This window comes from Wenjunlia vitaminophila DSM 41686 (assembly GCF_000380165.1).
Lineage (GTDB): Bacteria > Actinomycetota > Actinomycetes > Streptomycetales > Streptomycetaceae > Wenjunlia > Wenjunlia vitaminophila.
In genome coordinates this window covers 57,471-172,813 of record NZ_KB904680.1, presented here as the reverse complement: position 1 = coordinate 172,813, position 115,343 = coordinate 57,471, and the positions used below count along the sequence as shown (strand labels likewise).

80 protein-coding genes and 3 pseudogenes (2 of these 83 cut by a window edge) are annotated in these 115,343 nt (G+C 70.9%); 53 read left to right on the top strand and 30 right to left on the bottom strand.

All coding sequences use genetic code 11. The annotated features are described in order from the left end of the window. The 15 genes from A3IG_RS0117575 to hypE form a co-directional block, all read left to right on the top strand. A protein-coding gene (locus A3IG_RS0117575) for a hypothetical protein (protein WP_158676915.1) crosses the window boundary here: on the top strand, positions 1-629 show its 3' portion. It extends 1,891 nt beyond the left edge of the window; only the last 629 of its 2,520 coding nucleotides appear in the window; the start codon falls outside the window, past its left edge; it ends in the stop codon at positions 627-629. Positions 630-645: 16 nt separating this feature from the next. Then, complete coding sequence (locus A3IG_RS0117570; RefSeq protein ID WP_018384897.1) at positions 646-1,890, top strand: S8/S53 family peptidase; 1,245 nt, start codon at positions 646-648, stop codon at positions 1,888-1,890. A 9-nt stretch (positions 1,891-1,899) separates the two neighbouring features. Continuing rightward, entirely contained in the window at positions 1,900-3,141 is a 1,242-nt protein-coding gene (locus A3IG_RS0117565) for a hypothetical protein (RefSeq protein WP_018384896.1), read from the top strand. A 2-nt stretch (positions 3,142-3,143) separates the two neighbouring features. Next, the gene (locus A3IG_RS30165; protein ID WP_051087539.1) at positions 3,144-5,711 is read left to right on the top strand and encodes a S8 family serine peptidase; all 2,568 of its coding nucleotides are present in this window, start codon (positions 3,144-3,146) and stop codon (positions 5,709-5,711) included. Between the two features lie 277 nt (positions 5,712-5,988). Next, positions 5,989-8,688 (top strand): bifunctional acetate--CoA ligase family protein/GNAT family N-acetyltransferase, encoded by a 2,700-nt coding sequence (locus A3IG_RS0117555; RefSeq protein ID WP_018384894.1) that lies wholly within the window; start codon positions 5,989-5,991, stop codon positions 8,686-8,688. A gap of 190 nt (positions 8,689-8,878) precedes the next feature. Continuing rightward, entirely contained in the window at positions 8,879-9,472 is a 594-nt protein-coding gene (locus tag A3IG_RS0117550; RefSeq protein ID WP_018384893.1) for a hydrogenase maturation protease, read from the top strand. A gap of 23 nt (positions 9,473-9,495) precedes the next feature. Next, on the top strand, positions 9,496-11,835 hold the full coding sequence (hypF, locus tag A3IG_RS0117545) for a carbamoyltransferase HypF (RefSeq protein WP_018384892.1): 2,340 nt from the start codon (positions 9,496-9,498) through the stop codon (positions 11,833-11,835). Continuing rightward, entirely contained in the window at positions 11,836-12,153 is a 318-nt protein-coding gene (locus A3IG_RS0117540; RefSeq protein WP_018384891.1) for a HypC/HybG/HupF family hydrogenase formation chaperone, read from the top strand. It begins immediately after the preceding gene. After that, positions 12,150-13,304 carry a 4Fe-4S dicluster domain-containing protein gene (locus tag A3IG_RS0117535; RefSeq protein WP_018384890.1) on the top strand — a complete coding sequence of 385 codons (1,155 nt, stop codon included), beginning with the start codon at positions 12,150-12,152 and terminating at the stop codon, positions 13,302-13,304. The genes A3IG_RS0117540 and A3IG_RS0117535 overlap by 4 nt, the downstream gene beginning before the upstream one ends. Beyond that, positions 13,301-13,756 (top strand): cyclic nucleotide-binding domain-containing protein, encoded by a 456-nt coding sequence (locus tag A3IG_RS0117530; RefSeq protein WP_018384889.1) that lies wholly within the window; start codon positions 13,301-13,303, stop codon positions 13,754-13,756. The genes A3IG_RS0117535 and A3IG_RS0117530 overlap by 4 nt, the downstream gene beginning before the upstream one ends. After that, on the top strand, positions 13,753-14,562 hold the full coding sequence (locus A3IG_RS0117525; protein ID WP_018384888.1) for an FAD/NAD(P)-binding protein: 810 nt from the start codon (positions 13,753-13,755) through the stop codon (positions 14,560-14,562). Before A3IG_RS0117530 ends, A3IG_RS0117525 begins: the two co-directional genes overlap by 4 nt. A 23-nt stretch (positions 14,563-14,585) precedes the next feature. Then, positions 14,586-15,437 carry an NADH-quinone oxidoreductase subunit B family protein gene (locus A3IG_RS0117520; RefSeq protein WP_018384887.1) on the top strand — a complete coding sequence of 284 codons (852 nt, stop codon included), beginning with the start codon at positions 14,586-14,588 and terminating at the stop codon, positions 15,435-15,437. Continuing rightward, positions 15,434-16,804, top strand: coding sequence for a Ni/Fe hydrogenase subunit alpha (locus tag A3IG_RS0117515; RefSeq protein ID WP_018384886.1), 1,371 nt, complete (start codon positions 15,434-15,436; stop codon positions 16,802-16,804). The genes A3IG_RS0117520 and A3IG_RS0117515 overlap by 4 nt, the downstream gene beginning before the upstream one ends. A gap of 18 nt (positions 16,805-16,822) precedes the next feature. Further along, the gene (gene hypD / locus A3IG_RS0117510; protein WP_018384885.1) at positions 16,823-17,932 is read left to right on the top strand and encodes a hydrogenase formation protein HypD; all 1,110 of its coding nucleotides are present in this window, start codon (positions 16,823-16,825) and stop codon (positions 17,930-17,932) included. Continuing rightward, the gene (gene hypE / locus A3IG_RS0117505; protein ID WP_018384884.1) at positions 17,929-18,969 is read left to right on the top strand and encodes a hydrogenase expression/formation protein HypE; all 1,041 of its coding nucleotides are present in this window, start codon (positions 17,929-17,931) and stop codon (positions 18,967-18,969) included. Before hypD ends, hypE begins: the two co-directional genes overlap by 4 nt. A 52-nt stretch (positions 18,970-19,021) precedes the next feature. Here hypE and A3IG_RS34590 read toward each other — a convergent pair whose 3' ends face one another. Continuing rightward, entirely contained in the window at positions 19,022-19,567 is a 546-nt protein-coding gene (locus A3IG_RS34590; RefSeq protein WP_018384883.1) for an NUDIX domain-containing protein, read from the bottom strand. A gap of 280 nt (positions 19,568-19,847) precedes the next feature. On the opposite strand from A3IG_RS34590, the gene A3IG_RS0117495 reads away from it, so the two are divergent. Next, the gene (locus A3IG_RS0117495; RefSeq protein WP_026220368.1) at positions 19,848-20,750 is read left to right on the top strand and encodes a LolA-like protein; all 903 of its coding nucleotides are present in this window, start codon (positions 19,848-19,850) and stop codon (positions 20,748-20,750) included. 147 nt (positions 20,751-20,897) lie between these two features. On the opposite strand, the gene A3IG_RS0117490 is transcribed toward A3IG_RS0117495, so the two are convergent. After that, positions 20,898-21,860 (bottom strand): DUF6454 family protein, encoded by a 963-nt coding sequence (locus A3IG_RS0117490; RefSeq protein WP_018384881.1) that lies wholly within the window; start codon positions 21,858-21,860, stop codon positions 20,898-20,900. Positions 21,861-22,182: 322 nt separating this feature from the next. Here A3IG_RS0117490 and A3IG_RS0117485 point away from each other — a divergent pair, with 322 nt between their 5' ends. Further along, complete coding sequence (locus A3IG_RS0117485; protein WP_018384880.1) at positions 22,183-23,295, top strand: enolase C-terminal domain-like protein; 1,113 nt, start codon at positions 22,183-22,185, stop codon at positions 23,293-23,295. A 78-nt stretch (positions 23,296-23,373) separates the two neighbouring features. On the opposite strand, the gene A3IG_RS0117480 is transcribed toward A3IG_RS0117485, so the two are convergent. Continuing rightward, on the bottom strand, positions 23,374-24,744 hold the full coding sequence (locus A3IG_RS0117480; RefSeq protein WP_018384879.1) for a cryptochrome/photolyase family protein: 1,371 nt from the start codon (positions 24,742-24,744) through the stop codon (positions 23,374-23,376). Positions 24,745-25,072: 328 nt separating this feature from the next. Here A3IG_RS0117480 and A3IG_RS0117475 point away from each other — a divergent pair, with 328 nt between their 5' ends. Both A3IG_RS0117475 and A3IG_RS0117470 read left to right on the top strand, forming a co-directional pair. Further along, positions 25,073-27,292, top strand: a complete 2,220-nt coding sequence (locus A3IG_RS0117475; protein WP_018384878.1) for an NADP-dependent isocitrate dehydrogenase — start codon at positions 25,073-25,075, stop codon at positions 27,290-27,292. A gap of 79 nt (positions 27,293-27,371) precedes the next feature. After that, entirely contained in the window at positions 27,372-27,617 is a 246-nt protein-coding gene (locus A3IG_RS0117470) for a LacI family DNA-binding transcriptional regulator (protein WP_018384877.1), read from the top strand. A gap of 42 nt (positions 27,618-27,659) precedes the next feature. On the opposite strand, the gene A3IG_RS34300 is transcribed toward A3IG_RS0117470, so the two are convergent. After that, a complete protein-coding gene (locus tag A3IG_RS34300; RefSeq protein ID WP_157862281.1) occupies positions 27,660-27,974 on the bottom strand; it encodes a hypothetical protein in 315 nt (104 codons plus the stop codon). Positions 27,975-28,373: 399 nt separating this feature from the next. Between A3IG_RS34300 and A3IG_RS0117455 the strand changes: the two genes are divergently transcribed. Further along, the gene (locus tag A3IG_RS0117455) at positions 28,374-29,186 is read left to right on the top strand and encodes a methyltransferase domain-containing protein (RefSeq protein WP_018384875.1); all 813 of its coding nucleotides are present in this window, start codon (positions 28,374-28,376) and stop codon (positions 29,184-29,186) included. A gap of 127 nt (positions 29,187-29,313) precedes the next feature. On the opposite strand, the gene A3IG_RS0117450 is transcribed toward A3IG_RS0117455, so the two are convergent. The 3 genes and pseudogenes from A3IG_RS0117450 to A3IG_RS30155 all read right to left on the bottom strand — a co-directional run. Beyond that, positions 29,314-32,301, bottom strand: a complete 2,988-nt coding sequence (locus tag A3IG_RS0117450) for a hypothetical protein (RefSeq protein ID WP_018384874.1) — start codon at positions 32,299-32,301, stop codon at positions 29,314-29,316. A gap of 361 nt (positions 32,302-32,662) precedes the next feature. Then, on the bottom strand, positions 32,663-34,183 hold the full coding sequence (locus A3IG_RS0117445) for a glycoside hydrolase family 76 protein (RefSeq protein ID WP_018384873.1): 1,521 nt from the start codon (positions 34,181-34,183) through the stop codon (positions 32,663-32,665). 150 nt (positions 34,184-34,333) lie between these two features. After that, positions 34,334-34,839, bottom strand: a pseudogene (locus A3IG_RS30155) (LysE/ArgO family amino acid transporter); the annotation flags it as partial. 354 nt (positions 34,840-35,193) lie between these two features. On the opposite strand from A3IG_RS30155, the gene A3IG_RS30150 reads away from it, so the two are divergent. Next, a complete protein-coding gene (locus A3IG_RS30150; protein WP_018384871.1) occupies positions 35,194-36,033 on the top strand; it encodes a hypothetical protein in 840 nt (279 codons plus the stop codon). Positions 36,034-36,225: 192 nt separating this feature from the next. Beyond that, positions 36,226-36,576, top strand: a complete 351-nt coding sequence (locus A3IG_RS0117430; RefSeq protein ID WP_018384870.1) for a hypothetical protein — start codon at positions 36,226-36,228, stop codon at positions 36,574-36,576. A 64-nt stretch (positions 36,577-36,640) separates the two neighbouring features. Here A3IG_RS0117430 and A3IG_RS0117425 read toward each other — a convergent pair whose 3' ends face one another. Further along, positions 36,641-37,525: a helix-turn-helix domain-containing protein gene (locus A3IG_RS0117425; protein WP_018384869.1), complete on the bottom strand. Its 885-nt coding sequence runs from the start codon at positions 37,523-37,525 to the stop codon at positions 36,641-36,643. Next, the gene (locus A3IG_RS0117420) at positions 37,522-38,268 is read right to left on the bottom strand and encodes a peptidoglycan-binding protein (RefSeq protein WP_026220367.1); all 747 of its coding nucleotides are present in this window, start codon (positions 38,266-38,268) and stop codon (positions 37,522-37,524) included. Before A3IG_RS0117420 ends, A3IG_RS0117425 begins: the two co-directional genes overlap by 4 nt. Positions 38,269-38,603: 335 nt before the next feature. Here A3IG_RS0117420 and A3IG_RS0117415 point away from each other — a divergent pair, with 335 nt between their 5' ends. Next, positions 38,604-39,050 carry a hypothetical protein gene (locus tag A3IG_RS0117415; protein ID WP_018384867.1) on the top strand — a complete coding sequence of 149 codons (447 nt, stop codon included), beginning with the start codon at positions 38,604-38,606 and terminating at the stop codon, positions 39,048-39,050. Positions 39,051-39,198: 148 nt separating this feature from the next. On the opposite strand, the gene A3IG_RS0117410 is transcribed toward A3IG_RS0117415, so the two are convergent. After that, complete coding sequence (locus A3IG_RS0117410) at positions 39,199-39,855, bottom strand: TetR/AcrR family transcriptional regulator (protein ID WP_018384866.1); 657 nt, start codon at positions 39,853-39,855, stop codon at positions 39,199-39,201. Between the two features lie 278 nt (positions 39,856-40,133). Here A3IG_RS0117410 and A3IG_RS30145 point away from each other — a divergent pair, with 278 nt between their 5' ends. Beyond that, positions 40,134-40,841 carry a hypothetical protein gene (locus tag A3IG_RS30145; RefSeq protein ID WP_018384865.1) on the top strand — a complete coding sequence of 236 codons (708 nt, stop codon included), beginning with the start codon at positions 40,134-40,136 and terminating at the stop codon, positions 40,839-40,841. Between the two features lie 60 nt (positions 40,842-40,901). Here A3IG_RS30145 and A3IG_RS30140 read toward each other — a convergent pair. Continuing rightward, a pseudogene (locus tag A3IG_RS30140) lies at positions 40,902-41,325 on the bottom strand (ArsI/CadI family heavy metal resistance metalloenzyme). Positions 41,326-41,444: 119 nt separating this feature from the next. On the opposite strand from A3IG_RS30140, the gene A3IG_RS0117395 reads away from it, so the two are divergent. Continuing rightward, positions 41,445-41,777 carry an ArsR/SmtB family transcription factor gene (locus tag A3IG_RS0117395; RefSeq protein WP_018384862.1) on the top strand — a complete coding sequence of 111 codons (333 nt, stop codon included), beginning with the start codon at positions 41,445-41,447 and terminating at the stop codon, positions 41,775-41,777. Positions 41,778-42,018: 241 nt separating this feature from the next. Here the strand turns inward: A3IG_RS0117395 and A3IG_RS30135 are convergent, their stop codons facing one another. The 4 genes from A3IG_RS30135 to A3IG_RS30130 are packed head-to-tail and all read right to left on the bottom strand — an operon-like array spanning position 42,019 to position 51,468. After that, positions 42,019-45,096, bottom strand: a complete 3,078-nt coding sequence (locus A3IG_RS30135) for a pPIWI_RE module domain-containing protein (RefSeq protein WP_018384861.1) — start codon at positions 45,094-45,096, stop codon at positions 42,019-42,021. 49 nt (positions 45,097-45,145) lie between these two features. After that, on the bottom strand, positions 45,146-48,874 hold the full coding sequence (locus A3IG_RS0117385; RefSeq protein ID WP_018384860.1) for a pPIWI_RE_Z domain-containing protein: 3,729 nt from the start codon (positions 48,872-48,874) through the stop codon (positions 45,146-45,148). Beyond that, positions 48,867-50,051: a pPIWI_RE_Y domain-containing protein gene (locus tag A3IG_RS0117380; RefSeq protein ID WP_018384859.1), complete on the bottom strand. Its 1,185-nt coding sequence runs from the start codon at positions 50,049-50,051 to the stop codon at positions 48,867-48,869. Before A3IG_RS0117380 ends, A3IG_RS0117385 begins: the two co-directional genes overlap by 8 nt. Further along, on the bottom strand, positions 50,044-51,468 hold the full coding sequence (locus tag A3IG_RS30130; protein ID WP_236719146.1) for a PD-(D/E)XK nuclease family protein: 1,425 nt from the start codon (positions 51,466-51,468) through the stop codon (positions 50,044-50,046). Before A3IG_RS30130 ends, A3IG_RS0117380 begins: the two co-directional genes overlap by 8 nt. Before the next feature lie 495 nt (positions 51,469-51,963). On the opposite strand from A3IG_RS30130, the gene A3IG_RS0117370 reads away from it, so the two are divergent. After that, positions 51,964-53,454, top strand: coding sequence for a serine/threonine-protein kinase (locus A3IG_RS0117370; RefSeq protein ID WP_018384857.1), 1,491 nt, complete (start codon positions 51,964-51,966; stop codon positions 53,452-53,454). Between the two features lie 92 nt (positions 53,455-53,546). Here the strand turns inward: A3IG_RS0117370 and A3IG_RS0117365 are convergent, their stop codons facing one another. Then, entirely contained in the window at positions 53,547-55,553 is a 2,007-nt protein-coding gene (locus A3IG_RS0117365; RefSeq protein WP_026220366.1) for an N-6 DNA methylase, read from the bottom strand. 192 nt (positions 55,554-55,745) lie between these two features. Between A3IG_RS0117365 and A3IG_RS0117360 the strand changes: the two genes are divergently transcribed. The 4 genes from A3IG_RS0117360 (at position 55,746) to A3IG_RS0117345 (ending at position 65,821) form a co-directional block, all read left to right on the top strand. Next, positions 55,746-56,690, top strand: a complete 945-nt coding sequence (locus tag A3IG_RS0117360) for a serine/threonine-protein kinase (protein ID WP_018384855.1) — start codon at positions 55,746-55,748, stop codon at positions 56,688-56,690. 54 nt (positions 56,691-56,744) lie between these two features. Continuing rightward, positions 56,745-58,139, top strand: coding sequence for a serine/threonine-protein kinase (locus A3IG_RS0117355; RefSeq protein ID WP_236719147.1), 1,395 nt, complete (start codon positions 56,745-56,747; stop codon positions 58,137-58,139). Positions 58,140-58,280: 141 nt separating this feature from the next. Then, on the top strand, positions 58,281-61,514 hold the full coding sequence (gene drmD / locus A3IG_RS0117350; protein ID WP_018384853.1) for a DISARM system SNF2-like helicase DrmD: 3,234 nt from the start codon (positions 58,281-58,283) through the stop codon (positions 61,512-61,514). Beyond that, positions 61,511-65,821: an Eco57I restriction-modification methylase domain-containing protein gene (locus A3IG_RS0117345; protein ID WP_018384852.1), complete on the top strand. Its 4,311-nt coding sequence runs from the start codon at positions 61,511-61,513 to the stop codon at positions 65,819-65,821. The genes drmD and A3IG_RS0117345 overlap by 4 nt, the downstream gene beginning before the upstream one ends. 81 nt (positions 65,822-65,902) lie before the next feature. Here A3IG_RS0117345 and A3IG_RS32685 read toward each other — a convergent pair whose 3' ends face one another. Both A3IG_RS32685 and A3IG_RS0117340 read right to left on the bottom strand, forming a co-directional pair. Continuing rightward, positions 65,903-66,118 carry a DUF397 domain-containing protein gene (locus A3IG_RS32685; RefSeq protein WP_078500606.1) on the bottom strand — a complete coding sequence of 72 codons (216 nt, stop codon included), beginning with the start codon at positions 66,116-66,118 and terminating at the stop codon, positions 65,903-65,905. Positions 66,119-66,120: 2 nt separating this feature from the next. Beyond that, positions 66,121-66,960: a helix-turn-helix domain-containing protein gene (locus A3IG_RS0117340; RefSeq protein WP_018384851.1), complete on the bottom strand. Its 840-nt coding sequence runs from the start codon at positions 66,958-66,960 to the stop codon at positions 66,121-66,123. A 185-nt stretch (positions 66,961-67,145) separates the two neighbouring features. Between A3IG_RS0117340 and A3IG_RS0117335 the strand changes: the two genes are divergently transcribed. Then, positions 67,146-67,589 carry an ATP-binding protein gene (locus A3IG_RS0117335; RefSeq protein ID WP_018384850.1) on the top strand — a complete coding sequence of 148 codons (444 nt, stop codon included), beginning with the start codon at positions 67,146-67,148 and terminating at the stop codon, positions 67,587-67,589. A gap of 83 nt (positions 67,590-67,672) precedes the next feature. Here A3IG_RS0117335 and A3IG_RS0117330 read toward each other — a convergent pair whose 3' ends face one another. Beyond that, positions 67,673-68,146, bottom strand: a complete 474-nt coding sequence (locus A3IG_RS0117330; protein ID WP_026220364.1) for a hypothetical protein — start codon at positions 68,144-68,146, stop codon at positions 67,673-67,675. 3 nt (positions 68,147-68,149) lie between these two features. Further along, positions 68,150-69,469, bottom strand: coding sequence for an AAA family ATPase (locus A3IG_RS0117325; RefSeq protein WP_018384848.1), 1,320 nt, complete (start codon positions 69,467-69,469; stop codon positions 68,150-68,152). A 256-nt stretch (positions 69,470-69,725) separates the two neighbouring features. On the opposite strand from A3IG_RS0117325, the gene drmA reads away from it, so the two are divergent. The 6 genes from drmA (at position 69,726) to A3IG_RS0117295 (ending at position 90,991) form a co-directional block, all read left to right on the top strand. Then, entirely contained in the window at positions 69,726-73,589 is a 3,864-nt protein-coding gene (gene drmA / locus A3IG_RS0117320; protein WP_018384847.1) for a DISARM system helicase DrmA, read from the top strand. Next, positions 73,586-75,484: a DUF1998 domain-containing protein gene (gene drmB, locus A3IG_RS0117315; protein ID WP_018384846.1), complete on the top strand. Its 1,899-nt coding sequence runs from the start codon at positions 73,586-73,588 to the stop codon at positions 75,482-75,484. The genes drmA and drmB overlap by 4 nt, the downstream gene beginning before the upstream one ends. Next, complete coding sequence (gene drmC / locus A3IG_RS0117310) at positions 75,481-76,239, top strand: DISARM system phospholipase D-like protein DrmC (protein ID WP_018384845.1); 759 nt, start codon at positions 75,481-75,483, stop codon at positions 76,237-76,239. Before drmB ends, drmC begins: the two co-directional genes overlap by 4 nt. A 194-nt stretch (positions 76,240-76,433) precedes the next feature. Next, positions 76,434-82,412 carry a DEAD/DEAH box helicase gene (locus A3IG_RS30125; protein WP_018384844.1) on the top strand — a complete coding sequence of 1,993 codons (5,979 nt, stop codon included), beginning with the start codon at positions 76,434-76,436 and terminating at the stop codon, positions 82,410-82,412. A gap of 35 nt (positions 82,413-82,447) precedes the next feature. After that, a complete protein-coding gene (locus A3IG_RS0117300; protein ID WP_018384843.1) occupies positions 82,448-84,730 on the top strand; it encodes a hypothetical protein in 2,283 nt (760 codons plus the stop codon). Between the two features lie 48 nt (positions 84,731-84,778). Further along, positions 84,779-90,991, top strand: a complete 6,213-nt coding sequence (locus A3IG_RS0117295) for a hypothetical protein (RefSeq protein WP_018384842.1) — start codon at positions 84,779-84,781, stop codon at positions 90,989-90,991. 109 nt (positions 90,992-91,100) lie between these two features. Here A3IG_RS0117295 and A3IG_RS34295 read toward each other — a convergent pair whose 3' ends face one another. After that, positions 91,101-91,265, bottom strand: a complete 165-nt coding sequence (locus tag A3IG_RS34295; protein ID WP_018384841.1) for a hypothetical protein — start codon at positions 91,263-91,265, stop codon at positions 91,101-91,103. Further along, positions 91,262-92,365: a hypothetical protein gene (locus A3IG_RS0117285; RefSeq protein WP_058032829.1), complete on the bottom strand. Its 1,104-nt coding sequence runs from the start codon at positions 92,363-92,365 to the stop codon at positions 91,262-91,264. Before A3IG_RS0117285 ends, A3IG_RS34295 begins: the two co-directional genes overlap by 4 nt. Positions 92,366-92,789: 424 nt before the next feature. Here A3IG_RS0117285 and A3IG_RS0117280 point away from each other — a divergent pair, with 424 nt between their 5' ends. Beyond that, a complete protein-coding gene (locus A3IG_RS0117280; protein ID WP_018384839.1) occupies positions 92,790-94,976 on the top strand; it encodes an MMPL family transporter in 2,187 nt (728 codons plus the stop codon). 521 nt (positions 94,977-95,497) lie between these two features. Here A3IG_RS0117280 and A3IG_RS0117275 read toward each other — a convergent pair. Together A3IG_RS0117275 and A3IG_RS0117270 are read right to left on the bottom strand one after the other, a co-directional pair. After that, positions 95,498-96,160 carry a response regulator gene (locus tag A3IG_RS0117275; protein ID WP_018384838.1) on the bottom strand — a complete coding sequence of 221 codons (663 nt, stop codon included), beginning with the start codon at positions 96,158-96,160 and terminating at the stop codon, positions 95,498-95,500. Continuing rightward, entirely contained in the window at positions 96,157-97,287 is a 1,131-nt protein-coding gene (locus tag A3IG_RS0117270) for a sensor histidine kinase (protein ID WP_018384837.1), read from the bottom strand. The genes A3IG_RS0117275 and A3IG_RS0117270 overlap by 4 nt, the downstream gene beginning before the upstream one ends. 241 nt (positions 97,288-97,528) lie before the next feature. On the opposite strand from A3IG_RS0117270, the gene A3IG_RS0117265 reads away from it, so the two are divergent. Next, a complete protein-coding gene (locus tag A3IG_RS0117265; protein ID WP_018384836.1) occupies positions 97,529-98,071 on the top strand; it encodes a hypothetical protein in 543 nt (180 codons plus the stop codon). Between the two features lie 150 nt (positions 98,072-98,221). On the opposite strand, the gene A3IG_RS0117260 is transcribed toward A3IG_RS0117265, so the two are convergent. After that, the gene (locus tag A3IG_RS0117260; protein ID WP_018384835.1) at positions 98,222-99,160 is read right to left on the bottom strand and encodes a GlxA family transcriptional regulator; all 939 of its coding nucleotides are present in this window, start codon (positions 99,158-99,160) and stop codon (positions 98,222-98,224) included. 194 nt (positions 99,161-99,354) lie between these two features. Here A3IG_RS0117260 and A3IG_RS0117255 point away from each other — a divergent pair, with 194 nt between their 5' ends. From A3IG_RS0117255 to A3IG_RS0117215, 9 genes are all read left to right on the top strand, one after another. Beyond that, positions 99,355-100,044: a DJ-1/PfpI family protein gene (locus tag A3IG_RS0117255; protein WP_018384834.1), complete on the top strand. Its 690-nt coding sequence runs from the start codon at positions 99,355-99,357 to the stop codon at positions 100,042-100,044. A gap of 65 nt (positions 100,045-100,109) precedes the next feature. Continuing rightward, positions 100,110-100,427, top strand: coding sequence for a hypothetical protein (locus tag A3IG_RS0117250; RefSeq protein ID WP_018384833.1), 318 nt, complete (start codon positions 100,110-100,112; stop codon positions 100,425-100,427). Next, the gene (locus A3IG_RS0117245) at positions 100,424-100,900 is read left to right on the top strand and encodes a membrane protein (protein WP_018384832.1); all 477 of its coding nucleotides are present in this window, start codon (positions 100,424-100,426) and stop codon (positions 100,898-100,900) included. Before A3IG_RS0117250 ends, A3IG_RS0117245 begins: the two co-directional genes overlap by 4 nt. Next, the gene (locus A3IG_RS0117240; protein WP_018384831.1) at positions 100,897-101,199 is read left to right on the top strand and encodes a hypothetical protein; all 303 of its coding nucleotides are present in this window, start codon (positions 100,897-100,899) and stop codon (positions 101,197-101,199) included. The genes A3IG_RS0117245 and A3IG_RS0117240 overlap by 4 nt, the downstream gene beginning before the upstream one ends. Continuing rightward, positions 101,196-101,636 (top strand): DUF6010 family protein, encoded by a 441-nt coding sequence (locus tag A3IG_RS0117235; RefSeq protein WP_018384830.1) that lies wholly within the window; start codon positions 101,196-101,198, stop codon positions 101,634-101,636. Before A3IG_RS0117240 ends, A3IG_RS0117235 begins: the two co-directional genes overlap by 4 nt. An 86-nt stretch (positions 101,637-101,722) precedes the next feature. After that, complete coding sequence (locus A3IG_RS0117230; RefSeq protein ID WP_026220361.1) at positions 101,723-102,808, top strand: barstar family protein; 1,086 nt, start codon at positions 101,723-101,725, stop codon at positions 102,806-102,808. 285 nt (positions 102,809-103,093) lie between these two features. Further along, entirely contained in the window at positions 103,094-104,929 is a 1,836-nt protein-coding gene (locus A3IG_RS0117225) for a DUF2075 domain-containing protein (protein ID WP_051087543.1), read from the top strand. 173 nt (positions 104,930-105,102) lie between these two features. Then, a complete protein-coding gene (locus A3IG_RS0117220; RefSeq protein ID WP_040911788.1) occupies positions 105,103-106,728 on the top strand; it encodes a serine/threonine-protein kinase in 1,626 nt (541 codons plus the stop codon). Between the two features lie 259 nt (positions 106,729-106,987). Beyond that, positions 106,988-107,203: a hypothetical protein gene (locus tag A3IG_RS0117215; RefSeq protein ID WP_018384826.1), complete on the top strand. Its 216-nt coding sequence runs from the start codon at positions 106,988-106,990 to the stop codon at positions 107,201-107,203. 156 nt (positions 107,204-107,359) lie between these two features. Here the strand turns inward: A3IG_RS0117215 and A3IG_RS0117210 are convergent, their stop codons facing one another. The 3 genes from A3IG_RS0117210 to A3IG_RS0117200 form a co-directional block, all read right to left on the bottom strand. Continuing rightward, positions 107,360-107,539 carry a hypothetical protein gene (locus A3IG_RS0117210; protein ID WP_018384825.1) on the bottom strand — a complete coding sequence of 60 codons (180 nt, stop codon included), beginning with the start codon at positions 107,537-107,539 and terminating at the stop codon, positions 107,360-107,362. Positions 107,540-107,654: 115 nt separating this feature from the next. Then, positions 107,655-108,464, bottom strand: a complete 810-nt coding sequence (locus A3IG_RS0117205; protein ID WP_018384824.1) for a hypothetical protein — start codon at positions 108,462-108,464, stop codon at positions 107,655-107,657. A gap of 231 nt (positions 108,465-108,695) precedes the next feature. Then, the gene (locus A3IG_RS0117200) at positions 108,696-109,004 is read right to left on the bottom strand and encodes a hypothetical protein (protein ID WP_157862282.1); all 309 of its coding nucleotides are present in this window, start codon (positions 109,002-109,004) and stop codon (positions 108,696-108,698) included. 146 nt (positions 109,005-109,150) lie between these two features. Between A3IG_RS0117200 and A3IG_RS0117195 the strand changes: the two genes are divergently transcribed. Beyond that, positions 109,151-109,564 (top strand): DUF6153 family protein, encoded by a 414-nt coding sequence (locus A3IG_RS0117195; protein WP_018384822.1) that lies wholly within the window; start codon positions 109,151-109,153, stop codon positions 109,562-109,564. A 151-nt stretch (positions 109,565-109,715) separates the two neighbouring features. Continuing rightward, positions 109,716-110,363, top strand: a complete 648-nt coding sequence (locus A3IG_RS0117190) for a DUF305 domain-containing protein (RefSeq protein WP_018384821.1) — start codon at positions 109,716-109,718, stop codon at positions 110,361-110,363. Here the strand turns inward: A3IG_RS0117190 and A3IG_RS35980 are convergent. Then, a pseudogene (locus A3IG_RS35980) lies at positions 110,276-110,969 on the bottom strand (ArsR/SmtB family transcription factor). The gene A3IG_RS0117190 and the pseudogene A3IG_RS35980 sit on opposite strands and share 88 nt — an antisense overlap. A 47-nt stretch (positions 110,970-111,016) precedes the next feature. Here A3IG_RS35980 and A3IG_RS0117185 point away from each other — a divergent pair. Together A3IG_RS0117185 and A3IG_RS35975 are read left to right on the top strand one after the other, a co-directional pair. Then, positions 111,017-112,591 carry an isocitrate lyase/PEP mutase family protein gene (locus A3IG_RS0117185; protein ID WP_018384820.1) on the top strand — a complete coding sequence of 525 codons (1,575 nt, stop codon included), beginning with the start codon at positions 111,017-111,019 and terminating at the stop codon, positions 112,589-112,591. Between the two features lie 47 nt (positions 112,592-112,638). Continuing rightward, on the top strand, positions 112,639-112,938 hold the full coding sequence (locus A3IG_RS35975) for a DUF305 domain-containing protein (RefSeq protein WP_018384819.1): 300 nt from the start codon (positions 112,639-112,641) through the stop codon (positions 112,936-112,938). Here A3IG_RS35975 and A3IG_RS31985 read toward each other — a convergent pair. Continuing rightward, positions 112,931-113,743 (bottom strand): hypothetical protein, encoded by an 813-nt coding sequence (locus A3IG_RS31985; RefSeq protein WP_018384818.1) that lies wholly within the window; start codon positions 113,741-113,743, stop codon positions 112,931-112,933. The two genes, A3IG_RS35975 and A3IG_RS31985, sit on opposite strands and share 8 nt — an antisense overlap. A gap of 407 nt (positions 113,744-114,150) precedes the next feature. Here A3IG_RS31985 and A3IG_RS0117170 point away from each other — a divergent pair, with 407 nt between their 5' ends. After that, a protein-coding gene (locus A3IG_RS0117170) for an ABC transporter substrate-binding protein (RefSeq protein WP_086019955.1) crosses the window boundary here: on the top strand, positions 114,151-115,343 show its 5' portion. The gene runs 151 nt beyond the window's last position; only the first 1,193 of its 1,344 coding nucleotides appear in the window; the start codon lies at positions 114,151-114,153; its stop codon lies beyond the right edge, outside the window.

The following is a 115,343-nucleotide window of genomic DNA, read 5'->3' as shown; positions in this document are numbered from 1 at the left end:
ACCCGCTGCACGCCGCGGCCTACGCCCCGGACACGGCGGTGCGGTTCTACCGCGACGGCGCGTTGGCCTACGACAGCGGGACCGCCATCAGCGACCTGCGGCCCTCGCCGCTGGCGCTGCCCCTGGTGCCCGGCCCGGCGGACTACCGCCTGACCGTGAGCGCAGCGGACCCCGGCACCCCGGAGTCGAAGAACACCACCGACTGGACGTTCCGTTCCTCGCCGACCGACCCGGCGGCGTCGCTCCCCGATCGGGCCGTCTGCTGGGACCCCGCGGTGTCCTGCTCGTTCCTGCCGCTGCTGTTCGTCCACTACGACCTGGCCCTGGACGTCAACGGACGCGCCGCCGCCGGCACGGACCTCGACGTCGCGTTCCGGGTGTCGCACCAGCAGCACCAGGCCGCCCCGGAGGGCGTGACCGGCACCGTCGAGGTGTCCTACGACGACGGCCGGACCTGGTCGGCGCCGAAGGCGGCGCAACGCCGGGCCGACGGTGCGCTCACCGCGTCGGTCACGCACCCGGAGTACTCCGACGCGAACCGGTGGGTGTCGCTGCGGGTGACCGCCGAGGACACCGACGGCAACGCCGTCACCCAGACGAACATCCGCGCGTACCGGCTCGCCGGCTGACCGCCAGGAGACCCAGATGCGTTCACGGCAGGAAGAACAGACCCGGCCGGGCAGACGCCTGCGCCGCACCGTGGCGGTGGCGGCGGTGTCGCTGGTCACCGTCCTCACCGCCCTCGCCACCCCCGGCTCGGCGAACAGCCCCCGGGGGGCGGCCACGGCGCCCCAGGGCTCCGACGGCGCCACCACCCGCCCGGCCTGTCCGCGGGACACCGGCGAGGCGCTGTGCCTGCTCTCCGTCGTCACCGACGACGACGGCACGTCGGTCGGCCCGAACACCGTCGGTGGCGGGCTGACGGCGGCGGAGTTGCAGGACGCGTACAACCTGCGCTCGGACTGGCTCGGCGGCGGGCAGACCATCGCCGTCGTCGTCCCCTACGACAACACCAGCGCCGCCTTCGACCTGGCCGCCTACCGGGAGGGCAGCGGTCTTTCGGAGTGCGGCGCGGAGCGCGGCTGCTTCCGCAAGGTCAACCAACGCGGCGGGGAGACCCTCCCGCCGGCCAACCCCAACTGGCAGGCGCACGGCGCCGTCGGCCTGCAGATGGCGTCCGCCGCCTGCCCGAACTGCGACCTGCTGCTGGTCGAGGCCGACGACGAGACCCCGCAGAGCATGGCCGCCGCGGTCGACCAGGCCGTGGACCAGGGCGCCGACGCGGTCACCGTGATGTGGGCCTACTACGAGTTCGAGGGCCAGTCGGCGTACGCGAAGTCCTTCGACCACCCCGGTGTGGCGATCACCGCCCAGGCCGGGCAGGGCTTCAACACCGACGGCCGGCAGCTCATGCCCTCGGCCTACAACTCCGTGGTCGCGGTCGGCGCCACCGAGCTGTTCGCGGACCCGGGCAGCGCCCGGGGCTGGGCGGAGCGCGCCTGGTCGTCGACCGGCTCGGGCTGCTCGCTCTACGAGAAGAAGGCGTCCTGGCAGCGGAAGGACGCCTGCGGGGACCGCCGCACCGTCGCCGACGTCGCCGCCGTCGGCGCCTACAGCACACCGGTGCGGATCTACAGCAGCAACCTGGGCGGCTGGAGCAACGTCGTCGGCACCCCGGTGTCGTCCTCGTTCGTCGCCGGCGTGTACGGCCTGGCCGGCACCGACACCACCACCCCCGCCGCGCAGCGCCCGTACAAGAACGCCCAGTACCTGTTCGACATCACCGCCGGCGCGAACGGCGCCTGCGGCGGAGACAAGCTCTGCACCGCGACCCGCGGCTACGACGGGCCCAGCGGCATGGGCACCCCCAACGGCACCGGCGCCTTCTAGGAGACCGGCATGAACACACCCACTCGTCCACGCGGACGGCTCCGCCGGGGCGCGGTCGCCCTGGGCACCGCGGCCCTGCTGACCACCGTCCTCACCACGGGCACCCCCGCGGCCGGGGCCGCCCCACGGGCCTGCACCCCCACCTGGACCGTCGAACAGGCGCCGGTCCAGACCGACGCCAAGATCAGCGCCGTCACCGTGCACGGCAAGAACGACGTCGTCTTCGCCGAGAACCGGCAGGGCGGCGGGAGCCGCACCCTCACCTGGGACGGCACCGCCCTGCGGGAGGACGACGCCCAGATACCCGGACCCGTCGGCATCGACCAGGGCTTCTTCCGCACCACCGGCATGTCCTACGACTCCCCGAGCAGCGGCTGGGCCATGGTCTCCGGTGACATCCCCACCATGGGACTGAACATGGCAAACCCACTGGCCCGCTGGGACGGCACCCGGTGGACGCTGGTGCCCGGCGCGGTGTCGCCCAGGCCGGCGGAGGGCGGCGCCGAACTGGCCGGTGTCGCCTCGGTGGCACCCGACGACGCCTGGGCGGTCGGCAACGTGGGCTCGTCCGGGGCCCTGATCGAGCACTGGGACGGCACCCGGTGGACGGTCGTGGACCAGCCCGCGGCCGGCACGCGGTACGCGTACCTGCAGAAGGTGGCGGCGGTCTCCGCCACCGACGTCTGGGCCGCGGGCTCCGGTCGGGACGCCGAAGGCAACGCGCAGGCCCTGGTCCTGCGCTACGACGGCACGGCGTGGCAGCGGGTGACGCTGCCCGAGGAACTGGCCACGGCGCAGGTCTTCACGATCGACGTGGACGGCGCCGGCGACGTCTGGCTGGGCGGGATGACCGGCAGCCCCCTGGACCCGACCACGTGGAAGCCCGTGCTGACCCGCTGGGACGGCGAGCGGTGGGACGCCGTCCCGGACGTTCCCCGGGGCCAGTTCGACGCCTCGTACGTGCGTGACGTGTACGTCGCGGGCACCGACGACGTCTGGGCGGTGGTCGCCCCCTCGTACACCCAGGTGATGGTGGCGCACTGGGACGGCACGGCATGGACCGAGGTCAAGCCGCAGGGTGCCCAGCCGAGCGAGTACATCTACGACTACGTGGCCATCGAAGGAGCCGGCCCGAACGAGGTGTGGGCCGTGGGTGAGGCCGCGACGATCGAGCCCCCGAACGGACCGGTCCCGATGCCCCAGGTCCGCAGTGGCCAACTGCTGGCCCACCTGACCTGTGGAGGGAAGTGACCATGCGGACTCCTCGTTCCACCGCCGGGCTGGCCTCGGTGGCGGCGTGCACGTTGGCGCTGGTCGCCGGGGCCCTGGCGCCGGCGATGGCCCAGACCGGCGGGGACGCCCCGAAGGACGGGGCGCCCTCGGCCGCCGGACCGGCCACGTCGGCCCGGGCGGAACCGAAGGTGGCCCCGGAGTTGGCCGCCGCCTACGCCACCGCCGAGACCGCTGACGTGTGGGTGCGCCTCGTCGAGGACACCGACCTCACGTCCGCGCGGCGGCTCACCGACGACACCGCCCGGGGCCGGGAGGTCGTCGCCGACCTGAAGGCCACCGCCGCCGACTCCCAGGCCCCGGTGCGCTCGCTGCTCAGGGCCGAGGGCCTGCGCACCAGGTCGTTCTGGGTGACCAATGCGGTGTTCGTGCAGGACGCGCCGGAGTCCGTGGTGCGGACGCTGGCCGCCCGCGCCGACGTCGCCGAGGTGCGGGTGTCCAGGACGTACGCCCCGCCCGAGCCGGTGGAGTCCGAGCCCGCTTCGGCCGCCGCGGGCGGCCTGGAGTGGGGCGTGGCCAACATCAACGCCGACGACGTCTGGGCGCAGACCGGGCGCAGCGGTGAGGGCGTGGTCATCGCCAACATCGACACCGGGGTGCAGTTCGACCACCCGGCGCTGGTGCGGCAGTACCGGGGCAACAACGGCGACGGCACCTTCACCCACGACTACAACTGGTTCGACACCTCCGGCGCGTGCGAGAAGGGCGCGGGGCCGTGTGACAAGAACGGCCACGGCACCCACACCATGGGCACCATGGCCGGGGACGACGGCGCCGGCAACCAGATCGGGGTGGCCCCCGGGGTGCGGTGGATCACCGCGAACGGCTGCGCCACCTGCTCCGACGTCGATCTGCTGGCCGCGTCGCAGTGGATGCTCGCGCCCACCGACGCCAACGGGCAGAACCCGGACCCGGCCAGGCGCCCCGACATCGTCAACAACTCGTGGGGCAGCGTGAACCCGTCCGACGAGCCACTGTTCGAGGACGTCCAGGAGGCCTGGGCGGCCTCGGGGATCATGGGGATCTGGTCGAACGGGAACGAGGGCCCCGCCTGCAGGACCTCCGGCACACCGGGCAGCCGCACCCTCAACTACTCGGTCGGCGCCTACGACAGCGACAACACCATCGCCTCGTTCTCCAGCCGGGGTCCCGGCCAGGACGGGACGGTCAAGCCGGACATCTCCGCGCCCGGGGTGAACATCCGCTCGGCGGCGCCCGGCAACGGCTACCAGCTCATGTCCGGGACGTCGATGGCGGCCCCGCACACCGCCGGCGCGGTCGCGCTGCTGTGGTCGGCCCGGCCGGAGTACGCCCACGACATCCAGGCCACCCGTGACCTGCTGGACCTGTCCGCGATCGACACCGACGACACCACCTGCGGCGGAACCGCGGCCAACAACAACGTCTACGGCGAGGGCCGGTTGGACGCCCTCGCGCTGGTGAACGTCGGTGTCGCCGGCACCGCCACGCTGTCGGGCACCGTCACGGACGCCGACACCGGTCAGCCCCTGCCCGGCGCCGAGGTCTCCGTCACCGGGCCGGTCAACCGCAGGTTCACCGTGCCGGCCAACGGCACGTACACGCTGCGGCTGGTCGCCGGCGACTACCAGGTGTCCGCGTCCGCGTTCGGCTACGTCACCGACACCACCGCGCTCACCCTCACCAAGGACCAGGCCCTCACCCACAGCCCGGCCCTGAACCCGACCCAGCGGGTGGACGTCACCGGGAAGGTCACCGACGGCTCGGGGCAGGGCTGGGGCCTGGCCGCGAAGGTCGTCGCCGACGACGGCAGGGGCCACCGGTGGTCGGCCACCACCGACCCCTCCACCGGCGCCTACACCCTGCCGCTGCTCCCCGACACCGCCTACACCCTCACCTACACCGCCACCGAACCCGGCTACGACCCGACCACCCGCACCCTGACCCTCGGCACCACCGGCCGGAGCCTCGACGTGGGCCTGACCGTGGCGCTGGAGTGCACCGCCCGCGGGTACCAGGTCACCCGCGACGGCACCACCGAGACGTTCTCCCAGGCCAAGGCTCCGCGCGGCTGGACCGTCACCAACGTGGACCCGGAGATCCCCAACTACCGCTACCAGCCCGGCTGGCAGTTCACCGACCCCGGGGAGCGGGGCAACCACACCGGCGGCGACGGCTCCTTCGCCATCGTTGACTCCCGCAACTCCGGCAAGGGGTACCTCCAGGACACCTACCTCACCAGCCCCACCTACGACATGACCGGCCGCACCGAGGCCACCATCGACTTCGGCCAGCACCTCGAACCCGCCGTCAACTCCACCACCTCCGTCGACCTCAGCCTCGACGGCGGCAGGACCTGGGAGACCGTCTGGTCCGCCCACGGCTACGCCGCCGAGGCCGGCACCGCCAACCAGGTCGTCGCCGTCCCCCAGGCCGCCGACCGGACGACCGTGAGGTACCGCCTGCACTACCGCGGTCAGAACTCCGGCTGGTGGGCCGTCGACAACGCCTTCATCGGCGACCGCACCTGCACCCCCACCCCCACCACCTGACCCACCACCTGACCCACCGAAGTCGAGACAGCCGCCGGGCGGCGGGGGAGCACGTCCCCGCCGCCCGGCGGCCCCGTGCCACCCGGCCCCGTCACCGGGTGGCACGGTCCGTGGCGACCGCATGGGGGTTCCCGTACGCCGACTCGTCCCCGGGTGGCCGGGACGTCAGCCGTTCAGTGCTGTTTTTCGTCCGGGTGGACCACGGGGGCGGACGTGCCGGCCGGGGCGCTGGACGCTGGAGGTCCGACGCGTCTCCAGGGAAACTCGGTGATCAGGCATGACCCAGGCCGAACGCCTCCCGCGGGAGGACCACGCGCTGCTGGCCGACGGCACCACGGTGTGGCTGCGCCCGCCGTGCCCGCAGGACGCCGGGGCAGTGCGCCGGATGTACGAGGAGATGTCACGGGAGAGCCTGCGGGGGCGTTTCTTCGGGGTGAGCCGGGAATCCGCGGAGCAGGCGGTCGAGAGGGTGTTCGGGCCTGCCAGGCGTGGCTACCAGGCGCTGCTCGCGGGCGCGGAGGACCAGGTCGTCGGGGTCGCCGAGTACGTGGGCGGCGACGACGAGGCGGACGTGGCGGAGCTGGGCGTGGCCGTGGCCGAGCGGTGGCACCACCGGGGCGTCGGGACGCTGCTCGTGGAGCACCTGGTGCACGCCGCCCGCGAGGCGGGGCTGACGGCGCTGACCGCGGACACCCTCGCCGACAACCAGGCCATGCTGAAGGTCTTCGCCGACCTCGGCCTGCCCGTGTCCCGCCGCTACGAGGGCGGCGAGGTGCGGTGCACCGTGTGGCTGCGCGACGAGCAGGGGCGGTACCTCGACGCGGTGGACGACCGGGCCCGCCGGGCGGACGTCGCCAGCATGGAGCACCTGCTGCGCCCGAGGTGCGTCGCCGTGGTCGGCGCCGGACGCAAACCGACCTCCGTGGGGCGCGCGGTGCTGAAGAACCTGCGGCGCGCCGGCTACCCGGGACTGCTGTACGTCGTGAACCCGCACGCCCACCTGCTGGAGCACCTGCCGACGTACCCGAAGGTCGGTGACCTGCCGCACGTCCCTGACCTGGCCGTGGTGACCGTGCCCGCCGACCGGGCCGCGGGCGTGGCCCGGGAGTGCGGGCGTGCCGGGGTGCGCACGCTGGCCGTGCTCACCGCCGGGTTCACCCCTGAGCAGGGCGCCGAGCTGCTGGCCGCCTGCCGGGACCACGGGATGCGGCTGGTGGGCCCCAACTGCCTGGGTCTGGCCAACACCGAGCAGCGGGCGCGGCTCAACGCCAGCTTCGCGCCGCAGCAGCCCCTGCCGGGCAGGGCGGGCGTCGCGGTGCAGTCCGGAGGGGTGGGGATCGCGCTGCTCGAGGGGCTGTCCCGGCTGGGCATCGGGGTGTCCAGTTTCGCCTCGCTGGGCGACAAGTACGACGTCAGCGGCAACGACATGCTCCAGTGGTGGGAGAGCGACGGGTGCACCGACCTGGCCGTGCTGCACCTGGAGTCGTTCGGGAACCCCCGGGCCTTCTCCCGCACCGCCCGCCGCGTCGGACGGCGGATGCCGGTGCTCACCGTGGACGCCGGCCGTTCCCAGCCCGGCCGGCGGGCCGCCGCCTCGCACACCGCGGCGGCCGCCACCCGCACGGTGACCCGCAGGGCCCTGTTCACCCAGGCCGGCGTCGTCGCGACCCGCAGCATCGCCGAACTGCTGGACGCGGCGGCGACGCTGCACACCCAGCCGTTGCCTGCGGGGACCTCGGTGGCCATCGTCTCCAACGCCGGCGGGTCCGGCGTGCTGGCGGCGGACGCCTGCGTCGAGGCGGGCCTGTCCGTGCCCGAGCTCCCCGCGGAGCTGGTCACCGCGTTGCGCGAGGACCTGCCGGGGAGCGCGGTGGTGACCAACCCCATCGACACCTCGCCCGCCGTGCGGGAGTCCTCGCTGACGGCCTGCGTGGAGCGGCTGTGCCGGCACCACGCCGTGGACGCGGTGGTGGTCAGCCTGGTCCCCACGGCGCTGGGCGAGGCGACGGGGGAGGACCTGGTCCGGGGACTGACCACCTGCTGCGGCGAGCTGCCCTGCACCCTGGTGGCGGTCCTTCCCCACCAGCCCGAGGGCGTGCGCCTGCTGACGCCGGGGGAGGGCCGTCCCATCCCGGCGTTCGCCGACCCCCAGTCGGCCGCCCGGGCGCTGGCCCACGCCGCCGCGTACGCCCGCTGGCGTGCCCGCCCGGCCGGCATCGTCCCCGAGCTGGCCGGCGTCGACACCGAGGGGGCGGCCGAGCTCGTCGACGCGTTCCTCGCCGCGCACCCCGACGGCGGGTGGCTCGACCCGCCGCAGTGCGCGGACCTGCTCGACCGCTACGGCGTTCCGCAGGTGCCGTGGGCCTGGGTGGGGGACGCGGACGCCGCCGCGGACGCGGCCGAACGGCTCACGGCACGCGACGGCCGGGCCGTGCTCAAGGCGTACGGGCCGGGGCTGCTGCACAAGAGCGAGCGGGGCGCGGTCCTGCTCGACCTGGTGGGCGGGGCCCAGGTGCGCGCCGGCTACCAGGAACTGGCCTCCCGGTTCGGGGACGGGATGACCGGGGTCCTGGTCCAGCCCATGGCCAGGCGCGGCACGGAACTGTTCGCCGGCGTGGTCCAGGACGAGGTGTTCGGCCCCCTGGTGCTCTTCGGGCTCGGCGGCACGGCCACGGAGGTGATCGGCGACCACGTGGCGCGCCTGGCACCGCTCACCGACAGCGACGTCTACGGGCTGCTGACCGAGCCGCGCTGCGCGCCGCTGCTGTTCGGCCACCGCGGTGGGGAGCCCGTCGACGTGGCGGGGCTCGAGCAACTGCTGCTGCGGCTGTCCCGGATGGCGGCGGACCTGCCGCAGCTCGCCGAGGCGGACCTCAACCCGGTGGTGGCCCGGCCGGACGGCGTCGTCACGCTCGACGTGCGGATCAGGCTCCAGCCGGCCCGCCGCTTCGACCCGTTCCTGCGCCGGCTGAGGTGACGGGAGCCGTCGTCCGCCGGCCCCGCCGCCCGCGGCGCACCCGCGGGTCCCGCTCCCGCGGGTCCCGCTCCCGCGGGTCCCGCGCCTCCGGCCGAACGGATGACTGCGGGGCGCGTCGGTCGGGCGCCGCCGGGCGGCCGGACGAGACTGGCCGGTGCACGGGGAAGGGCGGCGTCGGCGGACGGAGAGCATGAGCGGGAACGGCCGGACGGTGGTCGTCGGCGTGGGCAACGAGTTCAGGCGGGACGACGGCGTGGGCTGGGCGGTGGTCGGGCGCCTGGCCGAACTCGCCGAGCGGACCTCCTCGCTGGACGGGGTGGTCCTGACGGTGTCCGACGGCGACCCGGGCCGGCTGATCGGGACGTGGCGGGGCGCGGCCCTGTGCGTCGTCGTCGATGCCGCGCACGCGCACCCCGGGTGTCCCGGACGGGTGCACCGGCTGGAGGTCACCGGGGGTGAGCTGCGGGCGTCCGCGTCGGCGAGTTCGCACGGGTTGGGGCTCGGTGAGGCCGTGGAGCTCGCCCGGGTCCTCGGCCACCTGCCGCCGCGCCTGGTGGTGTTCGCGGTGGAGGGCGCGGACTCGTCCCTCGGCACCGGTCTGTCCGCGCCGGTGCGTGCGGCGGTGGCGCCGCTGGCGGAACGCGTCAGGCAGGAGATCCTGCGCCACCGCGCGGCGGAGCGCGCCTCCGCACGGGGCCGTGCGGAGGCGGACGACCTCGCGGACGACATCGCGGATGGCGTCGCCGGCGGCGTCGCCGGCAGCGGGGCGGGGCGGCGGGGGTGACCGGGGCGGCCGCGGCGACGGGCGTGGCGGGCGACAGGGCGGCGGTCGGGGGCAGGGAGGCGTGGCGGGTCGAGGTCTCCGGCACCGTGCAGGGGGTGGGCTTCCGACCCTTCGTGTACCGCACCGCCACCGCGCTGGGCCTGGACGGCTGGGTGCGCAACGTGGACGGGCACGTCCTCGCCGCCGCGGCCGGAACCCCCGGTGGCCTCCGGGAGTTCGTCGCCCGCTGTCGGGACCAGGCCCCGCCGCTCGCGGTGGTCGCCGAGGTCACGGTGGGTCAGCTCGACCCCGGGGCGGTGGTTCCCGGCTCGGGGTTCGCGGTGCTGGACAGCGTCGGGGCCGGGGAGCCGTCGGTCCGCGAGGTCCCGGTGGACGCGGCCGTGTGCGCCGAGTGCCTGCGCGAGCTCTTCGACCCCGCGGACCGCAGGCACCGTTACCCGTTCACCAACTGCACCGCGTGCGGTCCGCGCGCCACCGTCATCACCGACCTGCCGTACGACCGGGAACGCACCACGATGCGGGACTTCCCGCTGTGCGCGGCGTGCGCGGCCCAGTACGCGGACCCGCAGGACCGGCGTTTCCACGCGGAGCCGCTGGCGTGCCCTGACTGCGGGCCCCGGTTGTCCTGGTGGTCGCCGGCCTCGACCCGCGGGGGCGAGGAGGCCCTGCGCGCCGCGGTGCGGGCCCTGATCGACGGGGCGGTGGTCGCGGTCAAGGGGGTCGGGGGCTACCAGTTGGTGTGCGACGCCACCAGCGACCGCGCGGTGGCCGGGCTGCGGCGCCGCAAGCGGCGTCCGGACAAGCCGTTCGCGGTGCTGGTGCCGGACCTGGACGCGGCGCTGAGGCTGGCCCGTCTCGGGGACGCGGAGCGGGCCCTGCTCGCCTCCGCCGCCCGCCCGGTCACGCTGGTGCCGGCGCGCGGGCGGTCCTCGGGGGTCGCCGCGGGCGTCCACCCGGGCACCGGACGCGTCGGCGTCCTGCTGCCGGCGAGCCCGCTGCACCACCTGCTCTCGCGGGACGTGGGCCGCCCCCTGGTGTGCACCAGCGGCAACCTCGCGGGGGAGCCGATCGTCATCGACGACGCGGAGGCCAGGGAACGCCTCGGGCCCGTGGCGGACGGCTTCCTCGGACACGACCGGGCGATCCACAGCCGGTGTGACGACTCGGTGGTGTGCGCCACCGACCGGGGCGTCCTCACCGTCCGCCGCGCCCGGGGGTACGCTCCGGCCCCCTTGCGGCTGCCGCTGCCCAGCCCGGTACCGCTGGTCGCGGTGGGGGCGCAGCTCAAGCACACGTTCACCCTGGTGTCGGGGGACAGGGCGGTGATCGGGCCGCACCTCGGGGACCTCCAGGACGCGGGCACCGCGGACGCCTTCGAACGGGCGTACGGGCAGCTCTCCCGGCTCTGCCGGATCGACCCACAGGTCGTGGTGCACGACCTGCACCCCGGCTACCTGTCCACGCAGTGGGCGGCGCGCTGGCCCGCAGGGCGCCGCGTCGCGGTGCAGCACCACCACGCCCACGTCGCGGCCTGCGCCGCGGAACACGGCCTCCCCGGGCCGTTCGTGGGGGTCGCCCTGGACGGTCTCGGGTTCGGCGACGACGGCACCCTGTGGGGTGGGGAGGTCCTGGTGTGCGACCTCGCCGGGTACCGCAGGGCGGGCCGGTTCGCCACGGCTCCGCTGCCCGGAGGGGCCGCGGCCGTCCGGGCACCGGGCCGGATGGCGCTCGGGTACCTCCTCGGCGCCGAGGACCTGGGCTCGCCCGCCGCTGACCCGGCGTTGGTGGACGCCTACGCGTCGGGCCTCGGTGACGGGGAGGCCCGCGCGGTGCGGGAGGTGGTCGAGCGCGGGGTGAACTGCCCCCGGGCGTCCAGCGCCGGGCGGCTGTTCGACGCCGCCGCCAGCATCCTCGGGCTGCGGCACCGCGTCAGCTACGAGGGACAGGCGGCGGTCGCGTTGGAGGCCGCCGCCGGCGACCTGCGTCCCGAGCCGCTGCCCTGGCGGCTGGTGCGGGCGGCTGACGGCGTGTGGGTGTACGACCCGCTGCCCACCCTCACCGCCCTGCTGCGCGGGTCCGCGGACGGCGTCCCCGTGCCGTGCCTGGCCGCGGCGTTCCACTCGGCCGTCGCCCTGGCCACGGCCGGTCTCGTTGAGCGCGCCGTGGCCGAGGGCGCCCCGGGCCCGGTGTGCCTGTCCGGGGGCTGCTTCCAGAACCTCCGCCTGCTCGACGAGGTCAGCGGGCGGCTGCGGGGAGCCGGACTGCGGGTGCTGGTCGGGCGCGCGGTGCCGCCCAACGACGGGGGCGTCAGCTTCGGGCAGGCCGCGGTGGCCGCCGCCCGCCTGGGAAGGGAGACACCGTAAGTGTGCCTGGGCATCCCGGGGCGCGTGATCGACGTCCACCAGGACGAGGGCCTGCGCATGGGAACGATCGACTTCGGCGGGCTGCGCCGTGAGGCGTGCCTCACGTACACGCCCACGGCGGCCAGCGGTGACTACGTGATCGTCCACGTCGGCTTCGCCATCACCACGGTGCACGAGGCCGAGGCCCGGCGCACCCTCGAGGTGCTGCGCGCGATGGGAGACGTGGTGGAGGGCGAGCTCGGCGAGCCGCTGCCGCCGTCGGACCAGCGGGCACACGAGGGACCCGCACAACCCCGACGGGGGGCGGGCCGGCCATGACGGAGCCGACGCGGCAGGCCGTGATGGGACCGGACGGCCTGGAGGCGCTGCGCCAGGCGCTGGTCCGGCGCGGGCGCACCGTGGTGGGACCGACGGTGCGTGACGACGCGATCGTGCTGGCGGAACTGACGTCGGCCAGTGAGCTGCCGTTCGGCTGGGGCGTGGAGGTGGAGGCCGGACGCTACCGGTTGCGTCGCAGGTCGGACCGGATGGCGTTCGCGCACAGCGCCGGTCCGCAGTCCTGGAAGAAGTACCTGCACCCGGAGCGGGTGCGGCAGTGGACCGCCGACCGCGGCCCCGACGGCACCCTGACGGTGCGCGAGGAGGTGGACCGGCCACCGGCGTACGCCTTCCTGGGTGTCCGCCCCTGTGACCTGAGCGCCATCGCGGTGCAGGACCGGGTGCTGGTCGGCGGCCCGCACCGGGACGAGGCGTACCGGCGCAGGCGCACCGGGGCGTTCCTGGTGGTGGTGGAGTGCGTCGAGCCCGGAGCCACCTGCTTCTGCGTCTCCATGGGCACGGGACCGGCTGTGCACGGGGGCCACGACCTGGCGTTGACCGAGGTGGACGACGAACGGGGCCACCGGTTCTGGGTGCGCGCCGGCAGCGAGGCGGGGGCCGAGGTCCTGGCGGAACTCCCCGTGCGGCCCGCCGACCCCACCACCGTCGCCCGGGCCGAGGAGGCCGTCACCCGGGCCGCCGGGCGCATGGGGCGGACCATGCCCCCGGTGGACCTGCGGGACCTGATGCGCGACACCCTCGAGGCCGAGCGCTGGAACGACGTCGCCGCACGCTGCCTCACCTGCGGCAACTGCACCATGGTCTGCCCGACCTGCTACTGCACCACCACCGAGGACGTCACCGACCTCACCGGGGAGCACGCCGAGCGGTGGCGGCGCTGGGACGTCTGCTACGACCTGGACTTCACCCACATGCACGGCGGGACGGTGCGGCGCAGCGGCCTGAGCAGGTACCGCCAGTGGCTCACCCACAAGATCGGCACCTGGCACGACCAGTTCGGCAGCTCGGGCTGCGTGGGCTGCGGCCGGTGCATCGTGTGGTGTCCCGTCGCCATCGACATCACCGAGGAGGCGCACGCCCTGCACGCGGAGGCCTCGGGCCGGGACGCGGAAGGGGCCGGGGCGTCGTGACGACCAGCGCCGGCTTCCTGACCGGCCTCACCGAGCCGCAGCGCGGCCAGCTCCTGGCACTCGCCGAAACGGTGCGCTTCCCCAGCGGCGCCCGGATCTTCGACGAGGGGGAGCTGGCGGAGCGGTTCTGGATCGCGGAGGAGGGCTCCGTCGCGTTGGACGTGCACGTCCCCGGGCAGTCACCGCCGATCGTCGAGACCCTGGGCCCCGGCGACCTGGTGGGCTGGTCGTGGCTGTTCCCGCCGTACCGCTGGCACCTCGGCGCCCGCACCCTCAGCCCCGTCACCGCCCGCCAGTTCGACGCCGCGGCCGTGCGGGACCGCTGCGCCCGCGACCCCGACTTCGGACACGCGCTCACCTGCGCCGTCGGCTCCGTCATCGGGCGCCGGCTCAGGGGCGCCCGGGCCCGGCTGCTCGACCTCTACGGGCCGCCCCGCGGAGGCGGCCGGTGAACGTCCCCCAGCCCTACCAGGTCGTCGGGCGGGACCGCGAGACCGCCGACACCGTCACCCTCACCCTCGAGCCGGTCGGCGACCCACTGCCGGCGTTCCGGCCCGGCCAGTTCGCGATGGTCTACGCCTTCCCCCGCGGCGAGGTCCCGCTGTCCCTCAGCGGCACCACCCCGTCCGGGACCGGCCTGACGCACACCGTGCGCGCCGTCGGCCCGGTCACCTCGGCGCTGGCCGGGCTGCGCCCCGGACACCACGTGGGGGTCCGCGGCCCCTTCGGCACCCCCTGGGACCTGGCCGCGGCCAGGGGAGGCGACCTGCTGCTCGTGGCGGGCGGCGTGGGCCTCGCCCCGTTGCGGCCGTTGCTGCTGCGCGCGCTCGACGAACCGCGGGACCACCGCGGCGTCGCCCTGGTCGTCGGCGCCCGCACCCCCGCCGACCTGCTCTACCGGGACCAGTGCGACACCTGGGCCCAACGGGCGCCGGTGGCGGTCACCGTGGACCGGCCGGAACCGGGGTGGACCGGGAACGTCGGCGTGGTGACCACCCTCCTCGACCGCGTGCCGTACCAGCCGCGGAACACGACGGCGTACCTGTGCGGCCCCGAGGTGATGATGCGGGCCACCGCCCGGGACCTGGTCCACCGCGGCGTCCCCGCCTCCCGGGTCTTCCTCTCCCTGGAACGCACCATGCGCTGCGGCACCGGGCACTGCGGCCAGTGCCAGCTCGGCCCCCTGCTGCTGTGCCGGGACGGCCCGGTGGTCGCCTGGGACCGCGCCGAGGCGCTCCTGGCCGTGAGGGAGCTGTGAGCGGCGTGGACCGACGACCGACGATGGCCGTGTGGAAGTTCGCCTCCTGCGACGGCTGCCAGTTGACGCTCCTGGACTGCGAGGACGAGCTGCTCCCGCTCGCCGACCAGGTGCGGATCTCGTACTTCCTGGAGGCGACGAGCGCCGCGGGACCCGGCCCCTACGACCTGTCCCTGGTGGACGGTTCCATCACCACCCCCGCGGACGCCGAACGGATCAGGCACATCAGGGACGTCTCCCGGTACCTCGTCACCATCGGCGCGTGCGCCACCGCCGGGGGCATCCAGGCGCTGCGGAACTTCGCCGACGTCGCGGAGTTCCGCGCCGCCGTCTACGCCAGCCCCGAGTACGTCGAGACCCTCGCCGACTCCACGGCGATCTCCCTGAACGTGCCGGTGGACTTCGAGCTGCGCGGCTGCCCCGTCGACCGCGGACAGCTCCTCGAGGTGATCACCGCCCACCTCGCCGGCCGGCGCCCCGACATCTCCGACCACAGCGTCTGCTTCCCCTGCAAGCGGCGCGGCACGGTCTGCCTGCCGGTAGCCAAGGGCGTCCCGTGCCTGGGGCCGGTCACCCACGACGGGTGCGGCGCGCTCTGCCCCGCCTACGGGCGGGGGTGCTACGGCTGCTTCGGCCCCTCGGGCTCCACCAACCTCCCGGCGTTCGTCCCCCTCCTGCGCCGGGACGGCATGTCAGGACTCGACGTGGTCCGGGTGCTGCGCACCTTCAACACGGCCGCCCCCGAGTTCGCCGCGGCCTCCTCGGCACTCGCGGAGGCCGAACGGCCGCCGGAGGCCGGGCAACGGGACGCGACCGGGGAGCCCGGACCAGGACAGGACGGTGCCGCACCGCGACACCGGTGGGAGGACGAGTGACCCACCGAGGTACCCGGACGGTCCACGTCGGCGCCCTGTCCCGCGTCGAGGGGGAGGGCGAACTGCGGCTGCGGGTCGAACAGGGGCGGGTCACCGAGGCACGGCTGCGCATCTACGAGCCGCCGCGGTTCTTCGAGGCGTTCCTGCGCGGCCGCACCCACCGCGAACCCCCGGACATCACCTCACGGGTGTGCGGGATCTGCCCGGTGGCGTACCAGCTCAGCGCCTGCCGGGCGGTGGAGGACGCCTGCGAGGTCGCGGTCACCGGCCAGCTCGCCGCGCTGCGCCGGCTGCTGTACTGCGGGGAGTGGATCGAGAGCCAGACCCTCCACATCCACCTGCTGCACGCCCCCGACTTCCTCGGCTACCCGGACGCGATCACCATGGCCCGGGACCACCGCGCCGACGTCGAACGCGGACTGCGGGTCAAACAGGCCGGGAACGCCATCGTGGCGCTGCTCGGCGGGCGCTCGATCCACCCGGTCAACGTCCAGCTCGGCGGCTTCCACCGCACCCCCACCCGCGCCGAGCTCGCCCCCCTCGCCGAGCGGCTGCGCCGGGCCCTGGACGACGCCCTGCACACCGTCACCTGGGCGGCGGGTTTCGACTTCCCCGACGCCGGCTGCGACGACCACCTCCTGGCCCTGGCCGAACCCGGTCGCTACGCCATCGAGGCCGGCACGCCCACCGTGATGCCCGCACCCCGTTCGGCCCGGCTCCCCGCCTCCAGCACCCGGGCACTGCCCACCAGCACCTTCCCCGTCCGCGATTTCGAACGCCACGTCGTCGAACGCCAGCTCCCCCACTCCACAGCGCTGTACTCCTCGCTCGACGGCCACCGCCACCTGACCGGCCCCCTCGCCCGCTACGCCGTCAGCGGGCGCTGGCTCTCCCCGCTCGCCGTCGAGGCGGCCCTCGCCGGCGGACTCGGCGACCCCCGCGCCGGCACCGTCTGCCGCAACCCGTTCCGCAGCATCCTGGTGCGCGCCGTGGAGGTGGTCTACGCGATCGACGAGGCCCTGCGGGTCATCGACGCCTACGAACCCCCGCCGGCCCCCGCCGTGCCGGTGCCGGCGCGCCCCGGCAGGGGGCACGGGGCGACCGAGGCACCCCGGGGCCTGCTCTACCACCGGTACGACCTGGACGCCGATGGCACCGTCACCGAGGCCAGCCTCATCCCGCCGACGGCCCAGAACCAGGCGGCCATCGAGGAACACCTGCGGCGGGTGGCGCAGTCCCGCATGGACACCGGCCCGGAGCCCGACGACGAACAGCTCCGTCACCTCTGCGAGCGCGCCATCCGCAACCACGACCCGTGCATCTCCTGCTCGGCCCACTTCCTCGACCTCACCGTGGAACGTCACTAAGACCGGAAGGAACCATCGGTGCGCATCCCCGACGAGTACCGGGACCCCGTCCTCGCCCGGCGACTGCTGGCCAGGACGGCGGCCATCGCCACCCGGCCCTGGCAGATCATGGAGGTGTGCGGCGGCCAGACCCACACCCTGGTCCGCCAGGGCATCGACGAGCTGCTGCCGGCCGGCATCCGCATGGTGCACGGCCCCGGCTGCCCGGTGTGCGTGACCCCGCTGGAGACCCTCGACCGGGCCATGGACATCGCCGCCCGACCGGGGGTGGTGTTCACCAGCTTCGGCGACATGCTGCGCGTCCCCGGTTCCTCCACCGACCTGCTCTCGGCCCGGGCCCGCGGTGCCGACGTGCGGGTGGTCTACTCGCCGATGGACGCGGTGGAGATCGCCAGGGCGGAGCCCGACCGCGAGGTGGTGTTCCTCGCCGTCGGCTTCGAGACCACCGCACCGGCCAACGCCATGGCCGTGCTGCACGCCTCCCGCCTGGGGCTGCGCAACTTCAGCCTGCTGGTCAGCCACGTCCTGGTGCCACCGGCGATGACGACGCTGCTGGAGTCCCCCGACTGCGGGGTCCAGGCGTTCCTCGCGGCCGGGCACGTCTGCGCGGTGATGGGCTGGACCGCCTACGAACCGATCGCCCGCCGGTACCGCGTGCCGATCGTCGTCACCGGCTTCGAACCCCTGGACCTCCTGGAGGGCATCCACATGGCGGTGCGCCAACTCGAACAGGGCCGCGCAGAGGTCGAGAACCAGTACGCCCGCGCCGTCCGCCGGGAGGGGAACACCGAGGCGCAGACCGCCGTGAGCCGGGTCTTCCGCGTCGCCGACCAGGTGTGGCGGGGGCTCGGCCCGTTGCCGTCGAGCGGGCTGCGGCTGGCCGAGGAGTTCGCCGGGTTCGACGCCGCGCTGCGGTACGACGTCGGCGCCCTGCGCCCCCGGGAGCACCCGGACTGCATCGCCGGCGCCATCCTCACCGGCACCCGACTGCCCACCGACTGCTCGGCGTACGGGACGCGCTGCACCCCGCGCACCCCGCTCGGCGCGCCCATGGTGTCGTCGGAGGGCACCTGCGCCGCCTTCCACGCCGCTGGCCGCACGGCCGCCGCCACCGGGAGCCCGGTGTGATCGGGTGCCCGCTGCCGCACGTGGAGGACGACCGGGTGCTGCTCGGCCACGGGGCCGGGGGGAGGCTGTCCGCCGAGCTCCTGGACACCCTGGTGCTGCCCGCGCTCACCCCCGGAAGCACCACGGCGACGGGCCCGCTGGAGGACGCCGCGGTCCTGCCGGGGGACGACGGCCTGGTGCTGACGACGGACGGGTTCGTGGTCAGTCCGCTGTTCTTCCCGGGCGGTGACATCGGCGCCCTGGCCGTCCACGGCACCGTCAACGACCTCGCGATGCGCGGGGCCCAGCCGTTGGCCCTGACCGTCGCGCTGGTCGTGGAGGAGGGGCTGCGGCTCTCCGAGCTCGGGGCGGTGCTGGCCTCGCTCGGCGCGGCGGCCCGGGACGCCGGGGTCCCGGTGGTGGCCGGCGACACCAAGGTCGTCAACCGTGGGCAGGCCGACAAGCTGTTCATCACCACCACCGGCGTCGGCCGCCGGGTCGCCGGCCTGAGCCCGTCCGCGGCCCACGCCCGCCCCGGTGACGCCGTCCTGCTCAGCGGTCCCATCGGCGCACACGGCACGGCGGTGCTCAGCGTGCGGGAGAACCTCGGGTTCGTCTCCGACGTCGTCTCCGACACCCGACCGCTGCACCGCCTGGTCCGGGAGCTCGCCCCGCTGGGGGCGGACGTCCACGCCCTGCGCGATCCCACCCGGGGCGGTCTGGCCGCCTCCCTCAACGAGATCGCCCGCGACTCACGGGTCCAGGTGGAGATCGACGAACGGGTCCTCCCCGTCCCGGCGCCGGTGGCCGCCGCCTGCGACCTCCTGGGCCTCGACCCCCTGCACGTGGCCAACGAGGGCTGCCTGGTCGCCTTCGTCGGCCGGGACTCCGCGGCGCGGGCCCTGCGGCTGATGCGTTCGCTGCCCGAGGGCGCGCACGCGGTCCGCATCGGGGAGGTGACCGAGGGGCCCCCGGGGCGGGTCGTCCTGCGCACCCTGGTGGGGGCCCGCCGGATCGTGGACCTGCCGCTGGGGGAGCAACTGCCGCGCATCTGCTGAGGGGGCGCCGGTGGGGGCCGCGTGGCCGGCGGCCCCGGTGGGCCCGGCGTGGTCAGCCGGCGTTCAGCGGGCGCCCGTCGCAGAGGTAGGCGGTGTGGGCGCCGCGTTCGGCGTCCACCGCCGCGGCGACACGGCGGCGCAGCCCGCCCGGCAGGCGGGCCAGCGCCTCGGCCTCGGGGAGGTAGGCGGCGGCACGGATCTCGTCCGCCTGCAGGACCAGGTGCTCCGCCGCCACGGGCTCCGCGAGGCGCACCGCGAAGACACAGGCGATCAGCGAGCGGCCGTAGACGCTCCGGGGGATGCTGTCCACGGCGAGCAGCCGGCCGACGCGGACGTTGCTGACCTGGAGTTCCTCCTCCAGCTCCCGGCAGAGACCGACGTGCAGCTCCTCGTCGTCGAGCATGCCGCCCGGCACGTCCCAGCCCGCCTTGTACGAGGGATCGACGATCAGCAGGCGGCCCTGCTCGTCGCGGATCAGGGCGTCGACGGCCGCCGCGGGCGCCGGGTGCCGGGCCAGGTACCGCGCGAGGTCCGGGTCCGGGCCCGGGTGGACGGTGTCGCCGTCGGCGGGCGACGGCACCGTGTGGATCGAGGTCACCGGGCGCCTCCCCGGACGCCCTCGTGGGTGGCGCCGCGGAACCGTCGTCGGTGTGCCCGGCTCCTCGGCGCCGGTCGCTGTTGAGTGTGCGTCATACCTTCTCGCTTCGAACGGATGAGTGGACCTACCCCCAGCAACGAGTCCTGGGCCGAGCCGTAACGGCCGGAGTCGGACGATCCTTCGAGGACGGGCGCACGGCACCCGGGGACCGGCCCCCGGTCCAGGAGGGGGCCGCCGTGGAGTACTGTCGCATCCCGCCCAATATCGCTCGTACGTTCCATTGGAGAGAGCCGTGAAACCGCACGCCCGAGCCAGTGTCACTGGTGTCCTGCTGGCTGCCGCGCTGTTCGGCGCTGCCTCCTGCTCGGACTCCTCCTCCGAGTCCGAGTCCAAGCCCAGGGACTCCGCGACCCGGAGTTCGGCTCCCCGGCCGGCGGCGGTGGCGCCCGCGGCGGCCATCAAGAAGGCCGCGCAGCACAACGAGCAGATCACCTCGTTGACCTTCCGGATGAGCGGCGAGGTCCCGGGCACCGGGACCCTCGAGGGCCAGTCCTCGATGGCCATGGACCCCCCGGCCATGCAGATGAAGATGAAGGTGGACGACGGGACGACGGAGGGCAGCGGCGAGGTCGAGATACGGCTCGTCGACGGCGCGATGTACATGAGCGGCGGCGAGGAGGCCGCCAGCGAGACGGGCGCGCAGTGGCTGAAGTTCGACATGGCCGCCATGGAGGAGGCGGGCGGCCAGAACCCGCTGGACGAGCTGGGCGGCCAGACGAACGAGAACCCGGCCGAGGAGTCCAACTTCATGACCGAGGCCGACGACGTGAAGGAGGTCGGCGCGGAGAGGGTTGACGGGGTGAAGACCACCCACTACACCGGCACGATCACCATGGACGCCCTCCGGAAGAGCCTGGACGGCCAGGACGCCGAGGTCCGTGAGCGCCGGGAGAGCAAGCTCGAGGAGTACGAGAAGCTCGGCGTGGACGTCCTCACCATGGACATGTGGATCGACGAGAGCGGACACACCAAGCAGTTCCGCACCCGGGCCGACGCCAAGGAGGGCCCGATGGACGTCACCATCACCTTCCTCGAGATGAACAAGCCGGTCGTGGTCGAGGCCCCGCCGGCCGCGGAGACCCTGGACATGAGCGAGATGATGGGCGGCGCCGGCCAGTCCTAGGCGTTCTGCCCGCACAGGCGGGCGGGTGCCAGCGGCGACGGGGCGCCCGTCCCCGCCCCTCCTGCTGCTCCTGCCCCTCCTGCTGCTCCGCCCGGCGGCCCGGCCGCCGGGTCGGGGCCGCCGGGCCGGTCGCCCCCCACCCCGGCCTCAGCCGACCACGGCCTGGTAGACCAGCAGTTCGGTGCCGGACACCTCCTCACCGTCGTCCGGGGCCGCCCACATCCGCAGGGTGCCGCCGTCGGTCTCGAGGTGCACCGGGTTGCGGGTGGCGACGTGCCCGGCGGAGGACCAGAGCTGGATCGGGACCTCGTGCCGCACGGACCTGGTCGCCAGGTCGAGCAGGGCGATGCCGCCGAGTTCGAACGCGGCGCCGCTCGCGCTGCGGAAGTTGGTGACGCCCGTGCACAGCATCAGCCCACGCTCGGTGTAGGCGCAGTCCTGGTAGTCCACGAAGTGGCTGGGGTTGCGGGTGTGCTCCAGTTGCCTGCCGCTGCGGGACCAGGTGTAGAACTCGCGCGACCCCCAGGTCACCCCGTGCAGCTTTCCCGTCCTGGGGTCGGGGACGATGCCGCCGACGTGGTCGGGGACCTCGAACTCCCGGTGCGCCGTCAGGGTGCGCAGGTCGATGCGGTAGATGATCGACGCGCTGTACTGCCGGTACTCCGCGACCGGCACCCACAGCGACGTGCCGTCGGAGTCGATGCCACCGGGGTGGTAGGCGTGGCCCTCGCCGAGGACGATGTCCTGGAGCAGGCGGCCCTCCAGGTCGAGGACGAAGACGTGGCCGCGGCCCCTGCCCGGTGACCGGTCGTGGCCGTCCACCGGCTCGGGGTACTTCACCGGCGGCTCGATCACCTCCACGCTGGACAGGAACAGCCGGTCCCCGACCCGGGTGAGGCCCTGCGGGTGGTGGGTCGGGAAGTCCAGCCTGATCCGTTCTGCCAGGGTCCACCGCGTCGCCCGGTCGAGCTGGGTCACCGCCCTGGCCAGGGGTTCGTCCCCGGAGGTGGGTGCCCCGCCCGCGGCGGGGACGGCCGTCGCGGCCACGGCGGCCACCGCCAGGAGCACGCCGGCGAGTACGGCGGTGCGGGATCCGATGGTGCGTCTCATCGCTGGTCCTTCCGGATCGGCTGGATCGTTTCGGTCACGGCTAGTCCACGGCCGTTCGGCAGCAGGCTGGTGACCCCTTCCCGCCCGGTGGTTGACCTGAAACCGAACACCTGACGACGCCCGGCGACCCGTCAGCAGCGGGTGAAAGCGCCCCGCTCCCCGTTTGCCGGCGCCCACCGGCGGAAACCCCGGCCCCAGGTCCCGCCAGGCACCGTGCGACGCCGTGCGGACGCGCCCTCGGACCGGGCGGAACGCGCCGTGGGCCGGGCGGACGCAGCGGTGCGGCCGGGACGACGGAGGGTCACCACCGGGAAGGAACGGCATGGACGTGACGGACACGACGGTCCCGCTGGACGCGGTGCGCACCGGCGCCTGGCGCATCCCCACCGACCTGCCGGAGTCCGACGGCACCCTGGCCTGGGACTCCACCACGGTCGTCGTGGTCCAGGCGCACGCCGGCGGGTGCGTGGGCCTCGGCTGGACGTACGCCAGCACGGCCGCCGCCGACCTGGTGGACGGGGAACTGGCCGGCGTGGTGACAGGGAAGGACGCCCTGCGACCGGGCCGGGCCTGGACGGCGATGCTCCGTGCCTGCCGCAACCAGGGCCTGCCGGGACAGGCGGCCATGGCGGTGTCCGCGGTGGACATCGCCCTGTGGGACCTCAAGGCGCGGCTGCTGGGCGTCCCGCTGGTCACCGCGCTGGACGCGGTCCACGACGCGACCCCGATCTACGGTAGCGGCGGGTTCACCTCCTACGACCACCGGGAGCTCGCCGACCAGCTCACCGGGTGGGTGGAGCAGGGCGTCCCCCGCGTGAAGATCAAGGTCGGCCGGGACCCCGGGGCCGACCACGGTCGCCTGCGGGCGGCCCGCGCGGCGATCGGCGACGACGTCGAGCTGTACGTGGACGCCAACGGTGCCTACCACCGCAAGCAGGCCCTGGACTGGGCCGGGCGGCTCCGCGACGAGCACGGCGTGACCTGGCTGGAGGAGCCGGTCAGCTCGGACGACCTGGCGGGGCTGCGGCTGCTGCGGGACCGGGGGCCCGCCGGCCTGGACATCGCCGCCGGTGAGTACGGCTTCCAGCTTCCCTACTTCCGGCGGATGCTGGACGCCGGGGCGGTGGACTGCCTCCAGGCCGACGTCACCCGCTGCGGCGGCGTCTCCGGCTTCCTGCGGACCGCCGCCCTGTGCGACGCCCACGGCGTGGACCTGTCCGCGCACTGCGCCCCGCAGATCAGCGCCCACGTCTGCACCGCGGTGTGGCACCTGCGGCACCTGGAGTACTTCCACGACCACGTGCGCGTCGAACGGATGCTGTTCGACGGCGTCCTCACCCCGGAACCCGGCGGGTTGCTCCGCCCCGACCGGACGCGCCCCGGCCACGGCCTGACCCTGGCGGCGGACCGGGTGGAACGTCACCGGCTGCGCTGAGCCGCGCCCCCGTGCGCCCCTCGCGCCCGCCGGGGCGCTGGGCCGCGCCCCGGCGGGCGCGGGGCCGTTCGGCGGCGTTCACTCCTTGCCGCGGGACCGGCGGAAACGGGCCACGCCCTCGGTGAGGTCCACGATCGGTCCGGGGTAGTCGTACCCCGCCCGTTCCGCGGGGGGCAGCCGCCACGGCTCGTGCACCAGCGAGCCGTGCAACCCCTGGAGTTCGGGCACCCAGCGCCGCACGTACTCCCCGTGCGGGTCGTAGCGCCGGCCCTGGACGACCGGGTTGAGCACGCGGTTGGGACGGGTGTCCGTGCCGGTACCGGCCACCCACTGCCAGTTGAGCTGGTTGTTGGGGATGTCCCCGTCCACCAGCAGGTCCAGGAAGTGCCGGGCGCCGACCCGCCAGTCCACGTACAGGGTCTTGGCCAGGAAGCTCGCGGTGAGCAGCCGGCCGCGGTTGTGCATCCAGCCCTCGTGCTGGAGCTGCCGCATCGCCGCGTCCACCACCGGGTAGCCCGTGCGGCCCGCTCGCCACGCCTCGACCTCCCGCGCCGCCGACCTCGGGGTGCGCCAGCGGTCGTGGTGCGTGCGGTAGTCGGACCACGACGACTGGGGGCGCGCCGCCAGCACCTGGTGGTGGAAGTCGCGCCAGGCGAGCTGCCGGACGAACGCGTCGGCGCCGGGGCCGCCGTCGCGGGAGCGGTGCACGAGTTCGACCGGGGACAGGGTCCCGAAGTGCAGGTGCGGGGAGAGGCGGGAGGTGGCGTCGCCCGCGAGGTCGTCGTGGTGCTCGTGGTACGCCGCCATCCGGTCGCGGCGCCACCTGGCGAACCGCCTGCGCCCCTCGCTCTCGCCACCCGCCGCGAGCCCGGGGGAGAGGCCGGACACCTCCGCCCGGGAGGGCAGCGGCTCGGAGCGGACGCCGTCCGGCACCCGCAGCCGGCGGGGCGCGCCCAGCGGCCCGCGCATCGGCACCCCCAGCCAGTGGCGCAGGTAGGGGGTGAAGACCGCGAAGTGGTCGCCGCCCCCGGGAGTGATCTCCCCCGGGGCCACCGCGGTGACGACCGCGTCGTGGACGCACAGCCGTCGGCGCTCCGCTTCCAGGGCCGCCCGCAGCCGCTCCTCCCGTCGCCGTGCGTAGCCGCTGACCCCGGCCGCCACGTGGACCTGGTCCGCGTCCACCCCGGCCGCCACCGCGCACACCTGCTCGGTGACGTCCCCGGAGCGGACGACGAGGCGCGCTCCGCGTTCGCGCAGGCCGGCATCGAGGTCGGCGAGGCAGTCGGCGAGGAACGCCCGCCGGTTGGGCGCGTCGAACCCGGCCGAGCCGATCGCGGGGTCCCGGACGAACAACGGCACCACCGCGTCGGCCGTCCGGGCTGCGGAGTGCAGCGGCGGGTTGTCGTGCAGCCGGAGGTTGGAGGTGAACAGGACGACCGAGACACCCATGACGCCACTCCCGGCACGGTTGAGAACACGGTTGTGCGGACAGGCGGGCCGGTGCGGCGCGGCACCGTCACCCGTCCGGCGCCCCGCCCTTCCCGCGCTCACGGCCTCCTGACGTCCCAGTCTTCCCGCAGTGGACGGTGGACCCGGGAACCCGACCCCCGACGGGTCACCGTGTCGGCCGCAGGGAGCCGGCCCCGGGACCGCGTCGCCCGGGACCGCGTCGCCGGGGAGCGGAAGGCCATACCGGCACCGGACCGCCTCGAACGGGAAGCCGATCTCGAGATATCTTGATGTCGAGCAATGTTGCAGAAGTGAAGCGGAGTATCCGGTGACTGATTCGACCATCATCTACACCCACACCGATGAGGCCCCGGCCCTGGCGACCTACTCGCTCCTGCCGGTGATCGAGGCCTACGCGGCGACGGCCGGGGTTCGGGTGGAGACGCGTGACATCTCCCTGGCCGGGCGGATCATCGCCAGCTTCCCCGAGCGTCTCGAGGAGAGCCAGCGGATCGACGACGCGCTCGCCGAGCTGGGTGAGCTGGTCAAGACCCCAGGGGCCAACGTGATCAAGCTGCCGAACATCTCGGCCTCGATCCCGCAGCTCAAGGCGGCCATCGCCGAGTTGCAGCAGCAGGGCTACGCGCTCCCGGACTACCCTGACGACCCCAAGACGGACGAGGAGAAGGACATCCGCGCCCGGTACGACCGGGTCAAGGGCAGCGCCGTCAACCCGGTGCTGCGCGAGGGCAACTCCGACCGTCGCGCGCCCGCCTCGGTGAAGAACTACGCCAGGACGCACCCGCACCGGATGGGCGCCTGGTCCTCCGACTCCAGGACCAACGTGACGCACATGGACGCCGACGACTTCTGCTCCACCGAGAAGTCCGCGACCATTGCTGAGGCCGGGTCGCTGCGGATCGAGCTGGCGGGGGACGACGGCTCCACCACGGTGCTGCGCGAGTCGGTGCCGGTGCTCGCCGGGGAGGTCGTGGACGCCTCCGTGATGCGGGTGGCGGCGCTCCGGGAGTTCCTCACCGCGCAGGTGGCCAGGGCCAAGGCCGAGGGAGTGCTGTTCTCGGTGCACCTGAAGGCCACCATGATGAAGGTCTCCGACCCCATCATCTTCGGGCACGTGGTGCGCGCCTTCTTCCCCAGGACCTTCGCCGAGCACGGCGAGGCGCTGGCCGCGGCGGGGCTGAGCCCGAACGACGGCCTCGGCGCCATCCTCAACGGCCTCGACGCGCTGCCCGAGGGCGCCGCGATCAAGGCGTCCTTCGAGGCCGAGCTGGCCGAGGGGCCGGCCCTGGCCATGGTGGACTCCGACCGGGGCATCACCAACCTGCACGTGCCGAGTGACGTCATCATCGACGCCTCCATGCCCGCCATGATCCGCACCTCCGGTCACATGTGGGGACCGGACGGACAGGAGGCCGACACCCTCGCGGTCATCCCGGACAGCAGCTACGCCGGCATCTACCAGGCGGTCATCGAGGACTGCCGGGCCAACGGCGCCTTCGACCCGACCACCATGGGGTCGGTGCCCAACGTCGGGCTGATGGCGCAGAAGGCCGAGGAGTACGGCAGCCACGACAAGACCTTCGAGATCCCGACCACGGGAACCGTGCGCGTGGTGGACGACCGCGGTGCCGTGGTGCTGGAGCACGCGGTGAGCGCCGGCGACGTGTGGCGCATGTGCCAGACCAAGGACATCCCGGTGCAGGACTGGGTCAAGCTCGCCGTCACCCGCGCCCGCGCCACCGGAGACCCGACGGTGTTCTGGCTCGACCAGGACCGGGCCCACGACGCCAGCCTCATCGAGAAGGTCCGGACCTACCTGCCCCAGCACGACACCGAGGGGCTCCAGATCGAGATCATGTCGCCGGTCGACGCCATCAGGTTCTCCCTGGAGCGCATCCGCCGCGGCGAGAACACCATCTCGGTCACCGGCAACGTGCTGCGCGACTACCTGACCGACCTCTTCCCCATCCTGGAGCTGGGCACCAGCGCCAAGATGCTCTCCGTGGTCCCGCTGATCAACGGCGGCGGGCTGTTCGAGACGGGTGCCGGTGGCTCGGCCCCCAAGCACGTCCAGCAGTTGGTCAAGGAGAACTACCTGCGGTGGGACAGCCTGGGTGAGTTCCTCGCCCTGGCGGCCAGCTTCGAGCACCTCGCCCGCACCACGGGCAACGCGCGGGCGCAGGTCCTCGCCGACACCCTGGACCGGGCCACGGGCACCCTGCTCAACGAGAACAAGTCGCCGAGCCGTCGTCTCGGTGGCATCGACAACCGCGGCAGCCACTTCTACCTGGCGCTGTACTGGGCCCAGGAGCTGGCCGGGCAGACCGATGACCCGCAGCTCGCCGAATCCTTCGCGGCCCTGGCCAAGACCCTGGCCGAGCGTGAGCAGACCATCGTGGAGGAGCTGGTCGCGGTCCAGGGCTCGCCGGCGGACATCGGCGGCTACTACCAGCCCGAGCGGTCCAGGACCGCCGCGGTGATGCGTCCGTCTGCCACCTTCAACGAGGCCCTGTCCACCCTGGGCTGACGTCACGACCACGGCGCCCCCCGCCGGCCCGACCGGGCGGCGGGGGGCGCCGTGGTCGCGCGGGCGGGCGGGGGTCCGGTTGGCCGGCGCCTCCCGGAGTTCTGTCTCCTTCGCGCTCAACGACCGGCCCGGTCTCGCCGAGGCCACCGAGGCGCGCGTCCTGGCGGCGGCCGAGGAACCGGGCTGGATGCCAAGCCGCCCGGCAAGGGCGCTGTCGCTGGGCAAGGCGGGGGCGATCGGCCTGGTGCTCAGCCGCGAGCTCGGGCTCATCGGCACCGACCCGTTCTTCCCGGCGTTCATTGCCGGGGTCCCTGCACCTCGGTGAACTCGTCCACCACGGTGCTGTGGCTCCACCCTGACCAGAAGGTCACCGCGCACAACATCCCCGCGGGCAAAGCCCCGAGGAGGTGATCAGTGCCCCCATCGTCGCCGGCGGTACCGCCAGCCTGACGTTGAACATCGCGCCGGCGTCGGTCCCACAGTTCGAGAAGTAGAAGGGCTGGTCCCGCTCGATGACGACTTCCCGGAGGGGAAGCGGCGCATTGAGGGACGCAGCGGCTCGCTCGCCAAGCAGTACCGTTCCGCGGACGGCAGGTACTACCTGGTGCCGAGGAAGAGCAATCCGGTGGTGCTCCTCCACAACAAGGAGGTCCTCCGGAAGACCGGCCTCGATCCCGAGCACCCCGCCTCGCCACCTACGACGAGGTGTTGGGTGCGGTGCGGAAGATCGTCCGCTCCGAATGCCAGCAAAGCCGCGATCCGGCACACGCCGAGCAACGAGTTCCACCAGTCCTGGTTCGACTCCTGTCCCGCCTTCATCGCCCAGAGAGGTCGAGGGGAGGACTTGCCTCTTGCACGGCACGGCCGACGCACGCATCGGAGTGGCCCTGCTGGCACGCACCGACATCCCACGACGTGACCGCCACGTGGGCGACCCCGCCGTCCCGGCCCCCGGCCCGGCGCCGCGCGACTCCCGTGCGGAATCGGGCCGGCCGGCGTTCCCAGAGCACCCCGGACCCCACGCCCGGCCGAATATTGATACAAGTTTGCCCAATATATAAGACGCTCTTATGCTCCCCCCATGGGGAACGAGACAGCCCGGTACCTCCACGGCCACCACGAGTCCGTCCTGCGCTCCCACCGCTGGCGCACCGCGACGAACTCCGCCGCGTACCTGCTCGGTGAGCTCCGGCCGCACATGCGCGTCCTGGACGTGGGCTGCGGCCCCGGCACGATCACCGTGGACCTGGCCGAACGCGTACCGCAGGGCGAGGTCACCGGGATCGACAACGAACCCGCCATCGTGGAACAGGCCAGGGACCTGGCGGGCCGACGCGGCCTGACGAACGTCCGGTTCGCGACCGCGGACGTCTACACGCTGGACCACCCCGACGACACGTTCTGCGTGGTGCACGCCCACCAGGTCCTGCAACACCTCGGCGACCCGGTACGGGCACTGCGCGAGATGCGGCGCGTGTGCAGGCCGGGCGGGGTCGTGGCAGTCAGGGACGCGGACTTCGGCGGGATGCTCTGGTACCCGAACGTCCCGGCGATGGATGACTGGCGGGAGCTGTACAGCCGTGTCGCCCGTGGCAGCGGCGGCGAGCCGGACGCCGGACGCCGGCTGCACGACTGGGCGCGGCAGGCGGGCTTCACTGACATCACCTCGTCGTCGTCCACCTGGTGCTACGCCTCACCCGAGGACCGCTCCTGGTGGGCGGGCCTGTGGGCGGACCGGACGGTGGCGTCCTCCTACGCGCGCACAGCGGTTGAGGGCGGGTACGCCACCGTGGAGGAGCTCCGGCAGATCGCGGCTGGTTGGCGCGAGTGGGGTGCGCACCAGGACGGCTGGTTCAGCGTCCTGTGCGGGGAGGTGCTCTGCCGCGTGCCCTGACACCGGTTCCCCGTGCCGCGCCCGGCCCCTCGGGCACGGACCGCCACCGGCAACGCCCGGCCCCCGCGACGTCACCGGGTGCTTGACGTCACGGGGGTCGGGCCTCACACCGCGGGCGTGCCGACGGCTACCGTCCCCCGCAGGCGCTGCTCCAGTCGAGCGTCACCCCCACCGGGGCGTCGAGGACCCGGCAGGTGCCGGGCAGCCCGGCGGCCTCGCCCCCGAGCCGGATCACCGAGCCCTTGATGTCCACGTCGAGGGACTTCCCCCGGTACGTCAGGCCGCTGACCCCTCCGGTTGCGCCCGGCATCCGGATGAACGCCGGTGTGCCGCGGTCCAGGCGGTACCCGTTGGTGATCCAGACGTTGTCGATGAGGTTGGCGATGCCGAACAGGGACGGCCGCACCCCATCGGCCGTCGGGGTCTGGGTGAGCGACCCCGACTGCCGGTACACCTCGGCGAACCAGCCGCTGCGCACCATGTCCCGGGTGAGCGCGTTGATCAGGGCGTCGGCCTCCTGGACCATCCCGCGGTCCAGCAGCCCGTACGTCATGTACTGGGCGTCCGGTGCCTTGATGGCCTCACCGGCGAGTCCCGCGAACTGCTCGTCGGGGCGGTAGTCGTTAAGGAAACGCTTCTTCAGTTCCTCGAGCGGAGCGCTCGGCAACCCCTCGATGTGCAGCCCGGTGGCGACGTACATGGTCAGCCCCACCTCGTCCGGATGGCTGTGCTCCAGGAACGTCTTCTGCAGGGTGACGCCAGGACCGGGGAAGAACCATCCCCGGTAGTCGCTGAGCGTGCGCTGCCGCAGGTCCGTCCAGCCCGGCACCTCGTCCCGCAGGCCGAGTTCCTGGGCGATCAGCACGGCGTAGTCGAAGTCGATGATCAGGGAGATCACGAACTCCGCGTCGCGCTCGTCCGGGAAGTCGTGCGACCCGTAGATCCACCGCATGTTCTGCTGCTCCCACCGCAGGTGACGGGCGAGCGGGCCGTACACCTCCTCCAGCCGCGCCCTGTCCCCGGTGGCCTGGTAGAGGATCCAGGCCGTCTGCGCCTTGCGGGACGGCAGGGACTCACCCCCGAGCTTCCCGTCCGCCTCCACCAGGGCCATCATGCCGACGAACGACCCCCAGGCGGCCTCCGGGTTCACGTGCACCTGGACCTGCATCCCCAGCAGGGCGTCCCAGCTCGCCACCGCCCTGGTGCCCGGGGACCCGCTCACCCACATCGACGCCTTGCCCGTGGCGACCTGCACGTACATGTTGCCGGTCTCCGGAGTGGCGGGCAGCAGGTTCTGCTCGAGTTGGAGGAAGGCCCGGTAGTACTGGAGCCGCACCTGTTCCGCGGTGACCCCCACCGGATCGACCGTGTGGACCGAGAAGTCCTGCACTGCCGGGACCCGCGTCAGGTAGTCGTCCCAGTAGGTGGTCCACGACGCGCGGTCGGCCGTCGCTCCCGCGACGTCGCAGGCGGCCCCGGCGCGTTCGGTGGCCGCGGCGGCAGCGGCCGCGTCACCGTCCACCGCGAACCCGACGCCGACGGCGTGGTCCCCCGTCCCCGGGAGCGCCGCGGCCCAGCAGCCGGTGCGTTCCGTCGGGGCCTCGGTTCCCGCGGCACCGAAGACCAGGCCGGCCAGTGAGGCGTGGAACGAGACCGCGGCCCCCCGCGGGAGGGCGACGGCGTAGGTGTAGTGCTGGGACGAGACCGTCACCACCCGGGTGCCGGCGTCGTACCGCACCGTCCCGCGGCACGCCCCGGCGAGCAGCAACTTCCCCGCGCCGTCACCCTCCAGTCCCTTCGCCCGCACCACCCGGGTGACCGCGTCCTCGTCGTGGAAGACGTCGAAGCCGCTGGCCGTGCCCGCCGGGTAGCTGGCCTGGAAGTCCAGGGCCCCCGGGTGCCACACGTGCTCGAACTGCGTCGCCGGCTGCGCCCAGGGAGCCCCGGAGTGGATGGAGAGCCGGTCGAACGTCGTGCTGGTGCCCGAGGCCGAACCGCCGATCTGGTACAGCTTCAGCGTGAACGTCCTGGTCCCGCTCCAGCCGGTGGCCCCCGCCAGGTCGTAGGAGAACGTCCCGGTGGCGGAGGTGTCCGGCTGGAGCGTGGCGACGTCCGCTCCGCCGCCCGTGTTGATCTTCAGCGCCCAGGCGCCCGTCGTGGCCAGGACCCGCACCGAGAGCACCGGCGCGGCGGTGACGTCCACGGTCACCTGCCGGCCGACGTACCCGAATCCGGAGCCCGGCAGGGTCACCGTGGCCTGCGCCCCGTTGGACGTGATGGTGGTGCCGTTGCTGCTCGACGACCACGGGGCGGTCGAGTCGAACTCGTCGGCGACGGCCACGGTCTCGTCGGCGTCCGGGAAGGCCGGCACGGCGTGGACGGTCAGCGAGTCCAGGGTCACCGATTTCCCGAGGCCCACCGCGAACACCCGCAACTCCACCTCCTTCGTCCCCGACCAGCCGCTGATGGCCCTCAGGTCGTAGGTGAAGCTGCCGGTGGAGCCGGTGTCGGCCTGGAGCTTCAGGTCGTCGGTGAGGGTGCCGTCGTTGACCTTCAGCGACCACGTGCCGGTGGTGGCCGGGACGGTGACGCTGACCATCGGGGTCCGCTCGAGGTCCACGGTGATCCGGCGCGCGATGTGCCCATAGCCCTGGTCGGCCGTCACGGTCAGCGTGGTGAGCCCCGGGGTGGTGCTGGAGTCCGCGGCCACGCCGGCGGGGCTCCAGTCGTCCACCGAGGAGAAGTCCTCGGTGAGCGTGGTCTCCGGGGGCGTCCAACTGGGGCGGTCGCCGTTGGCCCGGAACACCGTGAGCAGGTCGGTGATCCGCGCCGCCCGGTCGTGGGCGTAGTAGCCGACCGACAGCGGGAGTTCCGGCCCCGAGTTCTGCTCGAGCTCGGTGCCGTTGCCGCCGAAGTCGAACGGGTTGACCACGATGCGGGACTCGGGCACCGAGAGCCAGCGCTGCTGGTCCGCGCCGCTCTGGGCCAGCTCGGCCGCGGTGGGCGGGGCCGCCGACCGGCGGGCCGCCCGGGCGACGGGCGTCAGGGCGCCGGTGGCCGCGAGACCCACCGTGGTGGACACCGCGGCCAGCAGGGTCCGTCTACTGATCGTCATAAGGGATCTCCTGTTGGTGTTTCGACCTGCGGTGATGCCGGGACGGAGGTGAACCGACGCACCGGGGGTTCCGGCGCACGGGAAGCGCTAAACCGGTTAGAAGGCTGGCTTATCTAAATCGGTTTGAACACCACCGTCAAGGGTTCTCGCGCAAAGTTGGTGGCCGCTGGGGAGCGCTGCGGGAGAGGCGTGCCCGCGCCCGCTCTGGCGCCGTGGAACCCCTTGGCTCAGGTGGTCGTGGGCCCGGGGTGTGCCCTCGGACGGCGGGGTCCCGGCCCGGCGCCCCGGGGGACGCCCGGCCGGGGCCGGTGCGTATTGCGCCCGCGCTGTCGTGATCTATGACAACGTTGCCACCAGTCGGTCAGTTCATCTCGGCCGCGTTGAACAGGCTCAGCGCGCTGTGCTGGCAGTCGTGGGCGGTGCCGTTCATCGGCCCGTACCAGTGCCGTCCGTACTGGTGGAGCGCGTTGCGGTCCCTGGTGTACGCGGCGTCGGCCTGCCGGTCGATGTAGGCGCTGTACGGGTGGTCACCGAGCTGGGCGTTGAGGATGCCGAGGCCACGGATGTAGGGCCCCTTGAACGAGGCGCCGTCGTCCCCGCAGGTGCTGGGCTCGCTGGGGTCCCGCAGGATGCCGTCCTGGTGGATGCCGGAGGCGGTGGTGGAGGCGTTGGCCAGGGTGCGGGCGGTGGTCAGCAGGCTGGTGTCGCCGGTGGCCCGGTAGAGCTCGGTGAGCCCTCCCAGGATCACGCCCTGGTTGTAGGTCCAGGTCGGCTGGCCGTTGTTGGCGCAGGTGTCACCGTTGAGGCCGTCGTTGATCAGGTTCGAGGAGTTGATCATCCCGCTGTTCTTGAACCAGGTCCACTCCGTGGTGGCCCGCCGCAAGTACTCGGTGTCCCCCGGGATGCGGTTGTGCAGGGCGGCGTTGAGGTGGAGGAACAGCTCGTTGGTGATGGCGTTCTTGTAGGCGTTGGTCTGGTGCCACTGGACGCCGCCGCCGCACTTGGTCGTCCAGTAGCGGTACATGTGGTCGGCGTCGGCGCGTGCCGTGTTGAGGTACCTGCTGTCGCCGGTGGCGTCGTACGCCGCGACCCAGGCAAGGCCCCACCACCCGGTGTCGTCCAGGTAGTCGTTGCGGAACTGGCCCTGCTGGGCGTTGATGTTGAGGTCGTAGGTGCGGGAGATGGCGTACTTGTAGCTCGGCATCCCGCTGGTCTTGATGTTGTCGATGACGGCGGTCAGGGCGTTCGCCCCGCTCCACCAGCCGTTGCCGTCGAACTTTCCGTTGTCGCGGTTCCAGGACATCATCAGCGCGGTGGCCGCGGCGGTGCTGCGGCTCCAGGCGTTCCAGTTGGACCGGGCCCACGGGGTGCAGGCGATCTCCGGGCGGTCGCCGGCCTTGCCGCAGGCGCGCAGGGCGCCGACGCCGGCGGTGTTCCAGTCGTCCACGTTGTACATCATGGTCCGCCAACCGGTGCGGCCGGACGGGGTGTAGGTGTCGCCGAGCTTGCTGCCACCGGTCCAGGTCTTGCCGCCGTCGAAGGAGCGGTCGAGCCACACCTCGTCCCCGCCGGCGCCGTTGTCGATGGACGCGTAGCCCATCGCGTCGCCGTCGCTGATGTGCAGCCGCAGGACGCGGCCGTTGACGGTGGCGGTGGTCGGGACCCGGTCGTCCTTGGCGAGGGCCGGATCATAAGCGTCGCATTGGATGTTGCAGATGGCCGCGAGGGCGCTGGTGGTGTCAGCCTTGGTCTTTGACAACGTTGTCTGCTTCGCGGGAGGCGAGGATGCGGCCGCTGACGCGGAGGTGGACAGCGGGACCGCGATCAGCGGGAGGCTGAACAGGGCCGCTGCCAGCGCCAGTGGCCTTCTCAGTACGGACATGACTCCCTCTCCGGCCGCACGGAGGGGCGGCCAGTGGATGAGGCGTGGGTCTGGACGAGTCCAGGAGAAGGCTTCTTTCAGGAACATGTCAATACAAGCGGCGGTGTTCTCCACCTCCTGCCCACGCCCGGCCGCCAGAGGCGGGGGGCGAAGGGTGCGGATGATCAGCATGCCGCCATCGCGGGCATGGTGACCGCGACCAGGGTGTCCAGCGCCCGCCACGCGACGGGGCGGGACAGGACGCCGCTGAGGAGCCGGGTGCCGTAGCCCAGGCTGACGAACCACGCCAGGTTGGCCAGCATCGCGCCGAGGCCGAAGGCCCAGCGCGGGGAGCCGCGGTCGGCGGCGATCGAGCCCAGCAGCAGCACGGTGTCCAGGTAGACGTGTGGGTTGAGCCAGGCCAGCGCCAGGCAGGTGAGCACCGCGGTGCGGACTGAGCCCACGGGGGCGCCGTCCGTCGTCAGTGCCTGACCGGCGGCGGGGCGCAGCATGCGGCGGGTGGCCAGGGCGCCGTGGCAGATCAGGGAGCCGCCGCCGGCCACGCCGACCGCGGTCAGAACCGCGGGCCAAGCGGTGACCACGGCGCTGAGCCCGGCCATCCCGGGGGAGTTGCGGACCGCGTCGGACGCGGCGCAGATGGCGACAACCGCCAGGACGCCGTGGCCGCCGGCCTGGCTGAGGGCTGGTACCGGAGCCGCACGCCGAACCGCTGCTGTGCTCCTGAGCCCTGGTGGAGGTGGCGCCGGGACGGCGGGCGGACGTGTCCCTGTACTGGGAGCAGTGGAAGCTGGACGTGCCGGCCCCGGCACTGGTCGCCGGCCGATCGATGCGGCTTCCTCGACTTTCCGGTCGGGTGGTCGGCATCTTTTCCGGACGTTTTTCATCACCCTGAGCTGCACCGCAAGGAATGGCCAAGGGGTGCGCAAGTCCCTCACGTACCTCGTCGGGCATGCGGTTGGAAGCGAGGGCCGGTCAGTGTCCTCGAGCACAACGAGCTTCGGGGGGGAAGCATGCCTGATCACACCGTGCTGAAGGAGAAGTCCGAGGACGGAGGTGAGAGCCGGGGTTGGCACACGCTGACTCCGCGCAAGAGAGTTCCGGTGGTGGCACACACGGCCGTGTACGCGAGCCGGCTCCTTGACCTGGTGACGCTGTTGGAGTCCGATCTGCGGATCGGGGTCGCCTTCACCATCGCGCCGCACCCGTTCAACAGCGGGGCGCGGGAGGTGCTCCAGCGCCTGGGAGTGACGCTGCTGCCGTGGCAGGAGGCCGTGCGGACGGAGTTCGACCTGGCCCCGGCTGCCGGTTCTCGCGGAATGGAGCAGATCCGCGGGCCACTGGTGAGGCTTCCGCACGGTGCTGGTCACATGTCGTTGAAGAGGGTCTCGGGTGCGAGGCGCGACGGGGTCAGGGAGCCCTCCGGGGTCACCGGGCGTGAGTACCTCACGTGGAACGGGGTGGTGGTGCCCCGGGCGGTGGCCCTCCCGCACCGCGAGGACCTGAAGGCGCTGCGTCGGTGGTGCCCGGAGGCGTTACCGGTGGCGGAAGTCGTGGGTGACCCCTCCTATGACCGGATCGCGGTGAGCCTTCGGCTCCGGGAGAGGTATCGGGCAGCTCTCGGGCTTGACCTCGACGAACCCCTGGTGCTGGTCACTGCCACATGGGGCGGACGTTCCGCGTTCAGCCGGCTTGACGCCCTGCTGCCCCGGTACCTGCCGCGGATTATGGGGATGTATCGGCAATCTGTGAACCGTCCAGCGTACCTGGTCCGGGTGCTGCGAAGGGGCCCGGAGGCGGAGTGTACCTCGGGTATGGTGAGTCCGGCTCGCTCGAGGTTCACCGAGAGGTGATAATACCGAGGGCATAGCACAGCGTTCCGCCACGTTATCCACCCGGCTTTTTCGCGGTCTAGCGAGTGTGGCCGGGTGGTCTCCGATGGAGTGGGTTGGCCGTCGTTGTGCTTGGGGGCGCGGCTGGTACACGCCCTCACAGCACCTTGGTGTACCACTAGCCCCTCCCAACCCGTCTCCCAGGAGCGCCCCGTGGCCACAACACCAACGACCACCCTGTGGCGTCCCATCGGGCCGGAGGAGCTCGCCCTGGTCCGTGAACTCCACTGGCGGGCCTGGCCGCCCCGCCTTCCGGAGCAGCCGATCTTCTACCCGGTGCTCAACGAGGACTACGCGATCCGCATCGCCCGCGACTGGAACGTCCCGCGCGACGGTGCCGGCTTCGTCACCCGGTTCGAGGTGGAGTCGGCGTTCCTGTCCCGTTACCCCGTGCGTCAGGCCGGCGGCGAGACCATCCTCGAACTGTGGGTCCCCGCGGAGGAACTCGACGCGTTCAACGCCCACATCGTCGGGGAGATCCGTGTGGTGCACGAGTTCCGCTGACCCACCCGTTCTCTCGGGGGCCCTGCCCCGCCGCAACGGGTATCGATGACGCCGCGTCACCTCGTCAGCGAGCGAAGCACTCCCGCTCCCCGCCGCCCGCCGGCTCGAAGCAGACCCGCAGCCCGGGCAGGCCCCTGCCGTTCACCATGGGCGTGAAGAGGTAGCCCTCCGCGTCGTACCGGTCGGCGACCTCGGCCCGATGCGGCCTGCTGCCCGGAATCGACACCTCCAGGGAGTCCCCGACGCGCGAGTCCCACACCCGTGCCCACGCCGCGTCGCACTCCGTGCTGTACCTGATCTCCAACCGTGCCCCGGTGGAGGTGCGGTGCGGCGGGCCGAGCGACCGGACCTGCCCCGGCAGGCCACAGCCCATGAACGCGGGGTCCCTGCCCTCGCACCCCGGCCCTCGACACCCGGGGGCGGCCGACGCGGTGTCCGAGGCCCTCCCCCCGGGCTCCGCGCCCGGGGAGGCCGTCAGCCACACCACCGCCCCCACCGTGACCCCGACCGCGCTGACCCCGGCGACCAGGGCCAACTTCCACCGCCTGGCCCGATGCCCGACGCCTTCCGGGCCTGGTCCGGCGCGGTCCGTTGACGTGCCACCGCCACGGGACCCGCCGCCGGGCCTGTCACCGTCCGACGGCTCCACCGTGCCGCCGGCTCCGCGGCGGCCCGTGCTCCGGGCACGCCCGCTCCACTCCAGATCGGCCAGCTCCCACAGCGCCACCAGGCGCCCCGGCGGCTCACCGGCCACCGCGCACAGCGTCTCGACGGCCCGGCGCGGAGGCAACGCCTTCCCGTTGAGGTAGCGCTCCCAGGACGACTTGCTGTACGCGGTGCGCCTGGCCAGCGCCGCCATGCTCAACCCCGTGCGCGCCCGCAGCTCGCGCAACTCCCGGGCCAGGCGGGCGCAGGCGGGCGCGGTGGTACCCGTCGCGACACCGTTCACCCGCGCAGCACTCGCCAGGTCCGCGGACCGACGATGCCGTCCTTGCCCAGGCCGGCCTTCTCCTGGAGCCGCTTGACGGCTCGCGTGGTGTTCTCCCCGTACACGCCGTCCGCGCCACCAGGGTCGAAACCCTTCTCCGTCAGCAGGCACTGGGCTTCCACGACGTCCCACCCCGGCTGGGAGAGCACGGCGGTGACGGTGGTGCTGTAGCCCGCGTACAACTGCCCGTCGTACCGCTTGACCGTGCAGGGGTAGGTCTTGCCCGGCTTGTAGACGAAGGCGCCGCCGGGGGAGGCGGTCACGCTGGAACCGGGCCCCGGGGCGGCCCTGTCGTCGTTCCCCTCGTCCTCCCAGGGTGCCAGGACCATCAGCCCGACGAGTAGGGCCCCGAGCACCGCCGCTGTCAGGAGGCCCACCAGCACCGCCGGGCGAGGGCTCCTGGGCGCCGGCGGCGGGTCGTCCCGCGCCGCGGGTTCGCTCCGCCACGTCTCCTCGGCCACCTCGCGGAGCGCCAGGAGCCGGGTCGGTTCGACGCCGACCACACGCGCCAGCTCCTCCACCGCCGGCCGCGGCGGCAGCGCCTTCCCGTTGAGGTAGCGCTCCCAGGAGGAGCGGCTGTAACCGGTCTTGGTCTCCAGCGACGCCAGGCTCAGCCCGCTGTGGTCCTTCAACCGGCGGAGCTGGATGACGAGCTGCCGTCCCTGTTCGTCGAGCGCGTCAGGTAATTCCTTCCAACGCGACATGTTCCACCCCACACGCGTTGAGAGCCTCGAGGCCCAGTATCCGCCTCCCCTGTGGTTTCGACACGCCGCTTTCACGCCGGTGGTTCACGGAGACGGGCGTCACGGTGTGACTTCCGGTCAGGCGCCGTCCGCTGCTCCGGGTCCCCGCGCGTCCCGCCGGTACGCCGTCGTGGGTGACGTCCCAGCAGGTCAGGGGGTGGGACGTCCCACAAAGCCGTCAGTTGGTCGCGGTCGCTGTCGCGGGGCCGGGATTGGCCTGCACTCTCGGTGGTGCAAGCCGGGCGGCGCGGTCCACCCCGCGCCGCCCCATCACAACGAAGGGAAGGTCGAGAAACATGAACGCTCGCAAGCGTGTGGCCCTGCTGGTCGCCGGTGCTGTCCTGGGCGGGGGCCTCGCCGCCGCCGCGCCGGCCACCGCCACCACCGCCTCGGCGCAGAGCGGCTGGACGGCCAGGGGCTACAGCTCCGACGTCGCCGGCGCCCACGCCTCGGGGAAGGTCTACACCCGCAACGACGGCCGGGTGCAGCTCACCGGCACCCTGAAGGACACCAGGACCGACGGCAAGGTGGCGATCCTCCAGATCTCCGCGAGGTACGCGGACGGTGGCAAGCGTTACGAGTTCGACGTGACCGGCAGCTCCAAGGCGCTCGGTTCGGCGGGCGGCTACAGCTTCGCCCGCTCTGTCCGCAGCATCAGGGTCCAGGAGTGCGTCGGGCACAAGGGGGCCTCGGGCAAGTACTACCTCGACAGGTGCGGCTCCGGCTGGCACGAGATCTGGTGAGCCGGGCAGGTGGCGTCCCACGGCACGGCGTCCCACCCGACTGATCGGCCCACCGCCACGACGGCGGTCCCGTCCTCCCGCGGGGGAGAGGACGGGACCGCCGGTCGGGCGTCGCCCCACCCCGCTCAGCGGTGGTGGACCGGGGCGGTCAGGTTCCAGCAGCGGTCGGCGCGCTGCCCGCCCCGGCGGGATCGGGGCCCCCTTCCAGTGAGGGACCGAACAGGCGCCGCAGATGGGCGTGGAACGTGTCCAGAGCCACCTGGGGCGGGTAGTGGCCGCCGAGGAGCTGGACGCCGAGCCCTTCCACCAGGGCCAGGAGCTCGACCGCGGCCTGGGGCGGATCGAGGTCCGCGGGCGCGTCGCCCGCTGCCTGTGCCGCGCGGACCTGGACGGTGACGAAGTCATGGAGCAACGCGGTGTCCTGACGCACCTTCTCAGCCATGGCGGGCCGCACCGCAGCGTAAGCGTAGAAAGCCAGGGCGAGGCGTCCGTCCGCGCGCCGGGGCTCGTCCAGAGGGAGCAACTGGACCAGCAGCGCGCGGACCAGCGCCCCCGGCGACGTGGGCGTGGCCGGGTCCTGGGCGGCTGCGACGCGGGACTGGACGTTGGCGCTCACCACCTCCATCGCGAACGTCATCATCTCGTCCTTGGTGCGGAAGTAGTGCTGCACCATTCCGGAGGAGACCCCGGCCTCCTGTGCCACGTGACGCAGGCTCACGGCCTCCAGGCCCCGGTCCGCGGCGACCCGCATCAGGGCGCGGGCGATCTCCGCGCGCCGCGCGTGGTGATCCACTCTCTTGGGCATTCCGCCATGCTTTCACATTGCAGTCGCATTGACACTTCCCCTGACAGGGTTTTACAATGCGACTGCAATGTAAAGGATCCGGTCGGGCCGCTCCCGGCCCCGTGCCGGGTCCGCTTCCACCGCGGCCCCCACCCACCCCGAGAAGGGACCTCGCCCATGCCCGTCGGGACGACGCCCGCACCGTTCGGCCGACGACACGCCGAGCCCGCCCCCGGTTGCCGCTCCGTCAGAACGGCGTCCCCTACTCCGTGGATCGCCGCGCGGCCCGGAGGGGACCGGTGAACAAGCACCCGGAGAACGAGGCCCCCCGGAGCGCCCCGCCGGACCCCGCCCAGCCCGTCAACGGTGCCGGGCCGGGCAGGAGATTGGCTGCCCTGACCCATCGGGGTGCCCACCGGGCCCTGTGGTACGAGGTCTGGATGTGGCGCAGCCTCGCCCGCTGGGTGGCGCACCGCCCGAACGTCCCCGCGGACGGCACGGCGTTCGCCTACCGGGCGCCGCAGATGCTGGTCACGGTGGTCATCCTCGTGCTGTCGGCGGGCGAGGTCGTCGCGCTGCACCTGCTGCTGCCCTGGCCGGCGCTGCGGACCGGGCTCCTGGCCGTGGGTTTCTGGGGGGTGGCCTGGGGCTTCGGCATGATCGGCGCGATCACCGTCCACCCGCACGTCGTCCAGACGTCCGGACTCCGTGTCCGGTCGGCCCTGGGCTGCGACGTCCACGTTCCCTGGGACGCCGTGGGTACGGTCAGGCGTGCCCTGAGCAGCCACGGCGGAGGGTCCTGTCAGCTCGACGGCACCACCTTGTACGTGCCCGTCGCCGGGCAGTGCACCGTGGAGGTCGTCCTGCGCCGACCGCTCGACGTGGCCCTGCCGCATCGCCGCTCGGCCCGGATCGCCGAGCTGCGTTTCCACGCGGACGACGCCGACGGCCTGGTCGCCGCCGTGCGCGCCCGCGCCCTCGCGGCCGGGGCGAGGGCGGAGGGATGATGTTCGGCGGTCGCCGCCGACCCGTCGTCGAACCGGTGGTCGGCCCGCGTTCCCCACCGTTCATGGCCGGCTGGCCGCCGCGAATCGTGAGCGGTCAGCCGCAGCAGGCGTCGGGTGCACCCTCGGCGTGCCGAGGGTGACGGCGTCGGCCTTGACCACGTACACCTCCCAGGGCTCCCCGCCCGGCCCGTGGACCCACACCTTGTCCTGGCGCGCGTAGCAGCACGAGGTGTCGTTCTCCTCGAACATGCAGGTCGGACGCCTTGAGCTGGCCGGTGGCGGCGTTCACCAAGGCGGTGCTCTGTATCTCGAACCCCCAGGTGGTCCAGACGGGTCTCCTGGTCCGGCACGCCCTCGAGCAGGACGAGCTTCAGCGGGGGTCGGCGATGGCGAAGTTGGCGTAGCCCTCGCGTCGCTTGGTGGGTTTGGCGCCGAACAACTTGAAACAGGAGGGCGAATGAGCCTTCCATACCGGCGATGACAGGGCGCATTGGAAACGGGACTTGACGGACTCCCGTCAGTCTGTAACCGCGAATGTCGATGCAGGAATGTGTGCTGGATCGAGGATGTCAACATAGAGAAATATCGAAACACGGGCTACCGGTGCTCGAGCAGGACGGGCCAGACGCCTGCTGCCCGAGGCTGCTGACCGCACCGCTGGCTGAGGACAAGGCCGAGGAACTACCCAGGGTCTTCAAGGCCCTGGATGCCCTGGTCCGGCTGCGGCTGCGGCTGCTGTCACTGTTCGCCTCACCGGCCGGCGGCGAGGTCTGCGTGTGTGACCTCACCCCGGCCTTCGAGCTCTCCCAGCCGACAATCTCCCACCACATGGAGCTGCTGTGCCAGGCCGGGCTCATCGACTGCGAATGCCGCGGCACCTGGGTGTACTACTGGCTGGTGCCGGAGACGACCGACCGCCTCGCCGGCGCGCCCTGATCGTCGCGGGGCTCGCGACGGCTGTCACGGTGCTGCGGTCAGATTCCGGCCCGGGGCCGACGCCGACGGCTCGACGATCCACACCCCATCCAGGCAAGTACGGTGTACACACCCGACGGCAGCAACACCGCCGAGGGCGTAAATTCCGCTCACAGGATGGGTAGTCATCTTTCACACGCTATATGACAGCAGATCGCACTTTTCGCCTTGGTAGAGCATGGCAGGCCGAGATGGGCTGCAACTACTCAAACAGGGAAAGCTGCTCCAGCGATCCTGGCTCGTGGCCCTCAGCTGGGGAAGCCACTTCCGTCAGATCAGGGTCTAGATCGCTCGCCGAGGCATCCGACGTTTCGGACGGGATCGTCGGTTGCTTGTCTTCAGGCACCTTCTCGTCGTCACTGAACATCGGCAGTACGTAAGCCTGAGCGAGTCCAGCCAAGTGGAGAGGGAGTGGAAGGGAAAGGTCGTCGGCGTAGTCGGGTGCCTGTCGAAGCTGGTGCATGGCCATGGCGAACGCCTCCGGGCTATCTCCATTGATGCCTTGGCCGCCGTCGGGATGGCAGCCAAGGACAGCGATCTCCACGAGCGCCGGGTTCCAGGCGTTGGTGCCCACCTGGGAGGTGAGTTTTCCTGACGCGGTGACTCGGACAGCGAGGCGGTCGAGAGAAGGGGAGATGGGTTGGGTGCCTGGACGGCTGGTGGTGCTGTAGAAGACGCGTTTGAACGCTGGCCGGCTGTCGGCTTCTTCCGCAGGGAGAGCCCAGAAGCCGGCTGGCTGCCCGTTGGGTTTTCCTGGGTCGCCGATTCCCCACCACTGGGGGGTTTCCCTCCCAGCAATTCCTCGAACGCGGATCAGACGAAGTTCGTCATTGAGCCGGCTCGCCGGTGCGTGGCCGAGCCTCAACAGGTCACGGACAACTGCCCCGTCCTGGAGCCAGGGCCAGTGGTGGCGGCTGTTCTGCGCATGGGTGATCAGTGCGGTGGGCTGACCATGCAGCGAGTGCAGCACACGCTGGAGGAAGTTGGCGGTCTGGCGGCGTTGTTCCGCAAGGTTGGCCCGCCACTGTCGGGACGTGATGCGGGTTGTGGGCGCCGCCTGTCCGTTGGCGGGTTCGCTGAGGCCGTTCTCGTTGGCGAACTCGGTGTAGGCATCGGGGCTGATCTCGGCCTGCTTCACCAGGCGCAGCAGAAAGGTGGGGTAGGGGACCCACTCGCGCGCGTCGTCGTCCCAGCCGCGCACCGCAGCGAGCCCCTCGACTCCGGGAATGGGGGTGACCAGGACCGCCACGGGCAGGTGCTTGGGCAGCCTGGTGGGCCCGTCCTTGCGTCGCTTGACCATCCACAGAGCTGCGTACTGCAAGCCGTCGGGCAGTTCTCCTCGGAGTGTGTGCTGGGGCAGGGTCCGCACGCCGAGCTGTCGTAGGCCATCCTGCCAGGCGTTGAGAACCCGGTGATCGAGGCTGTTCTCGTTGTTGATCCGCCGGTCGGTGGACGGGGTTGCCACGAACTGGGTGAGTGCGCCAGCGTCCGCACAACCGAGGCGAAGGGCGAACTTCGGGTCGGTGTCAGACGGGCGGAACATCGCGCTGTGTGCGATCTCCACCAGGGCCAAGGAGGGAAGCGACGGCTCGGCGCCGTCGGCCTTGAGGTAGGACCGGGTCTCCTGGCGACGGGTGGTGACGGCTTCGGCGAGCCGCCTGCCTCGACCGCGGACTGTGGGGTCAAGGCGGAGTCGGTCCCCGATCCCCTCGATGAGCGGGATGCACCGCAGACGCAGGACGACTTCCGGAGTGTGCCACTGAAGGATGACCGGGGTGCCGGGACGTGCGTCGTCAAACGATCGATCACAGATGTTGGCCCCTTCGGGGAAGCCAGATCCGTCGAGACCGAGGATCTCCGCGAAGGCGGCGATGGCGGCCCTACGCACAGACGCGGTCTGCCAGAGCAGTCGGACCTCCACGACAGGAAGCTCGCCATCAGGAACGGCAGCACCCCGAGTGACGCGGGTCATAACGGCGAGGGCGGAGCGTCGCGCCTGGCTGGCGCGGCTCACCTCCGTCACCTTGGCCTCGTCGTCCCGGGGTTTGCTGCGCTTGTTGACCGGTGGCGCCTTCCCGCTGCCCCGACGCACCAGGTCGGGTACCCGCACCACTCCCTCCGGCAGTGCCTTCTCCGCCCAAGCGGTGAGCTGGGATCGCTGGTGGGGCATGAACCCGATACCGACCTCATGGGTGCCCATGTGGTTGCTGTGGACGACAGCAGCACCCACTCCGGGTCCGTCGCCGATCCATGCCTGGGGGTCTTGGAGGAGCTCGTCCGGGCAGGGGAAGCGTCCCCGCAGGTTCAGGTGGTGCAGGATGCCGGCCGGGTCGTTGTGCAACCATTCGAAGCCGTCCCGGGCGCGGTCACGGACCAGTCGGGCCAGGGCATACCGGTCACTGTGTGGGGCGCCGACCAGCCAGGGGATCGTCGGCCGAAGGTAAACAGATGTCGCGCGGTCGTACGGAAGGTTGAGACGCCCGGTGTCACTCCGCGGGTGAGTCGCCCAACGACGCACTCCCCAGTGCAGGTGCAGCCTAGGGCGACCATCGAACGGGACGGTGTGCAGGGAGATGTTCAACACCACGGAGAACCACCACTCGCGCCGCTTGATGGTGCGGCGCAGGGGCTGAGACATGAGCTCGGCGCCCTGCTCGCGAGGGCCACGTGGCACCGCTCGGAACAGCAGCGAGCCGCCGTCGAACTCGTAGGGCTCAAGGGCCATGATGCGGCGGGCCAACGCGTCGGTGGCGAGCTGGAACTGCCGGGCCGTGGGTGCGGCTGTCTCCCCGGGGGTGGGCGGGGCCTGCAAGAGATCCACTCCCTCGACCACCTGCCACTCGGGCGTGCTTGCCGCAAGCTGTTCACTGGTTCGGAGCAACAGGGAACGATAACCCGGCTCGTCGTGTGCGCTTCGGGGAGCGAGGGTACGGAGCCAGGCGTCAATGAGTTGCCTCATGGTGCGTTCCGGAAGCGGGTGCGGCACGTTGTCGGGGACATACAGCCAGAAGTCCTGCTCAGGGGCCGTTTCCTCACCGATCTTGGGACGGGAACGGGGCCGGACCACGAGGTCGGGCGCCAGGGTCTGAAGCACCCCGTCCAGGCGACGGGTGGGCACGCTCCTCAGCGGTTCCTTGCCGCCCCGTCCGAGGTTGCACAGCTCGAGCAGATCGGCGTCCCAGTGCTCGGGATACGCCATGGCGAAGTAGTTGACGGTCCAGGGAGGTGCGTCGCTGTCGAGGACGTACGCGGCGCGGCGGATCGATCCGTAGGTGGGCATGGGCACTCCGTGTGGTGTCGGGTTCCGGTCGGCGGTGGTCCGCGAGAGCTCAGGACACTCCGAACCGTGGCTGGTCGGGGTGGGTGTCGAGTTCGAGCAATGCCTCGTACAGCGGCTGGTAGAGCATGCGCACCAGGGCCGGGTCGGCCGGATCCGGGAACAGCCCGGGTGCCGCGTCGGCCGCGAAGTACGGTGCGAGGACTTCACGCAGCCGGAACAGCAGTCCCTGGTCCCGGAGCCAACGCGCTCGGCCGGCCGCCGGCCCCCCGGGGGCTTGCCGCAGGGCGAGCGCGGGCGCGAAGGCGGCGTCCACCATGACGACCCGAGCCGGTACCCCCCCACGCACCAGACGCCCGATGACCTGCCAGATGGTAACGAGCTGGTCCCAGGCGAACGACCTCTTCTCGTTGTCGGACAGAGCTGAGTAGATGTACGGACGGCACAGCAGGTGTCGCCACACTCGGCGTGCGGTGGCGCGGAAGGCCTGACCGGCTGTGTCGAGGTCTCCCGCCTTGTCGATCAGCTCGCTGAAGGTCCCCTCGGTGAGTCCGGGGTGGTCGCGGACGAACCGCGTCGCCCAGTCGTTGATGGCGAAGACAGCGAGGGTGAGGTCGTCGGGGCGTGGATGCGGCCTGACGAGGAAGAGAACAGTGCCGAAGGCGGCAACTGGTTTCTCGCCGGGCCGCCGGGGAACGGTGAGGATGTTGTGACCACGCTCGATCGCAAGGAGCGGTGCCACCAGCAGTTCGGCCTCATCGTCATGGGCGAACGAGGCCAGGTCGCCGCGCCGCACAACTCCGGCCTGGCCATTGCGGCCAGGCGCCGTGGGCGTGCCGTCGATTGTCTGCCCCAGTTCGGCGTCGTCCGCGGCGAGCACCCGAACGTGACCGCGCCAGCGCGGGATCTCGTTGAGCAGATCGGCGGCGTCGCCGGCCTCCCGGTAGCTGCCGACCAGGAGCAGTGCCCGTCGCCTGCGGTCGTCCGGGATCTGCGCGAGTTCCCGTTGCAGCGGGCTCGTGTTGCCGCCGCGGCCGGGGCGGGCCAACTTCGTGATCATCAGGCGCAGGACATCGGGCCGGTCGTCGAGGTCCTGACCGGACAGCCGGATAGGACGTCCTTCGTCGTCGTAGAGGAACAAGGTGCGGATCTCTGTGTCGCGAACGGCCCGTACCGCTTCCTCCTGGGGTTGCAACACCACCGAGACCGGCGCCAGGACGTGGGCTCGGGTCGAGGTACCCGCCCAGCTCGTACCCGACATCAACAGCACGTTCGGTCCAGGCCGTCCGCGTCCCGGGTCGGCACCCAGCTGGGGGAGGGAGAGGAGCAGCTCGCGGCCGACTCCGGCGCAGCGGAAGAAGCGCAGGGTCCCGGTACGCAGGCCGCTGGCGGAGTCCCTCTTCTCACGGTCGTCGAGCAGGTACTGGAAACCGAGCACGTTGCCCATCGGTGCTTCGGGCACCACCGGTGCGTAGTCCAGCGGTGGACGACGGGCCAGGTCGTTGTCACCGGTATCGAGGCGCAGAGCCGCCTCCACCTGTGGCCACAGGTAGATGACCCGGTTGAGCCGATGGTGCAGCACGGCCACGATGATCATGAACTCCAGGCGGTGCGCGGCCCGTTCGCGCCATGCCTCCCCCAGACGCGGGTGCGTCGGACGAGCTCCGCGCCCGGTGGGCGGTGTGGGTGCGGCTTGTGGGTCGGGACCGGGCGCGCCCGTCAGGAAGCCGTCGAGCACGTTGCGGACGCGCTCTCGGGAGTTGCTCTCGTTCAGGGTGTGCAGCAGGTCGTGGGCTAGACGGGTGAGAGCGTCGGTGGTGGGGTCACGGGGACCCCGGTCACCCAGCGGGTCGTCCCGGAAGCCGTCGAGCAGTCGGTTGATCTCTTCTCGGCGTGCCGCGCACGGGTCCCGAGACACGGGCGTCCCCCGGTCCGGGGGCATGGTGTCGTCCTCGTCGTCGTAGAGCCCCACCTCTTCCTCGACCATCTCTTCGCTCACCGGCTCCGGCGAGGGGTACCACTCCTGAAGCAGGCGCTCCTGGAGCGTCCAGGCACTGAAGTAGTCGATCTGGGCCCAGTCCCGTAGTTCCTTGCTGCGGATCAACATGGCGTAGAGCCGGTTGGTCGCCGAGCTGACCACATCGAGAGCGGCGGACCAGCGTTCCACGTCCCGCTCGGACAGGGGCAGGCGACCCTGTCGGGACAGCTCGGCGATCTCGCGGGTCTGGAGCCGGTCCAACCAGGACTCCGGTCCCTTCCTCACCAGCGTCGCGGACGGGGCGAAGATCTGGTCGAGCTGCATCTGGACCCGGTCCGCCTCATCGACGATCACGATGTTGCTGCGCAGGCAGGCGAGTTCCAGGTAGCGCAGGCGCTCGGCGTTCATCTGCCGAGGTACGGCGGTCTGGACCAGGCTGGCCGGGTTCGCCACCCAGATCAGCGCGTCGGCCAGTTCGCGCGTCGCCCGATGCCGGGGGCAGGCGCTCCACAGTGGACAGGAGTGGGGGTCACGGAGCTCTCCGGAGTCCGCCTCCAAGGGGTGGGCCTCCACCGGGGGAGTGCGGTGTGAGCCTGGTCCGTCTCGTCTGGCACGGAGCCGTTCGAGCTCGCTGAACAGCGGGTAGGTTTGCGACGTAGGCGTCGCGGCGTGCCGGACCGGGTGAAGGCCGCCACACGGCGCGTCCACGTACCGCAGCGACGTGGCGCTGTCGAGGCCCCGTAGGGCGTCCAACGGGCAGGCGGTGCTGAGGTGGTCGAACGCCTTGCTCGTCTGTCGGAGCAGGGAGCGTTCCCCGCGGGCGGCGAGCCGGCGGTGCAGTCGCTGAGTGTGCTGCTCGCGGGTGCTGCCGCCCTGAACGAGGGCGACGGTCAGGCCGAGCCCCCGGAACAGCTCGGTCAGGAACAGTTGCTCGGCGACGTCACCCACCACCAGGGTGGTCCGCAGGCCCCTACGGTGCGCCCACACGGCCACCAGGGTCATCAGAGTGGACTTGCCAGCGCCAACCATGCCGACCAGGTGCGTCAACTGGTCCAGACGGAGGTGGTCGGTGTTCGTGAACGAGATGCCGTCGTCCGTGCGCCTCTGGAGGCGGAGCTCCTCGAGCCGGCGTCGCCAGTGGCCTCGTGGCAGCCCGCGCCGTTCCTCTTCCGCGTCCATCCACCTGGCGGTCTTGGCGAGCTCGGCGCGCGGCACGTCGAGAGGGCTGGACGGGTCGGGTCGTCCGGCGACGAGGTCGTGGCCGTCGGCCGGGGGGAGGACGACGTCGTCGGGAATGCGCACGGAGGCGTGCCGCTGCCGGTCCAGGAAGCGGTAGGAACCAGCCCCGGCCTGGGGGAGCGGCTTGCGGATGAAGGGGGGCAGGTCACCGAGGGCGGCGTCGTAGACGGCGAAGCGGTGGGAGGCAACCGGCGGATCAACCCGACGCGCCGGACCGCCGGCCGCGGGCACGCGGTACCCCCTCAGCCGCTCCGGGAGCCCCAGGTAGGTCTCCAAGCACTGCTCCCACACCCGGCGACGCCGCATGGGCCACAGCAGGTGCCGGGCGGCGGCCAGGGCCAGACGTTCGGACGCGGTCGGCGCGATGCCCAGCGCCCGGGCGAAGGGATAGCCTCCGAGGAGGGTCCAGACGCCGTTGGCAGGCCGGGCGTCGTCGAGAACCTCCAGCAGCCGCAGACCGAGCTCAACCTGGCAGAGCAGGACCGGTGTGACCGTCGAGTGCTCCTCCGGCCATGGCCCGAGGTCTCGTGCCAGGGATTCGTGCCATTGGCTGCGGTCACGCATCGAGATCTCCGTGTTCCGTGCTCAGGGGGGCGATGCGGGCGGAGGGGCCGCGGCTGCCGCGTAGCCGCGCGGTGGCCGCGGCGACGAGCTGGTCGTCGGTGAGCAGGCGCAGGCCCGCCGCTCGCTCGGTGCGCTCGCGCGCGTAGACCTCGAGGTAGTCCCGTCGCACTTCGACCCGGAAGCGCGGGACCACCCAGCACGCCTCGTCGTAGGGCGGATCCCGGCGCACCGCCTCGGCGGCACGCCCCAGGAGACCGGGATGAGCCCAGTCCTTGACGTCGATCGCCCACACGTGTCCGTCGGGGAAGGTGACCCGGAGGTCGTAGGCGTCGAAGCCCGGCCACATCTCCACCGCCAGCCCCCTGGTGCGCAGGCGCGCCTCCAGGGACACCTCCGCCTGCCCCGGCCAGGTGACGAACTGGCGCAGCGGGCGGAAGAGGTGGCGCACCTCGCCGCACTCGGCGGGGTTCAGCGTCGGGGCCGGCGGGGGCGTGCCGAGATGGCGGCACTGGTCCCGTTCACACCACCAACCCTTGTCGGCCATCGGCGTCAGGAGGGTCAGACAGCGGCCACAGGGGGTGTATCCGCCGTCCCTCCGGTAGCTGTCCGGAACCTCGACGTAGATGACGTCCAGCAGGTCACGAACGGGGTCGAGGTAGAGGTCGGCGGCGATGTCCAGCCAGTCGGCCTCGGTCAGCACGGGCCGGGTCACCAGCAGCCGTCGGAACGCGGTGTATGACTCCGGTGACGAGGCCTCCCGGCAGGCCCGCATGGCCTCGTGCACCACCAACCGGTCGTACTGACGGGAAGCGCTATCTCCCCGCCCCTCGACCGCCAGTTCGTGACAGAGCTGGGTCGGCTCTCCCGAGGAACCGTCGATCAGACGGTCTGTGCTCTGGAACCCGGCCTCGTGCAGGCCATCGAGGGGCCAGCTGAACAGCGGTCGGGTCCTGCACCAGCGCAACAGCTCCGGCAGCCCGGAAGGTGGCCTGGCCCCGGCGCGCAGGCAGCTCAGCACCAGGGCGTCCAGGGCGCGCTGCGACTGGGCGGGGTACGGCAGGGTGAAGGAGTCGAGACCGGATACCTCTGCCAGGCGGAGCACGGCAGTGGCGACGTCCCGCAGCAGTCGCAGGTCTTGGTTGTCCAGCCAGTCGGTCGCCGGCGGGGAATCAGACATCGTCGGCCTCCTCGGGTCGCGGGCCCGCATCGGCGTGGTCGGGGGGCGAGGGGTGCTCGACCACGTAGGCCGAACCCGCGGTGCACCAGGGCCGTGCCTGGCAGCCGTGACAGTGCCGTCCGGTCCGTGGCGCGTAGTCGGCGTCGTCCAGCAGCGGTTGCGCGAGCTCGTGCACGACATCACGGGCTTCGTCGACCACTACCGGCTGACTGGGATCCAGCGGCTCCAGCGCACCGTCGTTGCCGTTCAGCAGCTCGAACTCGACCCAGGAACGTCGAGGCTGGGCCCCCATCGCTCCTGCCGCCAGCAACAGCACACCCAAGGCCAGTTGTGGGTACTGGGCCATCAGCGACCTGCCCTCCCACAACGGGCGTGTGGACGTCTTGGTCTCCCGCCAGACCCAGCCTCCGGCGCGCGTGTGGAGCAGGTCCGGGACAGCGATCACCACCACGTCGAGTTCGGGAACGTACGTGGTGACCCGGTGCTGCACCAGGACCTGCTCGTCCTCACCCAGACCGTCCAGCGGGCACAGCGACTGGTGCTCCCGGAGCATGGCGGCGCCTTCCTGAGCGAGCGCGCCCTCCAGTCGGTACCCGCCCGCTGACCAGCTCGTCGCAGAGGTCGGTCCTGGAAGTTCCCTGCACCCTCGAGGGCGGCGAGAGCGGTGGGCCTCGTTGAGCCAGGCGTCCACGGCCCTGCCCCGCCGCGCGGCGTCACTCTCCTGCTGGAGCGACGTGAGTCGCAGGTGACGGGTGAGGTGGTACTGGGCGGGACACTGGGCGTACAACCGCAGGTCCCAGGCGGAGAGCGACCGTCGCCGCCGCGCCGGGACGGTGGGCCTGCCATGCCACAACCGAGGTGTCCGCTGGAGCGTCTGGCACCGGCTGATCGCCTTGCACTCGACGCAGTCCGGCCCGGGGCGTGCCCCGGTATCGGTGGCGGCGCGGTGGAACGCCGGGGCGGCGTGTCCGACGAACTGCTCCTGTACCTGCTCGTCGCGCCAGTCGAGGAGCGTGCGCCAACTGCCGTCCGCGCACCCGAAGGAGAAGACTCTGAGCCGGTGCGGCGGGTGTTTGGTGCGGGTGGCACTGGGCGGGGGCGCGCTGCCCCGTCGGCGGCGAGGTTCCGGTTCGCCGTTCAACAGGACGTAGGCGATGGCGGCCAGTTCGGCCTCGGGCAGGCCTTCCTTCGCCTGTCCGAAGGAAGGCAACCACAGATCGCGGAGCGTACCGTCCGCCGAGGCGTAGGCCCGCCCCCACACGGTGTGCTCGTACTGGCGTGCTCCCCTCGCGTCGGGGACGTCGGTCCGCGCCGTCCGGACGACCCAGGGCCAGGGAATCGGATCGCTGGGGGGAAGCCCCGCTTCGGCAGCCGTCCGCTGCTCGGCCGCACGAGCCGCCAGGAAGCGAGGCACCATCTCGGTCGTCCACCGCACCAGTGCGGCATGTGCTGGGACTCCCCAGCCCCGTAAGTCGCCGCGTCGCAGGCGGAGCTCCTCGAGCACACCCGCGACAGCCCCGCCCTGGTGTTCCACCCGATCCAAGGCGTCGCAGAGCGGGCCGAAACCGAACTGTTGAAGTGGCCCGAAGCCTGGGCGGGGCGCGGGGACAAGTGGGCGTATGGCGGCCCCCCGGTGGGTGGGGCAGGCGCCGGGCTCCTCGCGGACAGTGCCGGGCTTGACGCTGATGAACCAGGAAGATCCGACGACATCGGCATGCATGGAGGGTTCGGTCATGACCTCACCGTGGAGAGACGCGAGTGGAGGTGATCGAGTGAGACCAAGAGGGCTCACTGGAGCAATCTAACTCACCATCGCATGCATTGTGTACTCAGTCCACATCAGTCACATGCTGATAATGATTCACGCTACTCTGGCCGCCGAACGGTCAGAAGAGCGTCGAGAGGCACAGCAGTGGACAGGGAGTCCGAGTACATTCGGGCGAGGGACGTCGTTGGTGATCGCTACGAGTTGACGGCTCTGATCGGCAAGGGCGGCATGGCCGAGGTGTGGCGCGCCGACGACCGCATGGTCGAGCGCGAGGTGGCCGTGAAGTTCCTCCGACCGGATACGGAGGACCTCCGGCAGCTCGACACCGAGGACAGGCTCACCGAGCTCGACGCGCTGCGGGGCAGGTTCCGTCGAGAGGGCCGGCTGCTGGGAACGATCAGGCACCCGGGGATTCCCGAACTGTATGGTCAGGGCACTCACCGGGGGTCTCCGTACCTGGCGATGCGTCTGGTCGAAGGCGTCACGTTGTATGAGTTCCTGCGGCAACGTCAGCCACTCACCCTGCGAGTGGCGGCAGCCGTCGCCGTCCAGATCGCCGAGGCGCTGGCCTGTGTGCACGCGTTGCCGGTGGTCCACCGAGACCTGAAACCGCAGAACATGATGCTCTCCTGGGAAGGCTCCGCCGCCCTGATCGACTTCGGCATCGCCAAACCTCTGGGGGCGGGGGTCACCGCCTACACCCGACACGGTTCTACGCTGGGCAGCCGCGGCTACCAGGCACCCGAGCAGATCCTGGAGAGGGAACCCACACCGTACGCCGACATCTACTCCTTCGGTTGCGTCTGCTACGAACTGTTCGCCGGATGCCCACCTTTCCCTGCCTCCGGGGACAGAGGACCGATCGAACAGCATCTGAGAGACGAACCGATGCCCCTGTGCGTCCACGCCGGATGGATTCCCGGAGAGCTGGACGACCTCGTACTGCGCATGCTCGCCAAGGAGCCGCAGGACCGCCCTGACATCGGCGAGGTGCTGTCGATCGTGCGGTGCCACGCCCCGTCCGAGGGAGATCCTGCCCCCTCGCCCAGGTTGCACCCTGACCCGACGCTGCCGTTCCGCGCCCCGGACCGAGCACGGGTCAACCACGACCTCACCCCAGACTCCTCGCCCGGGGAAATGGAAGCGGAGTGGTTGGACACGGCCCATGTGGAGGAGGCGTGCGCCGCGGCACAGAAGGAACTCGACCGGGGTGAGTCGGGAGCGGCGGTGAGACACCTGGCCGGACTGGCCCCACGCGTCCGCGCTGAATGGGGAGTGCGCCGGCCGCTGGTCCGAGAGGTCTGGTGGCTGGCCGCGGAAGGACTGCGGCGGGCGGGTGACTACGGCGGGGCCGCACCCCTGTACACGTGCCTGGCCGAGGACATGGCCAAAGGTGAGGAGGCCGGGCAGCGGGCGGAACGCGCGGTGCTCCGGCTGCGGGCTGCCGAGTGCCGACTGGTTCTCGGTCAGCTCAACGGGGCGTCGGCAGCCCTCGCGGAGGTGGTCCGCACCATCGAGACGCTGCCGGAGGAACATGCGCGTGCCGTTGGGCGAGTGCGCGAGGAAGTGGCGAACGAACTTGACCGACGGCGTCTGGATCCACCGGGACAAGAGCCTCGAACCGCAGATGGGTGACCTCGTCAGGGACGCGACGCACCCTCGGTTCTCGGCCTGCGCAACCACTGGCTGGCCTCCTCATGCGCCGCTCGCGGCCCCGAGTGGTGGAGTCAGCCCCTCGATGACAGATGCCCGGAGGCAAGCTGTTCGCTGAGGTCACCGATGAGGCCACGCCCGAGTTCCCCCGTCCTGGTCAGGAGCTGCTCAAAGGTGGAGATCTGCCGAAACACCTCACCGTAGCGGCGTTGGTCCTCCAGGGGCGGCTGGAGGACCAGCAGCCGGCGCACATCGACGCGGGACGATGTCGAGGTGTGGGTGCCCGCCTGACGACTGTTGGACGGCGCGCGCAGGCACCCCGCCAGGAAGTGGGCGTCGAGCATGCCGGGCGTCACGTACAACGCGTGCAGTTGCGGTCCGAGGGCGACGGGCGGGCCCTGGTGAACCCAGGCAGAGAAGGCCCGGACCACGCCCACGACCACCACGTCTCCCTTCCGCACCACCACCGCGGAGGCGTCGCCGGCGACCCATGCTCGGGGGGTCCCTCCTTGCAGGAGGTCGGGCACGGTCAGAAACGGCACGCTGTCGCCTCCGGGCTCGCCGTCGAGGACTGCCCCGTCCGGGGGCTGTTGTCCACTGCGCAGGACGACGGTTCCGGCGCGACAGAGTTCCCCGAGGTTCCGGGTGGGCCACTGCGGCACGTCGTCACTGGCCAGTTTCAGGCTGGACAGGGTGTCACGGGTGTCATTGAGCTCGGAAAGGAAGGAGGCGAACTTCTCCCAGGACGCAGCCAGTTGTTTACCCCTGGCAGCCCGGTCGGGGGTGATGTGCCGTCCGGGGGTGAGGTCAGCCTCGTCGCCCAGGAGGTCCACCACGGGGACCCTGACGCTGCTCGCGGCGGGGCGTGAGGAAGGTGGCGCATCCAGGAGCGGCAACGCGGAACCTAGCACGTGGTCGGAGAGCGCCTGCCAGTTCGGTCCGGCGTCCCTGCCGTCAGCACCCCTGTCGGTGTGACTGGTCGCGTCCACGAGCAGGATGTCCTCCGCGGTCGCCCGGTGACTGCCGTCGTCCGGGGTCCGAAGGACCCACAGGTGCAGAGAGACGCTGTGTGGCTGGGCGCACCCCGGCGGCAGGGCGACCACGGCCCGCAGCACCCCGGCCCGCAGCAGCCCCTGGCGAATCCTGCGTCCCGATCGGCGGGACGCGACCCCAGGAGGAAGCAGGAGCACCGCGGTGCCCCCGGGGCGTAGCCGCGCCAGCGTGTGTTGGACCCAAGCGAGCTCTGATTCACTGCGCTGGGGCAGGCCGTACACCCAGCGGGGGTCAGTGGCCAGCTCCTCGTACCCCCAGTCCCGTTCGTTGTACGGCGGAGTGCAGACCACCACGTCGGCGGTGAGGTTCGCGTAGGGGTCGCTGGACAGGGAGTTGCCGTCCCGAACGGTGACGGAGGCGTGAGTCCCCTCGGTATGGAACGCCAGCCGTTCTGCGGCGAGAGCGGCGACGGTCGGGTCGAGCTCACAGCCGATCAGCGTTGGTGACGCGTAGGCCGTCGCGGCTGACATGAGGAGATGGCCGGCGCCGCACGCCGGGTCCAGGACGGTGAACGGGCGGTCAGCGTTCGGCGTCACGAGCGAGGCGATGCCCACCATCAGGTCCGCCAGCTGCGGCGGCGTGGTGCTGATCTGCCGTACATGGGTGTCCAACCACCTGCGCAGCAGGAACTCGAACGTTTCCGCGGGCCCTTCCCGCCGGCCCAGTCGGACGGCTTCGCGGATCAGCTGCCACGCCTGCGGCGGGATGGGCTCAGTGCCCGGCCGGGGTCGGCTGCGCCGCATCCGCCGACCTACCTCCGCGATGGCCAGGGCAGTGGTGTACCGGCTGCCGAGCGCTTCGAACCGGGGCCACAGCAGCTCGAGCCCCCTGGTTTCGCGCAGCTTGCCGTTCGCTCTCAACCACTGCTCCACCGCGTCCAGTGAGAACAGGGGGCTGGCGTCCGTTCCGGCGACGCGTTGCGGGAACGAGTCGTGCCTCCGCCGCCAGTTGCTGACCGCCGCGCGCCCCACTCCGGCAATCCGTGCGATCTCCGCCAGACTGACGGGTACGGGCTGGCTTGACGACATGGAGGATCTCCGTACGTAGGACGGCAGGCCTACCCAAGATCGGGAACCTGGGGGCCTGACTGGCGGCTTGCATCATGCCTTTCGCGGCGCTGGCGCTGTGGTCTACAACACTCTGGCAGGCTACTACGACCATTGACTATGTTCACAGAGTGTCGCTGCCTGCCTGTGCAGTGCGACGTTCGAGGAGGGATCGTGTGCGTGCTCACCGCGGGGGCCGTCCTTGGCAACCGCTACCGCCTGGAGGGGCTTCTGGGATCGGGGGGCATGGGGCGGGTCTGGCTGGCGCGGGACCTCCGCCTGCGACGTCCGGTGGCGATCAAGACTGTCGCCGCCGGGCTGCTGGCCGATCCCGGCACCCGCCAGCAGGTACTGCGCCGCTTCGAGCGGGAAGCGCAGGCCGCCGCCAGGGTGGATCACGCCAACGTGGCCACGGTCCACGACGCGGACGTCGTGGACGAGACCTGCTGGCTCGCCATGCAGCTCGTTGACGGTGCCACCCTCGACCTGGTCCTGGGGGAACAGCCGGGCGAGCGGTTCGACGTCGCCACCGCGGCGGCGGTGGCGGCCCAGGTCTGCTCCGGACTGTCGGCTGCGCACGCCGCGGGCCTCGTTCACCGGGACCTCAAGCCGCAGAACATCATGATTCGCCGTGACGGAGTCGTGAAGATCCTCGACTTCGGCCTGGTCAAGGTGGCCTCCGACGCCGGGGTCCGCCTGACAGAAACGGGAGAGCACCTGGGGAACATCGTGTACGCCTCCCCGGAACTCCTGTCCGGTCGAAGGGATCTCGACGGCAGGAGCGACCTGTACAGCGTGGGTTGTCTGCTCCACGAGATGCTCACCGGGGCACCGCCGTTCCCCCCGGAGCAGCCGGCCCTCCTGGTCAGCCGACACCTGTGCGAGACGCCGCCCACGATCGCCTCGTGTGGGATCGATGTTCCCCCAGGCCTGCAGCGTCTGGTTGACGCCCTGCTGACGAAGGACCGCGGCGGGCGTCCCGCATCGGCCGCGGACGTGTACGCGGCGCTGGGCCCGTTCCTGCCGCGCTCCGAACCCGCCCGGGCCAGCGGGGGCCACTTCGCCGCGGAAGACCCGCTCCGGCCGTTCGTACTTCCCCAGGGACCGCACCGGCAGTGATCGCGACGAGGGCGGTGGAAGTGAGAGGATCGTCGTTCTCGGGGGACGACGGGGGTGGCGTGTCAAACCGTGGAGTGGGGGCGGACCGTGCTGCGGGCCATCGGGGAGCGTTACGAGCTGAAGGAGCGGCTTGGCCACGGCGGCATGGGGGAGGTGTGGGCGGCCCACGACCGGCAGCTCGACCGGTCGGTGGCGGTGAAGCTCTTCGTCCCACGGTGTCAGGGCAGCGCCCGCGCCGTCCTGGAGCGGCGGTTTGTCCGCGAGGCCCGGTTCACCGCGCGCCTTGACCACCCCGGCATACCGATCATCTACGACCAAGGGCGGCTAGATGATGGGCAGCTCTATCTCGTCATGGAACTGGTGCCCGGAACCACCCTCTGTGACCTGCTGAAACACCGCGGCCGGTTACCCGCTGACCATGCGGCCGACATCCTTGCCCAGACTGCGGACGCCCTCACCTACGCCCACACCAGGGGCGTCATCCACCGGGACCTCAAGCCGTCCAACCTGATGCTCACCCCAGCGGGCCAGGTGAAGGTCCTGGACTTCGGTATCGCGGCGGCCCTGCAACCCGACCCCAACGACGAGGCACTCACCGGCACCCACGCCACCCCGGGCACACCCGGCTTCATGGCCCCTGAGCAGGCCGAGGGCCAGGCGACCACTCTGAGTGATCTGTACTCGCTCGGCTGCGTCGCCTACGAACTGCTCGCCGGGGTACCTCCGCTGACCGCGCCCAACGCCCTGATGCTGCTTTTCCGGCACCGCACCGAGCCGGTGCCGCCGCTGTCCCACCACCACCCCGAACTGCCGGCGGCACTCACCGACCTGGTCATGCGGCTGCTCGCCAAGGACCCGACAGACCGGCCCGCCTCGGCCGCCCAGGTACGCGACCTGCTCTCCCCCTGGACCGCGCGGCGGCCGTCTCCGTATCCCGACCAGGCCGCGGCCCGAACCGAGCGCAACGGGCCACCGGCAACTGAGGTGCTGTTCGCGGCGTTTGACGACGAGACGGTCTCCGCCGAACTCCATCGTCTGGACCGGATGCGCCGGACCGGCCAGCCGGGCCCCGCGCACGACGGCTTCCGTTCCCTGGAGACCGTTCTGCGTCGCGACCGCCCACCCACCGACCGGGCCCTGATCACCTGCCGGGCCGGTGCCGCGGCCTGCCTCGCTGCTCTGGGCGAGATTTCCGAAGCTCTCGACGCCTACCAGGCGCTGCTTCCGATCCAGCAGCAGGTGTTCGGTCCGGCAGACCCCACGGTCCTCGACACCCGGCTGGAGATCGCGGTGCTGGTGGCCGGGACCGGCGACCACCGCCGCGCTCACCAGCTTCTGAACGACGTGCACGAGGAGACGCGTGGGCTCCTCCCGGCCCAGGACGACCGGCGACGACGCGCGGAGCAGCTCCTCGTCCGCGTCCGTCGTCTGCTCCACGACCAGCGCTGACCACCCTCATCTGCCGTGAGCTCTGTTCACAGCAGCATCGCTTGCTATGCTGCCGATACCCGGCCAACTACCCGTGTTTAACCGGTAGTTGCATCCTTGCCTGTTCGAACCAGGCGTTGTCCGAGGGGAACACAGACAGCCATGACAGCGACAGACCAGCGTGGCACCAGCCGCCCTCCTCGGGAACCGCTCCCCGAGGAGGGCAGCCTGGTCGAGGTCCGCGGCCAGAGCTGGGTTGTGACGGCCGTCGATCCCGCCCCGTCGCCGTCGGACGCGCCAGCGGCGACCCTGGTGCACCTCCAGTCCGTCGCCGACGGCTACTTCGGGGACACCCTCAGCGTCATCTGGGAGGTGGAGCCGGGCCGTCGGGTGCTGCCCGCGGGCTCCCTCCCCGACGCCTCCACCGGTCGCTTCGATCCCCCAGCCCGCCTCGCCGCCTTCCTCGACGCCGTGCGCTGGTCCGCGGTGGCCTCCGCAGACGTCAAGACGCTCCAGTCCCCGTTCCGCTCGGGGGTGGCCATCGAGCCCTACCAACTCGAACCGGTCGCCCGCGCGGTAGGCGCACCACGCGTCAACCTCCTCCTCGCCGACGACGTCGGCCTCGGCAAGACCGTCGAGGCCGGACTCGTCATACAGGAGCTGTTACTGCGCGCCCGGGCCCGGCGCGTGATGGTCGTGTGTCCCGCGGGGTTGACCCTGAAGTGGCGCGACGAACTCGCCGAGAAGTTCGGCCTTGAGTTCACCATCATTGACTCCGAGCGCTGCGCCCGGCTCCGCCGCACCCACGGCACCGCGGCGAACCCGTTCCGCGTCCACCCCTTGACCATTGTCTCCCTGCCCTGGCTGCGCGGCGCCAAGGCGCAGCGGCTGCTCGACGAGGTCGTCCCCGCCGACGCCGCGACACCCGACGACCCCGGGGCCGGCCCGACGGCGACGCGCAGGTTCTTCGACCTCCTCGTCCTCGACGAGGCACACCACGTGGCGCCCGCGGCACCCAAGCAGGTCTACGCCGTGGACTCCCAGCAGACCAAGCTGATCCGGCGGCTCGTTCCCCACTTCGAACACCGACTGTTCCTCTCCGCCACCCCGCACAACGGCTACCCCGAGTCCTACACGGCGCTCCTCGAGCTCATCGACAACCAGCGGTTCGCCCGGGGTGTTGACCCCGACGAGCAGGCACTGGCCGACACCGTCGTACGCCGGCTCAAGGCAAACGTCACCAACAAGGACGGCACTCCCCGGTTCCGCACCCGGACGTCCAGGGTGCTCGACGTCGAATACACCCCGGCCGAGCGCGAGATCCACGGCCTGCTCAGCAGCTTCGCCGACCTGCGCAAGAGGAGGATCGCCGCGAGGGCACGCGGCGGACGCCGCGCCGCTGACCTGGTCACCCTGCTGTTGAAGAAGCGCCTGTTCTCATCCCCGGCTGCCTTCCTACACACCGTTCGGGTCTACCTCTCGCACGTGGAGGACACCGACGGACGCCCCAGGACCGCCGCCACCGAGGTCCCGGAATGGCTCGAGGACTTCCCCGAACTGGCCGCCGACCTCGACGACCTCGGCCTTGCCGACGCCGAGGACGACGCGCTGACCCGGGCCACCACCCTCACCCCACACGAGGACGGTGAGGAACTGCGGCTGTTGACGGAGATGGAACGCTGGGCACTGACCCACGAGGCCACAGCAGACTCCAAGGCCGACGTGCTGATCGGTGCCCTGCGCGCCATCTGCTGCCCGGACCAGCACTGGACCAACGAGCGCGTGGTCGTGTTCACCGAGTACCGTGACACCCAGCGGTGGCTGCTCGACCTGCTGCGCCAGGAGAAGCTCACCGATGACGGTCGGGTCGCCGTGCTGCACGGCGGCCTCAGCTCCGAGGAACGCGAAACCATCCGCCTCGGCTTCCAGGCACACCCGGACTCCGCTGAGGGACGGGTCCGCATCCTGCTCGCCACGGACGCTGCCGGTGAGGGCATCGACCTCCAGAACCACTGCCACCGGCTGATCAACTACGACATCCCCTTCAACCCCAACAAGCTCGAACAGCGCATCGGCCGGATCGACCGCTGGGGACAGCGGGCGGACCCCGAGATCACCCACTTCATCGGGGCCGGCTGGCAGCAGGCCCCGCCCGGCTCCTACGAGGCGGACCTGGAGTTCCTGTCCCGGGTCGCGCGCAAGGTCGCCAGGATGGAGGCGGACCTCGGCGCGGTCAACGCCGTCATCGCCGACGCAGTCCAACGTCGCATGACCGGCGATCACACCCCCATCGACATCGAGAACGCCAGAACCCGGCAGATCAGGGGCCGTAGGACCGGCGGCGAGGTCGCCCCCGAGCAGAACGTCACTGCCCAGGCACGCCGTCTCGCCGACCAGTACGACGACACCGTGACCGCCCTCAACCTGACCCCGACCACGGTCAAGCGCGTCGTTGACACCGCCCTCGCCCTGGACAACCAGCGGCCCCTCACCCCGTACCACCACGAGGACCACGACGGCGGGCTGTACGAGGTGCCGACGCTGTCAGGAACCTGGGAGCGCGCCACCGCCGGGCTGGCCCACAAGCTCCGCCCCGACGTGCGACGCCCTGTCACCTTCGACCCCCGCACGGCGGCGGAGGGCCGCGACGACGTCGTCCTCGCCCACCTGAAACACCCACTCGTCGCGCTCTCCACCCGCCTGCTGACCGCCGCCGTGTGGAACGCCGACACCGTCGGCCTGCACCGCGTCACCGCCGTGGTCACCGACGACCCCACCGTCACCACCACCCTGGTCTCCGCCTACGCGCGCTACGTCCTCGTCGGCTCCGACGGAACCCGCCTGCACGAGGAGATCCTCTACGCCGGTGGCTGGTTCGGCGACACCGGACGCTTCCGCCGCTGGGAGTCCGTACGGTCCCAGGGGCAGGTCCTCGCCCATGCCCTTACCGAAGGCACCGAGGCAGCCCCCCACCTGCGCCAGGACCTCACCGCCACCTGGCCCAAACTCCAACGGCCGCTGTACGACTCGCTGGCGGCCCGGGCCCGGGAACGCCGCGCCACCCTGGAACGCGAACTCGGCGAGCGGCGCGCCGAGGAGGAACACCGCATCCAGGCGACACTCGACCGGTTCGAGGCCACACTGCGCGCCAAGCTCAAGGAGGAAGGCGACGCGGCCAACGAACAGATCGCGCTCTTCGCCGAACGCGAACTGAGCAGCGCGGAACAGCGCCAGTACCGCGAGGACCGGGAACGCTGGCGGGCTCGCATCGCCGGCCTGCCCGCCGAGCGGACCCGGGAACTCGCCGCCATCGCCACGCGCTACATGGACCCCCGCTCCCATCTCTTCCCCGTCGCCGTCGTCTTTGTGATCCCCGCGAAGGAAGCCCGCCGATGAGCCGCCGCCCCGCCGTGTCGCCCGGCCACGCCGCCGCCAGGGCCAAGGCCCTCGACAGCCGCGCCCAGCACCAGGAGTGGCTCGACCTCACCGAGGTCTCCGGTCCCTTCCTCACCATGCCGGTGCTGCGCCGGACCTGGCCGCAGCTCGACGCACTGGACAGGGACGAACGCGCCCGCCTCCGCCTCCGCCACGCGGACTGGCAAGCCGACCCCCGGTCCCAGCGCGATGCCTGGATCTCCTACGTCCTCGGGTCCCTGCTCGAATGGAACGACGCCCTCGCCCGGCGCCCCGGCCACGACGACGTTCTCGACCGGTTCACCATCGACGTCGGCGACCACGACGTCCAGCTCCGGGTGGACTTCGCGCTGACCGAACCCGACGCGGACCTCACCACGGAACCCGACACGGCCAGCGCCGCCAAACGCGTCCGCCTGCTGGGCATGACCGTTCCCGCCGGAACCGTGCCCACCGCCCGGACCACCAGCGACACCTGGTCGGCCAGCCCCGCCGACCGGCTGTCCCGGCTGCTGCGCCACCATGGCGTCCCCCTCGGACTGGTCACCGACGGCCGCTGGTGGTGCCTGGTCTGGGCCCCTGTCGGCGGCGTCACCACCACGGCCCTCTTCGACGCCATCGGCTGGAACGAGGCGTCCGAACGCACCGTCGTCCGAGCCTTCCGCTCCCTGCTGTCCCGCCGCCGCTTCTTCGAGTACGACGAGGCCGACACACTCGTCGGCCTGCTGAAACAGAGCGTGGAGGCAGGCGAGGACGTCACCGACGCCCTCGGCGTCCAGGTCCGCCAGGCCGTGGAACTGCTGGTGGACGCCATCGGCCGGGCCGACGCCCGCGCCATGGAACACGGCGCGGTCGGCCTGCGCGCCTCAGGAGTGACCGCGAACGAGGTCTACCGCGCCGCGGTGGCGGTGATGATGCGCCTGGTGTTCCTGCTCTGCGCCGAGGAACGCGGCCTGCTCCCCGCCGACAACGAGGTCTATGCCACGTCGTACTCCGCCCGCCACCTCCGCGACGAACTCCGGTCCCGCGCCGACGCCGAGGGCGAGGGAGCCCTGGACCACACCACCACCGCCTGGCACCGGCTGATCGCCCTGTTCCACGCCGTGCGGGGCGGGGTACGCCACCCCGAGCTGCACCTGCCCGCCTACGACGGCTCCATCTTCGACCCCACCCTGTACCCGTGGCTGGAGAACACCACCCCGCTCCTGCCCATCGACGACCGCACCGTGCTGCACATGCTCCGCGCCGTCCAGGAAGTGGAGGTCGGCAGCGGCCGGAGCCGGGAGGTCAGGACGCTGAGCTTCCGCGCCCTGGACGTCGAACAGATCGGCTACGTCTACGAGGGCCTGCTCTCCTACGACGGCGAGCGCGCCATCGAGGACATGGTCACCCTGATCGGCCCCGCCGGCCTGGAGCACAAGGTCCCCCTGCGCACGCTCGAGTCACTGGCGGCCACGTCCCGCACGGTCAAGGACCTCGCCAAGAGGATCCACGACACCTGGAAGGACCCCAAGCCCCCCGCCTCCGCCAACAAGCTGGAGAAACTCCTCACCCCGCTGGAGGGAGAGGCCCTAGCCGAGGCGGAACGCCTGCTGGGGTCGGCCACCCGAGACCCGCGGCTGACCGAGCGGCTGCTCCCCTTCTTCGGCCTCATCCGCCACGACCTGCGAGGACTGCCCGCCGTCATCCGCAGCGGCTCCATGTACGTCGGCACGTCCACCCTCCGGAAGAACACAGGTACCCACTACACCCCCCGCCACCTCGCGGAGGAAGTGGTCCTCCACACCCTCGAACCCCTGGTGTACGACCACGGACCGCTCCAGACCGCGGACCGGAGCACCTGGCGGCTGAAGTCAGCGGACGACATCCTGGCCCTCAAGGTCGCCGACATCGCCATGGGTTCGGGCGCCTTCCTCGTCGCCGCCTGCCGCTACCTCGCCGAACGGCTGATCGAGGCCTGGGCGGCGGACGGCGAACGCGTCGATGCCATCGCCTTCCGCGAGGGCCACGCCGTGGACGCGGTGACCGCGGCCGACGCCGAACAGGACCCCGTCGTCATCGAGGCCCGCCGCCAGGTCATCGAACACTGCCTGTACGGCGCGGACATCAACCCCATGGCCGTGGAGATGGCCAAACTCTCCCTGTGGCTGATCTCCATGGACCCCAAGCGACCGTTCACCTTCCTCGACGACCGGCTGGTGGCCGGTGACTCGCTGCTCGGCATCTCCAGCATGCGGCAGTTGGAAGGCCTCCACCTCAAGCCCGTTGACCAGGACGACGTGTTCGCGACGGCGGCCCGCAGGCGTGTGGACGAACTGACCCGGGAACGGCTCGCCATCACCGCGGTCAAGGGTGTCGATCTCCCCGCGCTGGAACGGAAGCGCGCTTTACTCGCCGAGGTCAACGAACACTCCGCCCGGTTGCGCCTCGTCGGGGACCTGCTCGTCGGCGCTGGCCTGGCAACCTGTGCCTCAGGAAGGGTGCCGTGGTACGACAGGGACGGCGGGGAACGACTCCGCGACCTGTTCCCCCTGGCGGGCCAGATCGTCGCCGGCATGGTGGCGCAGGAAGTCAGCGACGACTCGGAGCTGCTGCGCGACGCCCGCGCCACAGCGAAGCGGTGGCTGGCGAGCGAACTTCCCGACGGGGGCATGGAACGGGTTCCCGTGCACTGGCCCCTGGTGTTCCCCGAGGTGTTCACGGACGGACATGACGGCTTCGACGCGGTGGTGGGAAACCCACCGTTCCTCGGCGGGCAGAAACTGACGGGCGCGATGGGGGAGGCGTACCGCGAGTACCTGGTGGACTTCCTCGCCGACGGCAAACGGGGCAGCGCCGACCTGGTGGCGTACTTCGAACTACGGGTGCACGAACTGCTCAACGCGAGCGGGCAGGGCGGCCTCATCGCCACGAACACCCTGGCTCAGGGCGACACCCGAGAGGTAGGACTGGACCAGCTCGAGGCGGCGGGGGTCACCATCCGCCGCGCGGTGAAGAGCGCGCCGTGGCCGTCGCGTTCGGCGATGCTGGAGTACTGCGCGGTGTGGACCAGCCGGGCGCCGCTGGGGGAGAACGCGGTGACGGTGCTGGGGAGGCTGCCGGTGCCGCGGGGGATTTCTACGTCGCTCAATCCGGTTTCGCGGGAGGCGTCGTGGGCGGAGCCGCTGGTGAGGAATCGCGGACTGGCTTTCATTGGCTCGTATGTTCTCGGACTGGGGTTCACAGTTCCCGAGGAGACGGCGCGTTCGTGGATTGACGAAGACCCGAAATATGCAGATGTGTTATTCCCTTATCTCAATGGGCAGGATATTAACAATCATCCTGAACATGGCTCGGATCGCTGGGTCATCGACTTTCATGACTGGCCGGAAGCTCGGGCTCGAGAGTATTCAAGGGCCTACGGACAGGTTGCTGACCTCGTCAAGCCGGAGCGGGAAGGGAATAATCGAAAAATCTATCGTGATTACTGGTGGCAATATGCGGAAAAGCGCCCCGCCCTAATCCGAGCACTCGAGCCTCTTCGGCAGTGTGTCGTGATGGCAAGGGTGAGTAAGGTGGCCCTACCCGTTATGGTTGAGACTGGTCAAGTTTTCAGTGAGCAGCTATGTGTATTTGCTACGAACGACCCGTCTATGCTCGCATTTCTGAGTAGCGCCGTTCACTATTGGTGGGTAATTGATCGTTCCTCGACCCTTGAAACGCGAGTGCGTTATACGCCAAGCGATGTGTTTGAAACGCTAATTCGCCCACCGCTAACTGAGGAACTCCGGGTCGCGGGCACTCGTCTCGATGCTCATCGTCGCCAGGTGATGCTGGCTAAGAATATCGGTCTCACTGAAACCTATAACTTGTTCCATGATCCGCTTTGTGAAGTCAGTGAAATAGTAGAGCTTCGCCGCTTGCATGAGGAAGTTGATCGGGCGACTGTTGCTGCTTATGGCTGGCATGATCTGCTTGGTGATGTTGGGTCTGCGCTAGGGATTCACTCAACTTGCGATGCATGTATGCTGGATCATGGATTCCATGAAACTGACCAAGGCCCACGTCACACCATTGGCTTAATGGCGCGGACGGAGATAATCGACCGCCTCCGACAGCTTAACCATCAAGCGTACGCTGACGAGGTATTTCTCGGCTTGCATAAGAAGATTAAAAAGCATCCCGGTATGCCCTCGCCTTCCGCTGAGGCGCGCCGTCAGAAGGTCCACGAGAAAAGGGGCCGCGAGTCTGCGGCCCCTGGTGGCGATTTTGCCGACGGGCTCTTTCCGCCTGGCAATGTGCTCTTCTAGTCGGTTTAGTTTCGTTGGTTTGCGACTTCACGCCGCCTTTTTGCGGGTTTGCGGCGTGAAGTTCTTTGCGAATACGTGCTGTCACGTGTCGGAATTTGGCAAGGTGGTGGAAAACGAAATGAAAGTCAACCACTGTGTTGAAGAGAACGTGAGCATCGGTCCTTCTGGGTCCTTCGAGTCTCGTACGTGGACAGTGTCTTCTGCGCAGGCTATCTCGATACAGTCTCCGCCGCCTGACCCACTGTAACTGCTCTTACGCCATGACAGCGGGGCGATCCTACCTGTTGATTGAGCCATTACTATTCTCCAATGCGTTGGATGAGCTGCGCTGATTCTTCGACGTTCAAAGACTGAGATCGCAGTTTGCCGTATCGCTGATCAAACGCGCTGACACTAGTTTGGTCAGTGATCACCACACCGACCTCCTGGGACTCGATGTAGCCGACTCGCCGGTGCTCTGGCGTTTCCAGGAGGACCATCGGCCCATTGAGTCCGGGGTGGAAGCCGGGAGTGAGTGGCATGACCTGGATGGTGATATTTCGGTAGGCTCCTAGGCTCAGCAACTGTTGTAACTGACCGCGCATGGTCATGGGTCCGCCCACCGGGTTGAGTAGCGCGGCCTCCCCAACTACGAAGGACAAATCCACCAACGGCGTCCGCGTCAGGAGCCGTTGCCTCGCCAGCCTCGCCTCCACGTGTTGTTCGATGACCTCATCGTCCAACGGTGGGCAGTGTCCTGAGAAGAGTGCCCGCGCGTACTCCTCCGTCTGGAGCAGGCCGGGGACGAGCAGCGGATCGTATGAGCAGCGGCTCACGGCCTCCGCCTCGATGATGGCGAAGTCGCGGAAAAACTCGGGCAACTTGGCCAGGTCCACGTTCTCCTGCAACACCCGCAGTGCCCCGCCGGCCTCCAGCACCTCCTCCGCGCGGGCGGTGAACGCGGCCTTCGCGGGGCGGCGGCCCTGCTCGACGGAGGCGACCAGCTCCACGGAGTAGCCCAGGGCCTGTGCGAGCTGTTGTTGGGTCAGGCCGGCCTTCTCGCGGAACAGCTTGACGAGTTTGCCGTAGCCGACCCAGATGCCGGGGCGATCGTCGTCCTTGTCCCGTTTTCGTGGACCGGTGGTGGTAGTAGTAGTCATACGGGGCACCCCCACGTTCCGGTGTCACGTCCCTGGTTCAACGAGGGGGCCGGCCGCCGGTGTCGGTGCTGGCCGGGTACAGGACCCGTACAACGTCCGTACAGAAGCCCCTCCCGCCTCGTACCGCCACTCCGGTACGACCGTGCTACCTGGTCAGGGTAGTGGCGTGACCGCACGGTTACGGCATGAATGCGAATTTCGTCGCTCCTGCCTCGCCCGCCGTCTCGTTCTCCGTGCCGCTCAGCTCCACTTGGCGCGGGGCGCGGCTCGCCAGGTTGCTGGTGGTGCAGCAGCTCGAGAGTTGGGGTGTGCCCCACACTGCGGGTGTCTCCCGAGGGGTTGCCTGGATCACGGCGGAGCTGGCCACCAACGCGGTGATTCATGGCGGCGTGCCTGGTCGGGACTTCGGGCTGGGGTTGTCCCTGCGGTCCGGGACGGTGCGGGTGGAGGTGTCCGACTCCCGTCCGGAGCGACCCCCTCAGCCGTCGGTTGACGTGCCGTCGCCGGAGGCCGAGTCGGGCCGGGGGCTGTTGGTGGTGGCGGAGCTCGCCGACCGCTGGGGGTGGGATGTGCGTGACGGGCGGGTGAAGGTCGTCTGGGCGGAGAGGGACCTCGCGCGACGGCGCTGAACGTGCCCGGCGACGCCGGGGGAGGGCCAATGGAGCCAGGGCGGCGAGCGGGGATCGCCCGCTCGCCGAGGTCGCCGCTGGTCTCAGGCGTAGGCGCTCAGCAGTTCGTCGAGGGTCCACACGGTGGCGGTCACCCCCGAGGTGCGGGCCAGGTAGCGGTCCCGTTCGATCAGGATGTTCAGGTCGCCGCAGCCGAGCCGGTTGCAGGCGTGTTCCACCAGGGTGCTGCCCGAGTTGCCGCCGCGGATCAGGGTGGTGAGGTGGGCGGCGTCCCACTCCACCTCATTCAGCGCCCAGGGCGCCTTGCCCTCCACGACCATGGTGAGCAGGTTCGCGAAGCGTTCGGCGCAGGTCCTGCGGTGGTGGCCGTCGGATATCTGGGCGATGTGGTTGCCGGTCTCGATGACGGCGGTCACCGGTAACAGCAGGTCGCGGTCGCGAGCCTCGCGTTTGCGTTTGAGGTCGGCGACGACGGTGTCCCGGTCCTGGCACTTGCCGGGGATGCCCAGCAGGTTGCAGAGGATCGAGGTGTCCACGAACTCCACTCCGCGCGCCACGGGTCACCCGATCCCGAGGAGCCGGTCGAAGTCGGAGAAGTCCCGCTGGTCGGGTTCGGTTCTTTCCAGGCGCCCCTGGGTGACGACGTCGCCCAGGGGACCGCTGGCCATGGCCACCGGGTACCCGTCCAGTTCGGTGAGCCTGGTCAGGCGGCTGGTCCCGGAGTCGCGGTCCCGGTGGCAGACCACGACGCCTTCGTGGTCCTCGCGGGACAGGGCGGAGAGCAGCGCCGGGCTGTGGGTCGTGATCAGCACCTGGGTGCCGTTCTCCTCGCTGGCCTGCCGGACGAGGTGGAGCACCTCGGAGGCCTGGGACGGGTGCAGGCCGTTCTCCAGTTCCTCGATGACGAGCATCAGCGCCTGGTCGGACGGGGCGGACAGGGGGCGTTTCCCGGGGCCGAGGTCGAGTCCTCGGCTGCCGGTGAGCAGTGACGTGGTGATGGCGAGGAAGCGGAGCATCCCGTCACTCATCTCCCGGGCGGGGGTCAGCCCCTGCTCGCCCTCGTCGAGCCCCAGCATGACGTCGCCGAGGTCGGAGCGGGTGACCGTGAGGGTTTCGATCTGGTGGTCGGCGAGGCCGCGCAGCAGGGTTACCAGCCGCCGGAAGAGCGCGGGGTCCCTGCGTTCGATGTTGCCGATGGCCGCGGAGAGGTTCTCCGCGGTCCTGCGGATCTGGGTGTCACGGGAGGGGACGTACTGGCGCATCAGGTGCGGGACCGGGTCGAGGTGGAAGACGCTGGACAGGGCGGACAGCATGGCTTCCGCCGCGTGCAGGGTGTCGCGTTCGCCGCGGGTGCGGCCCTCGATGCGTGACGGCAGTTGGGCGGTGAGGAGTCGGGAGCCACGGAACGGCCCGCTGGGGTTGCGCCCCGGTTTGCCGTTGTGCCAGGCGGCGTGGATGTCGCCGAGGTGTGGGTCCGGGTCGTAGCTCTTCAGGAGGGGACGGGGGCCGCTCTTGGTCGGACCCTCGAGGCGTTCCGCGACGATTCGCACATCCGGTTCGAGGGTGACCGTCACGTCGAGGTGGATGGGGCCTTGTTCCCCTGTGACGCTGCACCCCAGAGTGAAACTGTCGGTTCCGTGGGGGACGCAGCCGGCGAGGCCGCCGCGCACCGGGCCGGCCGCGCTGTGCCGGCTCTCCAGGGCGTCGGTGATGTCCTCGCCGCTGGCCAGCCGGGACAGCACCTCAAGGCCGTCGAGGGCGTTGGACTTGCCGCCGCTGTTGCGGCCGATCAGCACGGTCAACGGGGCAAGCCTGAGTGTCTCACCGCGGAAGCTCTTGAACGCGGTCAGGCGTACCTCTTCGATGGCCTGTGCAGTCACATCGACAAGCTACCTCAGCACGCTGGTCACGGTGGGGAGGAGTATCGCCGCCCGCCCGTCGTGGGGCGCCGACAGTGCGGCGGCGCCCGGTGCCACTTTTCATCGCGAGAATCACGGTTCGATGATGGCAGTTCGTCACCTCATGTATTGTGAACTGAGTCAACGGCTTGCGCTCTGCGTGCTTCATGGACCTGCCGTCAGTTCCTCGTGTTTTGCCAGGGAACCGCCCCCCAAGCGAAGAAGGGCCCTCGTATCGATGTCCCCCAAGACCGCCCCGGTGTCGGTGCCGCACCCGCTGGACGAGGTTCCGCAGACGTTCCAGCCCGCCGACTCGTACGACGTGCGAGACAAGCTGGGCGACTACATCCGGCGTGACCTGCTCGGCCCGTGGGACGGGGAGCGGGAGACACTCCCGCAGCACTCCACCGGTCCCCGCGACCGGTACCTGGTGGGCATGCTCGGTCCACAGCCGGTCTCGGGGACGACCCAGGCGATGATTGCCAGGGTCGCGGCGCAGTCCGGCGACACGGACGGCGGCTGCGACGGGGAGCAGAGCGACCCCGGGCTGCCCGAGTTGCTGACGCCGCAGGCCGCCGGACGGATGTGGGCGTCCTCCATGGGACTGTCCTTCGCGGTCCCGGCGTCCGTGGGCACGCTCACCGTCACCGCGCGCTGGGGGCGTTACACCGTCGGTCCCTCGGGCGGAGCGGCCGGAGAAGGACCGGCGGCGTGGGTCCGGGAGCCGGTGGAACACCAGGAGGACGTCACCGTCACCACCGAGCACAGCACGCGGCGGCTGCTGGAGGGGGACAGCGCCGACACCGCGGTGTGCCTGGACATCCGGGTGCGACAGCGGGCCGGCACCGCGCACGGCGAGGACGTCAGGGTCGTCGAGGTCGCCCTCGTCAACAAGCTGGCGGAGGCGCAGGGGCGCAGGGACACCAACTGGCTGTTCCAGACCGAGCTCGAGGTCACCGCCTTCCCCGACGACCAGGCCGCCGTCTTCCTGCCGATCGACGACCCGCTCGACCCCGGCGCCGCGAACAGCGGGCCCGACGACCCGGAGGAACGCCGACTGCGCCTGCTCTACCGGGACCACCTCAAGCACGCCATGGGACGCAACGTCGCGGTACGCGCCCACGTGCGGAACGGCGAGCGTCGGGCGCACCGCCTGACCACCACCTGGCTGCCCGAGTACGACGTGCCGGCCACCACCGCACCGACGGCACGGGAACAGGGTCTGCTCGCCGGACTCGAACTCGGAATGGACGAGCTCGCGGCCCTGGCCGTGCCGGAGCGCCGCGAGGAACTGGCCACCGCGCTCGCCCCACTCGCCGACGGCTACCAGGTCTGGCTGGAGCAGGAACGGGAGCGGGCCGGCGCACTCCCCGGCCACCTCGCCCCCGCGGCCACCGCCGCCGTGGAGCAGGCCGAGGAGGTGGCCGAGCGGATCGCCGCGGGCATCGCCCTGCTCCGCGGGGACGACACGGCGCTCGAGGCGTTCCGCTTCGCCAACCGCGCCATGGCCCTACAACGTCGCAACACCGCCATCGCCCAGGCGCGGGGCAGGCACGCGCACGATCCCGCCTCCTACCGCGCCGCCCACGCCGCGGTGTACGGCAGGGGCAAGGAAGGCGCGACCTGGTGGCCCTTCCAGCTCGCCTTCATCCTGCTCAACCTGGACTCCCTCTCCCGTCCCGGCCACCGGCACCGCGGCAGCGGCCGGGATGCGGTGGTCGATCTGCTGTTCTTCCCGACCGGTGGCGGCAAGACCGAGGCGTACCTGGGGCTCGCGGCCTACACGTTCGCCGTGCGCCGCCTCCAGGGAGTGATCGGTACGGATACCGAGGCCCGCAGTGGTGAGGCGGGAGTGGCCGTCATCATGCGCTACACCCTGAGGCTGCTCACCGCCCAGCAGTTCCAGCGCGCGGCGGCACTCGTCAGCGCCTGTGAGGTGCTGCGCAGGGAACACGTGGGGCAGGGAGACACCCGGTGGGGAACCACCCCGTTCCGGATCGGGATGTGGGTGGGCACCTCCGTGTCACCCAACTGGTTCGGCGAGGCCCGGGAGCAGATAGCAGATGCCAGGGAGAGCGCCAGCGACAAGTACGCCAGGGTGCTCCAGGTGCTCACCTGCCCCTGGTGCGGTACCGAGCTGACCGCCCGACGGAACATGGAAGCCGACGAGATCCAGCGCCGGATACTGCTGTACTGCCCGCGCGGTGAGGGGGAGAAGAGCTCCGAGATCACCGGCGTAGGGCGCTGTCCCTTCTCCCGGCGCAGCGCGCGCAACGAGGGCATCCCGGTGCTCACCGTGGACGAGGAGATCTACCGGCTCGCCCCCACGATGCTCATCGCCACCGTGGACAAGTTCGCCCAGCTCCCGTGGAACGGCTACAGCGGGCTGTTGTTCGGACGGGTCACCGAGTGGTGCGAGCGGCACGGGTACCGACACGACGACCTCGACGCGGAGACCAAGTGCCGTGGCAGACACGTCGCCAAGGGGGACGAGTGGCCCGCGGTTGTCTCCCAGCGGGTGACCAGGCTGCGACCACCGGACCTGATCATCCAGGACGAGTTGCACCTGATATCGGGGGCGCTCGGCACCACCGTGGGGCTCTTCGAGGCCGCCGTGGACCAGCTGTGCACCTGGTCCTTCCACGACGCCGACGGCGTGCGTCATGAGGTCGGCCCCAAGATCGTGGCCTCCACGGCCACCACCAAGCGTGCCGCTGCCCAGGTGCGCGGCGTCTTCGGACGGAAGGTGGCCATCTTCCCCCCGCAGGTACTCGACGCGGGAGACACGTTCTTCTCCCGTCAGGTCGGACTCAGCAGAAGCCACCCAGGGCGGCGGTACCTGGGGGTGTGCGCCCACGGGACGCGGCTGAAGGCCGCCGAGATCCGCGTGGCCGAGATCCTGCTCCTCGGCGCCCAACAGCTCTTCGACGACCACGGAGCGCCCGCGGACCCGTACATGACCCTCGTCGGCTACTTCAACGCCACCCGCGAACTCGCCGGCATGCGGCGTTACCTGGACGACGACATCACCACCCGGGTCCGCTCCAACGGCAGTCGCCGGGGGCGGCACCCGATCGCCGACCGCCTCGTCAGCGCGTCCGGCATGCTCACCATCCAGGAACTCACCTCCCGCGTCTCCTCGGCCGACATCGGTGCCACGCTCAAACGCCTCGAGGTGGGTTTCGACCAGCAACGGGACACCTCGGTGCGACGGCGGGCGCTGCTGCGTGAGTACGCCGCCGCCAAGAAGGACAAACGGGAGCCCAGGGTACGGCTGACCGCGTCGGAGAAGCAGGCCGTGGACGTGGTGCTGGCCACGTCGATGCTCCAGGTCGGGATCGACGTCTCCCGGTTCGGCCTGATGCTCGTGGTCGGCCAGCCGAAGAACACGGCCGAGTACATCCAGGCGTCCTCACGGGTCGGAAGGGACCCCCGACGCCCCGGACTGGTCGTCACCCTGTACAACTGGTCACGCCCCCGCGACCTCGCGCACTTCGAGGACTTCACGCACTACCACGCCACGTTCTACCGACAGGTCGAGGCGTTGTCGGTGACGCCGTTCACCCGCCGGTCCCTGGACCGCGGCACCGCCGCCACCTTCGTCGCGGCCCTGCGCCAGTCCGAGTACCAGCACTCCCGCAACACCGACGCCCACGACGTGGACCTCGACGGGGAGGCCGCCACCGACGTCCGGCGGCGCCTGCTGGAGCGTGCGGATCGCGCCGGTGACCCCAACGCCCGCGAGTACCTCGCGGAACGTCTCGACACCTTACGGGAGAAGTGGCTCGACGCGCGGTCGGGAACGGCCCTGACCGGCTACCGCAAGGAGAAGAAGAAGGACACCAACGTCCGGGGGCTGCTACACAGGGCCGACGGAACACGGTGGACCGAGCTGACCGTGCCGATGTCCATGCGGGAGACGGAGAACGAGATCAACCTGCTGTTTTCGGGCGGGGGTGACTTCGTCGATCCGGCCACAAGCACCGGGCCGCCGTGGCGTTTCGGCCCCGCGCGCGAGAAGCCCGGCGACTCGGACGTGACGGTGGACGCCGACGAGTACGGTCCGACCGCTGCCCCGGCATCCAGGAGGGCCAAGCGATGACCAGCACGACCGGGTACTTCCGCCGCGTGGGGACCGTTCGCCCCAGTCACCTGATGTTCACCGCGGGCGTCGGCGCACTGATCGACCTGCCTCACTTCTCCGTCCTGGTCAAGGGCCTGGAGACGTGGAACTTCAGCGGACTCGCCGACTACGTCATCGACGAGCCACGGCTGAGGCACGCGGTCAATCGCGCCCTGCAACTGTACGGCCAGGACCAGATCACCGAGCTGCGGGCGGCGCCCTGGATGGAGGGGGCGGACAACTCACCCAAGGAGCAGTCCGCTCAGGGAACCGGAGTTCCCGTCACTCCGTTCCCCCAGTGGATGCGGTGCACCGCGTGCTACGAGCTCGCCGCCATCGACTCCGGGGTGTTCGCCTTCGTCAACAACAACCCCAGGGCCCCGCACGAGGCGAAGTTCGTCCACGACTGCAAGGCGAAGAAACCCCTCGCCGTCGCGGCGCGTTTCACCCTGGTCTGCACCCGCGGCCACCTCGACGAGTTCCCGTACGTCCAGTTCGTTCACCGCGGCCGGGACTGCGGAACCTCCAGGCCCCGACTTCGGATGCTGGACCACGGCGGCAACCAGGCGGCCAACGTGACTCTGGAGTGCGTCGCCTGCGGGGCGAGGCGCAACATCCGCGAGGCGATGGGGGCCGACGGGCAGGAGCAACTGCCCGCATGCCGGGGGCGGCACCCCCATCTCGGGACGTACGCGGAGCGCGGCTGCGACGAGGAAGCCACCCTGATGGTCGCCGGAGCGTCCAACCACTGGTTCCCGATGACGCTCAGTGCGCTCGCGTTGCCACCGGCGCGGGGCGCCTCCATCAGCAAGCTCCTGGACGACCAGTGGCCGGCGCTGGAGAACGTCAACTCGGTGGAGATGTACCAGTTCCTCGCCACTCTTCCCGGGTACGGCTACCTCCGGGAGTACGACCCGGCTGCCGTGCTCGCCGCCATCGAGGCGCGCAGGAACGGAGGCGGTGCCGAGACGGTGAGCGACACCGCGACCCAGTCGGATCTGCTCGGTCCGGAATGGGACGTGCTGTCCGGGCCGCCACCGGCCGAACCGAGTGATGACTTCGCTCTCGCCCCGGTGACGGTGCCCGACGCGCTGGGAGGGCTCTTCTCCGACGTCCGACAGGTCGAGCGGCTGCGAGAGGCCCGGGCGCTGATCGGGTTCACCCGGCTCGACGCGCCCGACCGGGAGTCCGAGGGGATCGCCACCCCGGTGCGGCTCAGCCGTTCCGCCCCCTCCTGGGTCCCGGCCAGTGAGGTGCGAGGCGAAGGGATCTTCCTGCGGGTGCACCCCGGCCGGATGGCCGAATGGGTGGCCGACGTCCGGTCATCGCCGCAGATGACGGCGCACCGTGAGGCGTTCGCCCGTTTCCGGGACAAGCGCAGGTCCGACCGGCTCACCACTCCGTTCGACCCCATGTACGGCTGGCCGGGTGAGCGCTACTTCGCCCTGCACACCCTCTCCCACCTGCTCATCCGCACCATCGCCCTGGAGTGCGGCTACAACTCGGCGAGTCTGGCGGAACGGATCTACGCCGGTGACGACGACGATCCCAGGACGGGGATTCTCCTCTACACGGCCGTACCGGACTCCGAGGGCACCCTCGGCGGGCTGGTCTCGCTCGCCAGGGCGCCGCACTTCGAACGGATCGTGCGCAGAGCGCTTCGGGACGCCGCGCACTGTTCCTCCGACCCGCTGTGCGCCGAGCGTCTCCCATGTTTCCCGGACGACTACCTCCACGGCGCGGCGTGCCATGTCTGCCTCTTCGTCTCGGAAACCACGTGCGAGCGGGGCAACCGGTTCCTCGACCGACGCTTCCTGCTCCCGCTCGGTGACGACCCGGCGCCGGTGCTGACCCCCGTCGGTCTGCTGCCGTGAGCCGCCGGCGGTTCGAGGCCGCGGCGCACGGTGCGGCCACGGCGCTCGGGCCCACTGGCACCAAGGACCTGGCGGGGCTCCTCGCTCGGGGACGAGGCGCTGACCACGCGCTGGTCGTGCTCCAGGGCGCCGCAAGCGACGCGGTCGGCGTGCTGTACCAGGCCATGGATGCCGAAGGGGTGTCCCCGTCCGAGGCGGCTGCCTACCTGCGCGGGTATGCCGCTGCCTGGACCCGGCGCCGGGATGCCGTCGAGGTCCGAACCGTGTGGAGCGGTCCTTCCACGCCTCGAGTCCCGGTCAGGGCCACCGCTCACGTGCTGGTCGAGGTGGTGGCCCAGGCACGGGACGAGCTGCTGGCCATGACCTACGCCGCTCGTCCCTACGCCACCTTGACCAGGGCCCTCACCGACGCCGTGGCGAGAGGGGTCGCGGTGGACATCGTGGTCGAGACACTTCACGGAGCCCGGGGGTTGCTCTCCGGTCCGGAGCCCGCCGACGCGTTCGCCGCGGTGCCGGGTGCCCGCCTGTGGCACTGGGCCGCCCACGCACGGGCCTACCGGGCCCGCCAACACGCGAAGTTGGCGGTCGCCGATCGGGAGGTGCTCTACCTGGGCAGCGCGAACCTCACCGAGTCCGCCGCCCGGCGCAACCTGGAAGCCGGGGTCGTGGTGCGGGGCGGCACGGCCCCCGGAAGGGCGGCCGAGCACATCAGGGAGCTCCAGCGACTGGGCGTGCTGGTGCGGTTGGGGAAGTGAGTCTCCGGGGCGGGCGTGGGCCGCCGTGGCGAGGCAGCGCGCCGGCGCATGCGTCAACACACGTTGGCTGATTTTACCCGTGAGGAATATGTCCAAAGGCGCCTCGCCATGTGCAGAGGGGACGTAGCCTGCGGAGATCACCCTCTGTGAGGTGGGGGACCCGCAGAGCACGCAGCACGAATGAGGGAGGGAACGTGCGGGTTCCGGGTGGTGTCCTGCGGATCGTCGAGCTCGTGCGGGAATCACCGACGGGGCTCACCGCCGGCGAGGTGGCCGCGGCGGTGCAGCGGTCGCACCCCGGGGCGATCGAGGAGTTGGTGGTCAAGCGGCTGAGGCAGGCCGTGGCGGCCGGGCTGTTGCGGGAGGCCACCGGGCGGTTCTTCGCGGTTCCGGCGGAGTCGCAGGCGGCCGGACCACAGCGGACACAGCGGGTCGGTGGGCTGCGGGCCGTGGCGATCGATGTGGAGAGTGTGGTCCGGACCAAGGGGGAGGATCCGTTCCTGGAACGCCAGGTGTACCAGCTCGGTGCGGTGCGGTTCGGTACGGACCCGGAATGGATCGCTCGTTGCCCCCGTCGGGAGTGGCTGCTGCGATTGACCTGGGGGGAGGAGACCCTCGTGGACGCCGGCGTTCGCCGGCGGGTCCGGGACGAGGGGCTGGCGCCTCGGCAGGTGTGGGAGGAGTTCGCCCGGTACCTCGCCGATGCGGACACGGTCGTTGCGTACAACGGAACCGTGCTGGACTTCCCGGTGGTGCGCGAGGCGGCCAGCGCTGTGGAGCTGGGTGACCCGTTGGCCGGAGCCCACCTGGTGGACGGGTTGTACCTCGCGCACGCCGTGTGGCCGGCGGAGCAGTCACACCGGCTGCACCGTCTCGCCGAGGCGGTGGGTGTAGAGCGGTCCGGGCTCCGGGAGCACGCGGCGGGAGACGACGCCACCCTGCTGGTACGACTGGTGGAGCGGGTCGTCCAGGAGGTGACCCGCTGGGATCCGGAGCTGGCCGCGCTGGTGCGCGACGTGTGCGCCGACTCACCTGCCTGGCGGATGGTGTACCAGCTCGCCTCGTCCGCGGGAGCCCGGGGAGAGTTCAGTGGCGCCTGGGACCAGCGGCGCGTCGCCGAGCTGCTCGGCCGGGAGCTTGCCGGACATCCGCACCGACGGGGCACGAGCGGCAGGCGGAGAGGGCGGGCCCGGTTCACCGTGGACGGCAGCCTGCGCGACGCTGACGGTCGGGTGGACCCCGCGGCGCTGGCAGGGGAGGTGCACGGGGAGAAGGCCGAGCCTCGACCGGCCCAGCGGGATATGGCGACGACCCTGCAATCGTGGATCGACCGCGGGGTTCCAGGTCTGCTCGAGGCACCGACCGGGACCGGCAAGAGCTACGCGGTCCTCGCCGTTGCCCTGGACTGGTTGGCGGCCGGGCCGGGCCGTACTGCCGTGATAGCCACCCATACCAAGCAACTGCAAGGCCAGTTGGCCCGGGACCTCACGCGGCTCGGCCACGTGTGTCCCGGACTGGTGGACATTGCCGACCTGGTCAAGGGACGAGCTGGCCGGCTGTCACTCGCAGAACTGACCGCTCAGCTGGCCGAGGCGGCTCGAACACCCCAGGCGGGGACGACACCCCCCACCGGTCGGGGGGCGTCGCCGGCCAGCCAGGGGCGAGCGGGGAGGCGGGGGCGTGACCGGCGCCGACTCGTCGAGCGGACCGGTTTCCGGGAGCTGGCGACCTACCTGTTGTTACGTCTGCGAGCCTGCCCGGAACCCCCGTCATCGTGGGCGGCGAGATCGGTCGATCCCACGGATATACCTGCCTTCTTCGACGACTACCTCGGGCCCGTCCTCCCGCTGTGCCTGGAGGCCCTCTCCCAACGCAATGATGACTACCAACCAGGAGCGGACAGCCCCCTGGTCGCGCACACTGACACGGTGCGTGAGGCGATCGGGAACCACCGCCTGGTCATCGCGAACCACGCGCTCGCCCTCACGCACCTCGACGACCTACGTGCCCTCGGCCCGGACACGTTGCTGATCATCGACGAGGCACACGAACTGGAGAACGCGGCCACCTCCGCCCTCAGTGTCACCACTGACTACCGGGACCTGGAGAACCTGCTCCTGGACTGCCGAGCCTGGGTGGCGGACGCCCCCAACGGGGCGCTCCGGGATCGCGTGGTCCGCGCACTGGACGAACTCGAGCGGCTGTTCGATAGTGAGCAACTGCCGCGTCTCGCCGCGCAGGCCTTCGATGCCCGAGCCAAGGGCGTCGGCGTGCGCGTCGGAAGCCGCGCCGCCGTGCTCGCCAGCCCCTACAGTGGAACCTCCGGCACCCGCCACACTCGTCAGATCCAGCGACTGCTGGTCCGTGTCCGCCAGGGCGTCCACGCGGTGGGAGCGGCACTCGGTCGGTACCTCGTCGCGAACACTGAGGACCTCGACGGCCATGCCCGGCAGCGGGCGGCGCGTCTGGCCAGCCGGGCGGACGACGCCACCGGCGCACTCGACCGCATCACCGCGGACATCGATCACCTGTTGACTCCCGGGTTGGCCCTGGACGGGAGGGGGAAGCCCGGAACGGCGACGGGCGAGGAGAACCCGGCTCCCGGGGGCGAGGAGGCCGGCGTGGTCCCTTCCCGGGTCGTGTACCTGGAGGAGCTGGCCGAACCCGAGCCTGGTTTGCGTGCCTACCAGTTCCGCGTCACCACCAGCCCGGTGGAACTGCCAGCCGACGCCGTGTGGCGCCGCTTCCTCGGTTCGTTCCAGCGCGCCTACTACCTCTCCGCCACCCTGCGCACAGCGGGCACCTGGGCGTTCGTCACCGAACGGCTCGGTCTGGCGAACACGCTGCCCACACTGGCCCTGCCTTCGCCCTTCGACCTGAGTAGCCAGGCCGAGCTGGTCTGCTTCTCCGACTTCCCCTCCTGGGCCGAGCAGGAGGAGGGCGCCATGCGGACAGTCGCCCACCAACTCGCCGGATACGCGGCAGAACTGATGCGGGAGCGTCAGGACGGGCGGGGACACGACGGTGGCGGCATGGTGCTTACCACCGCCCGCGCCACCGCCGGAGGGATAGGCGACCTGCTGGTACGGGAGCTGAGGTCGCGCGAGTCGTCCGTGCCCGTCGTCCCGGCGCTGGTCCTGGGCAACGGCCGCGCCGTCGCACAGTTCACCGACGAGGACCAGGGAGGAGGATTCCTGGTTGGCACCCGGGGGCTGTGGCAGGGCGTCGATGTCGCGGACGAGCGGCGACTCCGGCTGGTGTGGATCAACAAGTTGCCGTTCGCTCCCTTCGCCGATCCCGTCGTCGAAGCACGTCGGGCCGCGGTCCGTGCCCGGGCGGAGGAGGCGGGGCACCAGGACCCGGACATGGTGGCGACCGAGCGCTACTACCTACCGCTCGCGGCCCTCCACCTCCGCCAGGCCGTGGGCCGTCTCATCCGCTCCCGGAGGCACCGGGGGGTGATCGTGATCAGTGACCGAAATCTCGGTGGGCACACTGGGCTGCGTCGCGCCTACCGCAAGGCGTTCCTCGGCAGTCTGGACCCTCAGCTGCTGAGGGACGACCCGGTGACCGGAGAACGAGGCGGCGGCAACGTGACCACGATGGTCGATGGATGGCGCCGGATCTGGCGGTTCCTGGCGGGCGGCCGGCTCCTCGGCGAGACCCGTGCCGCCGAACTGTGCACGGACGACGCCCTCGAGCGGCACACGCTGCTTCCCCACACCCGTCGCCTCAGGGGGCTGACCCTCACTGTGGGAGAGATGGCGCGGCTTCGCACACAGGGCCGCCTGGAGGAGGAGGTGCTGGCGCGAGCCGCCGTGGCCGCCGGGCTACTCCGTCTCTCCGACGAGCCGGTCACCCTTAAGCCAGCACAGCGCGCGGTGATCAGCGCGGTTGCTGAGGGACGGAACGTCCTGGGACTCCTGCCCACCGGCTTCGGCAAGAGCTACACCTTCCAGCTTCCGGCACTGGTGCTGCCCGGAATCACCCTGGTCATCAGCCCACTGGTGGCGCTCATGCACGACCAGGCACTGGAGCTCAACCGTTCCATAGGAGGAGCCGTACGCGCCCTGATCTCCCCGCTGCGGGAGTCCAGCAGCCGGGCGGGAAAGACTGAGGTCGCCGACGAGCTCCAGGGAAGGGCGGACCACGGGATCAGGTTGGTCTACGTCAGTCCGGAACGGCTCTGCCAACGGCGCTTCAGGGAACTCGTCCGGGAGGCGGTCGCGGCTGGCCGGTTGACGAGAATCGTCGTGGACGAGGCGCACACCATGGCGCAGTGGGAGGACTTCCGGCCCGGCATGCGGCGGGTCGAGCGGTTCATCGCGGAGCTACGCGACACGTACGGGCTGCCGGTCACCGCGGTCACGGCCACCGCAAACCGGTCGGTGCACGCCGCACTCAGGGAGGGAGTGTTCGGACTGCCCCCGGAACCACCTGCCGACGGCTCCGCCGAGGAGCGTGCGGAGGCCTCCAGGCCCGACGCACGTGGCGGCCTGGTCACCGTCCGGGGGAATCCGGTACGACCCGAACTGGCGGTCTTCCGTCGTTCCCTGAACAGGCCAGGACCCAGGGGAGTGGTCGGGCTCGCCGAGCGGGTGGTGGACGCGCTGTCCGGGCACGCGATCTTCTACTGCCTCACCGTGAAGGAGGTGAACGCGCTCCACGCCCATCTCCGCGAGTACGTGGGCGACGCCGGGGTGCGGGTGCTCAGGTTCCACGGTCGCCTCACCGAGGCGGAGAAGGCAGCCGTGATGAACGAGTTCAGGGAGGCCCCGCGGCAGGAAGAGGAAGGGTTCGCCCCGATCGTCATCGTGGCCACCTCCGCCTTCGGGCTGGGGATCAATCGGCCAGATGTCCGGACCGTGTTCTGTGTCTCACCCCCCACCGACCTCGCCGCGCTGTATCAACAGATCGGACGAGCCGGGCGGGACGCGTCTGGTGCCGCGTTGACCGACGAGCGGCAAGCCAACGTTGCGCTCGCCCTGGCAACGAGCCGCGGTCTGCGCACCGTCCAGTTCATGACCGGGCGCGACCTGCCGGCCTCACTCTTGCGTCGGATGGGACAGACGGTGCTCAGCTCCAGGGACACCATGGACGCCGCCGCCCTCGCCAACGCCCTGCTGAGCGAGGACGTAGCAACCGGACTGCTGAACGAGCGCGAAGCGGACAACGAGTACACCGTGGACCGCTACCGGACCGGAGTGATGCGGGCCTTCGGCACACTCGCCGACCTCGGCGCCGTCACCGATCTCGGCGACTACCCACCGCTGTGCGCGGTTGGACCGGGAGATCTACACCCGAGTGGGGGGCCGGTTCCGGGGGAGCCGACCGGCGCGATGGAACGAACGGTCGTAGACGCCGTCCTCGCCCTGCCGGACCGCGGCCGTCTGCGGGTCCACACAGTGGACAGCCTCCTGGTCGAACGAGTGCCCGGCTACCGGGAACATGCCGAGGGACCGGCTGGCACCTGGGAGATCCTGGCCGATCTGCACGACCGTGGACTCCTCGACGTGTCCGCGGCACCGAGCTGCCGCTTCGTCACCGGCCTCACCGTCCACCGCAGCCGGCTACCGGAGGGCTACCTGCCGTTGATGTCCCGGCGTACGGCGCGCGCCGACCAGGAACTCGCCTTGTTGCAGGACTTCTTCACGGACACCACGACCTGCGCCCAGCGGAAGCTCTCCTCCTACTTCGGCGTTCAGACGCTGCCGGACGGCTGTTGCTCGACCGCGCTCTGCCGCTGCTCCGCCTGCTGGGCGGTGCCGGACTGGCCACCGCACGAGCGTCGCCCTGCCGTCGCCGCAGCGTTCGAGAGCGCCGCACCCAGTACCGCGGGCACCACTGACAGTGCGCTGCGGTCCCGAAGGCTCGACAGCCAGACCCACCAACTCGTGCGCCTGATGGCGAAAGGTGTCCATCTCCGCATCCTGTGGCACGCCCTGCGCGGCGACGAGTCGGCCTACCAGCCCGCCCGCAATCGGCACGAGCCGCTCCCCAGGCCCCTTCGGGACAGCCGCCACTTCGGCGGACGACTGGATGTCACAACCTCGGAGGTCGAAGGGAGCCTGAATCGGCTGGTTCAGGCAGGGCTGCTCTCCAGTACGGAAGACGGCCGCTGGCACGCCCGAAACGGTGGTGGGTCCGTGTCGCCGAAGCAACTCCGCGACTGATCGCGAAGAACCCGACCACAGAAGAGGGGAACCGCATGAGCGACGCTCCCTGGGAGCTTGACGGGGCGTGGCGGCCGTACACCGACGAACCAGTGCTCACACCCGCCATGACCGACGGCTACGACGCCGTGTGTGCCACCGAGCGGGACCGGCTGCGGCTCTATCTGGAGGCCCTGGTCGCCAGGCGCGGCGCCCCGGTCCATGTAACGGTCGCCTTCAACGCCGCCTACTTCGGCTACGGGCTCGCCGGCGAAGGATACGGTGACAGCCCACTGGACCCGGACGGCTTCCCCGGCGTCACGCTCGGGGAACGCATCCCTGCGCTTCCCGTTGGCGCAATGGTGCGCGTGACCACGGGATCACAACCCTTGTTCGCCGAAATCGTGTACAAGGAGGGCCGCGCTCGAACCGGTGATCCGGACAGCTCCTCGACCTTCTCGGTGCCCGACCCTCCGGCCGCCGGCCAGGCCGGAGCGGAATCCGCCGACCAAGGACCCGCGGTCCGGCGCGAGCTGCTGGTCCCGGACCCGCACGCCTTCGGCCCCGGTCTCAGCCTCGCTCAGACGCAGCTCAACCGTCTACGTCACCACCACCGTTGGATCAACCAGGACGGACACGTCCTCGTCGATGCCGTCTACCCTTCCCGCGCCGCCGCCCACGACGATGTGCACTTCTATGCCGACTACCTGCTCACCGTGGCCCGCGACCAACTCCTCAGTCCGTTCGTTCCGGTCAGCCTTCCTGAGCTGGCAGGCAGCGGGCAGCAGGCCGCTCTGGCCGGGGCGCTGCGCCGCCTGCTGGCCGTTGTGGAGCGGACGCTGGAGACCAGTGACGCCCTGCGGATGTGGGGGCGGTACGCGGTGAGCCGCAACGCTCTCGCCGCGGGCTGGCGGGACCAGGGGCCGCTGGGCAGGAATGACATGGAGCGCCTCGTCACCACCGTGCAGTACGCCGCGACTCCCGCGTCACGGCGTCGTCGTGGCCCTCGCGCTGGAACTGTCGCCCACACCGCCGTCGGCCCGCGCCTGCGCGAGTTCCCGGGAGCCGCGCCTCTGCTGTCCGGCGTCGGCTACGCGGCAGCTGTGTGCAGAGCCAATCTGGCGCTCGCCGACGTGATCCGCAGGGAAACCGAGGACGGCGTTTTCGAGAACGGTACCCGGGTGTCCCTCGAGGACGATCTCCAGGACGGTGGCCTGTGGCGGTCCTGTGATCTCGGTGGCAGCTGGTGGAACAGTGCCCGCCCTGGCGACAACGGAACGACGGGGACCGCTGCCGTCCAGGAACAGCCGATGGAGTCGGCGCCGGTGGTTCCCCTCCCCGCCGAGCCTCTGGATGCCCCACTCGCCGACGACGCCCGCCTGGGCTGCGGACAGCTCCTGCGCATCGACGACAGCGAGGTCGCATGGTTGGCGCCGCTGAGGCTCGCCCATCTCCTCGACGACTACTTACCACTGCGACCGATCATCGCAGACGGATTGCGAATGACGGGCAGCGACCACGTTCCAGTGCGCCTGGAACTGACCCATCTAGGGGAGGAACTCGAGGATGACGAGTCAGTTCAGGACGTCGTGGCCGAACTCACTGCGGACACCGGCAGGATCAACGGCGTCTGCTGGCCGATCGGTTTCTTCCCGGGGCTCGTCCTGCGTCTCCAGTGGCCCCGGGGTGGACGGGTCATCCGGATCACCACCATCCCGCGGGAGGTACCCGAGGTGGTGGAGGGACGGACCCTGGCGCACGAGTACGACAGCTCGGTTCTGACCCGGGAGACCGCCCCGGGCAGTGACCGGGCCGGCGACACCGCCGCCGGCCTTGGACCGCGTGCGCTGGTGATGCGTGCGGTGCGGCGTTGCGGGCTGCTCACAGACGACGGCCACGCGTTGCTCGACCGGTCGGCGCTGCCCTCCGTCGTCTATGGGCAGAAACTCACAGCGGAACAGGCCGCGGCCCTGGACGAGGCAGCCGACGCCCTGATCGCCGATGGACGGCTCTACCCAGCCACCGGCAGCCGGGACGGCGACGGATGGCCCCACCACCCGGCACGACGTGGTGAACCGGAGATCGCCCTCCTGGGCTACGACCCCGACCCCCGCCCGGTGGCCCGCCCATCGTCCGTGATCCCGGCCCCGAAGCCGTCGGGCGTGCCGATGACACCGCAGTACGTCCATGGACACCTGCGGAGGCTTCGTCCCGGCGCGTCACCCAGTGAGCAGCAGCGGGCCGCGTTCCGGGAGCACTGTCGCCGGCTCGGCAAGGCGGATGGCTGGGAGCTGCCAGCGAACCACACGTTCGTCAACGAGTACACCAAGGGCCAGTGACGGCGACCCACACTTTCTCCACCTTCACCTTCGTTGAACGGAGCACGTATGCACGACCGGTACCGGGTCATCGCACAACCACCACTGTCCCCACCGGGCACCCCCGTCCACCTGCTCGAGGACCTCGCTCGAGCCCTGAACGCCCTAGAAACGCCCGTCTGTGACGCGTTGGGCGTCCTCACCACGGACGAGGTGGCGCTGGCGTTCACGTCGTTGTTCATGGGCGAGCGAAAACTCCTCCTGCGTGAACTCGGCATTCCCCTGACCACGCCGCGCAAGCCGAGCAAGTCGCTGTGCGGTGATGTGCTCAGCAGGCTTCAGCGGGAGGCGTGCAAGAAGGCGTGCGCGTGCCCGGCGCAGGGGCTGACCTCGCGCGTCATCGAAGACGTGGCCATGGCCGCCTGGCAGCACGACGAGCGACTCGAAACGACGGACCCGTGCCAGCGATGGAGCCCGAACCTCGTCCGTCTCGCTGTCTTCGCCTGGTGTGAGGCCTCCGCGGTGGACGCCAGGGCGCTGGTGTGGTTGGCCAGTCAGGGCTGGCTCGGCGTCACCGCGGCGCCTGCTCAGCTCGAGACGCTCCGGGAAGCAGCCGCACGAGTGGTGGAGGCCACCCCGCAGGCAGTTCCCGGCCAGGGACACCAGTCACGGACGCGTACCGGACAACCCGTGGCCCCGCGGGAGGAGGGCGCCCACGCAGGCTCGGACGTTCAGCCAGCTTCGGCCACCACCCCCGATCACGAGGCGAGTGGATCCCCCGTTGCTGCCGCCCCCTCGCCCAGAGACACCGCGCCGACCGGCATGCCGAGCGATCAGGACGCGACTGACAATGGGGAACGTCACGAGCCGGGCGCGGTCATGGAGCCGGGCGCCGCGCTGGACCACCTGACGGCACTGGTCGTCGCCGCCCGGGGTGCGGTGCGGCGGGTGGACGACGCGGTTACCGGCGGCCTTCCCCCGGCGACGAACGATCTCGGCGCCCTCGGAGCCTTGCCCGCCGCCTATGCGCAGGTGAACCAGGCCCTCGAGGCGGTGGGAATCAAAGGGGTCGAGTGCCGCCTGGACACCCTGGCCGAGGCCGTGGCAGCTCACTGCTCGGAACGCGACCGGGACCGCGCCGTCCGCGAGGCCCTGCGGAGACTGCTCACGATGGAGTGTCCGGCGGATGCCGCACTCACTGCGGTCCTGGAGACAGCCCTTGGCCACGCCCGCGATCTGCTGGACACCTCGTCGTGGGAGACAGGCGCCCAACGGCGAGCAGCGGCGCTCGTTGCGCTGGTGGAGCTCGTCGAGCTGCGAGAACAGCCTCGGGAGAAGGAGCAGGTCGAAGCGCTGCGGCAGCAGGTCGGCATGGGCCTGCCGGACTGCGCGCTGGTGGCCCTCAGGTATGAGGAGTTGTTCCTGCCCGAGACGGGCCGCTCAATCGATGCCCGGCCGACCAGCTCCGGGGCGCAGGAGCAGCAGTCGTGTCGCTCGGAACCGACGAGTATCCCGGAAGACTGGCCCGTGCCGTCGCCGGAGTCCCAGGCTGCCCCGGCCGATGCCCCCGAACGTAGCGCCCTGACCCCCTCCAACGGCACGCACCAACCCACCCACCTGTCCCCACCCGGCACGCAGGAGGGGCACGGGACCAACGACCGGGAGATGACCGGTCCGGCCGAGCCCACGGGAGGCCGCGATCCGGAACCGGCGGGACTGACCACGGTGCGGCAGCCGGACAATGCGGGGCGGGGCGACGAGGAACCCTCGAAGGACAGCGACGATTCCCCCACGTCCCCGGCCGCCGGGGAACCGGAGTCAGCGCCCAGCGAGAGCGCCGCTGAGCCCGAAACTCCCGGCTTCGACGTGGACGACGTGATCGCTCGGTTGGTGACCGAGGGGCGCTTCGGGCTCGCCGCGCACCTCTCGAAGGCGGCCGGTCGCTCCGCTGCCGAGGAGGCGGCCCTGCGCCTCGCCGCGGTCTGCACCGGCCTGCGTCCCGGGTACACCAGCGGTTCGCGGCTCGTCGAGGAGGTGCTTCAGAACTGGGACGCGGCCGACGCGCGCGCGACGGAGGGCGTGGAGCTGGTGGCGCTCCCCGCGCTCATCCGTGCCGCCCTGCTCACCGGTGAGCACGTGGCGGGTGCGCAGCTCAAGGCGCTGGCGCCACGGCTCCCCAATGGGCTGTCTGCCGTCGCCGTCGCCGTTGCGGACCGGGCGCTCAACGGAGCCATGCTCATCGCGCCCCCCATGGCCGTTATCATGACCATGACGGAATTCGAGGCGGAGCGGCGGGAGATCGCCGATGTCGCCCGGGGGCTGCTCAAGACCCAGCGCCTTCGTTTCCATCGGGCCACCGAGATAGCGAAGGAGTGGCTGCGCCCGACCGGGATTCTTGGAAGTACCCTCAGGGCGGTCATCGACGCCGATCCTCAGGCCGATGCGCAGGCCGAGACGCAGATGCGGGAGACCATCGAAAGGTGGTCACGGTTGAGCGACATCCACTCGGAGATCGACCGGATGGACCAGAAGCGCCGTAAGGACCACGGGTCGAGCAGCCGAGTCCTCCAGGGCTCGGGGCGGCAGGACCTGGTCAACCTCGTCCAGCGGACCGTTGAGTGCGCCAAGGCCTGGCTCGAGCTCTCCCAGTCTCCGAGGAGCCGTGCCGCCACCGACAACGAGTGGGCCGTGCGGGAGATCTCGGAGATGCGTCAGGCCGTGCTCACTGCCTTGCCCCGGGCAGTCGCAGATACGGAGGAGATGGCCCGGCGTCGTGCGACACTGCCCGCCGCCGCGGCGCGGGCGGCACGCGACGCGCTCCAGGACCTGCGCCCGGAGCTCGAACGCGGTACGCCAGACCGTACGACGACGGGGTGGATCGACCCACGGCAGGCCCTGGACATGGAGCTGCTCAAGGTTCCCCTGCCACCTGGTGCGTCACCCACGTGCCAGGACCTGCTGGAGGCGGTGGGTCGCACATGGGACGAGGCACTGGAACTCCAACTCGAGCACGACGCCTTTGGGGCCGCACGGGCCATCCTGGACCTGGCGGGTTGCGGACTGCCAGCGCCGCTGATCGTCCACTACGACCCCTCCTGGCCATCGCGCCTGTCGGAAGCGGAGGAAGTGCGCCGCCTCGAGCTCTCCGCCCGACACGAGGAGCTCGTGGCCGCACTCCGGCAGGCGAGGTTCGACAGTGCCGTCTCCGACGAACAGGACGTCGCCCTCCAGGAGCTGTTGGCCGATGGCCACCCCAAGGCCGAGGACGGCTCCTCGCGGGAACTCCACGTGGTACGCGTCATCCTCGACAAGGTCTCCGAGCTGCTGCCCCGGCACCGTGACGAGGCGGCGGCCCGGCTCCGGGCACGACTGGACGCACTTCCCGCGATCACAGCCGAGCAGCGGGCGCAGGCACAGAGGCACCTGGACGCGGGGCAGCTCGCCACCGCCGCGGACGTGATCTACTTCCTCGAACTGGGTGAGCCGGTTCCCGAGACCCGGAGTGAGAAGTCGCACCTCTCCGACTTCTTCCCGGCCGTCCCCGACCGTCTGCCCAAGGGCATCACCGGGGACCTCATCGAGACGATCCGCGAGCGCGACCGGCACCCCCACCTGTCCGCCCTGGACTACCGACACCTTTCGGAGGACGAGGCCGTCCGGGCTGCGAACGCCCTCGACGGTTGGCGCCGGCTCGCCTCCACCAAGGCCGCTCAGCGGCGCAGCATGGACATCCACGAGCTGCTACTGCCCGCGCTGTCCTTGCTTGGGTACGAGGCGGGGTCCGCGCGTCTTCGCGACGACCTGCCACGCACGGAGGAGTACATCTTCGCCGAGGTCTCCAAGGTGCAGCTCAACGGGCGAGCCTGGGTTCCCGCCTTCGGGTCGGAGATCCTCGAGCAGGGACGCAGGCTCCGTCTGATGCTCCTGTGGGGACGCCCCGCGGCGGAACTGCTACTGAGTCAGGCGGCCAAGGACCCCAGTGGGGAGAGCCTGCTGGTTCTGTACTTCGGCACCCTGGGAAGCAGTGCTCGGGCGGCCCTGGCCGCCAACTCCACGGCACGCCCGACACTGCTCGTCGTTGACGACGCAGCCCTCGCCTACATCGCGGCCCGAGGCAACCGTCAGGTGAGCGCAACGACCGAGGTGCTGCTGCCGTTCAGCGGAGTCAACCCCTATCGCAAGGACAAGCGCGGCCGGATCAGTCGAGAGATGTTCTACGGGCGTGATGCCGAACGCAAGAGCATCATCGACCCGGAGGGCACCCAGATCATCTTCGGTGGGCGCGGCCTGGGCAAGTCCGCTCTGCTCAACGACGCAGGCGAGCGGTTCCGGGAGCAGCAGCCGGGGTACCACCACTCGGTCTACGTGAACCTGGACCGCCACAACATCGGGGGCGGTGCGGCGCTCGGAGCCGATGCGATCTGGGCCGTGCTCGCACAGGAGCTGTCCGGGCGTGGGCTGGATGTGCTCCCTCAACAGCAACGCCGCAAAGCACGGGTGACTGATCCGCACCAGCGCGTCTGCGACGGCGTCAAGAACTGGCTCGCGGTCGATCCACGTCGCCGGCTCCTGGTCCTCCTCGACGAGTGCGATCGCTTCTTCGAGACCGACGCACCGCAGTGTGCCCAGACCAGGCGTTTGAGGGTCCTCTGCGAGGAGACCCGTAACCGGTTCAAAGTGGTCTTCGCGGGTCTGCACTCCGTGCAGCGGTACACGAGGCTGGCACGGAACGGCCCGTACAGCCACCTGGCCCAGACACCGACGGTCGTTGGACCTCTGGCCCCGCAGTTCGCCGCCGACCTGCTGCTCCTCCCGATGCGCGCCCTCGGGTTCGAGTTCGCCGACATGGACCTGGTGAACCGGGTACTCGGCTACTGCTCCTACCAACCCTTCCTCCTCCAGATGTTCGGTAGCCGGCTGGTCGAGGTGATGCAACGCCGACGTACCCGGGGGGTGGCCGGGCCGCCGTACACCATCGAGGCCGCCGACGTGGAGGCGGTGGAATCAGACCACTCCCTTCGGGCGGACATCACCGCGGCCTTCAAGGACACGCTCAACCTCGACGACCGGTACCGCGTCATCGCCAACGTTCTCGCGGACTACGCCCGCCACTACGGGCTGGAGCGGAGGCTCACCGACGTGGAGCTGCGTGAGGAGTGCGCGAGCTGGTGGAACGCCGGTTTCGCCCACCTCGACAGTGAGGGGTTCCGCGCGTACCTCCAGGAAATGGTGGGGCTCGGTGTGCTCGCTCCCAACCACGACGGTCGGGGCTGGCACTTGCGCGGCCCCAACGCTCTGCGCATGATCGGCACCCAGCAGGAGATCGTCGCCCAACTCAACAGTGCGGCGAGTGAGTGCGAGCTGGAGGACGTCCTTGTCCTGGAGGGCAGGCCGGACCTGCCGAACAGGCGACCTGCCCCGCTCACCGTCAACCAGATCGACGACCTGCTGGGAAGCCATACCAACCAGACTCGTGTCGTCCTTGGGACAGCCGCCACAGGAGTGAGTGACGTCGCCGATGCGCTGCGGGCGGTCACCAGCCGGGTTCCCGGCTGGAGCGCTCCGGCCATCGGGAGCACCAAGGTCTTCCGTCAGCAGTTGGTCTCCGGCCAGGCCGGAGAACGCCGGGTCGTCATCAGCGACCTCGCCCACAAGGAAGTGAATGTGGACAACTGTCGTGAGGCGCTGGAGCTGGCTCGCACGCTGCTGCCGTCACGTTCTGGTGTGACCAGGGCAGTGGTCCTGATCGCCGGAACCGACCAGTTCGGCCTCTGGCGCGACCTGTTGACCGGCTCCAACGGCAGTGCCCTGACCGTGGCGTTGCGTCGCCATGACAGAAGGAGCCTGCGTTCCTGGGCACAGCGAAGTGAGACGTTTCACACGGACGACCGGCTGAACCGGCTGGTCGAGGTCACCGGTGGCTGGCCGATGCTGCTGGACCGGGCCCTTGACCTGTACGCCGAACAGGGCAATCAGGACGAGGCCCTGCACCTGCTCGCCGCCGAGCTCCAGCAGAAGGAACTTTCCGTGGAGCTGGTCACGGCGTCAGGCCTCGCCATCGACCCTGTGGTCGTCGCCACTTACCAGGCACTCGATGCCGAACGGGCGACCGGGTGGGAGAGCGAGGACTACCTGCTGACGGTTGCCGAGTACCACGGAGTCCGGAAGGAGGACGCCGTCTGGGCTTGTGCCTGCCTGGAGGCCATCCAGGCCCTGGAACGGGACGGCTCGCGACTGCGGATGGAACCGGTTCTTCGGGGCTGTTGGTCGCGAAGGGGGTGAGGGACGACCCTCGACCGGTGTGCGGGCAGCGCCCGCACACCGTTGACCCCGGCGACCATCTGGCCTCTGGCCAGCAGTGACGTCCGGCCGTGGGACGTCACACAGCCGGTCAGTTCCCGCCGCGGTGGGTGCTCGCGGTGTGCACGAACCACTCCAGGACGGCGCACACCTCCTCGCTGTGCTTGGTGACCACCCGCAGCGGGAACGACGGACGGAGCTCCAGTTTCGCTTCGAGGAGCTCGACGCCGTGGCCAGCACCGGGGGCCGAGGTCACTTGGCGTGTGGGTAGGCGACCATGGTGTTCGTGGAGTCCTCCCAGAACAGACCGTATCCGGAGTAGTCCGCGAACGGGGTCACGACGTAGTCGCTGGCCTCGACCTGGCCGGTGGCCAGGTCGATCGTCACCCGCGGGTCGGTCTGGTCGGCGGTCGAGGCACCGATACCGAAGGCGGTGCCGTCATCGGTCACACCGCTCAGGTGAACCGGCTTGTCCTGGTCGGTCTCCTCGAAGCACAGACCGGTGCCCTTCTCCAGGTCGAAGGCCGTGTTGCCGCGGATGAGGTAGCGGCCGTTGGGGGACAGGGAGGCTCCGTCGGAGTCGTCGCCCCCACCGGGCACGCAGTCGACCTTGGCGCGGACCTCTCCCGTGGCGGGGTCCAGGACGGCCCAGGTGTCGTTGGCCACGCCGTCGTCGTGCCACTTCGCGATGAGGGAGTCGCTGATCGGGGCGATGAACACCTTGTTCTCACTGTTGGTGGTGAGAGACCCGCCCGACCAGGCTCCCGGCACCCAGTAGTGGCCGTAGGGCTGCGTGTCGGTGGCCAGCAGCGGCCCGCGCGGCGTGACGGCCACCGCCTTGGTCGACGCGAAGCACAGCTTGCACTCGGTGGCTGGCGGCTCCATCGTGCGCAGGTCGTACGTCTTCGTGGCGCCCGTGGCCGGGTCCACCGTCATCACCACGTCGTCGTCCAGGTGCACCAGCAGTCCGCCGCCGCCGTTGCTGACGACACCGTCGCCGTCCAGTTCGAGGTGGTGAGCCGGCTTGACGTCGTCCCCAGCGGCACGGGCGGGGAAGATGTCGATCGTCGTGACCTCCTGGCCCTTGCTGACCACGTCGGCGTCCTTGGCGCCGGAGGCGTAGGCGACCAGGTAGTCCTTCCCGTTCACGGTGGCCGAGAAGGCGGACATCATGCCGTGGCCCTTCACTTCGGACCGCCACAGGGTCTGGCCGTTGGTCACATCGAGCACGATGAAGGTGCCGTCGTTCTTCCCGCCCTGCCGGAAGACGGCGACCGCACCGGAGTGCCGCAGGGCGAGCTGGTCCCCCGGCAGGTCCGACTCCCAGCCGCGGGAGGGGTCATAGAGGTCGGGCACGGACAACTGTGTTGTCGGTGGGACCTGCTCAGGAGGGGCGGACGACGAAGGCTGCGTCGTAGCGGTCTGCGACCCACGGGACCCTTCCGGTTCATCGCTTCCCGAGCCTCCTCCGCAGGAGGTGAGGAGGCCGGCGGCCACCACTGCCCCGAGTACGCGCCCGAGCCGATTCACACGAGTTCCCCCGTTCAACACAACGTGCAGTAAGGCCTGTTGGCAACCAGAAGTATGCCTGGTCCCACCCAGTGCCCCCGATGCGTGGGGACGGCCGACTGCCACGGCCCGACTGACCGGCGTGTACTCCCGGCGGAGTACACCGTCCGCAGCAGACGCGGTCGGCGCAGTGTCTTCCTCCGTACGACGACACCGGGGAGCTTGATCACGAGCATTGAGCGCAACGCTCAATGACTCGAGGAGAAGACGAATGCCAACCGAGACTCCCCGTTCGGACGGAGCTCTGGCGGGACTGGCCCGGTTCTGTTACCGGCGCCGCCGCCTGGTCCTCCTGACCTGGATCATCGGCGTCATCGCCGTGGCGTTCGTCGGCTTCGGCTACGGCGCCGCTCCCGACAACGACTACTCCGGTGGGGACTCCGGGTCCGCCAGGGCACAGGCCCTGATCGAGAAGCACTTCCCCGAGCAGCAGGGGGACACGCTGACCCTCGCGATCAAGGCGAGGAAGGGCATCGACGACCCCGCCGCGCGGCAGAGGATCGAGAAGGTCCTCGCCGATCTCGAGGCGTCACCGGTCACGGGACCGGTGACCTCGCCGTACCAGGACGAGGACCTGGTGACCAAGGATCGTCGCATTGCCCGTACGACCATCCCGCTGACCGACAAGGACCTGGACAAGTCCGACGTCAAGCCCCTGGTGACCATGGTCAAGGACGCCTCCGCTGACGGCGTGACGCTGGGACTGGGCGGGGACGAGGCAGAGAAGGCCGAGACACCCGCGCAGGGGCCGACCGAGAGCGTGGGCGTCCTGGTGGCGGCAGTGATCTTGTTCATCGCCTTCGGGTCACTGGTGGCGATGGGTCTGCCGATCGTGACGGCCCTCATGGCGATCCTCGGCGGCATCGCCCTGACCAAGCTCGTGGGGTACCTGGTCCCCTCACCGGACTTCACCGTGCTCGTCGCCGCGTTGATCGGGCTCGGCGTCGGCATCGACTACGCCCTGTTCATCGTGACCCGCTACAAGGAGAGTCTGCACGACGGTGACGAGCCCGAGACCGCCACGGTCAAGGCCATCACCACGGCGGGTCACGCGGTGCTGTTCGCCGGCACCACCGTTATGATCGCCCTGCTGGGCCTGGTCGCCATGGGGCAGAAGATGATGACCGGCGTGGCCATCGGCGCGTCGGTGACCGTGCTGGTGACGATGATCGCCGCGGTGACCCTGCTGCCGGCCTTCCTGGGCTTCACCGGCCACAAGATCGATTCGTTGCGCCTGCCCCGTCGGACGTCCCGCCGGCGCGCGGCCGTCAGCGTCCCGTCCCGGGAGCGCCGCACCGCCGCCGAGCGCTGGGCGGGCGTGGTGCAGCGCAGGCCACTGGTCGCCGCGGTCCTGGCCACCGCGGGCCTGCTGGTGCTGGCCGCCCCCGTGCTGTCGATGCGGCTGAGCCTGCCGGACGCCAGTGTCCAGCCCCACGACAGGAGCAGCTACATCTCCTACGAGATCGTCTCCGAGGGCTTCGGCCCCGGGTACAGCGCACCCCTCATCTTCGCCACCCCGGTCGAGTCCAAGGACGCCGATCTGCGTCCCGTCGTCGAAGCGGTCCGCGGGACCGAGGGCATCGCCTACGTCACGGAGCCCCGGTTCAGCAAGGACGAACAGGCCGCCACCTTCGTGGCGTTCCCCAGGACCGGATTCCAGGAGGAGGCGACCGCGAACCTGGTGCACGAACTCCGCGACGACGTGCTGCCCGAGACACCCGGAGGCGACGATGTCCACGTCGGCGGCCCGAACGCCGGCGCGATCGACTTCGCCGAGGACACCAGCTCGCGCCTGCCCCTGATGATCGCGGTCGTCATCTCCATGTCCCTGCTGCTCCTGGTCGTGCTGGTCAGGTCGGTCACGATCGCGCTCCAGGCCGCCGTGATGAACCTGCTGTCGATCGGCGCCGCCTACGGCGTGCTGGTCGCGGTCGTCCAGTGGGGTTGGTTCGGTTCGGCCCTCGGCTTCCCCACCGACATGCCGATCACGACCTGGGTACCGATGATGATGTTCCCGCTCCTGTTCGGGCTTTCGATGGACTACGAGGTCTTCCTGATCTCGCGGATACACGAGGAGTACGAGCGCACCGGCGACACCGGGACGGCCGTCACCCGCGGACTGGCACGCACCGCCAAACTCATCACGGCCGCCGCCGCCATCATGATCGCCGTCTTCACGACCTCCCTGCTCGGCCCCGACGTGTCGGTCAAGCAGATCGGTCTGGGCATGGCCGTCGCGGTGTTCATCGACGCCACCATCATCCGGATGGTCCTCGTCCCCGCGGTGATGGAACTGTGCGGCAAGGCCAACTGGTGGATGCCCGGGCGTCGGGCGCCGAAGGCCCTCCCTGGCACCCCGGCCGCACCGGCCGAGGTGGGCGAAGAGGTCAACGTCTGACCTTCCTCGTTCCGAACGCGGGCACTGACGGTTCCGGGGAGTCCCACCCATGGCTGGGGTACGACTGTCGGCAGGCACCACCGTGTACGAGGACGCCGGCGGCGACAAGCCGGTCCTCGTGCCGGTCCGGCCGACGGAGCGGACGCCGACCTGTCGGTCCTCGGAGTGGCGCGGCTCTGGCCGGGTTGTTCGACCAACTCGACCCGCGGGACGGAACGCCGGCCAGCAACGACTGGGGCGGCCCGCCGGCGCTTGTCGTCGAGGGCCCGCACCAGCGGATCGGTCGGCTCGTCATCACCTCCCGCGAGGCGTTCGACGACTTCCCGCCCGGGTTGTCGGGAAGGAACCTGTTCATGTCGGCAAGGCTGCCCGGAGGGCTCAACGTCGCCCTCCGGGCGGTGAAGCCGAAGGCCGTCCGGCGCGCGCCGATGACCTGGGGCTGGATGAGCGAACGGCCGGTGCCCGACGAGGTGACAGTCACCTGCCCGCCGCCGACGCCGTGGCACGGTGGCCCCTCGGCGTCAGCCGTTCCGGGGGGCCACCAGGCCGGACTCGTAGGCGAGGACCACGAGGTGGGCGCGATCACGGGCGCGGAGTTTGGCCATGGCCCGGTTGATGTGGGTCTTCGCGGTCAGTGGGCTGATCACCATGCGGTCGGCGATCTGGTCGTTGGACAGGCCGTGTGCGACCAGGACGACGGCTTGGCGCTCACGGTTGGTCAGCTCCTTCAGCCCCGTGCCGGCGCCGAGGTGGGGCGGCTGGGCGACGAAGCGGTTGATCAGCTTGCGGGTGATCGACGGCGCGAGCAGCGCGTCACCGCGTGCGGCGACCCGCACGGCGTGGAGGAGGTCCTGCGGCACGATGTCCTTGACGAGGAACCCGGCGGCGCCGGCGCGCAGCGCGTCGAACACGTACTCGTCGAGGCCGTAGTTGGTCAGGATGACGACGTGCACCCCGTCCAGCGTCGGGTCCGCGGCTATGCGCCGGGTCGCCTCGATGCCGTCGACGACCGGCATCCGGATGTCGATGAGCACGATGTCGGGCACGTGCTGCCTGGCGAGCGCCACCCCCTCCATGCCGTCGGCGGCCTCGGCAACCACCTCGATGTCGTCTTCGAGGTCGAGGAGCGCCCGGAACCCGCTGCGAAGGAGCGGCTGGTCATCGACGAGCAGGACACGGATCACGGCGTTCGGTCCACCGGAAGCTCGGCCTGCACGGTGAAGCCGCCCTCGTCGCGGGGTTCGGCCCGCAGGTGACCGCCGAGGGCGGTGACGCGTTCGTGCATCCCCAGCAGTCCGATACCGGGCAACGGGGCTGTGCCCGGCACGGCCTTGCCGTCGTCGTCGACGCGTATGGCGAGGGCGTCCGCACGGTAGCCGATCCGGACGGAGGCCGTGCTGGCGGCGGCGTGGCGGGCGACGTTGGTGAGTGACTCCTGGACGATGCGGTAGGCGGTCCGGTCCACCGCGGCCGGAACGGCGCACCGTTGTCCTTCGATCGTCAACGTGGCGGCCAGTCCGCTCGTACGGGCCCGTTTCACCAGCTCCGGCACGTGGTCGAGGCCGCGCGGCGGGGCCGTGTCGTCGTCCCGCAGCGCCTCCAGGGTCGCCCGCAGGTCCCGGGCCGCCTCCCGACCCGCCTCCTGGATCGCCAGCAGGACCTCGGGCACCTGCTCGCCGCGCCTGCGGGCCACGTGGACGGCGACTTCGGCCTGCACCTTGATGACCGAGATCTGATGGGTGAGCGAATCGTGCAACTCCCGCGCGATGTGCAGCCGCTCCTCGTCGGCGCGACGCCGCGCGGTCTCCTCGCGGGTGCGCTCGGCCTCGTCCGCCCGCCGCTCGGCCTGCCGCAGCGCCTCACCCGCGGCACCGGCGGCGACCAGCCAGCCGAGCTCGATGACGCCCCGGGTCCGGGCGAGCGCCTCGTCCACGGGCCCGCCGTGGGAGGAGGCCAGGGCCGTGAGCGGGAGAGCGACCAGCAGGGCCACCGATGCCGCCACCGTGATCCTGAGGTGCCCCGCCCGCACCGCGGCGTACACCGCGAACAGGTACGCCACGGCCGGCACCTCAAGACCAGCCGCCTGACAGCCCACCACGCACAGCCCGGTGACGACCAGGACGGCAACCGGGGCCCGGCGGCGCGCGCCCAGCGCCAGACCGCCGACCACCAGCAGTGCGTACCCCAGGAGGTCGAGATCCGTGCCGGTGTGATCGCCGGAGAGCGCGGCGCTCAGCAGCATCGCCGCCACGCACACGGCGATTGCCCAGTCCCTGACACCGGCCCGGACAGCGAACCGTTTCGTGCTCATACGCACGCACCCTAGCCGGACGTCACCGCGGGCGAGTCCGGCTGACGGACGAGCGTCCGCTACCGCGCACGCAGTACTTCGACGCGGCCGGCCAGCCCCTGCCACCAGGGCGCACCTCGCGCCTCGGGACTTCACCACCAGGCGGAACGAAGCCGCACCACGGGCGGTGTTGGAGGGTACGCCCAGTTGCTACGGTCTCAGCCCGGACCGATGGTCTCCGGGGTGGAATCGTGGGGGAGCGGTGGAGAGCGGACCCAGCAAGGCAGCAGCCTGGATCAGTGTGGTGGCGGGCACCATCGCCATCCTTGCGTTCTTCGGGGTGAACAACTTCGAGGAACTCAAGCAAGCCGTCGCCGACAGCGCGCGGTCGGACGATTCGCTGGTGGACCCCTGCGAGGCCTTGTCCACCGAGTACCTCGACAACCTGCGCGTGGGCGAGGCGAAGCACGCTGGGGACGAGTTCCGGATGGACTGGCCAAAGCCGAAGAGCGGAAATCCCTACTACTGGTGGCAGTGCTTCTGGCCGGGACCGAACCCGGAGGTCGGCGGGGGGAACCTGGTCATCGGCTACTCGCAGAGCACGCAACCGAGTACGGCAGGCATGCAACCGATGAACGGCATCCCCCACGCGACGTACGGCCCTCAGAACCCGGGCTACGACTCCTCCTGCTATGTCGACTGGCCAATCTCCGGCGGCAGGGGCAAGGCATCCGTGTGGTACGGCGGAACGTGCTCGGACACGATGCTCATCGCCCGCAAGGCGTACGAGAAGCTCTCCCGCTGAAGCGTGTTGCGGGACGCTGTGGCGTCGGAACCGTTGCCGCGTTCCGCGTGGCCGCGCTCGCGGGCCGGGTCCGCTCGTTCGACACGGGGGGCAACGCGACAGCCATGGGCGCCGTGCAACCGGATCGACGGCGGTGCTCCGAGTTACTGGTTAGCTGAACGTGCGCCGGTAGGTCTGCGGGCTGACGCCGGTGGCGCGTTTGAAGCGGTCCCGGAAGGTGGTGGGTGAGCCGAAGCCGACCTGGTAACCGATGCGCTCCACGGAGTGCTCCGTGGTTTCCAGCAGGTGCTGTGCCTGGCGGATGCGGGCTCGGTGGAGCCACTGGAGCGGGGTGGTGCCTGTCTGGTCGCGGAAGCGCCGGATCAGGGTTCGGGTGCTGGTCCCGGCCCGCTCGGCGATGTCGGCAAGGGCGAGGTCGCGGGCCAGGTTCTCCCGTAGCCAGGTGAGCAGCACCTCGAGCTCGGAGCCCTGCGGTGTGGGTGCGTGGTCGTAGACGATGAACTGCGCCTGTCCGCCCTCCCGTTCGAGGGGCATCACTGACAGGCGGGCGGCGTCGGCGGCGACGGCCGAGCCGTAGTCACGGCGGATCATGTGCAGACACAGGTCCATACCCGCGGCGGCGCCGGCCGAGGTGAGGAACTGGCCGTTGTCGACGTAGAGGACGTCCGGGTCGACGTCGATGTCCGGGTGGGTGGCGGCCAGAAGCCCGGCCGCGCGCCAGTGGGTCGTGACGCGCAGCCCGTCGAGGAGCCCGGTGGCAGCCAGGGGGAAGGTGCCCACGCAGATGGAGGCGATCCGGGTGCCGTCGGCAGCGGCCGACCGCAGCGCGTCGTGCACGGCGGGAGGGAGCGAGGTAGCGAGATCGGCGACGCCCGGCACGATGATCGTGTCCGCGCCCTTGAGGCCCTCCAGACCCCAGGGGGCACGCAGGGTGAAGGCCCCGGCGTCGACCTCCTCGCGCTCCGCGCACACCCGGACCTGGTAGCCGGGTCGCCCGTCGGGCAGGCGGGTCCGGGAGAACACCTCGATCGGGGTGGACAGGTCGAACGGGATCACCCGGTCCAACGCGAGAACGGCAACCGTGTGCATGGCTATAACATACCTGGCCATCAGCCCGACGGACCCGGGACCGTACTCCGGAATCTCCATATCGCCGCAGCTCACACCCTTCGTGGGAGTGTTGTCACTATCCCGTTGAAACCTGTCGCTAGTGCCACTGGGCGGGCGCCCGGAAGGCCGGTTGACTTCGGAGCGTCCCGATGGAGCCCCCCGAAGGAACACCCATGCACATCCAGGTCGTCCTGTTCGATGGCTTCGACCCGCTCGATGCCATCGGCCCGTATGAGGTGCTGTACGCCGGCGGCTCGGCGTCGGACGGCGCGGTGACCGTCGAGCTGGTCACCGCGGAGGGCCCTCGCGAGGTCGTCAGCGGCACCGGAGGACTGACGCTGCGCGCCGCCGGCGCCATCGACCTGGAGCGCGCCGACGTGCTCCTGGTGCCCGGCGCCTCCGGCCGCGTGGGCGAACCCGGCGAGGTCCCGGACGAAGAGGTGGGCGCCGGCGAGTGGAAGCAGGACGAGTTCGTCCCGGTGCTGCTGGGCCGCACGCTGACCACCGAGCTCCCCGCGCTCCTCAAGAAGGCAATGGACGACCCGGACATCACCGTCGCCACCGTCTGCGGCGGGTCGCTCGTCCTGGCCATGGCCGGCCTGCTGGAGGGACGTCCCGCCACCACCCACCACCTGGGCCTGGACATGCTGGACGCCACCGGCGCCCACGCGGTCCGCGCACGCATCGTGGACGACGGCGACCTGATCACCGGCGCCGGAGTGACCTCCGGTCTCGATCTGGGCCTGTACCTACTGGAACGCGAGGTGGGCCCCCGCGTCGCGCACGCCGTCGAAGAACTCTTCTCCCACGAGCGGCGCGGCACCGTCTGGCGCGCGCAGGGCCCGACGCCCACCATCCCCTGAGCCCTCGGCCCTTCGCAGACCAGGCACTCACCATCCCCCCCCGCACCGTCAGGAAGACCATCAGCATGTCCGTCGAAGGCACCTGGAACCTGTCCATCTCCACCCCCATCGGCAAGATCAAGGCCGTGGTCGAACTCCGCGAGCAGAACGGCGTCCTGACCGGCGTCGCCCACGGAGCCGGCGAGGACGTGGCACTCGCCGACATCACCCTCGCCGGCGACCGGCTCACCTGGAAGCAGGCCATCACCAAGCCCGTGCGGCTGAACCTGACATTCGACGTGACGGTGAACGGCGACACCCTCCAGGGCACCTCCAAGGCCGGCTGCCTTCCGTCTTCGAAGGTCGCCGGCGAACGCCGGACCACCCCGGAGCACCAGGCGTGACCAAGCTTCTTCTCTCCTTGCACGTCCTGGCCGCCATCACCACCGTCGGCCCGGTCACCGTCGCCGCGAGCATGTTTCCCGCAACGCTGCGCCGCGCCCTCGACGCCTCCGACGACAGCGAGGCCCGCGCCACTCTGAAGACGCTGCACCGGATCTGCCGGGTCTACGCGGGCATCGGCATCGCGGTTCCCCTCTTCGGCTTCGCCACGGCCAGCAGTCTCGGTGTCCTCGGCGACGCCTGGCTGATCGCCGCGATCCTGCTGACCGCGACGGCCGCCGGCGTACTGACACTCCTGATCCTGCCCGCCCAGGACCGCGCCCTGGCCGAGACGACGGGTTCCGCCTCGCGGGTACCAGCGCCGCTCCCCCCGACGCCGGGCCGCCTCGCCACGGCCACCGGCATCTTCAACCTGCTCTGGGCCACCGTCACCGTACTGATGATCATCCGTCCCGGCTCCACCACGGGGGCATGACCATGCACCTCCGGCCCCCGCCCCATCTGCGCATCGCGGCTCACGCCGAGCTGATCTCCCTGGTCGTGATGCTGACCAACGTGTTCACCGTCCACCTCAAGCCCGTCTCATCCCTGATGGGCCCCACCCACGGCTGCGCCTACCTGTTCGTCGTCGTCGGGACCTGGCGCCTCAGGCGGGCCCCGGCCGCCGTCAAGGTCCTGGCCCTCGTTCCGGGCGCCGGGGGGCTGCTCGCGCTGCGACTGCTCGCCCGCGGTGATTCGGCCCGCTCCCAGGAGGAAGAAGCCATCCCCTCATGAACCTTGTGTCACCGGTGATCGTCGGCACCGTCTACTGCCTGCTGATGTCCCTGATCAAAGAACCGCACCGACGCCGCCTCAATGCGATCATGGTGGGCGGAGCCGGCGCTGCCTATCTGAGCGGGGGCGGATTCGGCCCGTGGGAGCTCCCGTTCGTCGCACTCATGGCCTACGTCGCCTACCGGGGCCTGGACTCCTGGACCTTCATCGGCATCGGCTGGCTGCTCCACACGGCCTGGGACACGGCCCACCAACTCAAGGGCAACCCGATCCTGCCGTTCTACCACGACTCATCCATGGCCTGCGCCATCTGTGATCCGGTCATCGCTCTGTGGTGCTTCCGCGGAGGCCCTCCCCTGACCGCGCTCGTCCGCCGCGGGCTCAGGCCCGGCCGGACAGCGGACCACGCACACGATCACGCCTCTGCCCCCTCCTGACCAGGCCGCACCGAGTCACCCGGGGTCGCCCCGAGCGCGCTGGGAAGGGCTTCGTCGTGAGGGCCGGGTCCGGGCATCATTGCCCCGTGCATGAGGACCGGGGCCGTCACGGGCGGGGGCGGTACACGCTGACGGAGACGGAGCACGGCCACGTGTGGGGCGTGTGCGCCGTGGCGGACGGACTCTTCGGGGAGCCCAGGCGCGGGACGTACGAACTGTTCGGCTGGGCCCCGGAAGGTGCCGAGGTGCGTGGCTGGGTCGGCAGCAGGGTGTGGCTGGTGCCGGGGGACGAGGCGCTCGGCCCCTGGCTGCTGGAGGACGTGGAGAGCCTGGGGCAGCTCTCCGGGACAGGGAGTCTCGTGCTCACCGGCCTGGACGACCACGAAGGCCCACCGGAGGGACACAGGGGTCCCGTCCGCGTGCACGACGGGCACCAGTGGCTGGGTTGCTGCCAGGAGTTCGCCCGCGTCCTGCCGTCCGAGCGGGCGCGGCCCCCGCTCGTCCTGCGAGGGCTCGCCCCGGGTGACCAGTTGCGGGCGGCACTGGCCAAGGGCACCCGGCGGGCGTTGGACCTGGGCGAAGCCGCCCTGGAGTTGTGTGACGACCAGGGCCAGCCACTTACCGAACGGCACCTGTGGACCAGGGTTCGTGCTTGGCGTCCGTCCTCGTACGGGACGGGTCTGATCGACCTGGAACTCGATGGGGAACTTCTCACGCCCGTTCCCGAACACGCCCGGCAGATCTGGGGGCAGTGGCTCGCCGGACCGCCGGGGGCCCCGGGTACATGGGCGGGCCTCGACACCCGGCGCCGCGGGGCCTGGCTCGATCTCGTCCGAGAGCGGGCCTGCCGGCGCGCTCACCGTGACCGGCCGCCTGGTCACCACTACGAACTCGACGGCCGGTACGTCACCGATGTACCGGGCCTCTACCTGGCGCTGGGCGAGGCGGTGAACGGGCCGGGTGGCTACTTCGGCGGCTGCCTCGCCGCCCTCGACGACTGCCTGCGCGGAACCTTCGGCTACACAGCCCCCGCAAGCCTGCTCTGGCGGGGAGCCGCGACCGCACGCGAGCACCTGTCCCCAACCCTGACAGCGGACGGACACCCCCACGACCTGTTCGCCGAGGTCCTCGCAGCCCTGGCTGAGGGTGGTATGGACGTCACCCTGGCGTGAGTCGTGGTCTGCCCGACACGGAACCCCCCACGGCGTGCCGGCCCGGTGCGGTCCCGCACCACGGACCGGTCGGGCAGCGCCCGCGGCACTGTCACCGCCCGACGATAGAGTCACTCGGAAAATCCAAGCGGCCCGCCGGGCTTCCCGCACGGATGCTGTCCACGGTCAGCGTCTGAGGACATGCCCCCACCCGCACGAGCTCCTTCGTGCTGCCTGGGGGACTGTCTCTTGCCACACCACGACTCCGCGCTCTTCCGTGACTCCGCCGACGCGGTGGCCGCTGAGATGTTCGCCAACTCGCTGGCCCTGAGGATGACTGAGCAGTTCGTGCGCGCGTACGGTCACCGGCCCAGCTCCCAGGAGCGGCGCTCCTGGGAGCGCAGCATCCCCGCGCTGGTGAGCGCCCTCCGGAGCGCGGGGCTCGGTCAGGTGGAAGTGCTGCTCGAGTACGCGTTGCCGCTGAACAGCAGGCGAGCCGACGCCGTCCTGGCCGGCGTGCACCCAAGGACCGGTGCCCCCTCCTACGTGGTCGTTGAGCTCAAGCAGTGGTCGAGGGCCTTACCGGACGACGACGACCAGTCGTTGTGTCACGTCGAGGGTTACGGACGCCCCGTCCTGCACCCCGTCGACCAGGTCCGTGGCTACTGTCGTTACCTGGTCGACTTCAACGGCGCTCTCTCCGACCACCCTGAACGCGTCTGCGGTGCGGCCTACCTGCACAACGCCACGGAGAGGGCCGTGGACGGTCTCCGACAGCGCGACGAGGACGCCTACGGGGCACTGTTCACCGGCGACCAGCGTGGTGAGTTCGCGGACTTCCTCCGCGCCAGGCTCGCTCCCAGGTCCGGCGCCCAGGCCGCGGACGCACTTCTCGCCGGCAGGATCGCTCCGTCCAAGCAGCTCATGGACGTGGCCGCGGAGGAGGTGCGGAACCGCGAGCAGTTCGTACTGCTGGATGAGCAGCAGGTGGCCTACCGCATGGTGATGAACGCGGTCAGGCGAGCACGGCAGTCGGACCACAAGGAGGTCGTGGTCATCACTGGCGGTCCGGGAACGGGGAAGAGCGTCATCGCCCTGTCGCTACTCGGGGAGCTGTGGCGACAGGGAGTCACCGCGCTGCACGCGACTGGTTCCAGCTCGTTCACCACGACCATGAGGAAGGTCGCTGGTTCCGGGAAGCCGGCGGTACGTGACCTGTTCAAGTACTTCAACAGTTTCATGGTGGCCGAGCGCAACAGCATCGAGGTGCTCATCTGCGACGAGGCCCACCGCATACGCGAGACGTCGGCGAACCGTTATACCCGCGCTGCGCACCGCACGGGCAAGGCGCAGGTCGAGGAGTTGATCGACGCGGCACGGGTTCCGGTGTTCCTGTTGGACGAGCACCAGGTCGTGCGTCCGGGGGAGATCGGTCGGGTCGAGGACATCAGGGGGGCCGCCGACGCGAAGGGCCTCCAGTGCCGGGTGATCCCGCTTGACGGTCAGTTCCGGTGCGGCGGCAGCGAGGCATACCTGCACTGGGTGGTTGCGCTCCTCGGCCTCGACGGAGGCACTCCTGTTCCCTGGCTCCCTGACGACCGGATGGAACTCGTCGTCGTGGACAGCCCGCAGGAGATGGAGGGCTTCCTCGAGGAGCAGCGCGCTCTGGGCTACCGGGCGCGGATGAGCGCCGGCTACTGCTGGCCATGGACGAGGAACGTCTCGCCGGGGCAGGAGCTTCCCGCGGACGTGGTCATCGGAGACTGGTCCCGACCGTGGAACGTGTACGGGGACCGGGCCGTCTCGGGAGCTCCGCCGGCAGCGCTGTGGGCGACGGACGAAGCCGGTTTCGGGCAGGTGGGATGCGTCTACACAGCACAGGGATTCGAATACGACTGGAGCGGTGTGATCATCGGTCCTGACCTGGTGTGGCGTGGTGACCGATGGATCGTTGACCGGAACGCGTCCAGGGACCCGGTCTTCAGGAAGAAGACGCCTGACTCGGAGGTGGACCGGTTGGTTCGCAACACCTACAAGGTGTTGCTGACCCGGGGAATGATCGGCACGGTGATCTACTCCACCGACCCGGAGACCCGGTCCGAGCTCCGCGCACTCACCGCGGGGAACAGGGTGTTCGCGTGAAGTGATCTCGCCTGGACTCATCCGGTGAGGCCGAGGAGGGGGCGAACGCAACGGGCGGCTGGTTCGCTGGTCGTTGGTCGGTCCGGCGGCGGCGGTGGCGGTGATCTCCGCGGTTCGGCGATGATGGGCCGCGGAGGGCCGGTGCGCGTGAGGGGAGCTTCGTGGCGGATCTGATGTGGGGCAGTCCGCTGGACGGCCGGGACCCGACGACGGTGGGTCCGTACACGGTGCTCCGGGTACTGGGACAGGGCGGAATGGGCCGCGTCTACCTGGCTCGTGGTCTCGGCACGCGGCTGTACGCGGTCAAGGTGATCCGCCCGCACCTCGCGGACGAGGACGGGTTCCGGGCGCGTTTCGTCCGGGAGGCATCAGCGGCCCGGGCGGTGAGTGGAGCGTTCACCGCGCCGGTGGTCGAGGTGTCCGCGTCGGACGCGGAGCTGCTCTGGATGGCCGTCGCGTTCGTTGCCGCGCCGCCGCTCGACACCCTCATCGAGCGGGCAGGGGTACTGCCGCCGGCGGGTGTGTGGTGGGTCGCGGCCGGCATCGCGGAGGCGCTGTTGTCGGTCCATGGTGCCGGGTTGGTGCACCGGGACCTGAAACCGGCGAACGTGCTGGTGACCGCTGATGGACCGCGAGTGATCGATTTCGGGATCGCCAAGGCACTGGACGCGGTGGGGACGGCTTCCACGCAGGTGATGGGCACCTCGGGGTACATGGCCCCGGAGCACATCCGGGGAGCCGCCGGGCCGGCCAGTGACGTGTTCGCGTTGGGTGCGGTGATGGTGTTCGCGGCGACGGGGCACGCACCGTTCGAAGGGCCGAGCGCGGGCGATGTCCTGGCCCAGACGCTGTATCAGCCGCCGAACCTGAACGGCCTGCCCAGCGAGCTGGCTGACGTGGTGGGGCGGTGCCTGTCCAAGGAGCCGGAGGCGCGGCCGACCCTGAGCCAGATACTCGAGGAGTTCAGGCATCACCGGGACCGGACCTCCGCCCCCCACGCTGCAACGAGCTGGCTCCCCGCCAGGGCGCTCGCCGTGATCGAGGGCTTCGGCAGCCCGTCACCCACGGCCCCGACCGCCCCACCCCCGACATCGGCGACAACGCGTCCCATCACAGCGGACCTGCAGGAGCGCGCCCGTGAGGCACAGGCGCTGGGTGCGGCGGGTGACGCGGCGGCCGCGCGGGACCAGTATGTCGATCTGGTTCGTGACCACGTGCGGCTGCTTGGTGCTGATCACCCTGACACCTTGTTCGCGCGGGACTGGCATGCCTTCTTCACGGCTGAGGCGGGTGACGCGGGAGCGGCGCGGGATCTGTATGCCGATCTGGTTCGTGACCGCACTCGGGTGCTCGGCCCCGACCACCCTGACACCCTGCACGTGCAGAACCAGCACGCCCGCTTCACGGGTGCGGCGGGTGACGCGGGAGCGGCGCGGGACCTGTGTGCCGATCTGGTTCGTGACCGCACTCGGGTGCTGGGCGCTGATGATCCCCAGACCCTCCGCGCGCGGGACTGGCACGCCCGTCACACGGGTCTGGCGGGTGACGCGGTGGCCGCGCGTGACCTGTGTGCGGAACTGGTCCGTGACCACGTACGGGTGCTTGGTGCTGATCACCCTGACACCCTGTTCGCGCGGGACTGGCATGCCTTCTTCACGGCTGAGGCGGGTGACGCGGCAGCGGCGCGGGATCTGTATGCGGATCTGGTTCGTGACCGCACTCGGGTGCTCGGTGCTGATCACCCTGACACCCTGCACGTACAGGGCCAACTCGCCCACTACACGGCCGCGGCGGAATAGCGGGACGTGCTTGTCCGGTCGCTCATGTCCGGAGCAAGATGACGGGACCGCGGCGATTGCTGCGGCGAGGTGGGGCTGAGGGTCAGGGGCCGACGGCAGTCGCGGGCCGCTCGCCGGAGGGTGGCTGGGACGTCGTTCTGGCCGTCCCGCCAGTGGGGGGCATGAGGTTCGCAGACGGCGGGTGCGTACCACCCGGTTAGCCCTTCGTCGAAGGGTTGACCGCCAGGGTCGGCACTGGGAGGCGGAGGAGGCGGAAGCGGTGGACCCCGTTGAGGAGATGTTCTGGATCGCGGTCATCGTGGCTGCTGTGTGCTTCGCCGCCGTCGGCATCTGGAGTTGGCTTTGGGACCTTTGGTGGGAGCACTCCGGCAAGTACAAGCACCGCAGTGATGGCGGCCGCACGGGCAGTAGTGGCGCTGGCGGCGAGTTCGGCGGCGGTAGCGGGGGCGACGGCGGGGGCGACGGCGGCGACTGACCGCCGTCACACGACGGCTCGTCTCTGGTACACCCGAACTCCGGGAGAACGCCGCTGACGACGCCACGGGACTGTTGATCAGAAACTCGTGGAGTTCGCATCCCAGGTGCGGCGGACGTGCGGGCCACCGAAGGAGCCGCGGACGACGTGCGGCGCTCACCGACGTCCGTGGAAGGACCGGCGGGTCCCAGCGGCGGGGCCGGCCTGGTTGCGGGCCCGGTGCTTGGTCAGGCTGTGCTCGAGATCCGCGTTGACCAGCTCATCGGGGTTCAGCTCGGGCGTGTGCGGCGGCAGGAGGTGCGGCGTGACGTCGTCGGGCCAGGGCGGGCCAGTCACGGACCCGTCGGCAGGAGGTGATCCCTGGCGCAACCGCCTGCTCCGCGGTGCGCCGGAGGGCCCCGTTCGGGCGACATGATCGCCCGAACGGGGCCCTCGCTGTTCGGCCGGTGCGTCAGGCAGCCGTGCCCTCGTCGGCCATGTCCTCGAGCACGGACACGTCCAGCACCTTGTCGTCCGGCGGGGCCTGCACGTCCACCGGCTTGTCGAAGTCGGAGAAGACGATGGCGGCAGGCTGCGTGCTGGACTTGTCGTCCACCTTCAGCGGGTAGGGCTTGCCCACGGTGGAGACGTAAATGGTCCCCGTCCCGTCAGTGTCCTTGTAGTTCAGTTCGATGGCGGGTGTGCCGTTGACCTCGGTGACCTCGCCCTTGGTGTAGGTGGTCTCGGCGCTGTCCTCGGTCATCGACGCCGTCATCTTCTCCAGGTCGCAGGTCTCGACCATGTCCCCGTACTGCTCGTCGCCCGCGGGGACGAGCATGTAGCGGTCGCCCACGACCGCCTTGGCCGCATCGGCGTCCTTGCCGACGGCCATGCTCCAGAAGCCCTCGTCTCCCTTAAGCCAGAACGACTCGCCCTTGCGGAGCATCTCCATCTCGATACCCTCGAGGCCCATGGTCCCGCGGCAGTTGCCGCTGTTGTCCAGGAGCAGGTCCAGCTTGGCGCCGTCCGCCGTGCCGACCATGTGCATGGAGGTGGCCTGCTTCAGGGTCTCCAGGGACTTGTCGCCGATCTCCTTCGCGGACAACTCGGTCACGCCGTTGGACTCCGCCTGCTTCTCCTCCGGCTTGGACGAGGAGTTGGACTTGTCCTTCTGGAACGGTGAGCCCGGGTCCTTCGGATCGTCGTCACTGCCGCAGGCCGCCGCCCCGGCAACCAGTGCGCATACCGCCGCCGTCAGGGCCAGGCTCCGCCTGAGTTTCATCTAGCTCTCATTTCTGTTCTGTTCCGCCACGAGCCCCGACCGAGACACAGGGGTGACCGGCGCGCGGCGGACCCGGACGAGGCAGCTTACCTACCCTGGGTGACGTTCTGGCCAACGGCTCTGGTCGGCAGGCTGCCCGGGTACGCGTCGATGGGCCCCTGACCAGGGAGTCTGGCCGATCACCGAGCCGTACGGGCGCCGTGCGTCCGTCACCGAGTCCGGGTCCGCGTCTCAGACGGCCGTGGCGTCCGCCTCGGGCTCGTCGGACAGGGAGACGTCAAGCAGGATGCTCCGCCCACGGCCGTGGTCATCATCTACTTCCAACAACCGGGGGACACCCACTGTGGAGACGTGGATGCGGCCGGTGTCCTCGTTGCCGGGGTAGTTGAGCCCCCCTGTGGGTGTGCTGTCGACCTCGGTGGCCCCGCCCCTGCTGTACAACCATCCCTCGTGCCACTCGGCAAGGTCCTCCTGATGGCCCTTGAGTTCGCACAACGAGGTGAACTCCTCGAACAGCTCGTCCTCCGCGCTGAAGGTCATGTGCACGGACCTGGCGTGGCCGGAGGCGTCCACTGCCCTGTCGGCGATCTCCTGGGCGGGGAGTCGGACAGTCGCTCGACGGTGTCATTCGGTCGGGGCCTGGGGTAGTGCTCCGGCGGGGATGCGGACACCCCTAGGATGGCGGCGTGACCGGCCGACCACCACAGGTGAACGGGCGCCCCGGGGCGCCCGGGGTCCTGGTGTCGCTGGTCCTGGTGCTGCTGGCCGGACTCGTGGGGATGCACGGGCTCGCACCCGGTGCAGCGGGGCTCGGCGGCGGGATGGCGCGGCACGCCACGGCGACGGCGCACGCGGACGACGACGTGGCCCACGTGCACCGGGCCGGGGCCAGTTGCTCCCACGACACCGGAGGTCACCCGCACCACGCGGACGCGACCTGCGCCGCCAGCGGCCTCGGTGCGGCCCCGGCCGTGCCGGACCTCGCCCCGGCGCCGTTCGACCCCGCCGCGGTCGCCGTGCCCGCCGGGTGGCCGGCCGTACCCCACGCCGCCGTTCGGGCACCGCCCGATCTGGCGCAACTGCAACTCCTGCGGATCTAGAGGCACCCGCACGCCTGCCTCCGGTCGTCACCGGGGCGGGCCGTGCTCCGAGCTGCCTTCGACCATGCGTGCCCGTCCGGTGTAGACGCGCGTTCGCGCCAACGCCGGGGGCACCGACGTGCACCGCTGTGCACCCAGGAGTTGCCACACCATGACCACACACCGTTCCCGGGTTCGCCGGGCCGCCCTCGCCATCGCCCTCGCCGCTGCCTCCGTGGTGCTCGCCGCCTGTGGCGGGGACGAGGACGAGGCATCCGGAACACCCTCCAACACCGCGGGTCGTTCGGCCTCGCAGGCCGTGGACGACGCCCACAACGCCCAGGACGTGCAGTTCGCGCAGGGCATGATCCCGCACCACCGGCAGGCGGTGGACATGGCCGACCTCGCCCCCGGCCGGGCCGCGTCCAAGGAGGTCAAGGACCTCGCCGAGCAGATCAAGAAGGCGCAGGACCCGGAGATCACCACCATGTCCGGGTGGTTGACGAGCTGGGGCGAGGAGGTCCCGCAGGACCCGGCGGACGCCGGGGGGGAGGGCTCCCACGGGATGGACCACTCCGGTCACGACAGCATGCCGGGGATGATGAGCGACAAGGAGATGGGCGAGCTGGAGAAGCTGTCCGGTGAGGCGTTCGACGCCGCTTTCCTGCGAATGATGGTCGAACACCACGAGGGCGCCGTGGACATGGCCACCACCGAACGGTCCGAGGGCGCCTACCAGCCCGCCAAGGACCTCGCCAAGGCCATCGTCACCGCGCAGACCGACGAGATCGCCGTCATGAACGACCTGCTGGACGGGTAGGTCGCTGGTGTCCTCCGGTGGGCCGTCGCGCGTGCGGCCCGCCGGAGGCGACGCGGTGACGTCACCGTGCCTGGCCGTCCCCGGCCCGCTCCTCTGCAGTGCGGTTGAGGAGCGCGGGACGCGGGTCGGTTCTTTCGACCTCGCGCGGCCCGGCCCTCCGGGGTGACGGCGAGCCCGGAGACGGTGGCGACCAGGCCCCGGGTGACCATCGCGTCGGCCAGGGCCACGCCCAGCCGCCCCGCCAGGTGGTCGTCACGGGTGCGGGCGTGTGCTTCGGCGCTGAACCGGACCGACTCGCGCAGACTCCGTGGGTGCGGGGTCCGCGGGGCGTACGGGGCGAGGGCTTCGACCAGGGCGGCCACCTCCGGTCCGGCCAGCCGGACGTAGCGGTGCCGGGCCCTGGCGTTCTTCGGTCAGCGGTCCGCCGGCGACGAGCCGGGAGAGCTGCTCGCTGGCGGTCGAGGGCCGCACCCCCGCGTGCCGAGCGAGCTCGCCCGCCGTCCAGACGCGGCCGTCGAGCAGCGCCTGACAGAAGGCGGCCCGGGTGCGGTCGGCGAACAGGCCGGCGGGCTCCGCGAGTGGAGTCTTGACGCCATGATGGCGCAGGGACGGTTCGGGGGATACCGAACCGTTCCGGCCCTAGCGTCGGGACCATGGCGCACACGATGCACGAGTTGACCCACCATGCGGATATCGCGGCGGCGCTCGCCGACCCGGCGCTCGTCCCGGAGCTGCCGTCGGCTGCGGACGGTGGTCCGGCCGGGGCCAGCGTCGCGTGGCTGCGCGCCACCGTGGCCCGGTTCAGCTCCGGTGAGTCCCACCGGCGGCGGCGGGCCCTGGTGGAGGCGGAACTGGCCCGGCTGGAGCCCGCCGCACTCCGGCGGGCGGTCGCGGCAGGACCCGAGGGGGAGGTCCGGGTACGGGTGGTGCGTGCCCTTGCCGAGGCTCTGGGGATGCCGGAGCCCGGGGCGGTCGCTGAGGGGGTGACCGTGGTCGCCGGGGCGTATTTCGGAGCCGGAGCCGCAGCGGTGGACGCAGCCGCGGACGAGGCGGTGGCCCGGCTGGTGGCGCTGCTGGTGCCAGGAGCCACGGACGAAGCCGCCCTGGAGACTGCCGCCAACCGCATCGGGCTGCTGGTGCAGGCCTGCGCGGCGACGGCTGCGCTGGTGGAGGCCGCGGCTGGAAGCGACGCGCCGCTGGCCCGGGTGCTCCGGGAGGCTCCGCCGGTGGCGGCCATGCGTCGGGTGGCCGCCCGTGCCACCCGGGTCGCCGGGCGAGAGATCGCCGAGGGTGATGTGGTGCTCCTGGACCTCTCGACCGCCAACCGTGCGCACCCCGTGCCCCTCACCTTCGGTGCGCCGCCGCGGGTGTGCCCCGGTCGGGCCCACGCCCTCGCCATGGCCGACGGTCTGCTCCGGCGCCCGCGGACCGCCTTCGCCCGGCTGCATGACCAGACCGCCCCGCTGCTGCTGCCCAACGCCTGGGACCACGCCTCCGCGGCCATGCTGGTGGCGCGGGGTTTCCAAGCGGTCGGCACCACGAGTCTCGGCGTGGCGGCGGCTGCCGGACTGCCGGACGGGGCGGCGGCGACCGTCGAGGAGACCCTGGCTCTGGCCCGCCGGCTGGGACGGGGCTCCTTCCTGTTCACCGTGGACGTCGAAGGCGGTTTCAGTGATGACCCAGAGGAGGTGGCCGAGCTGGCTGGAAGGCTGTACGACGTGGGCGCCGCGGGGATCAACCTCGAGGACGGGCGGCCCGACGGCACCCTCGCCCCAGTGGAGCTGCACGCCTCGAAGATTGCCGCGGTCAGGTCCGCGGTGCCCGCGTTGTTCGTGAACGCCCGCACCGACACCCACTGGCTCGGACGCCAGGAGGAGGAGACCGAGACACGCCTCGCGGTGTACGAACAGGCCGGCGCCCACGGGGTGTTCGTGCCGGGGCTGTCCGATCCGGAGCAGATCGCCGCCCTGACCGCGACCCTCACCGTGCCGCTGAACATCCTGTACACGCCGACCGGACCCACCCTCGCCGACCTGGCCGCGCTGGGCGTGCGCAGGATCAGCCTGGGCTCTCTGCTCTACCGCAACGCCCTGGCGGCGGCCGTGACCACTGCGACCGCCGTCCGCGACGGCCTACCGGTGGAGGGTGCGACCCTGTCCTACGCGGAGGTACAGGCGTTGGGGGTGCCTGCTGGGACTCCGCGGAGGGCGCTACGGCGGGACTCCTGACCGGGGGCGTGAGCAGTAGGCCTCATCGGCCCGGCCCCGGGCGGTCGGTGAACCAGCCGGGGGGCAGCCGCGTCCGGGTCCACGGCGAGATCCCAGAAGGGGCCGCCTGTGGCGGGGACGAGGACGAGGCGTCCGACACGCCGTCCAACGCCGCGGGTCGTTCGGCCTCGCGGGCCGTGGACGACGCCCACAACGCTCAGGACGTGCAGTTCGCGCAGGGGATGATCCCGCACCACCGGCAGGCGGTGGACATGGCCGACCTCGCCCCCGGGGCCGTCGCGCGTGCGGCCCGCCGGAGGCGACGCGGTGACGTCACCGTGCCTGGCCGTCCCCGGTCCGCTACTTGAGCTTCGAGATGTCCAGTACCTCGTTGTCCGGCGGCGGCTGGATGCTCACCGGCTCGTTGTGGTCGGAGACGACCACCACGGAGGAGTGCGTGGGATACGTGCTGTCCATGCGGAGCAGGTTGACCTTGCCCGTGGTGGAGACGTAAAGGGTTCCGCTCTTCTTGCCGTGGGTGTAGGGCAGCGTGATGGCCGGCACGCCGTTGACCTTGGTGGCCTTGCCCTTGGTGAACCTGGCCTCGAGCTCGTTCGATGTCATGAGGGTCGCCTGTTTCCTCAGCTCACACGACTTAGTCAGTTGCCCCCACTGCGGGTCGTCCGTTGGGACGAGCACGTAGCGGTCACCGATGAGCTCCTGGGTGACCCTCGCCTTCGGCCCCCAGATCCGCTTCCACATCGCGTAGTTGGGTTTCACCCAGAACTGGTCTCCCTTCAGCAGCCACCTCACCTCCATGTCCCCTATGACCTCGGTGGCCCGGCAGTTGCCCCTGTCGTCCAGGGTGATGTCCATGTATGCGTCTGGTGCCTTGGTGACCTGACGCACGGACGACGCGTTCCGGTAGGAACGGATCGCCGTCTCGGCGATCTGTTGGGCGGGCAGCTCCGCCACGCCGTTGGGCTTCGGCTGTTCCTTGGTCGGGGTGGGCGAAGGGGTCGGCCGGTCCCGCTGACTGGAGGGGACTGACGCCCGCTTGCCGGAGGTGTCCGAGGCCCGCTCCTCGGAGGTGTCCTCACCTCCGCATCCCACCGCTGCGGCTAACACGGCAAACAGCGCCGATGTCACGGCCAGGCTCCGTCTGATGACCATGGTGATGTGTTTCCTCGCCTTCCCTGCCTCGGGCCCGACCGGAGGCGGGGTGCCGGTCCGGAGGGGCGTGAGCGGTAGACGTTATCGGCCCGGGGCGGGTCCGTGGGTGAACCAGCCGGGGCCACGGTGGGGTCCTGGAGGGGAACGGCTCGAACGTCGGCCGCGGCCCGCGTGTCGCCGGGGTGGGGCGTGGACGCCGTGCGGAAGGTGTCCGAAAGTGACGCCCTGGGCCGGCCGTTTCCCGAGGGGCCAGCCGTCTCCGTGAGAGGTCCCCTGCGGGCAGCCCGAAAACGCCCGTGGCCTGCGGCGACCGACTGCGACGCGGATCACGATTGGTTGCTTCCGGACCCTTGACTTTCGGATGAGCGCGGGTGGAAGCTCCCTGGCGTGTGTTAACGATAACATGCATGAGCTCAAAGGGAGCCGCCCTCATGCCAGGTCGTCGCCACCCACCAGAATCCGTCTCACTCCCGACGCCGAGGTCCCCCCTCACCCGTCGTTCCCTGCTGTTCGCCGCCGGGGCCGGGGCACTCGCCACCGCCTGTGGAACAGCCGCCGGACAGCCGCCCGGGAAGGTCGGCGTCCACGGTGACAACTCCTCCTGGGAACCGCCGTTGGCCGCCGCCGGGAAGGCGATGAAGTCCGTCGCCGGCGTCCAGTTGGTCCCCGAGGTGATCCCCTCGCTGGAGTCGTTCGAGCAGATCGTGAAGTCGTCGCTGCGCACCAGCAAGACGCCCGACATGCTCAAGTACTGGTCCGGGTACCGGCTCCAGGACCTCGCCAGGACCGGTGGCATCACGGAGATGACCGGGTACTGGAAGCGGGCGGAGGACCGGGGCTGGGTCGATCCCGCGATGCGCGGCGCCTTCACCTATCGGGGCAAGGTCTACGGCCTGCCGATGAACCTGGCCTACTGGGTGTTCTTCTACAACACCGAGGTCTTCGCCGAGCACGGCCTGCGGGCACCCACGACCTGGGACCAGTTCCTCGCCGCGTGCGAGCGGCTGAAGGGCAACGGCGTCGTTCCACTGCACGGCACGGCCGACGGTCGGTGGCCCTCGTTCATCTGGTTCATGGAGGTCCTCAGCCGGCAGGACCCCACGTTCTACGACGACCTGATGAACGGCAGGGAGCGGTACACCGACCCGCGGGCCGAAGAGGCACTGCGCACCATCGTGACGTTCTTCGACAACGACTGGTTCACCGCGATGGACATGAACCACGCCGACGCGGCGGCCGGCGTCGTGCACGGCAAGGTCGGCATGATGCCCGGCGGCACGTTCTTCACCCCCAACTTCGTCGCTGCCGGCGGCAAACCCGGCGGGAACATCGACGCCTTCATCCTGCCCATGGCCAACCCCGCGGCACGCCCCTGCATGATCTTCGAGTCCAGCGCGCTGGTCACCACCAACAAGGGACAGGACCACACCGAGGCCCTCGAGGCCGCCGGGGCGTGGACCCACCCCGAGGTGATGCGGGCTTTCGCCCACACCCTCCAGGACGGCTGCCCCAACCCCACGGTGGAACCCGCCAACCCCATGCTCGCCGGCCTGGCCAGCAGGGTGCGCAGGGACAACCTCACCCTGCTCAACAGGTTCTG

Coding starts and splice junctions, on each gene's coding strand:
- A3IG_RS0117570 (WP_018384897.1), top strand. CDS start 646: ATGCGTTCACGGCAGGAAGAACAGACCCGGCCGGGCAGACGCCTGCGC.
- A3IG_RS0117565 (WP_018384896.1), top strand. CDS start 1,900: ATGAACACACCCACTCGTCCACGCGGACGGCTCCGCCGGGGCGCGGTC.
- A3IG_RS30165 (WP_051087539.1), top strand. CDS start 3,144: ATGCGGACTCCTCGTTCCACCGCCGGGCTGGCCTCGGTGGCGGCGTGC.
- A3IG_RS0117555 (WP_018384894.1), top strand. CDS start 5,989: ATGACCCAGGCCGAACGCCTCCCGCGGGAGGACCACGCGCTGCTGGCC.
- A3IG_RS0117550 (WP_018384893.1), top strand. CDS start 8,879: ATGAGCGGGAACGGCCGGACGGTGGTCGTCGGCGTGGGCAACGAGTTC.
- A3IG_RS0117535 (WP_018384890.1), top strand. CDS start 12,150: ATGACGGAGCCGACGCGGCAGGCCGTGATGGGACCGGACGGCCTGGAG.
- A3IG_RS0117520 (WP_018384887.1), top strand. CDS start 14,586: ATGGCCGTGTGGAAGTTCGCCTCCTGCGACGGCTGCCAGTTGACGCTC.
- A3IG_RS0117490 (WP_018384881.1), bottom strand. CDS start 21,860: ATGAGACGCACCATCGGATCCCGCACCGCCGTACTCGCCGGCGTGCTC.
- A3IG_RS0117485 (WP_018384880.1), top strand. CDS start 22,183: ATGGACGTGACGGACACGACGGTCCCGCTGGACGCGGTGCGCACCGGC.
- A3IG_RS0117480 (WP_018384879.1), bottom strand. CDS start 24,744: ATGGGTGTCTCGGTCGTCCTGTTCACCTCCAACCTCCGGCTGCACGAC.
- A3IG_RS0117455 (WP_018384875.1), top strand. CDS start 28,374: ATGGGGAACGAGACAGCCCGGTACCTCCACGGCCACCACGAGTCCGTC.
- A3IG_RS0117450 (WP_018384874.1), bottom strand. CDS start 32,301: ATGACGATCAGTAGACGGACCCTGCTGGCCGCGGTGTCCACCACGGTG.
- A3IG_RS0117445 (WP_018384873.1), bottom strand. CDS start 34,183: ATGTCCGTACTGAGAAGGCCACTGGCGCTGGCAGCGGCCCTGTTCAGC.
- A3IG_RS30150 (WP_018384871.1), top strand. CDS start 35,194: ATGCCTGATCACACCGTGCTGAAGGAGAAGTCCGAGGACGGAGGTGAG.
- A3IG_RS0117420 (WP_026220367.1), bottom strand. CDS start 38,268: ATGTCGCGTTGGAAGGAATTACCTGACGCGCTCGACGAACAGGGACGG.
- A3IG_RS0117415 (WP_018384867.1), top strand. CDS start 38,604: ATGAACGCTCGCAAGCGTGTGGCCCTGCTGGTCGCCGGTGCTGTCCTG.
- A3IG_RS0117410 (WP_018384866.1), bottom strand. CDS start 39,855: ATGCCCAAGAGAGTGGATCACCACGCGCGGCGCGCGGAGATCGCCCGC.
- A3IG_RS30135 (WP_018384861.1), bottom strand. CDS start 45,096: ATGCCCACCTACGGATCGATCCGCCGCGCCGCGTACGTCCTCGACAGC.
- A3IG_RS0117385 (WP_018384860.1), bottom strand. CDS start 48,874: ATGCGTGACCGCAGCCAATGGCACGAATCCCTGGCACGAGACCTCGGG.
- A3IG_RS0117380 (WP_018384859.1), bottom strand. CDS start 50,051: ATGTCTGATTCCCCGCCGGCGACCGACTGGCTGGACAACCAAGACCTG.
- A3IG_RS30130 (WP_236719146.1), bottom strand. CDS start 51,468: ATGGTGCCTCGCTTCCTGGCGGCTCGTGCGGCCGAGCAGCGGACGGCT.
- A3IG_RS0117365 (WP_026220366.1), bottom strand. CDS start 55,553: ATGTCGTCAAGCCAGCCCGTACCCGTCAGTCTGGCGGAGATCGCACGG.
- drmD (WP_018384853.1), top strand. CDS start 58,281: ATGACAGCGACAGACCAGCGTGGCACCAGCCGCCCTCCTCGGGAACCG.
- A3IG_RS0117345 (WP_018384852.1), top strand. CDS start 61,511: ATGAGCCGCCGCCCCGCCGTGTCGCCCGGCCACGCCGCCGCCAGGGCC.
- A3IG_RS32685 (WP_078500606.1), bottom strand. CDS start 66,118: ATGGCTCAATCAACAGGTAGGATCGCCCCGCTGTCATGGCGTAAGAGC.
- A3IG_RS0117340 (WP_018384851.1), bottom strand. CDS start 66,960: ATGACTACTACTACCACCACCGGTCCACGAAAACGGGACAAGGACGAC.
- A3IG_RS0117335 (WP_018384850.1), top strand. CDS start 67,146: ATGAATGCGAATTTCGTCGCTCCTGCCTCGCCCGCCGTCTCGTTCTCC.
- drmA (WP_018384847.1), top strand. CDS start 69,726: ATGTCCCCCAAGACCGCCCCGGTGTCGGTGCCGCACCCGCTGGACGAG.
- drmB (WP_018384846.1), top strand. CDS start 73,586: ATGACCAGCACGACCGGGTACTTCCGCCGCGTGGGGACCGTTCGCCCC.
- A3IG_RS0117300 (WP_018384843.1), top strand. CDS start 82,448: ATGAGCGACGCTCCCTGGGAGCTTGACGGGGCGTGGCGGCCGTACACC.
- A3IG_RS0117295 (WP_018384842.1), top strand. CDS start 84,779: ATGCACGACCGGTACCGGGTCATCGCACAACCACCACTGTCCCCACCG.
- A3IG_RS0117280 (WP_018384839.1), top strand. CDS start 92,790: ATGCCAACCGAGACTCCCCGTTCGGACGGAGCTCTGGCGGGACTGGCC.
- A3IG_RS0117270 (WP_018384837.1), bottom strand. CDS start 97,287: ATGAGCACGAAACGGTTCGCTGTCCGGGCCGGTGTCAGGGACTGGGCA.
- A3IG_RS0117260 (WP_018384835.1), bottom strand. CDS start 99,160: ATGCACACGGTTGCCGTTCTCGCGTTGGACCGGGTGATCCCGTTCGAC.
- A3IG_RS0117255 (WP_018384834.1), top strand. CDS start 99,355: ATGCACATCCAGGTCGTCCTGTTCGATGGCTTCGACCCGCTCGATGCC.
- A3IG_RS0117250 (WP_018384833.1), top strand. CDS start 100,110: ATGTCCGTCGAAGGCACCTGGAACCTGTCCATCTCCACCCCCATCGGC.
- A3IG_RS0117240 (WP_018384831.1), top strand. CDS start 100,897: ATGACCATGCACCTCCGGCCCCCGCCCCATCTGCGCATCGCGGCTCAC.
- A3IG_RS0117235 (WP_018384830.1), top strand. CDS start 101,196: ATGAACCTTGTGTCACCGGTGATCGTCGGCACCGTCTACTGCCTGCTG.
- A3IG_RS0117225 (WP_051087543.1), top strand. CDS start 103,094: ATGTTCGCCAACTCGCTGGCCCTGAGGATGACTGAGCAGTTCGTGCGC.
- A3IG_RS0117220 (WP_040911788.1), top strand. CDS start 105,103: ATGTGGGGCAGTCCGCTGGACGGCCGGGACCCGACGACGGTGGGTCCG.
- A3IG_RS0117205 (WP_018384824.1), bottom strand. CDS start 108,464: ATGAAACTCAGGCGGAGCCTGGCCCTGACGGCGGCGGTATGCGCACTG.
- A3IG_RS0117200 (WP_157862282.1), bottom strand. CDS start 109,004: ATGACCTTCAGCGCGGAGGACGAGCTGTTCGAGGAGTTCACCTCGTTG.
- A3IG_RS0117190 (WP_018384821.1), top strand. CDS start 109,716: ATGACCACACACCGTTCCCGGGTTCGCCGGGCCGCCCTCGCCATCGCC.
- A3IG_RS0117185 (WP_018384820.1), top strand. CDS start 111,017: ATGGCGCACACGATGCACGAGTTGACCCACCATGCGGATATCGCGGCG.
- A3IG_RS31985 (WP_018384818.1), bottom strand. CDS start 113,743: ATGGTCATCAGACGGAGCCTGGCCGTGACATCGGCGCTGTTTGCCGTG.